The sequence below is a fragment of the Pseudoalteromonas sp. H71 genome, from assembly GCF_001468485.1.
In the GTDB taxonomy this organism is placed as follows: domain Bacteria; phylum Pseudomonadota; class Gammaproteobacteria; order Enterobacterales; family Alteromonadaceae; genus Pseudoalteromonas.
The window spans coordinates 163,892-267,399 of sequence record NZ_LODI01000013.1; the positions used below are offsets into that span (position 1 = coordinate 163,892).

At 39.6% G+C, this 103,508-nt stretch carries 92 protein-coding genes and 2 pseudogenes; 51 read left to right on the top strand and 43 right to left on the bottom strand.

What is annotated here, in order from left to right; all coding sequences use genetic code 11:
* Positions 1 to 130 (bottom strand): septation protein IspZ (locus ATS71_RS18945; protein ID WP_235591446.1); only part of this gene is annotated, 130 nt, incomplete at its 3' end.
* A gap of 171 nt (positions 131 to 301) precedes the next feature.
* Between ATS71_RS18945 and ATS71_RS08270 the strand changes: the two genes are divergently transcribed.
* Positions 302 to 571 (top strand): HU family DNA-binding protein, encoded by a 270-nt coding sequence (locus ATS71_RS08270; protein ID WP_058404394.1) that lies wholly within the window; start codon positions 302 to 304, stop codon positions 569 to 571.
* Positions 572 to 778: 207 nt separating this feature from the next.
* A complete protein-coding gene (locus tag ATS71_RS08275) occupies positions 779 to 1,357 on the top strand; it encodes a type 1 glutamine amidotransferase domain-containing protein (protein WP_058404395.1) in 579 nt (192 codons plus the stop codon).
* Between the two features lie 85 nt (positions 1,358 to 1,442).
* Here ATS71_RS08275 and trpA read toward each other — a convergent pair whose 3' ends face one another.
* Genes trpA through ATS71_RS08305 form a run of 6 tightly spaced genes read right to left on the bottom strand, consistent with a single transcriptional unit; the run spans position 1,443 to position 8,030 of the window.
* Positions 1,443 to 2,264, bottom strand: a complete 822-nt coding sequence (trpA, locus tag ATS71_RS08280) for a tryptophan synthase subunit alpha (RefSeq protein WP_058404396.1) — start codon at positions 2,262 to 2,264, stop codon at positions 1,443 to 1,445.
* Positions 2,261 to 3,445: a tryptophan synthase subunit beta gene (trpB, locus tag ATS71_RS08285; RefSeq protein ID WP_058404476.1), complete on the bottom strand. Its 1,185-nt coding sequence runs from the start codon at positions 3,443 to 3,445 to the stop codon at positions 2,261 to 2,263. Before trpB ends, trpA begins: the two co-directional genes overlap by 4 nt.
* Positions 3,446 to 3,452: 7 nt before the next feature.
* Positions 3,453 to 4,817 carry a bifunctional indole-3-glycerol-phosphate synthase TrpC/phosphoribosylanthranilate isomerase TrpF gene (gene trpCF, locus ATS71_RS08290; protein ID WP_058404397.1) on the bottom strand — a complete coding sequence of 455 codons (1,365 nt, stop codon included), beginning with the start codon at positions 4,815 to 4,817 and terminating at the stop codon, positions 3,453 to 3,455.
* Positions 4,810 to 5,847, bottom strand: coding sequence for an anthranilate phosphoribosyltransferase (gene trpD / locus ATS71_RS08295; RefSeq protein ID WP_058404398.1), 1,038 nt, complete (start codon positions 5,845 to 5,847; stop codon positions 4,810 to 4,812). The genes trpCF and trpD overlap by 8 nt, the downstream gene beginning before the upstream one ends.
* Positions 5,848 to 5,857: 10 nt before the next feature.
* Complete coding sequence (locus ATS71_RS08300) at positions 5,858 to 6,460, bottom strand: aminodeoxychorismate/anthranilate synthase component II (RefSeq protein ID WP_058404399.1); 603 nt, start codon at positions 6,458 to 6,460, stop codon at positions 5,858 to 5,860.
* A gap of 1 nt (position 6,461) precedes the next feature.
* A complete protein-coding gene (locus ATS71_RS08305; RefSeq protein WP_058404400.1) occupies positions 6,462 to 8,030 on the bottom strand; it encodes an anthranilate synthase component 1 in 1,569 nt (522 codons plus the stop codon).
* A 446-nt stretch (positions 8,031 to 8,476) separates the two neighbouring features.
* On the opposite strand from ATS71_RS08305, the gene rnm reads away from it, so the two are divergent.
* The 5 genes from rnm (at position 8,477) to ATS71_RS08330 (ending at position 12,068) form a co-directional block, all read left to right on the top strand.
* Positions 8,477 to 9,331: an RNase RNM gene (gene rnm / locus ATS71_RS08310; RefSeq protein WP_058404401.1), complete on the top strand. Its 855-nt coding sequence runs from the start codon at positions 8,477 to 8,479 to the stop codon at positions 9,329 to 9,331.
* The gene (locus ATS71_RS08315) at positions 9,328 to 9,948 is read left to right on the top strand and encodes an L-threonylcarbamoyladenylate synthase (RefSeq protein ID WP_006792208.1); all 621 of its coding nucleotides are present in this window, start codon (positions 9,328 to 9,330) and stop codon (positions 9,946 to 9,948) included. Before rnm ends, ATS71_RS08315 begins: the two co-directional genes overlap by 4 nt.
* 6 nt (positions 9,949 to 9,954) lie before the next feature.
* Entirely contained in the window at positions 9,955 to 10,779 is an 825-nt protein-coding gene (locus tag ATS71_RS08320) for a segregation and condensation protein A (protein WP_058404402.1), read from the top strand.
* A gap of 157 nt (positions 10,780 to 10,936) precedes the next feature.
* On the top strand, positions 10,937 to 11,488 hold the full coding sequence (locus ATS71_RS08325; protein ID WP_058404403.1) for a cytochrome b: 552 nt from the start codon (positions 10,937 to 10,939) through the stop codon (positions 11,486 to 11,488).
* A 1-nt stretch (position 11,489) separates the two neighbouring features.
* The gene (locus tag ATS71_RS08330; RefSeq protein ID WP_058404404.1) at positions 11,490 to 12,068 is read left to right on the top strand and encodes a YceI family protein; all 579 of its coding nucleotides are present in this window, start codon (positions 11,490 to 11,492) and stop codon (positions 12,066 to 12,068) included.
* Positions 12,069 to 12,127: 59 nt separating this feature from the next.
* On the opposite strand, the gene ATS71_RS08335 is transcribed toward ATS71_RS08330, so the two are convergent.
* Together ATS71_RS08335 and ATS71_RS18655 are read right to left on the bottom strand one after the other, a co-directional pair.
* Positions 12,128 to 12,961, bottom strand: a complete 834-nt coding sequence (locus tag ATS71_RS08335) for a transporter substrate-binding domain-containing protein (protein ID WP_058404477.1) — start codon at positions 12,959 to 12,961, stop codon at positions 12,128 to 12,130.
* Positions 12,962 to 13,087: 126 nt separating this feature from the next.
* On the bottom strand, positions 13,088 to 13,231 hold the full coding sequence (locus tag ATS71_RS18655) for a hypothetical protein (protein ID WP_008113633.1): 144 nt from the start codon (positions 13,229 to 13,231) through the stop codon (positions 13,088 to 13,090).
* 390 nt (positions 13,232 to 13,621) lie between these two features.
* Between ATS71_RS18655 and ATS71_RS08340 the strand changes: the two genes are divergently transcribed.
* Positions 13,622 to 14,176 carry a dienelactone hydrolase family protein gene (locus tag ATS71_RS08340; RefSeq protein ID WP_058404405.1) on the top strand — a complete coding sequence of 185 codons (555 nt, stop codon included), beginning with the start codon at positions 13,622 to 13,624 and terminating at the stop codon, positions 14,174 to 14,176.
* Between the two features lie 40 nt (positions 14,177 to 14,216).
* Here the strand turns inward: ATS71_RS08340 and ATS71_RS08345 are convergent, their stop codons facing one another.
* Positions 14,217 to 15,017 (bottom strand): M61 family metallopeptidase, encoded by an 801-nt coding sequence (locus ATS71_RS08345; protein WP_058404406.1) that lies wholly within the window; start codon positions 15,015 to 15,017, stop codon positions 14,217 to 14,219.
* 186 nt (positions 15,018 to 15,203) lie between these two features.
* On the opposite strand from ATS71_RS08345, the gene icd reads away from it, so the two are divergent.
* Positions 15,204 to 16,472 (top strand): NADP-dependent isocitrate dehydrogenase, encoded by a 1,269-nt coding sequence (icd, locus tag ATS71_RS08350; RefSeq protein WP_058404407.1) that lies wholly within the window; start codon positions 15,204 to 15,206, stop codon positions 16,470 to 16,472.
* A 12-nt stretch (positions 16,473 to 16,484) separates the two neighbouring features.
* Here the strand turns inward: icd and ATS71_RS08355 are convergent, their stop codons facing one another.
* Both ATS71_RS08355 and ATS71_RS08360 read right to left on the bottom strand, forming a co-directional pair.
* A complete protein-coding gene (locus ATS71_RS08355; protein WP_058404408.1) occupies positions 16,485 to 16,922 on the bottom strand; it encodes a hypothetical protein in 438 nt (145 codons plus the stop codon).
* Positions 16,923 to 17,508: 586 nt separating this feature from the next.
* Complete coding sequence (locus ATS71_RS08360; RefSeq protein WP_058404409.1) at positions 17,509 to 18,456, bottom strand: LysR family transcriptional regulator; 948 nt, start codon at positions 18,454 to 18,456, stop codon at positions 17,509 to 17,511.
* Between the two features lie 117 nt (positions 18,457 to 18,573).
* Here ATS71_RS08360 and aceK point away from each other — a divergent pair, with 117 nt between their 5' ends.
* The 3 genes from aceK (at position 18,574) to ATS71_RS08375 (ending at position 21,689) form a co-directional block, all read left to right on the top strand.
* The gene (gene aceK, locus ATS71_RS08365; protein WP_058404410.1) at positions 18,574 to 20,355 is read left to right on the top strand and encodes a bifunctional isocitrate dehydrogenase kinase/phosphatase; all 1,782 of its coding nucleotides are present in this window, start codon (positions 18,574 to 18,576) and stop codon (positions 20,353 to 20,355) included.
* Between the two features lie 47 nt (positions 20,356 to 20,402).
* The gene (locus ATS71_RS08370; protein ID WP_058404411.1) at positions 20,403 to 21,365 is read left to right on the top strand and encodes a zinc-binding dehydrogenase; all 963 of its coding nucleotides are present in this window, start codon (positions 20,403 to 20,405) and stop codon (positions 21,363 to 21,365) included.
* A 69-nt stretch (positions 21,366 to 21,434) separates the two neighbouring features.
* A complete protein-coding gene (locus ATS71_RS08375; protein WP_058404412.1) occupies positions 21,435 to 21,689 on the top strand; it encodes a DUF2999 family protein in 255 nt (84 codons plus the stop codon).
* Positions 21,690 to 21,760: 71 nt separating this feature from the next.
* On the opposite strand, the gene ATS71_RS08380 is transcribed toward ATS71_RS08375, so the two are convergent.
* The gene (locus ATS71_RS08380; RefSeq protein WP_058404413.1) at positions 21,761 to 22,258 is read right to left on the bottom strand and encodes a fasciclin domain-containing protein; all 498 of its coding nucleotides are present in this window, start codon (positions 22,256 to 22,258) and stop codon (positions 21,761 to 21,763) included.
* A gap of 169 nt (positions 22,259 to 22,427) precedes the next feature.
* On the opposite strand from ATS71_RS08380, the gene lepB reads away from it, so the two are divergent.
* Positions 22,428 to 23,078, top strand: a complete 651-nt coding sequence (gene lepB / locus ATS71_RS08385) for a signal peptidase I (protein WP_058404414.1) — start codon at positions 22,428 to 22,430, stop codon at positions 23,076 to 23,078.
* A 92-nt stretch (positions 23,079 to 23,170) separates the two neighbouring features.
* Here the strand turns inward: lepB and ATS71_RS08390 are convergent, their stop codons facing one another.
* Complete coding sequence (locus ATS71_RS08390) at positions 23,171 to 23,821, bottom strand: bifunctional 4-hydroxy-2-oxoglutarate aldolase/2-dehydro-3-deoxy-phosphogluconate aldolase (RefSeq protein WP_058404415.1); 651 nt, start codon at positions 23,819 to 23,821, stop codon at positions 23,171 to 23,173.
* A 123-nt stretch (positions 23,822 to 23,944) separates the two neighbouring features.
* The gene (metG, locus tag ATS71_RS08395) at positions 23,945 to 25,966 is read right to left on the bottom strand and encodes a methionine--tRNA ligase (protein WP_058404416.1); all 2,022 of its coding nucleotides are present in this window, start codon (positions 25,964 to 25,966) and stop codon (positions 23,945 to 23,947) included.
* Between the two features lie 187 nt (positions 25,967 to 26,153).
* Between metG and apbC the strand changes: the two genes are divergently transcribed.
* Together apbC and dcd are read left to right on the top strand one after the other, a co-directional pair.
* Entirely contained in the window at positions 26,154 to 27,230 is a 1,077-nt protein-coding gene (apbC, locus tag ATS71_RS08400) for an iron-sulfur cluster carrier protein ApbC (protein WP_058404417.1), read from the top strand.
* Positions 27,231 to 27,235: 5 nt separating this feature from the next.
* Positions 27,236 to 27,823 (top strand): dCTP deaminase, encoded by a 588-nt coding sequence (gene dcd, locus ATS71_RS08405; RefSeq protein ID WP_058404418.1) that lies wholly within the window; start codon positions 27,236 to 27,238, stop codon positions 27,821 to 27,823.
* A 2-nt stretch (positions 27,824 to 27,825) separates the two neighbouring features.
* On the opposite strand, the gene ATS71_RS08410 is transcribed toward dcd, so the two are convergent.
* Together ATS71_RS08410 and ATS71_RS08415 are read right to left on the bottom strand one after the other, a co-directional pair.
* On the bottom strand, positions 27,826 to 28,611 hold the full coding sequence (locus ATS71_RS08410; protein ID WP_058404419.1) for a CLCA_X family protein: 786 nt from the start codon (positions 28,609 to 28,611) through the stop codon (positions 27,826 to 27,828).
* A gap of 21 nt (positions 28,612 to 28,632) precedes the next feature.
* Positions 28,633 to 29,226 (bottom strand): tRNA-uridine aminocarboxypropyltransferase, encoded by a 594-nt coding sequence (locus tag ATS71_RS08415; protein ID WP_058404478.1) that lies wholly within the window; start codon positions 29,224 to 29,226, stop codon positions 28,633 to 28,635.
* Between the two features lie 134 nt (positions 29,227 to 29,360).
* Here ATS71_RS08415 and ATS71_RS08420 point away from each other — a divergent pair, with 134 nt between their 5' ends.
* Together ATS71_RS08420 and ATS71_RS08425 are read left to right on the top strand one after the other, a co-directional pair.
* Positions 29,361 to 29,705, top strand: a complete 345-nt coding sequence (locus ATS71_RS08420) for an Hpt domain-containing protein (RefSeq protein ID WP_058404420.1) — start codon at positions 29,361 to 29,363, stop codon at positions 29,703 to 29,705.
* 166 nt (positions 29,706 to 29,871) lie between these two features.
* Positions 29,872 to 31,089: a pyridoxal phosphate-dependent aminotransferase gene (locus tag ATS71_RS08425; protein ID WP_058404421.1), complete on the top strand. Its 1,218-nt coding sequence runs from the start codon at positions 29,872 to 29,874 to the stop codon at positions 31,087 to 31,089.
* A gap of 54 nt (positions 31,090 to 31,143) precedes the next feature.
* On the opposite strand, the gene ATS71_RS08430 is transcribed toward ATS71_RS08425, so the two are convergent.
* From ATS71_RS08430 to ATS71_RS08445, 4 genes are read right to left on the bottom strand one after another with little or no spacing between them, the layout of a single operon-like run.
* Positions 31,144 to 31,611: a glycine zipper 2TM domain-containing protein gene (locus tag ATS71_RS08430; protein ID WP_058404422.1), complete on the bottom strand. Its 468-nt coding sequence runs from the start codon at positions 31,609 to 31,611 to the stop codon at positions 31,144 to 31,146.
* Between the two features lie 17 nt (positions 31,612 to 31,628).
* A complete protein-coding gene (gene lpoB, locus ATS71_RS08435; RefSeq protein WP_010557495.1) occupies positions 31,629 to 32,243 on the bottom strand; it encodes a penicillin-binding protein activator LpoB in 615 nt (204 codons plus the stop codon).
* A gap of 11 nt (positions 32,244 to 32,254) precedes the next feature.
* A complete protein-coding gene (locus ATS71_RS08440; RefSeq protein WP_058404423.1) occupies positions 32,255 to 32,680 on the bottom strand; it encodes a YcfL family protein in 426 nt (141 codons plus the stop codon).
* An 8-nt stretch (positions 32,681 to 32,688) separates the two neighbouring features.
* On the bottom strand, positions 32,689 to 34,053 hold the full coding sequence (locus tag ATS71_RS08445) for a COG3014 family protein (protein WP_058404424.1): 1,365 nt from the start codon (positions 34,051 to 34,053) through the stop codon (positions 32,689 to 32,691).
* 308 nt (positions 34,054 to 34,361) lie between these two features.
* Between ATS71_RS08445 and ATS71_RS08450 the strand changes: the two genes are divergently transcribed.
* Entirely contained in the window at positions 34,362 to 35,231 is an 870-nt protein-coding gene (locus ATS71_RS08450) for a DMT family transporter (RefSeq protein WP_058404425.1), read from the top strand.
* 10 nt (positions 35,232 to 35,241) lie between these two features.
* Here ATS71_RS08450 and ATS71_RS08455 read toward each other — a convergent pair whose 3' ends face one another.
* From ATS71_RS08455 to ATS71_RS08485, 7 genes are all read right to left on the bottom strand, one after another.
* Entirely contained in the window at positions 35,242 to 35,928 is a 687-nt protein-coding gene (locus ATS71_RS08455; RefSeq protein ID WP_058404426.1) for a M15 family metallopeptidase, read from the bottom strand.
* Entirely contained in the window at positions 35,928 to 37,055 is a 1,128-nt protein-coding gene (gene dapE / locus ATS71_RS08460; RefSeq protein WP_442960120.1) for a succinyl-diaminopimelate desuccinylase, read from the bottom strand. The genes ATS71_RS08455 and dapE overlap by 1 nt, the downstream gene beginning before the upstream one ends.
* On the bottom strand, positions 37,055 to 37,399 hold the full coding sequence (locus ATS71_RS08465) for an ArsC family reductase (protein WP_058404428.1): 345 nt from the start codon (positions 37,397 to 37,399) through the stop codon (positions 37,055 to 37,057). The genes dapE and ATS71_RS08465 overlap by 1 nt, the downstream gene beginning before the upstream one ends.
* 3 nt (positions 37,400 to 37,402) lie before the next feature.
* Positions 37,403 to 37,900 (bottom strand): PTS glucose transporter subunit IIA, encoded by a 498-nt coding sequence (locus tag ATS71_RS08470; protein ID WP_058404429.1) that lies wholly within the window; start codon positions 37,898 to 37,900, stop codon positions 37,403 to 37,405.
* Positions 37,901 to 37,903: 3 nt separating this feature from the next.
* A complete protein-coding gene (locus ATS71_RS08475; protein WP_058404430.1) occupies positions 37,904 to 38,290 on the bottom strand; it encodes an ACT domain-containing protein in 387 nt (128 codons plus the stop codon).
* Positions 38,291 to 38,502: 212 nt separating this feature from the next.
* Entirely contained in the window at positions 38,503 to 40,656 is a 2,154-nt protein-coding gene (gene pta, locus ATS71_RS08480; protein ID WP_058404431.1) for a phosphate acetyltransferase, read from the bottom strand.
* A gap of 1 nt (position 40,657) precedes the next feature.
* On the bottom strand, positions 40,658 to 41,872 hold the full coding sequence (locus tag ATS71_RS08485; protein ID WP_058404432.1) for an acetate kinase: 1,215 nt from the start codon (positions 41,870 to 41,872) through the stop codon (positions 40,658 to 40,660).
* 283 nt (positions 41,873 to 42,155) lie between these two features.
* Here ATS71_RS08485 and yfbV point away from each other — a divergent pair, with 283 nt between their 5' ends.
* Positions 42,156 to 42,602 carry a terminus macrodomain insulation protein YfbV gene (gene yfbV, locus ATS71_RS08490; RefSeq protein ID WP_058404433.1) on the top strand — a complete coding sequence of 149 codons (447 nt, stop codon included), beginning with the start codon at positions 42,156 to 42,158 and terminating at the stop codon, positions 42,600 to 42,602.
* A 16-nt stretch (positions 42,603 to 42,618) separates the two neighbouring features.
* Here the strand turns inward: yfbV and ATS71_RS08495 are convergent, their stop codons facing one another.
* From ATS71_RS08495 to xthA, 3 genes are read right to left on the bottom strand one after another with little or no spacing between them, the layout of a single operon-like run.
* Complete coding sequence (locus tag ATS71_RS08495; RefSeq protein WP_058404434.1) at positions 42,619 to 43,416, bottom strand: putative RNA methyltransferase; 798 nt, start codon at positions 43,414 to 43,416, stop codon at positions 42,619 to 42,621.
* Entirely contained in the window at positions 43,413 to 44,060 is a 648-nt protein-coding gene (locus ATS71_RS08500) for an energy-coupling factor ABC transporter permease (protein ID WP_058404435.1), read from the bottom strand. Before ATS71_RS08500 ends, ATS71_RS08495 begins: the two co-directional genes overlap by 4 nt.
* Before the next feature lie 5 nt (positions 44,061 to 44,065).
* Positions 44,066 to 44,872 carry an exodeoxyribonuclease III gene (xthA, locus tag ATS71_RS08505; RefSeq protein ID WP_058404436.1) on the bottom strand — a complete coding sequence of 269 codons (807 nt, stop codon included), beginning with the start codon at positions 44,870 to 44,872 and terminating at the stop codon, positions 44,066 to 44,068.
* Between the two features lie 240 nt (positions 44,873 to 45,112).
* On the opposite strand from xthA, the gene ATS71_RS08510 reads away from it, so the two are divergent.
* The 4 genes from ATS71_RS08510 to rluB all read left to right on the top strand — a co-directional run bounded on the left by ATS71_RS08510 (position 45,113) and on the right by rluB (position 48,090).
* Positions 45,113 to 45,544: a hypothetical protein gene (locus ATS71_RS08510; protein ID WP_058404437.1), complete on the top strand. Its 432-nt coding sequence runs from the start codon at positions 45,113 to 45,115 to the stop codon at positions 45,542 to 45,544.
* 218 nt (positions 45,545 to 45,762) lie between these two features.
* Positions 45,763 to 46,284, top strand: coding sequence for an EF-hand domain-containing protein (locus tag ATS71_RS08515; RefSeq protein WP_058404438.1), 522 nt, complete (start codon positions 45,763 to 45,765; stop codon positions 46,282 to 46,284).
* Positions 46,285 to 46,633: 349 nt separating this feature from the next.
* A complete protein-coding gene (gene scpB / locus ATS71_RS08520; protein WP_058404439.1) occupies positions 46,634 to 47,224 on the top strand; it encodes an SMC-Scp complex subunit ScpB in 591 nt (196 codons plus the stop codon).
* Positions 47,221 to 48,090: a 23S rRNA pseudouridine(2605) synthase RluB gene (rluB, locus tag ATS71_RS08525; protein WP_058404440.1), complete on the top strand. Its 870-nt coding sequence runs from the start codon at positions 47,221 to 47,223 to the stop codon at positions 48,088 to 48,090. The genes scpB and rluB overlap by 4 nt, the downstream gene beginning before the upstream one ends.
* 71 nt (positions 48,091 to 48,161) lie before the next feature.
* Here rluB and ATS71_RS08530 read toward each other — a convergent pair whose 3' ends face one another.
* Entirely contained in the window at positions 48,162 to 48,908 is a 747-nt protein-coding gene (locus ATS71_RS08530) for a YciK family oxidoreductase (protein ID WP_058404441.1), read from the bottom strand.
* Between the two features lie 206 nt (positions 48,909 to 49,114).
* Between ATS71_RS08530 and ATS71_RS08535 the strand changes: the two genes are divergently transcribed.
* Together ATS71_RS08535 and sohB are read left to right on the top strand one after the other, a co-directional pair.
* Complete coding sequence (locus ATS71_RS08535; protein ID WP_058404442.1) at positions 49,115 to 51,544, top strand: VolA/Pla-1 family phospholipase; 2,430 nt, start codon at positions 49,115 to 49,117, stop codon at positions 51,542 to 51,544.
* Between the two features lie 102 nt (positions 51,545 to 51,646).
* Positions 51,647 to 52,663: a protease SohB gene (sohB, locus tag ATS71_RS08540; RefSeq protein ID WP_058404443.1), complete on the top strand. Its 1,017-nt coding sequence runs from the start codon at positions 51,647 to 51,649 to the stop codon at positions 52,661 to 52,663.
* 77 nt (positions 52,664 to 52,740) lie between these two features.
* On the opposite strand, the gene ATS71_RS08545 is transcribed toward sohB, so the two are convergent.
* Positions 52,741 to 54,072, bottom strand: coding sequence for a dicarboxylate/amino acid:cation symporter (locus ATS71_RS08545; protein ID WP_010557477.1), 1,332 nt, complete (start codon positions 54,070 to 54,072; stop codon positions 52,741 to 52,743).
* Between the two features lie 191 nt (positions 54,073 to 54,263).
* On the opposite strand from ATS71_RS08545, the gene ATS71_RS08550 reads away from it, so the two are divergent.
* Complete coding sequence (locus ATS71_RS08550) at positions 54,264 to 57,614, top strand: invasin domain 3-containing protein (protein WP_058404444.1); 3,351 nt, start codon at positions 54,264 to 54,266, stop codon at positions 57,612 to 57,614.
* A gap of 244 nt (positions 57,615 to 57,858) precedes the next feature.
* On the top strand, positions 57,859 to 60,567 hold the full coding sequence (gene topA / locus ATS71_RS08555; protein ID WP_058404445.1) for a type I DNA topoisomerase: 2,709 nt from the start codon (positions 57,859 to 57,861) through the stop codon (positions 60,565 to 60,567).
* A 158-nt stretch (positions 60,568 to 60,725) separates the two neighbouring features.
* On the opposite strand, the gene ATS71_RS08560 is transcribed toward topA, so the two are convergent.
* Positions 60,726 to 60,968: a hypothetical protein gene (locus tag ATS71_RS08560; RefSeq protein ID WP_058404446.1), complete on the bottom strand. Its 243-nt coding sequence runs from the start codon at positions 60,966 to 60,968 to the stop codon at positions 60,726 to 60,728.
* Positions 60,969 to 61,199: 231 nt separating this feature from the next.
* Between ATS71_RS08560 and ATS71_RS08565 the strand changes: the two genes are divergently transcribed.
* The gene (locus ATS71_RS08565) at positions 61,200 to 61,754 is read left to right on the top strand and encodes a TIGR00645 family protein (protein WP_058404447.1); all 555 of its coding nucleotides are present in this window, start codon (positions 61,200 to 61,202) and stop codon (positions 61,752 to 61,754) included.
* A gap of 68 nt (positions 61,755 to 61,822) precedes the next feature.
* Here the strand turns inward: ATS71_RS08565 and ATS71_RS08570 are convergent, their stop codons facing one another.
* On the bottom strand, positions 61,823 to 63,445 hold the full coding sequence (locus ATS71_RS08570) for an alpha-glucosidase family protein (protein ID WP_058404448.1): 1,623 nt from the start codon (positions 63,443 to 63,445) through the stop codon (positions 61,823 to 61,825).
* Positions 63,446 to 64,105: 660 nt separating this feature from the next.
* Between ATS71_RS08570 and ATS71_RS08575 the strand changes: the two genes are divergently transcribed.
* From ATS71_RS08575 to ATS71_RS08600, 6 genes are all read left to right on the top strand, one after another.
* Positions 64,106 to 66,898, top strand: a complete 2,793-nt coding sequence (locus ATS71_RS08575) for a TonB-dependent receptor (protein ID WP_058404449.1) — start codon at positions 64,106 to 64,108, stop codon at positions 66,896 to 66,898.
* A 144-nt stretch (positions 66,899 to 67,042) separates the two neighbouring features.
* Complete coding sequence (locus ATS71_RS08580; RefSeq protein ID WP_058404450.1) at positions 67,043 to 68,536, top strand: tryptophan halogenase family protein; 1,494 nt, start codon at positions 67,043 to 67,045, stop codon at positions 68,534 to 68,536.
* Positions 68,536 to 70,392: a glycoside hydrolase family 13 protein gene (locus ATS71_RS08585; RefSeq protein WP_058404451.1), complete on the top strand. Its 1,857-nt coding sequence runs from the start codon at positions 68,536 to 68,538 to the stop codon at positions 70,390 to 70,392. The genes ATS71_RS08580 and ATS71_RS08585 overlap by 1 nt, the downstream gene beginning before the upstream one ends.
* Before the next feature lie 84 nt (positions 70,393 to 70,476).
* Positions 70,477 to 72,336 (top strand): alpha-amylase family glycosyl hydrolase, encoded by a 1,860-nt coding sequence (locus ATS71_RS08590; RefSeq protein WP_058404452.1) that lies wholly within the window; start codon positions 70,477 to 70,479, stop codon positions 72,334 to 72,336.
* Positions 72,329 to 73,828, top strand: a complete 1,500-nt coding sequence (locus ATS71_RS08595) for an MFS transporter (RefSeq protein WP_058404453.1) — start codon at positions 72,329 to 72,331, stop codon at positions 73,826 to 73,828. Before ATS71_RS08590 ends, ATS71_RS08595 begins: the two co-directional genes overlap by 8 nt.
* 9 nt (positions 73,829 to 73,837) lie before the next feature.
* A complete protein-coding gene (locus ATS71_RS08600) occupies positions 73,838 to 76,249 on the top strand; it encodes a glycoside hydrolase family 15 protein (protein WP_058404454.1) in 2,412 nt (803 codons plus the stop codon).
* A 297-nt stretch (positions 76,250 to 76,546) separates the two neighbouring features.
* Here ATS71_RS08600 and ATS71_RS08605 read toward each other — a convergent pair.
* Positions 76,547 to 77,555: pseudogene (locus ATS71_RS08605) on the bottom strand (LacI family DNA-binding transcriptional regulator).
* A 292-nt stretch (positions 77,556 to 77,847) separates the two neighbouring features.
* Here ATS71_RS08605 and glk point away from each other — a divergent pair.
* The 5 genes from glk (at position 77,848) to gap (ending at position 83,734) form a co-directional block, all read left to right on the top strand.
* Positions 77,848 to 78,840, top strand: coding sequence for a glucokinase (gene glk, locus ATS71_RS08610; protein ID WP_058404455.1), 993 nt, complete (start codon positions 77,848 to 77,850; stop codon positions 78,838 to 78,840).
* Positions 78,841 to 78,871: 31 nt separating this feature from the next.
* The gene (locus ATS71_RS08615; RefSeq protein ID WP_058404456.1) at positions 78,872 to 79,888 is read left to right on the top strand and encodes a LacI family DNA-binding transcriptional regulator; all 1,017 of its coding nucleotides are present in this window, start codon (positions 78,872 to 78,874) and stop codon (positions 79,886 to 79,888) included.
* A gap of 327 nt (positions 79,889 to 80,215) precedes the next feature.
* Complete coding sequence (gene edd, locus ATS71_RS08620; RefSeq protein ID WP_058404457.1) at positions 80,216 to 82,066, top strand: phosphogluconate dehydratase; 1,851 nt, start codon at positions 80,216 to 80,218, stop codon at positions 82,064 to 82,066.
* A gap of 33 nt (positions 82,067 to 82,099) precedes the next feature.
* Complete coding sequence (eda, locus tag ATS71_RS08625) at positions 82,100 to 82,720, top strand: bifunctional 4-hydroxy-2-oxoglutarate aldolase/2-dehydro-3-deoxy-phosphogluconate aldolase (protein ID WP_058404458.1); 621 nt, start codon at positions 82,100 to 82,102, stop codon at positions 82,718 to 82,720.
* 9 nt (positions 82,721 to 82,729) lie between these two features.
* Positions 82,730 to 83,734, top strand: a complete 1,005-nt coding sequence (gap, locus tag ATS71_RS08630; RefSeq protein WP_058404459.1) for a type I glyceraldehyde-3-phosphate dehydrogenase — start codon at positions 82,730 to 82,732, stop codon at positions 83,732 to 83,734.
* 70 nt (positions 83,735 to 83,804) lie between these two features.
* Here gap and ATS71_RS08635 read toward each other — a convergent pair whose 3' ends face one another.
* The 4 genes from ATS71_RS08635 to ATS71_RS08650 all read right to left on the bottom strand — a co-directional run bounded on the left by ATS71_RS08635 (position 83,805) and on the right by ATS71_RS08650 (position 90,113).
* Positions 83,805 to 85,136 (bottom strand): leucine-rich repeat-containing protein kinase family protein, encoded by a 1,332-nt coding sequence (locus ATS71_RS08635; protein WP_082653608.1) that lies wholly within the window; start codon positions 85,134 to 85,136, stop codon positions 83,805 to 83,807.
* 33 nt (positions 85,137 to 85,169) lie between these two features.
* Positions 85,170 to 85,883 carry a YebC/PmpR family DNA-binding transcriptional regulator gene (locus ATS71_RS08640; RefSeq protein WP_058404460.1) on the bottom strand — a complete coding sequence of 238 codons (714 nt, stop codon included), beginning with the start codon at positions 85,881 to 85,883 and terminating at the stop codon, positions 85,170 to 85,172.
* Between the two features lie 198 nt (positions 85,884 to 86,081).
* The gene (locus ATS71_RS08645) at positions 86,082 to 88,160 is read right to left on the bottom strand and encodes a M13 family metallopeptidase (protein ID WP_058404461.1); all 2,079 of its coding nucleotides are present in this window, start codon (positions 88,158 to 88,160) and stop codon (positions 86,082 to 86,084) included.
* Between the two features lie 174 nt (positions 88,161 to 88,334).
* Positions 88,335 to 90,113, bottom strand: coding sequence for an ABCB family ABC transporter ATP-binding protein/permease (locus tag ATS71_RS08650; RefSeq protein ID WP_058404462.1), 1,779 nt, complete (start codon positions 90,111 to 90,113; stop codon positions 88,335 to 88,337).
* A 94-nt stretch (positions 90,114 to 90,207) separates the two neighbouring features.
* Between ATS71_RS08650 and ATS71_RS08655 the strand changes: the two genes are divergently transcribed.
* The 6 genes from ATS71_RS08655 (at position 90,208) to ATS71_RS08680 (ending at position 95,278) form a co-directional block, all read left to right on the top strand.
* Positions 90,208 to 90,669, top strand: coding sequence for a hypothetical protein (locus tag ATS71_RS08655; protein WP_058404463.1), 462 nt, complete (start codon positions 90,208 to 90,210; stop codon positions 90,667 to 90,669).
* Between the two features lie 109 nt (positions 90,670 to 90,778).
* Positions 90,779 to 92,617: a protein translocase subunit SecD gene (gene secD, locus ATS71_RS08660; RefSeq protein ID WP_058404464.1), complete on the top strand. Its 1,839-nt coding sequence runs from the start codon at positions 90,779 to 90,781 to the stop codon at positions 92,615 to 92,617.
* Positions 92,610 to 93,542 carry a protein translocase subunit SecF gene (secF, locus tag ATS71_RS08665; RefSeq protein ID WP_058404480.1) on the top strand — a complete coding sequence of 311 codons (933 nt, stop codon included), beginning with the start codon at positions 92,610 to 92,612 and terminating at the stop codon, positions 93,540 to 93,542. The genes secD and secF overlap by 8 nt, the downstream gene beginning before the upstream one ends.
* 114 nt (positions 93,543 to 93,656) lie before the next feature.
* Positions 93,657 to 94,133, top strand: a complete 477-nt coding sequence (locus tag ATS71_RS08670) for a GreA/GreB family elongation factor (protein ID WP_058404465.1) — start codon at positions 93,657 to 93,659, stop codon at positions 94,131 to 94,133.
* 233 nt (positions 94,134 to 94,366) lie between these two features.
* Positions 94,367 to 94,642: a hypothetical protein gene (locus ATS71_RS08675; RefSeq protein ID WP_138530108.1), complete on the top strand. Its 276-nt coding sequence runs from the start codon at positions 94,367 to 94,369 to the stop codon at positions 94,640 to 94,642.
* A gap of 234 nt (positions 94,643 to 94,876) precedes the next feature.
* Positions 94,877 to 95,278 (top strand): hypothetical protein, encoded by a 402-nt coding sequence (locus tag ATS71_RS08680; RefSeq protein WP_082653592.1) that lies wholly within the window; start codon positions 94,877 to 94,879, stop codon positions 95,276 to 95,278.
* A gap of 67 nt (positions 95,279 to 95,345) precedes the next feature.
* On the opposite strand, the gene ATS71_RS08685 is transcribed toward ATS71_RS08680, so the two are convergent.
* Entirely contained in the window at positions 95,346 to 95,684 is a 339-nt protein-coding gene (locus ATS71_RS08685; protein WP_058403907.1) for a zinc ribbon domain-containing protein YjdM, read from the bottom strand.
* 317 nt (positions 95,685 to 96,001) lie between these two features.
* On the opposite strand from ATS71_RS08685, the gene ATS71_RS08690 reads away from it, so the two are divergent.
* Genes ATS71_RS08690 through ATS71_RS08700 form a run of 3 tightly spaced genes read left to right on the top strand, consistent with a single transcriptional unit; the run spans position 96,002 to position 99,040 of the window.
* On the top strand, positions 96,002 to 97,396 hold the full coding sequence (locus ATS71_RS08690; protein ID WP_058403908.1) for a RimK family protein: 1,395 nt from the start codon (positions 96,002 to 96,004) through the stop codon (positions 97,394 to 97,396).
* A 4-nt stretch (positions 97,397 to 97,400) separates the two neighbouring features.
* A complete protein-coding gene (locus ATS71_RS08695; protein ID WP_058403969.1) occupies positions 97,401 to 98,510 on the top strand; it encodes a GNAT family N-acetyltransferase/peptidase C39 family protein in 1,110 nt (369 codons plus the stop codon).
* 17 nt (positions 98,511 to 98,527) lie between these two features.
* Positions 98,528 to 99,040 carry an MgtC/SapB family protein gene (locus tag ATS71_RS08700; RefSeq protein ID WP_058403909.1) on the top strand — a complete coding sequence of 171 codons (513 nt, stop codon included), beginning with the start codon at positions 98,528 to 98,530 and terminating at the stop codon, positions 99,038 to 99,040.
* 18 nt (positions 99,041 to 99,058) lie between these two features.
* Here the strand turns inward: ATS71_RS08700 and ATS71_RS08705 are convergent, their stop codons facing one another.
* A complete protein-coding gene (locus tag ATS71_RS08705) occupies positions 99,059 to 100,069 on the bottom strand; it encodes a GlxA family transcriptional regulator (protein WP_058403910.1) in 1,011 nt (336 codons plus the stop codon).
* Between the two features lie 124 nt (positions 100,070 to 100,193).
* Here ATS71_RS08705 and ATS71_RS08710 point away from each other — a divergent pair, with 124 nt between their 5' ends.
* The 3 genes from ATS71_RS08710 (at position 100,194) to ATS71_RS08715 (ending at position 103,283) form a co-directional block, all read left to right on the top strand.
* On the top strand, positions 100,194 to 102,101 hold the full coding sequence (locus ATS71_RS08710) for a beta-ketoacyl synthase (protein ID WP_058403911.1): 1,908 nt from the start codon (positions 100,194 to 100,196) through the stop codon (positions 102,099 to 102,101).
* 163 nt (positions 102,102 to 102,264) lie between these two features.
* Positions 102,265 to 102,408 carry a hypothetical protein gene (locus ATS71_RS18950; protein ID WP_235591416.1) on the top strand — a complete coding sequence of 48 codons (144 nt, stop codon included), beginning with the start codon at positions 102,265 to 102,267 and terminating at the stop codon, positions 102,406 to 102,408.
* Between the two features lie 17 nt (positions 102,409 to 102,425).
* A complete protein-coding gene (locus ATS71_RS08715) occupies positions 102,426 to 103,283 on the top strand; it encodes an energy transducer TonB (RefSeq protein ID WP_235591417.1) in 858 nt (285 codons plus the stop codon).
* Positions 103,284 to 103,346: 63 nt separating this feature from the next.
* On the opposite strand, the pseudogene ATS71_RS18955 reads toward ATS71_RS08715, so the two are convergent.
* Positions 103,347 to 103,508 (bottom strand): annotated as a pseudogene (locus tag ATS71_RS18955) (MgtC/SapB family protein); the annotation flags it as partial.

Here is a 103,508-nt window from a genome sequence, read left to right on the forward strand (position 1 = left end):
GCTTGAAATAGCTAAATATGACTTGAATAAGAGACGTTGCAATTAATAAAGCCGTTGCCCAGTATATATCTACAAGCTTAAACACTGCAAAAAACAGTATGAGTGGAATGTATTCAATTAATGCGTGCATATACTACCTAAATTATACAAAAATAAATTAAAGCGTTTTTACCACATAACACTTGGTAACTACAAGGTTGACTTAAAGCCCTGTAAGCCTTAGCCTGCGTGGCTTTATTTATTCATCATTATATTCCCACGCTAAACGCATTCATTGTTTACGTGTATTTAGGAGCCTTAAATGAACAAAACTCAACTTATCGTCGAAATGGCAAAACACAGTGAACTCACTAAAAAAGATACAAAAGCTGCTCTTTCAAGCATCCAAAAAGTGATTACTAAATCGCTCTCTGAAGGCGATCAGGTACAAATTAATGGATTTGGTACCTTTGCACTTAGCTATTATCCGGCGCGAACTGGTCGCAATCCGCAAACAGGTGAAACAATTGAAATCGAAGGGGCTAACAAGGCCGTTTTTAAACCAGCAAAAGCACTCAAAGATCGCCTTTAATACCTCACGTTTACCTATCTTTTATTTTGCCATTTACACAAAGCTCCATTTAAAACGCCATGTAGATTATTCATAAATTATAAATAATTTACATGGCTCTATATCATAAATTAATATTTTTAATAAGTTTCAGTAAGTTAAAGCTGGCATCCGATGTGCTTACTATACAGTGAGCTAAACACTTAATTATTTAATAAGGAGAGCCAAATGAATAAATTACAATCGCGCACGCCACTTGAAGGTAAAAAAATTGCAATTTTAGCCACTGATGGCTTTGAACAAAGTGAGCTGTTTTCTCCGCGTGATGCATTATTGAATGCTGGAGCCAAAATAGAGATAGTCTCTATTAAAGAAGGTCAAATTACTGGGTGGAATGAAGACAAGTGGGGCGAAAAAGTCTCAGTAGATAAACTCGTAACAAATACTAACTCTGCTGATTACGATGCGTTAATGTTACCCGGTGGGTTATTTAACCCCGATAGCCTTCGCCAAGATAAACATGCAAAAGCCTTCATAGATGGTTTTTTTGGTGCAGAAAAAAACAAACCGGTTGCCGCAATTTGTCATGCTCCCTGGTTATTGGCAGAAATAAATAAGTTACGTGACCGCACGGTAACCTCATTTCCAAGTATTAAAAGCGACTTAATGAATGCAGGTGCCAATTGGGTAGATGAAGAAGTGTGCGTAGATAGAGGGTTGGTGACCAGCCGCAGCCCCGAAGATTTAGATGCTTTTAATGCTAAATTTATTGAAGAAGTTCTCGAAGGTAAACACCAAGCTCATTAAGCTTTCTAAGTATAAGTATAAGTATGAGTTTAAAATTAAAAAGGGCATTTTTAATGCCCTTTTTTAATGCGTAAATTTAAACTTATTATAATGCGGTTGCGGCTTTCATTTCGCTGACAAAAGCTTTTAACTGCGCAGTCATTACGTTTAAATCATTAAGGTTTGCTTCAATAATTTTTACTACCGCTGAGCCAGAAATAGCGCCAGCTGCACCTGCATTTAATGCTGATTTAACATCTTCTGGCGTTGAAATACCAAAGCCTAGTAGTGCAGGAGCTGCATGATACTCTTTTAATTTATTTACAATATTACCTGCAGGCATTTGTGCTTTAGTATCTGTACCAGTTACACCTGCACGTGAAAGTAAATAGGTATAGCCACGGCCATATGAAGCGCACTGGCGAAGCGTGTCGTCGTTTGCATTAGGCGTGGCAATAAATATTGGGTCTACGCCATTGTCCATTGCAGCCTTTCTAAACATTTTAGACTCATGCAAAGGGACATCAGCGACTAAAATAGAGTCTACACCTACGGCTTTTGCATCTTTGTAAAACGCTTCTAAGCCACGCTTAAACACTAGGTTAGAATAAAGTAACAGGCCTATTGGTATATCGGCGTTGTATTCACGAATTTCTTTAATAATGTCAAAGCAGTCTTGGGTGTTAATATTCACATCAAGCGCACGAATATTAGCGGCTTGAATAACCGGGCCATCAGCTATTGGATCTGAAAAGGGGATACCTAGTTCTAGTCCATCAGCACCACCATCAATTAAGCTTTTAATGATGGCAATACTCTGCTCTTTACCTGGGTCGCCAATAGTGACGAAAGGAACAAACGCCCCTTGTTTTTTTTCATTCAATGCAGCAAACATAGCGCCATAACGGTCCGTCTTAATTTGGCTCATAGCTGGCCTCCTTCAGATAATACTTTGTGTACGTGTGCTAAATCTTTATCGCCACGGCCACTTAAATTAATAACAATAACACTGTCTTGTGTTTGCTCTTCTGCATATTTGAGCGCGTAGGCTAATGCATGGCTTGATTCAAGCGCCGGAATAATACCTTCGTTTTTAGCTAATGACTGAAATGCATCAAGTGCTTCAGTATCGCTAATTCCTACATATTGTGCACGGCCAGTTTCATGTAAAAATGCGTGTTGTGGGCCTACCGCTGGGTAATCAAGACCGGCTGATACAGAGTATGACTCTTCAATTTGGCCATCATCATTTTGCATAATGTAGGTGTATGTACCGTGCAGTATACCTTTAGTGCCTTTACAAATAGTGGCACCGTGTTCATGAGTGTCTAGGCCTTTACCCGCAGGTTCAACACCAATAAGCTTTACACTTGGCTCGTCGATAAAGTCGGTAAACATACCAATAGCGTTAGAGCCACCACCAACGCAGGCAATAACAGCGTCTGGTAAGCGACCTTCAGCGTCAAGCACTTGTTGCTTGGCTTCTTCACCAATTACTTTTTGGTATTCGCGAACAATAGTTGGGAATGGGTGAGGGCCTGCAGCAGTTCCTAATAGGTAATGCGCTTCTTGGTAGTTAGCTGACCAGTCACGTAATGCCTCGTTAACGGCATCTTTTAATGTGCCAGAACCCGCTGTAACAGGAATGACTTCTGCGCCCATTAATTTCATTCTAAATACATTAGGTTGTTGACGTTCAACGTCTTTTGCACCCATGTAAATACGGCACTTTAAACCTAGCAGTGCACACGCTAAAGCGGTAGCAACACCATGTTGACCTGCGCCGGTTTCAGCAATGACTTCTTTTTTACCCATGCGTTTTGTTAGTAATGCTTGGCCGAGTACTTGGTTTGTTTTATGAGCACCGCCATGAAGTAAATCTTCACGCTTTAAGTAAAGTTTAACCTTTGGATTTTTAACTAAATTACGCGTTAAAGTAAGAGGAGTAGGGCGACCTGCATACTCATTTAGTAATTTACTAAGTTCTGCTTGGAACTCAGGATCTTTTTGCGCTTTGTTAAATTCGTTTTCTAACTGCTTAAGCGCAGGGACAAGTAACTCGGGTACAAACATACCGCCAAACTCGCCAAAATAAGCTGGATTTTGCATTTTAACCTCAATAATTTCTGATACTTGTAAAAGCATGATGTAATTTGTTTGGGCACTTTTTACCTGGAGCGTCTTCAACTCCAGAATTTAAATCAAGGCCTAAAGCGCCTTGAAAAAGCGCATCTTTTATATTGTCTGGATTTAAGCCACCAGCAAGCATAAATGGCGTTGTTGCATCGCGAAGTACTGACCAATCAAATACCTTACCTGTGCCACCAGCTTGTGTATCGCTGTGAGTGTCGTACAAGTGTCGGTCAACGCCATTGACAGGAGTAGGTAGCGCATCTTTAACTGCTTGTGCTTTCCAAATTTCACAGTTGTTTGGTAACTGTGTACGCAACGCTTTAATGTAATCGTCACTTTCTTTGCCATGTAATTGAACTGCCGCTAACTTTAACACACTTGCAGCGTGAGCAACCTTATCTGTTGGTTCATCAACAAAAACACCAACAAATTTTAGTGGTACTGATTGCGTTATGGCTTGGGCGCAATCTAAATCAACACAGCGTGGAGATTTAGGGTAAAAAATTAAACCGCCATATATAGCGCCAGCATTATACGCTGCTTGCGCATCCTGACTGCGAGTAAGCCCACACACTTTATTTTCACCCAAAATAACACTGCGACATGCTTGATCTAAATCAGCTTCGGCCATCAGCGAGCTGCCAATTAAAAAGCCATCGCACAGCGGGGCTAAGCGTTTAACGTCTTGATGGGTATAGATACCTGACTCAGAAATAACGACTTTATCTTCAGGGATTAATTTACGCAGTCTCTCAGTAGTTGCCAAATCGGTACTTAAATCACGTAAATCACGATTATTAATACCAATAATTTTAGCATTCAGGGCAAGTGCTCGGTGTACTTCTTCTTCATTACTTACTTCTGTAAGCACGGCCATATTGAGTGAATCAGCCACTGTGTGAAGTGCAGTATATTCTTCATCATTAAGTACCGAAAGCATAAGTAAAATTGCATCGCCACCATAAATGCGGGCCATGTAAACTTGATACTCATCTATGAAAAAGTCTTTACAAATAAGAGGCTGCTCAACTTGGCTGCGTACAAACTCAAGGTAATCAAAGCTACCTTGAAAATATTTAGTGTCGGTAAGCACGCTCATGCAACTTGCATATTTTTTATATGCTGCAGTGATTTCGGTTAAATCAAAAGGTTCTCTTATTAACCCTTTTGAAGGGGATGCTTTTTTACACTCTAAAATAAATTGAATCCCCGGTGCAGCCAATGCGCTATAAAAATCGCGACTGGTAGGCACAGCCTGATCTTTGAAGCTTTCAAGCGGACGTGCGGCTTTTCGTTCGATTAATTCTAGTTTTTTATCAGCAACAATTTTGTCTAATACATTAGCCATGACTTACCTCAATAATTGCATTTAACGTGTCCATGGCTTTGCCTGAACTTAAAAGTGAGTGTACTGCCTGAGCGCCTTCTTTAAGCGAATCGGCTTTTCCTGTTAGGTATAAAAGTGCAGCAACATTGACCACAATAGCGGCATTATGAGCGTCAGTGCCTTTGCCTTGTAAAATAGCAACACTTGCATCAGCGTTATATTGTGGGCCTTCACCTGCTAGTTGTTCAAGTGAATAGTTTGCAAGGTCAAAGTCGCTTGGGTTGAGCGTGTACTGGGTTATTTCACCGTTGTTTAATTCAACAACATGCGTTGACCCATGAAGAGCAATTTCGTCAGTGCCTGAACCATGCACGACCATTGCGCGTTTAGTGCCTAATGTTTTAAGCGTTTGTGCCATAGGCATACATAGCGACTCGTCGTAAACACCTAGTAATTGCACATCAGGTGCCGCTGGGTTAGCAAGAGGGCCTAAAATATTAAAAATTGTACGTGTTTTGAGTGTAGTACGTACGCCCATCGCATGACGAACACCGCTGTGATAATGAGGCGCAAACAAAAACGTAAAGTGTGTTTGCTCAAGGCATTTTGCTGCTTGTTCTGGGCTCATATCTATATTAATACCGAGCGCTTTGAGTAAGTCGGCAGAGCCTGAGTTACTCGACACACTGCGGTTGCCGTGTTTTACCACGTTGATACCTGCTGCAGCTGCAACAATAGCGGCTGTGGTACTGATATTAATTGTGTTTGACCCATCGCCACCGGTGCCGCAGCTATCTGCAAGTTGTGTACAGGTGGTATTAAACGCGACTGCGTTTTCACGCATGGATGCTGCAGCTCCGGCTATTTCATCACTAACTTCACCTTTCATTTTAAGACTGATTAGTAATGCTGTTAGCTCGATATCGCTCATATTACCTTGCATAATTTCATCAAATAGCGCTTTTGATTGGCTGTAGTTGAGTGACTGCTTTGTAATTAACTGTTCAATAGCGCTTTGAACATTAAGGGAAGTGGGTAATTGTGTACACATAATGTTCTCTTTATTTATTAGTTGTTAAGTAAGCAACACTTTGTTGCAGCAACAAGGCACCATTAGGCGTTAGTATTGATTCAGGGTGAAACTGGTAACCCAACGCACTGTCACCATGGTGATAAATAGCCATTGGAATGTCTTGATATTGTGCTATTACGTCTATGCTATCGGGCACCTTCGTGGCCATTAATGAGTGGTAACGTGCTACCGGCATTGTTTCGCCCATATTTTCAAAAACAGGATGTGCGTTTAATTCAATGATTGACGATTTACCATGTACGGTTTCACCTGCGTGACCGATTACTCCACCATAACTTTGTGTTAAAGCTTGTTGCCCTAAGCAAATACCGAGCATTGGAAAATGGCCTTTGCACAGCTGAATAAGATCCATCAAACAGCCTGCATCGCTGGGTGTGCCAGGACCTGGTGAAAGCACAAGTAAAACTTGGCCTTGCTCTTGGCTCATTTTATTAAAAATGATGTCGGCACTTATGTTATTTCTGTATACAACAAGCTCATCGCCTAACATGGTTAGTTCGTCTACTAGGTTGTAACTAAACGAGTCAAAGTTATCTAAAAAGTAAATTTTGATTGGTTGTGATGCACTCATGTTATACCGCCTCGTAAGTTGATTTAATGGCGGTTATGACCGCTTGAGCTTTGGCACGTGTTTCGTTAGCTTCAGATTGCGGGTCTGAATCAAATACAACCCCAGCCCCAGCTTGAACATAGGCCATGTTGTTTTTAACAAAAGCAGAGCGAATAACAATACAGCTGTCCATTGCGCCATCACCGGTTAAATAACCCACTGCGCCACCGTAACTGCCGCGTCGTTTGCCCTCTGTTTGGCGAACAAGTTCTGCGGCACGTACTTTGGGTGCGCCTACCAAGGTACCCATGTTCATACACGCTTGGTAAGCATGCAGTGCATCTAGTTCTGGTTTTAATGTGCCAACAACACGTGAAACCAAATGCATAACCTGCGAATAACGGTCTACTTTTAAGAGCTCTTTTGCATGACGAGTACCTGCAACACTAATGCGCGCTACATCGTTACGGGCTAAGTCAACAAGCATTAGGTGTTCTGCCCGTTCTTTTTGATCGTTTCTAAGTTCAAGTTCAATACGACTATCCAAGTCAGGATTTATTTGCCCATTAGCAAACTTACCACGAGGGCGAGTCCCTGCAATTGGATATACTTCTACCTGTTGGTTATTAACATCATATTTAAGTGCCGATTCGGGCGATGCACCAAATAAAGCAAACTCTTCGTCGCGCATGTAAAACATGTAAGGGCTTGGATTTTGCAGTTTTAATTGGCTGTACGCATGTAAAGCGTTAGGGCAAGGCAGAGAAAAAGTTCGAGAGGGAACAACCTGAAAAATATCACCGTCAACAATGTTCTTTTTTAGTTTTACAACTTGTTCGCAGTAAGTCTCGTCACTTATGTCTACATTAACGTCGCAATCCCCTTTGTTTAATGGGGCGCTGTACTGGGCTGCGTTATCGCAAAGACTGTTTAATCGCTCCAGTTGTTTACCTACTTCAAAACAGTTTGCGTGAACGTCTGGGCCGTTAAACACATTACCAATCAGTTCTGTGGTTTGTTTTTGATGATCAATTACAACGAGTGTTTCAGCTAAATAAAATACATAGTCAGGGCAGCTGTTTTCGCCATCGGGCACATCACTTAACTGTTCAAAGTTTGCAACCATGTCGTAGGCAAATACACCGCCTAAAAATAAAGAGAATGGATTGTTAGTGGTGCTTTTGATTGAGTTTATACAGGTTCGTAGGGCACTAAATGCGTTATCCGCTACTAATTTACTGGCTTCATCAATGTCGTTATGTGTACTTAAGTAATTTAGGGTTAGGCTTGTATCGTTTAGCTCGGCTTTACAGTTTTTAACATTTGCTTGTAAGTAACTTAACAGCTGCTGCCCATTGTTTGATTGGGCTGTAATTATGACTGTTTTGCCTTGGCAAACGATGCGTAATGCACAATCGACTAAAATTAAACTTTTTACACTGTCTTTAGAATCAATTTCAGCTGATTCAAGTAGCAGTGAGTTGGGTTTATCAAGCGCTGCGTATAATGCAAGTGGGCTACTAATGTAATCGCGTGTTTGCGTAATACTGGTTACTTCACCCGGTGTAGTTGTTATATGACTAAAAATCAAACCTCATTCCCTCAAAAAATTAAACCCCGCAATGCTGTGCAATGCGGGGTTTGAATAACGTATCTAAATTATAAACAGATCATTATCGTCCCGCTATACCAGGCGCCACCACCAATGATGTGTAAGAGTAAGACCGTTATTCATGTTTTTCTGCCTCAAATTTATTATGTATTTATTAAAATTTAGTTATAAAAAAACCCGCATGTTTGCGGGTTTTGAAATTTTGTCAGACACGACAATTCATCACCCGATAATTACGAGTGCCACCACCAGATTGTGTTTAGGTTTGAATTGTTCATAGTATTAAATTCTTGATGTGTCTTAAAGTGGCTACAGTAAAACGTATCTTGTGCTTTTGTGTCAAGTGTTTATTAAAAACAATTTAGTGAAAAAACTTGTTATACTTGCATAAACACCTTTAAACCTTAATTTTAAGCAGTTTTCTTTTGATAAAATATGATTTACATAGTCACACCACACATTCAGACGGGCATTTAACGGTTGAAGAATTATTAAACCGTGCGGTAGATAAAAACATTGATGTGTTTGCTATTACCGATCATGACACTGTGGCAGCTATTAAGCCGGCTCAATCATTTATTAAGTCAGAGAATCTTCCGCTGTCATTAATTACAGGCACAGAAATATCGACGAAATGGGAAAGTTTTGAGATTCATATTGTAGGCTTAAACATAAATGTCGATAACGAAGAGCTCGATGCCTTATTATCAGCACAGCAACAAAAGCGCGAAGAGCGGGCAACACAAATAGGCTTTCGTTTAGAGAAAAATGGCTTTGAAGGCATTTATGACCAAGCTAAAGAGCTTGCTGTAAATGGACAAATTACACGCGCTCATTTTGCACGTGCATTAATGCAGCGTGGAGTAGCTAAAAATTTCCCTGGGGTATTTAAAAAGTATTTAGGGCGAGGTAAAACAGGATACGTACCAAGTTGTTGGTGCGATATGCAAACTGCTATTAATGCAATACATGCAGCAGGGGGCGTTGCAGTGCTTGCCCACCCGAGTAGCTATCGAATGTCTAATAAGTGGTTGCGTAAACTGTTAATTGAATTTAAAAACGCAGGTGGCGATGCAATGGAAGTAGCACAACCTCAGCAAGCACCCAGCGAGCGCCAGTTTTTGGGCGAACTTAGCCGAGAGTACGAACTATTATGTTCGCAAGGCTCTGATTTTCATTTTCCAACAAGCTATTTAGAGCTTGGTAAAAATTTATACTTGCCCAAAGATTGCCAAGGTGTTTGGCAAGTTTGGGAAGGACCAGAAGGGGCATTAACATGAGTCAATTATTTCATATTCACCCAGATAACCCACAAGCAAGACTAATAACTCAGGCTGTTGATATAATAAAGCAAGGGGGCGTTGTTGTTTATCCTACAGATTCGGGCTATGCGATTGGCTGTAATATTGGTAATAAGCAAGCCAAAGAGCGTATAGAGCGTATTCGTGGAATTGATAAGAACGACAATTTTACGCTTGTATGCCGTGATTTATCAGAGTTATCAACTTATGCACGTGTTGATAATCAATTATTTAGGTTAATTAAAAATAATACGCCGGGCCCTTACACCTTTATTTTCAAAGGCACAAAGGAAGTTCCTAAGCGTTTATTAAACGATAAGAAAAAAACGATTGGTATACGTGTTATTGAGCACCCAATAGCATGTGCTCTTTTAGCTGAGTTAGGCGAGCCACTCATGTCGTGTTCGCTTATTTTACCTGGGCAAGAATTTACAGAATCGGATCCTGACGAAATTTTAGATAGGCTTGATAAACACGTCGATCTTATTATTCACGGCGGATACCTACCAGAGCAAGCAACAACGGTAATTGATTTGTCTGAAGACGATGTAAAAATACTGCGTGTTGGCTGTGGTGATGTGAGCCCGTTTGAGTAAATAAACGTGACATCAACAACTAAATACCCACCAGTAATTGATGAGCCAGTGCAGCAAAATCTGCCACTGGCTTTTTTGCATGGAAAAGCCGTTGTTGATAAACCTGAAGACTTATATATTCCACCTGACGCACTCGAAGTTATTTTAGAAACCTTTGAGGGGCCGCTTGATTTACTTCTTTATTTAATAAAAAAACATAAGCTTGATGTACTTGAGCTCTCGATATTCAGTATTACAGAGCAATATGTTAGTTATGTTGAAATGATGAGCGAGTTTCACTTAGAGCTCGCCGGTGAATATTTAGTCATGGCGGCATTATTAGCACAAATAAAATCACGCCTGCTACTTCCTGTCCATGAAGAGCTCGAAGAAGAGGAAGATCCGCGTGCCGAACTTATTAAACGCTTACAAGAATACGAGCAATTTAAAAAAGCAGCTGAAAACCTAGATGACATTCCTCGTGTTGGGCGTGATATTTTTGTTGCCCGTGCCGTCATGCCTATTAACGACGATACAAACCAAAACCTACCCGAAATAGAGCTTAAAGATTTAATGCTTGCCCTGAGTGAAGTTATGGCAAGAGCTAAAACCTTTGAACATCATCAAATAACAGCAGAAGTTTTGTCAACCCGTGAGCGTATGAGCCAAATATTACACCAACTCTCCAAGGCAAATAGCGCAATAGTATTTAATGAACTTTTTAAAGTATCAGAAGGTCGCAGCGGGGTTGTTGTAAGCTTTATAGCTATGCTTGAGCTAATAAAAGAAGGACTAATTACTTGTCTGCAAGTTAACGCAGAAAGTTTAATCTACGTCAGTCTTAGTGAATAGCCGCTGCTAATAAATACTTTAATTACCCTTTAATTTCCTTAATTTAATTTACGCCAATTACTTTTGTGCATATATGCACAGAAGCTGTTTGTTTACGCTATTTTACTAAATGACAATCTGCTATATCTTGTACATATTAAAACACAGGATATTAATTATGGTTAAAAATACGCCGCTATCTTATGGATTCGTTGCCATTACTTTGCACTGGTTAATGGCGATTACTGTTATAGGCTTATTTGGCTTGGGTTTATACATGGTCGAACTTACCTATTATGACAGCTGGTATAAAGGCTCCCTAGATTTACATAAAAGTATAGGTATTACGCTTGCAGCCGTTTTGGTTTTTAGGATTTTATGGCGCGTTTTATCTGTTAATCCAAAACCTCTAGGAACAAATTCGAAAATAAACCAACTGGCACACACGGCTCATGTAGGTATGTACATATTATTGGCTGTTATTGTGGTAGCGGGGTACTTAATTTCAACTGCAGACGGACGACCGATTGAAGTATTTATGTTGTTTAATGTATCCGCTCTTGATTTTGTTTTTGATGATCAAGCTGATATTGCAGGAAAAGTTCATTACTACGGTGCATGTATATTAATTGGGTTTGTTATTTTACATGCGCTGGGTGCGTTAAAGCACCATTTTATAGATAAAGATAAAACGTTAACAAGAATGATTACCCCATTGAAGGAAGATTAATATGAAAAAATTACTAATAAATACGGCCGTATCTGCGGCTCTCGTTTTATCAGCATCGGCTGCAAATGCTGCTGAATATATTATTGATACAAAAGGGGCACACGCTTTTGTGAACTTTAAAATAAAGCATTTGGGATACAGCTGGTTACATGGGCGATTTAATACGTTTGACGGTGAATTTAATTACGATGCAGAAAAACCTAATGCGTCACAAATAATGGTAAATATAGACACAACGAGCCTTGATTCTAATCATGCAGAGCGTGATAAACACTTACGTGGTAAAGATTTTTTAAATGTTGATAAATACCCAAGTGCTACGTTTAAAAGTACTAAAATCACGTTTAATGATGCTAATTCAGGCAAAGTAACTGGTGATTTTACATTGCATGGTGTAACAAAAAGTATTACCTTTGAAATAGACAAAATCGGTGAAGGCCAAGACCCATGGGGTGGTTACCGTGTAGGCTTTGAAGGCGAAACAAGCCTTAAATTAAGTGACTATGGTATTAATTATAATTTAGGGCCTGCGTCAACTCATGTTGATATAGGATTATTTATTGAAGGTATTCGTAAATAAGCTGGGCTGTCACTAAATAATCAACCTTTAAAGCGCCGCATTAAGTGGCGCTTTTTGGTTTAATTCATTCTTGTTTTTAGCAATGGCTTTAAATGCTCGGGCAACCACTTTGATAGTGCATGAATGTATTCATCTGTTTGTTTTATTACCTTAAGATGTTTATTTAGCAAAGCAATATTTTTAATACCTTGTTCGGTTTTAGTGCAACCAATATAGCCATAACTTAACGCAGGTGCTTCAGTTAACGGCCTCTGGGTTAAGTTATTTTGAAACTTCATTGATTTAGCTAAATAAAAATGTTCACTTGGGTAGCCAAGTAAAATATCAATGCGTTTTAAATTAAGCATATAGGTAAGACTAGCTAAGCTATCTCGGGTAGGACGAATAACAATATCAACATCGGGCGTTGAATTGATTATACTATCAATAGCTTCCCCATAAGAGCGACTTAAAGAAACGCCTAATGTTAGCTTTTTCTCTTGCAGTAAATCATACAAAGAGACCTCAGTGTTGTTTTTAAGCGATAGCGCACTCGCTAGTTTCTTATGAAGTGCAACAGAGGGAGACAAACCCACTGTAGAACTCTCTTGAGTAAACACCATTTGCTGCTTTCTGTTTTCGTTTTTGTAAAGAGAGAGCACACACGCGTCATTAGTTTTATCTGAGAGTGTTTGAATTAACTTGCTAGCAGGCACTACAACACGGTTAAATTCAACATGTGGTAGTTGGTCTTCGAGTAATTTAATGATTGTTTCGTCGCGGCCTTGGCCCTGATATTTACCATTTAAAATATAGTAGGGCGCAAAATCGTTGGTTAACCAGTTAATTGTTTGAGCATGGCACAATGAAGTTAGAAAAAAATAAGGTAAAAGAGTTAAAAATACACGTAACATTACAGCAACCAACGAATGTAATTGAGTTAGTGTTTTAACACCTAAGTATTAAAAAGTAAAATGCCAGCAACAAGGCTGGCATAATATTCTCAATAATCTCGCGTTAATCCACGATGAAAACTGTGTTTAGCTGGCTTTTAACCATTTCACAAACTGACGTGCATCACTTGCTTTTTGAAATAATGCATTTTTTAAACCTTGCGTATCACTAAAGATAACACGATGTTTGTTTACTGAAATTGATTGCACAGGATGTGCAATTTGGATCATAGATCCGTTATATTTATAAGACATAATAAAACTCACTTTATTCTTGTAATTTATTCTGCGCTATTTTTATAGCAAACTGCAGTCAATAAATTAACGATGTTGTGTTTAGCTTCATTACAGTGTTGACGATCTTTATGACACTTTTACGATGATAGTAAAATTCATCTCGGTATTATTTAAGGGGTACTCGCCGTACAATAACTTAGCTTTCAAATATACGTTGTGCGGGGCTTACTGGATCAGGGTAAATAGGTTAACCGCGGTGGTTTCTTAAACCAGAGGGGGAATTTAACCTAAATAATAATTACGCGCAAGTTATTTGTATAAATATATAAAACATAGATTTTATCAACTGGTTAAATACGTTGATTTACGACTAAAAGGAATAGTATGCATTACATAATAGTCAGTGATATTTACGGAAAAACGCCCGCTTTACAGGACTTTTGTAAAGCATTAAACACGAAGTTTACCCTTGTTGAACCCTATGGTGGGAAAGAGCAAGCTATTGAAAGTGAAGAAAATAACTATAAAAATTTTATAAAGGAGTGTGGTCATAACGCGTATACAACAATGTTGCATAAAAAATTTGATAGACTCACATCACCTACAGTTTGTATCGCCTTTAGTGCGGGGGCTAGCGCTGCGTGGCGAGCTCAGTTATTAACAGGCAATCCACATCTTAAAAAAGTGGTTGGCTTTTATCCATCGCAAATACGAAACTACTTAAATTTAAAAGCCAATGTGCCATGTGAATTTATTTTTCCTTACCATGAAACACACTTTGATGTTACAGCTGTTATTAATGAGCTTAATGAAAAGCAAAACGTAATTTGCCAACCAACAGGTTATTGCCATGGATTTATGAACAAGCGTTCTTTAAATTATAACGAGCAAGCTTACCAACACTTTTACAACTATTTAAAGTCTAATGAGTTTTCATAATTCTGGGTGAGGTGTGTTTTAATTTAAAAAGTAAAACATTTTAAAGTGTATTAATTAATTTTTTTGTTATGTTTGGAAAGTCAGAACGGTTTTTATATTCTGCGTATAAAGAAGCAAAAATAGTACTCCGTGAGAGTTTATCAAGATCTTTGATAAACGTTTTAGCACTTGAACGTGCTGTTCTACAGCATAGTTGATAGGCTTTTATTATCTCAGCTAGGGTTTGACCTTGCTGTTGAAGTGCTAAATCGGCTTCAACAAAAAACGCAGCGCCTGTCCAATACACACGTTGTTGAGCACCTTGGTTCCACATATCAGCAGAGAGTTCACTTAAGGGCTGCGATTTGGTTTTACTTTGTAGTCTAGCTCTATCAAAACCAGCATTTAATCGTTGAACAAATTGCGCTTGGGTTGCTACACCGCTGTCACGCATAATTACGTTTTGCATGTAACTGGCAAACCCTTCACTTAACCAAAATGCAGAATAGGGAAAAAGCGGCAAATATAAATGCGATAGCTCGTGATATAGGGTCCAGTCTTTAGTAAATGCATTTAGACTAGCATACCTGTCTATGTGTAGTTCAAGTCCATCGGGGTTGCTTCGCTTTACCGTTGCCCATGGTACAGGCTCAAATGCAAAATATTGAGGCTTTAAATAAATAGGCAAGGTAGTTTGCTTTAAAGGCCCAAGCGTATTTTCAGTTTTTTTTACACTCTGATCAATCCAAGTAGAGACAACTTGTTGGCCATTTTTAGATAGCGAGTTAAGCTGGTGTATATCAACCTCAAGGGCATAGGTGTTTAAAGAGCTTATAAATAACAACGTCCACATTAACTTCATTAAAATACCTCATTATATTTAAAAACTGATACGAACCGTACACGCTATAAGACCAACGTTTCGTCTACATTAGCACACCGTATTTGTTATTTTTTAAACTGATACCAACTATAAAAAGGCAATTAAAGACACATCCCAATTAACATGGTTTAATCGACCATATACATTGATTTATAGGCTTTAGTAATGCCATACCAACATATAAACATGCCCAAGCAAGGGCAACATATAACGGTAGATGAGCAAGGGCAGTGGGTTATTCCTTCAGAGCCTGTTATTGCCTATATTAATGGAGATGGTGTAGGGCAAGATGTCATGCCTGTTATGAGAAATATTGTAGATTGTGCTATTACACACTGTTACCAAAACAAACGAAAAATACATTGGATGCAAGTGTTTAATGGTGAGCAGGCTGCCAAGCTTTACGATGGTGATTGGTTTCCACAAGAAACAATACAAGCGGTAAGAGCATGTAAAATAGCAATAAAAGGTCCGTTAACAACCCCCTTAGGCGGAGGGTTTAGGTCTTTAAATGTTGCCTTGCGCCAAGAAATGGATTTATTTGTAAACATGCGTACCATCAAAGGACTGAGTGCTTTGCCTTCTCCATTAAAAAATCCCTTTTCAACTAATATTACCGTGCTTCGTGACAGTAGCGAAGATGTATATTCTGGCATTGAGTGGCAAGCTGGCAGCATTGAAAGTGAAAAAATGCTCGACTTTTTATGTGAAGAAATGGGGGTTACACGTCTTAGATTTTCACAAGACTGCGGGATAGGTATAAAAAATATATCCAAAGAGGGCTCTGAACGATTAACACGTTTTGCTCTTAATTTTGCCCTTAATAACAATCGAGACTCTTTAACTTTTGTTCATAAAGGCAATGTACTTAAGTTTACAGATGGTGCATTTAAACGCTGGGGCTTTGCGCTAGCCAAAAAAGAATTTAATGCTATTGAGCACGAAAATGGCCGATGGCTAAAAATTGTTCGTGATAGTCAAGCACCCTTAATAATTAAAGAAGTCATTGCCGATAACATGCTACAACAATGTTTAATGAACCCTGAGCAGTTTGATGTAGTGGCAACAACAAATCAAAATGGGGACTTTTTAGCCGATATGCTCAGTGCTCAAGTGGGTGGTGTGGGTATTATGCCAGCGGCAAATATGAATAATGATGTGGCTTTTTTTGAGCCTACTCATGGCACATTTGAACGCATTGCAGGGCAAAATAAAGCGAATCCAAGTAGTAGTATTTTGAGTGCAGTACTTATGCTTAAATTTATGAAGTGGGATGAAGCGGCGTTAACTATTGAAAATGCATTAGAAAAAACGTTAGCAAGCGGGCATGTTACTTTTGATCTAGCCCAGCAGGGCAGTGATACTTCAACAATTCATAACTCGACAACCTTAAGCTGCACAGACTTTGCAAATAAGGTTATCGAGCACTTTTAAACACATTCATTATTAAGCTGCTGACGCAGTATTAACAGTGTGCACGCATGGGCGATTAGTTAACTGTGCGGCACGGTGGTAAATGTTGTGTGCATTGGGTTCATCGCATTGTGTACCACTAAGCGTATCCATTAAAGCAACAACAATGATTGCAGGAACCTGGCAACAATACTCATCAAGTACCGCTTCAGTTGTTTGCGCATCTACATGACAATGCGGATGATTTTGCAGTTGGTACGCGTTTAGCAATGTTTGTACTTCAAGTACATCGTTTGGTTGGTGTTTAGTTTTACGACATGTACATCCAAACTCATCAACTAATGTCGCCAGTGTTTGGTATACATCTGTTGTTTGTAATGTTGCCTTAGAGCATAACTGCTCTTCAATGAACTGATGTAAGTTAGCATCAATAAATAATCCGTCTTGGCGTGTGAAAGAAGCTGTTGTCATAATAATTACTCTTAGTTTGTTGGCTTAACTTCACTCTAGCGCTAAGTGTATTATTAATGAAATTGTTGTTTTCAATAACTGACATTGATTCAATCAATATTAAGCTCGTTATACCTATTTTTCGCCTTAAATTTAAGGGCTTCTTCCTTTATTTAATTTGGTGCAAAAAATAAATAAATGCACAAAATTGGTACGAATGTTAACTGAGGGACTATAAAGTTTTTAAGTAAGCTATTGAATTAAATTTAAATAAAAAATTTGGTATTAGCTTTGCTACATGGTGAACAGTAAGGTTACTCCCCTTGCTAAGACTTATACGACTCCAAAGCAAAACATCGAGACACTCACTATATTAAAGAGAGAGTCTCGATGTTTTATTTATTGCTAAATTAGTTTTTAAACGTTGTATTTTTAATTTACCCTAATATTCCGTCATTTTCAGTTTTAGCGCATAGATTTACAGAGTGTTGCATGAGCTGTAGCTACCCGTAATTAGGTAAGTAGAGAGCAATTTCACACAAATGTGGCTTCACGGGTTGAAATTTATTTACTGGCTCATTTGATTTCTAGTATGTATACAGTGTTATTATCTATCTGCTACTGTTTTAGCAAACTCAAGTAGTTCACGGCGCAACCATTGATGTGCTGGCGCATGATGAAGCAGTGGGCTCCATATCATTTTTACCTCAATAGGTACTATTTGAAACGGAGGCGGACTTATTACCAAGTTAGTATGTGTTGTTAATAACTTAGCTTGCCTACGCGGTAATGTAGCTATCAGTTGTTCTGATTGGCAAAGTAAGCTGGCAATCATATAGTGGCGGGTAAATACCCTAATTTTACGTGTTTGCTCTAATTGCCAGAGCGCTTCATCTACCCAACCTAATTTTTGTTTACCTGACTTGTTAGTTACAGCAGCTTCGGGCCCCCAGCCAGCACGATTTACCCAAATATGCTCTTTTTGAAGGTAATCATCGAGTGTGGCGTTTTGTAAAAAAGTATTCTTGGGATGTGTTAAACAGCAGTAGTTATCGCGCCATACAGTAGCTTGGTGAAACGACCGGGGTAATCCATTAAAGCGGTTAATAGCAAGATCTATAGTACCTTTTTCCATATCTTGCAGGTTGACATCGCTTGGGCTTAAAACGTCAAAATTAATACCCGGATTTTTATTTAATTGAGCGGTAATAAATGGCGCTATTAACGTTGATTCTAAATAGTCGTTTGCCATTATTCTAAAGGTTATTTCAGCCGTTGCGGGGTTGAATTGCTCACTTGGTTGAGTGATTGCCTCAGCCATTTTTAATAGGGCTTCTATTTCAGGTTTTAGTAAAAGTGCTTTAGCTGTTGGAGTCATCGAGCCGGCGGCGCGAACAAGGAGCGGATCTTCAAATAAATCACGCAATCGTTTTAGTGCATTACTCATGGCAGGTTGTGTTAACGCTAATTTATTGGCGGCTTTAGACACACTTTTTTCATCTATTAACACGTTTAAATAGACGAGAAGGTTGAGATCGACGTTACGTATATTCATTAGATCAATCTTATTTATTTGCTGTATTAATTATCTAAATTAAAGCCTGCTTGCTAAGGTGTAAACCATTAATAAAAAATAACCGCCATAACGGGTAAAAATATAAGTGTTATCAGCATGCCAAATACATTAATGGATGATTCAAATAATGCTCTTCAAAAGGTGATTGCAACTAAGCTAGCTCGTGCTGTATTTGCAGGGTTTGATGCTATGTTTGCTGAGTTTTTAAATATTACACTTGGCGCACAAAGTCGGTTTGAGCAACGCCAGTACCATGATGTACAACGTGCAATGCGTGATCGGTTACAAGTTTACGAGCGCCAGGTAAAAAACGTGAGCGAAGCGGTTAAAGTGATTGCTTATCAAGAACTAGAGTGCCCGCAAATTTGGCAATTAGCTAAAAATATTTACGGAGATATGGTCGAGTGCCATGAGAATAAACCCATTGCGCATACATTTTTTAATTCAACATTTGGTGCTATTTGGGACGACAAAAAAATTCGTACAGTGCATTTATTTGTATTAAAAGCCAAATACCGCAGTGAGCCTCGTTCATTTGAAAGTTTAGTGAGTAGAATCTCGCTTAAAAATGGGTTTGATACTGCAATTTCACAGCTTATTACTAAGCAAATGTTTAGAGTTCCATTTAGCCAATTAAATGCAGATTTAGAGCGTTTGCAGCAAACTCTAATGCAAGGTGCTAGGCATCAATGTAAGCAGGTATATGAACTTATAAATTTAAACGACGGGTTTATTGAATACGCAAACTCGTTATTTTTTAGAAACAAAGCGTGTTATTTAATTGGCCGTTGTATAGCGAAAAATGGCGATAATATGCCGTTTGCTATTGCCATTTTAAACACCGAAAAAGGCCTAAAAATAGATGCGGTAATGATGGGGGCCGATCAACTAAGTTTATTATTTGGCTTTGCCCGTACTTATTTTATGGTAGATACCGACCAACCTGCGCGTTATGTTGATTACCTCAGTGTACTTATGCCACATAAAAAGCGGTTTGAATTATTTAATGCGATTGGCTTTATTAAACACGCCAAAACTGAGTTTTACCGATATAAGGTGGATACCACCAAAAATAGCCCCACAAGTTTTAAATATGTCAATGCACCCGGTACGCCTGGCATGGTTATGCTGGTATTTACCATTGAAGGCTCAGATTACGTCTATAAAGTAATAAAAGATAAATTTAGCGCACCAAAAACAGCAACTAAGGCACAAGTAAAAGAAAAATATAATTTTGTTAAACAAGCCGACCGGGTAGGGCGATTGGTAGATACCCACGAATTTAGGTATTTGGCGTTTGATTTAAGCCGTTTTAGCAAAGAACTATTAACGCAGATGAAAACACACATAGGCAGCAGTTTAGTTATATCGGGCAAGGCACTTATTTTAAAGCATGTGTATGTTGAACGAAAAATGACCCCTCTTAATTTATATATTAACCACTGCGATAAAACGGCATTAGAGCAAGTTATGCTCGATTATGGAAAAGCGATTAAAGATTTAGCCGGGGCGAATATATTTCCAGGTGACATGCTGATGAAAAACTTCGGTGTTACGCGTTGGGGACGCGTTGTGTTTTACGACTTTGATGAGATTTGCCCATTAACTCAGTGTAATTTTAGAGATGTCCCTCAATCACAAAATGCACTAGAAGAGCTTAGCAGTCATTCTTATTTTGATATTGATGAAAACGATATATTTCCAAGCCAATTTAAGGTTTTTTTTAGCGCAAATACCCATGCGTTTGAGTACTTTAACACCCACCACAGTGATTTATTCACAACTGCTTTTTGGCAACAGTGTCAACAGCAAATACAAAACGGCTTTTTACCTGATGTTTACCCGTATAAGCAAAGTTGGCGGTTTAAACCGGAATAATTACCCCCATATTTATAGTATGACTTAGTTAAAGCACAGGAGTGGTAATGAAATATATTTCCCATGAAGGTGGAGACCTTGCCTTTAGTGGTACCCGTAAACCGCAGCTAAAAAATCATGAAGTACTTGTTAAAGTGGCTGCAATTGGTGTGAATCGTGCTGACTGTATGCAACGCCAAGGTAAATACCCAGCCCCAAAAGGTGATAGTCCAATTTTAGGGTTAGAGTGCGCAGGCACTGTTGTTGAGGTTGGTAGCAAAGTGGATAAAATATGGTTAAATAAACGCATTTTTACACTGTGTGCAGGTGGTGCTTATAGCGAATATGTTGCCGTAGATGCCAAACAACTAATGGAGCTACCTGAAGACCTTACTATGGTTGAAGGCGCAGCCATAAGCGAAGTGTATTTAACTGCGTTTGGTGCATTATTTGAGCTTGGCAAATTACAATACGGGCAAACGGTATTAATCCATGCCGGGGCCAGTGGAGTAGGTGGTGCCGCAATTCAAATGGCAAAAAGTGCAGGGGCCACGGTTGTTATAACTGCAGGTTCAGATGAAAAATGCCAGCACGCCAAGGCACTAGGAGCCGATTATACAATTAACTACAAAACCACTGACTTTGTAGATTACATGCAAAGCCATAATTTAACCGCGAATGTAATTGTTGATCCTGTAGCAGGGCGTTATTTAAATAAAAATGCTTCAATTGCAGCCATGGACTGTCAAATAATTATGCTTGCCTTTTTAGACGGACGTTTTGCTGAGGTTGATTTTGCAGCGCTTTTGCGCAAAAGGATTTCGTTTCATGCATCAACCCTTCGTAACCGCAGTATTGAGTTTAAACGCCAACTAAGAGATGACCTAGTTGCACGCTTTTACAACGATATAGCATCTAAAAACTATAACTTTAACGTATACAGAACTCTGCCCTGGACACAGGCTGCAGAGGCGCATGAAATATTAGAGCGCAACGAAAATGCGGGAAAAGTCGTATTGCTTGTAGAATAACGCTTTATTTTACACGTTATGCCCATATAATTTAATCATGCACACGTTATTATAAAACCAAGGTTAAAAATGAATCCAATAATTGCAATTTTAAAAGAACACAATGTAAGCGATGAGAAAGTGAAAGCGTTATTTGAGGCGTTTACACAAAACCCAATGATGGCTATGGCACTTGTACAAGAGCTAGGTATTCCACCTGAAAAACTTCAGCAATTGATGGCCGTTGTTATGACCCAGCCCCATTTAATTAAAGAAGCGACTGAAGAATTAGGTTTAGACTTTGAAAAAGTAAAAGAAGCAAAAGATAAGCTCAATCAACAATAAGTGTGTGATATTTTTAGTTAAAGAAGCATCAGCACCTGCTGATGCTTCTTTTTTTATTTAAACTTTAGTGCTTATTCTTTTGGAAGAAGTACCGTGTCAATGACATGAATGACGCCATTACTTGCCTTAACATCTGGCATAACAACGTGTGCGTTGTTTATCATCACGCCCATGTCTGTTTTGACCATTACTGACTGGCCCTGCAATGTTTTAGCACTGTCTAGTTTAACCACATCTTTTGCCATTACTTTACCAGCGACGACATGGTAGGTTAGCACTGTGGTTAGTTTGTCTTTGTTCTCAGGCTTTAGTAGCATTTCAACGGTGCCGTCAGGTAATTTTGAAAAAGCGGCATCGGTTGGAGCAAAAATAGTAAATGGTCCTTTGCCTTTGAGGGTATCAACTAATCCGGCTGCTTTGACTGCTGCAACAAGCGTTGTGAAAGAGCCATTTTCAACTGCTACATCAACCACGTCTTTCTTCATGCCATGATGATTGGCCTGCGCGGTAAATGAAAAACCCATGCTTGCGACGGTGATTAAAACTGCGGTGGTTATCTTCTTAAACATGTTAGCTTCCTTTACGTTAATATTTTATAAATTCCTAAGATGCTACGCTGTTGTAAATTTAATCGATCAAAAAGCATTTATTGGTCAAACATTTTTTGTTACATCCTTTTTTGAACTGCTAAAGCGGTGTTAGGTCATAACGTTACTCGATCAATTAAAGGGAACAGTTATGAAGGTGCTTTATAAATTTTGGAAAAATAATCGTTCACTCATTGTATTTATTGCCTTAATGAGTGTGTTTAGAAGCGCTGTAGCCGATTGGTATGAAGTACCTACGAGCTCGATGAAACCTACAATTGCGCAAGGAGATAGAATTTTAACCGACAAAATGGCATACGACTTACGAGTGCCTTTTACACATATTTCTCTTCTTAAATTAAACGAACCACAAACCGGGGACATCGTTGTATTCGACTCACAAGCGGCAGGTAACCGATTAATTAAACGTGTGATAGGTGTACCCGGTGATACCGTTTCTTTGGTAAATAACGAATTAATTATTAATGGCAAAAAACTTAATTACGAACATGCACAAAATAATATCGATTCGGTTGATAAAATAGAGATGTTAAACACTAAGAAGCACACTATTAGGGTGGCAAATGTACCATCCCAATTAGCTGACTTTAAAATGATCACCATTCCAGATGATTACTATTTGGCAATGGGGGATAACCGTGACAATAGCGCAGATTCGCGCGTAATTGGTTTAATCCCTCGTGGTGAATTACTCGGGAAAGCAAATAAAGTTATTGTGTCGCTTGATTACGATAATTATTATTTACCAAGGAAAAATCGTGTACTGCTCTCCTTAAACTAAATGCATTTTGACTTTGTTTTAGCACAGTATTAAGTGTCTGCTTTAATTTAAGTTTAAACCATACCGCGTAATTACGGCTGAATCAAAGCCCTTTACCCAGTGGGGATACTAGCTAAATAGTCATGAACTAATTGTATAAGAGCGTGCTTATCGTCTTGGTTTTTAATTACTTTTGAAAAGTCACTACTGATGGCTACGGCGCAAGCACCTGCATTAAACCACTGATTAAGGTTATCTAAATTTATACCACCAACAGGCATTAAATTGGCGCTATCAAATGGCCCTTTTAATGCCTTAAAATAGCCAATTCCCATACTGCCTGCTGGAAATACCTTAATAATATCCGCGTTATATTCAATCGCGTTAGCAATATCTGTGGGCGTTAAAGCCCCCATTAAAACGGGCAAATTATGTTGGTGGGCAAGTGACACTATATGCTTATTGGTATTTGGGGTGACTATAAACTGTGCGCCGGCATTAACTGCTTTTTTGGCAAGTTCAATATTTGTAATAGTGCCTGCACCCACCAAAATATGTTGGTGACGCGCACGCGCACTCTTTATTTCTTGCTCAAACCCCGGTGTATTTGAGGTTATTTCAAGCACCTTTATGCCCGCTTCAACTAGGGAGTCTAAAAGTGGTGCCACATCGGCTTGCTGTTTTAAGCGGATAATAGCGACTATTTTTTGCTCTAGAATTTTGCTGCAAATTGCCGTTTGTTGTTGAGTGACCGTACTGGGCATTGTGTTACTTTTTTACTATTAATTGACAGATGGTACAAAAAATCGATAAGAGTCGCAAACGGAGTATCAATAATATAAAAAAACCGCTGTAAATCAGCGGTTTTTTTATTCATAAGTGTAAGTTTACATTACACGCATACCTGGCTCTGAGCCGTCGTCAGGGTTAAGAATATAGATTTCTTTGCCGCCGGGTCCTGCTGCTAATACCATGCCTTCAGACATACCAAAGCGCATTTTACGAGGCTTAAGGTTTGCTACCATAACAGTTAGTTTACCTTCGATATCTTCAGGTGCGTAAGCTGATTTAATACCAGCAAACACTTGGCGCGTTTCGCCGCCTAAATCAAGTGTTAGCTTAAGTAGTTTATCTGCGCCTTCAACGTGCTCTGCCTTTGCAATTTTAGCTACGCGTAAGTCTACTTTTGCAAAGTCATCAAATTCAATCTCTTCGCTTATAGGCTCTTTTGCAAGTGGACTATTTGGATCAATTGTAGTTTGTGGCGCTAGGCTTTCTTTTGATTCTTCAACCATTTTGTTTACTTTGTCCATTTCTACGCGTTGCATTAACGGTTTAAATTTATTAATAGAGTGGTTTACTAGTGGTGTTTGCACTGCATTCCAAGCTAAGTCATCGTTTAAAAACGCTTCTACGTTTTCGGCCATGGCTGGTAGTACTGGCTTTAAGTAGGTAATTAAAACACGGAACAAGTTAAGACCAAGCGAACATACATCATGCGCATCTTGTTGCTTAGTTTCGTCTTTAATGAGTACCCAAGGTGCTGCGCCATCAATAAATTGGTTCGCTTTGTCAGCCAAAGCCATAATTTCACGAATAGCACGGCTGTATTCACGGTTTTCATAATGAGCAGTAATGCTTGGTGCCGCTGCCTGAAACTCTTCAAGTAACTCTGGCTGCATAATAGTGCTACTTAGCTTGCCATCAAACTTTTTAGTAATAAAGCCAGCACAGCGACTCGCTATGTTTACTACTTTACCAACTAGGTCTGAATTTACACGTTGTGCAAAGTCTTCTAGGTTTAAATCAAGATCAATAATGCCGCTGTTTAACTTAGCTGCGTAGTAATAACGAAGATACTCTGGGTTTAGGTTATCTAGATAAGTACGTGCTTTAATAAACGTACCCTTAGACTTAGACATTTTCTCGCCATTTACAGTAACAAAGCCGTGTGCAAATACGTTGGTCGGCTTTCTAAAATTAGCGCCTTCTAGCATTGCTGGCCAAAATAAACTGTGGAAATAAATAATATCTTTGCCAATAAAATGGTAAAGCTCAGCGTCTGAGCCTTCAGCCCAAAATGCGTCAAAATCAATACCTTTTTTATCACACAGGTTTTTAAAACTGGCCATGTATCCAATAGGCGCGTCTAGCCATACGTAGAAGTATTTACCCGGTGCGTTTGGAATTTCGAAACCAAAATAAGGTGCGTCGCGGCTAATATCCCATTGTTGTAAACCGTCAGTAAACCATTCATCTAGTTTGTTAGCCATCTCTTGTTGAATAGTACCTGAGTGCAACCACTCTTTAAGCATGCCTTCGAATGCTGGTAGGTCAAAAAAGTAATGCTCTGAATCTTTTAAAATAGGCTCAGCACCTGACATAACTGAACGCGGGTTAATGAGCTCTGTTGGGCTGTAAGTTGCGCCACACGAATCACAGCTGTCGCCATTTTGGTTTTCAGACTTACACGTAGGGCAAGTGCCTGTTACAAAACGGTCGGGTAAAAATATCTCTTTTTCTGGATCAAATAGTTGTGAAATAGTGTGCTTTTTAATATGGCCCGCCTCATTTAAACGGTTATAAATTAGCTCACTAAACTCTTTATTTTCTTGGCTGTGCGTGCTGTGGTAATTATCAAACTTAATGTTGAAGTCGGCAAAGTCGCGCTGGCGTTCTATGCTCACATTTTTTACCATTTCTTCAGGTGTGATCCCTTGCTTTTGCGCATTTAGCATTATTGGTGTGCCGTGTGCATCGTCTGCGCAAACGTAATAGGTTTCATGGCCTTGTAGTTTTTGAAAACGTGACCAAATATCAGTTTGAATATATTCCAATAAATGACCTAAGTGTGTTGGGCCATTTGCATAAGGTAATGCGCTGGTAATCAGGATCTTTCGCTGTGCCATAATCATTCCGAATTGAGGATAAGCTACCGTTTTTACTATTCAAACGGCTGTTATCATTAATTTATCTATAAGTAGGTGGCTGTGCGCGCACACTGCTCATGGATTTTTATTAATTGACTGGTGTTAATGACCTGAATGTTACATAATTCCGAGGCACTTTTCATCAAAGAAACGCTATTTAATTGCTATGTTTGGACTGTCAAAACTTTTCTCTTCTAAATCGGTGCAAAAACAACCGATTATTGCCGCTTTAGCGGCTTATCGTAGTGCGGCTTTTGCCGTAGGAATTGACGAAAAATTTATTGACTCAATTTCTGAAAACGACGATAAATCACTACAAATCACTCTTAGCTTGCCTTTTGCCGCGCAATCAGAAATGCCCCTTGTTGAACTACATCTGAGTGATGCACTCAATATTGCAGTATCGATAAAGTCAAAGGTCGATATTAAAGAGCCTGCAAAGTTTAAAGGGATTAAACATATTGTACTTATTGCCTCAGGTAAAGGTGGGGTAGGCAAATCGACTACAGCTGTTAATTTAGCGGGTGCATTAAAAGCTGAGGGAGCAAAAGTAGGTATTTTAGATGCTGATATTTATGGTCCTTCTATACCTATGTTATTGGGTCTTGTTGGTGCTGAGCCAAAAACAAAAGATAACAAACAATTACAACCGTTTTATGCCAATGGCATTAAAGCCCAATCTATTGGCTTTTTAGTGCCAAGCGATGATGCAACAGTATGGCGAGGACCAATGGCATCCGGTGCACTCAGCCAATTACTGAACGAAACTGACTGGGGAGAGCTTGATTATTTAATTGTAGATATGCCTCCTGGTACAGGTGATATACAACTTACTATGAGCCAAAAAGTGCCTGCCAGTGGGACTGTAATTGTGACTACCCCCCAAGATTTAGCGCTAGCAGATGCGCAAAAGGGTATTGCTATGTTTAATAAAGTGAACGTACCCGTACTTGGTTTAATAGAAAACATGAGCCATTACATTTGTAGCCATTGCGGTGAGGCAAACCATGTATTTGGCAAAGAAGGCGCACAAAAATTGGCGCATAAGCATGGCGTTCCCGTTTTAAGCCACATTCCCCTAGCTATAGATATAAGAGAGTACTCTGAGCAGGGAAAACTTATTGCTAACGATAACAATGCAGCAATAAGCAAAACATACAGCGCAGCAGCTAGGCTAATAGCCAGCACGCTATATTATCAACAGCATCACAATAGTATTGAAATTGTGATTTCGGAAGATTAAAAAGCATGAGACTTTCAGACACACATATAAAAGAACACTTACAAGATGGCCGTATTGTAATAGAGCCTGCTCCAAGCAGTGAGATGATATCGGGTGTGACAGCTGATTTGCGCCTTGGTAATAAGTTTAGAACGTTTAATGCCCACAATGCGGCTTATGTAGATTTGAGTGGCCCAAAGGATCAGTTAAATAAGGCCATGGAATCAATTATGAGTGAAGAGATTGAGCTTGCTGATGGAGAAGCCTTTTTTTTACACCCGGGCGAACTTGCATTGGCCATTACTCATGAAAAAGTAACCTTACCTGCTGACATCGTAGGTTGGTTAGATGGGCGTTCATCGCTTGCTCGTTTGGGTTTAATGGTGCATGTAACCGCACACAGAATCGACCCAGGCTGGAGTGGTAATATTGTATTAGAGTTTTACAACTCAGGAAAGCTCCCTTTAGCATTGCGCCCAATGATGAAAATTGGTGCCATGAGTTTCGAAATGCTCTCAGGGCCTTGTGAAAACCCTTACAATATTCGTAAAGATGCTAAATACAAAGATCAAAGTAGTGCAGTAGCGAGTCGCATAAGCGACGATAACAGCTAAATTTAATCGTGTGTATTATGAAGCGCATAACCTAATAGTTCAAAATAATGGTTAAGCGCCTTACCCGCTTTGGCGATGTGATGCGTTGGTGGGTATATTAAATTACTTGTTTGTAAGCCGCCCACTAAAAAACTATTTTTTATGTGGGGGGTTGCAGATATACAGGCTTCAAAACATCGAGCGGCAATTTCTTCAGGCATACTCATATAATTCATATTATGTGCCTGGTCGTGTTTAATACATGCTTGCACAAACTCATTGGCATTTTCGCCATTTTCATCTAAAAATACTTCTTTATAAAAACTGTTCAGCGCGTCATTAAGTGGGTGCGATAAATTTGGCGTGTTAGAAAGCCAAAGTTTTGATGCAAAGCCATAGCGTGGCTTTGCTTTAAATAAATGCTCACTAATGTGATGATCAAACGCGTGAAACCACTCATGGGCCAATGCTCCGCCGCCGGCATTTTTTGCAAGCGCCAGTGTTTGACTGCCAGCATTATAATGAGCTTGAATTCCTTTTTGGCCACCGTGGCCAAATGCAAAGTTTAACTTGCCGCGTAGGCCAATGGCTTTAGGTGGTAGGTGCAGTATTTGCGCAAGGTCGGCTAGGCCATCATAAATTAAATTAGCACTAATAAAATGCTCTTCTTTAGTGACCCATTTACCAACCACCATTGATCTGAACCCAAATGTGGTTCTTATATCGCTAAAATCAACTTGGTCATCAAAGCGATAATCAGGGCCTTGGCGAGTAAATCCTCGTTTTAATCTATTTGGGTAATGTCGCATCTGTTTTATGAAAAACTAAATTTAAGTTAAGTAACGTGCTTTTACGTGCTCGGGCATGTGTTGGGTCTGTTTATTTATTAATTCTTCTAGTAGTGCAAATAAAGGCTCTGGGTTTAATTGCTCAATGAGGGTTAAGCTATGTGCAACGGCTTCAAGCGTTGAAAGGCTGTCGGCACGAGGCGCTTTACGAATAGTGTAACGATTTTTAGGTACTTGTTTAAAACTGATGGTTTTAAACTGGCTAAGTATGGGAGTGAGCTGCAAAATTTTATAAGCTTTATTCCATGTACCATCGATAACAATCAAATGGGTAATATAGTTGTTAGTTGTGAAGCTTGGCTCATCTAAGTAGGTGGCGTCATCGTTAGGGTAAAGCAGACCTGTTGATTCTTTTGGCAGGTTATTTAAAGCCTTAAAGTCATGGCTGTTTTCACCTTTTATTATTAAGCAATTAGTTAAACTTAACTTAAGTAGTTTTGCGGTGTTTTTGACTATTTTTTCTTCGCTAGGGTGTTGCAGAATAACAACTTTAACTTTATTAGGTATGATTTTGACAGCGCTGCATACGCAGGTGTTGAGAGCAAAATTACAATGATTACAAAGAGTGCGTGCCATTTTAAAAACTTTCATAACGTTATTAACCCATTAATTATACATTTGTACGGGCAATTAAGTTGGTTTTTTTTGTTTATCAATATAAAGTAGTTATTACAATCAGAATACTTATGGATAGTTTGAGGACTTAAATTATGGCAGACATTACCATAGACACATCAGCATTAGAAAACATGAAATCGTTACTCGGAGAGCAGTTTGCTGATACGCTCGACTTTTGCTGTGCAGAGTTTGAGCGTTTAGGTTCAGAAGTTGTGGCAACAATTGGCAAAGATAAAGAAGCCGCGATTCGTCATTCTCATAGTTTAAAATCAAATGCAGCACAGTTTGGAGCCTCGAGTCTTGCTGAGGTTTCGCGCACTATTGAGCTAAGTTTAGTTGATGACGATTTAGACAAAGCAATGGACGCATGTGCAAGCTTAATGCCGCAGGTAGAGGGTTCTCAATCTGAATTTAAACAATGGCTAGATGCTCAATAACAAACGTGAATTAATTTCAGTTTTAAGCTGTTAAATTTGCTGGTGTTTTATATTTACTCGGTTAGTCTAACAGGTTACCGGGGGCTTTTATCGTTAAGATAAATTAGACCTTGCTAATAACAAATCAACTTACAAAGGTCATCAGGCGCCAGCGAGTAGAGGTAAAATGTCAGATATAAAAAAGAGTCATAAATTAGAAGGCGTGTGTTATGACATTCGTGGTCCTGTTTTAGCTCAAGCTAAGAAAATGGAAGACGATGGTCAAAAAGTCTTAAAATTAAACATTGGTAATCCTGCTGCTTTTGGCTTTGATATGCCCGAAGATATGCATCGCGATATCATCCGTAACTTGTATTCAGCCCAAGGTTACTGTGACTCTAAAGGACTTTACTCAGCCCGAGTGGCTATCTATCAGCATTATCAACAACGTGGATTGAACAATTTAGATGTAGACAACATTTACATTGGTAATGGAGTGAGTGAGCTAATCCAAATGATCACCCAAGCCTTACTTAATAACGATGATGAAGTGCTCATCCCTGCGCCTGATTATCCGTTGTGGACTGCGTCTGTTAAGTTAGCGGGTGGCAACCCTGTTCATTATTTGTGTGATGAAGAGCAAGATTGGTTTCCTGATATAGATGACATAAAAAGTAAAATCACCTCTAAAACTAAAGCCTTGGTGTTAATTAACCCTAACAATCCGACCGGTGCGGTATACAGTGATGACCTGCTTAAGCAATTAATAGATGTTGCTCGAGAGCATAAATTACTCCTGTTAAGTGACGAAATTTACGAAAAGATTTTATACGATGGCATTACCCACACTTCAATTGCTTCATTGTGTGATGATGTGCCTATGATTACTTTTAATGGTTTAGCTAAAACTTATCGTGCTGCTGGGCTAAGAATGGGCTGGATGGTTTTAAGTGGCAAAACTTCAGCCATGGACGATTTAAGTAAAGGGCTAGATATACTTTCGTCAATGCGTTTATGTGCCAACGTGCCTGCTCAATATGCTATTCAGCAGGCATTGGGTGGTGTGCAATCAATTGATAACTTAATTAACCCGGGCGGGCGTTTGTACGAACAACGTGACATTGCATGGCGTGGTTTAAATGCAATTGAAGGCATTAGCTGCAAAAAGCCAAAAGGGGCTTTATATGCTTTTGCTAAAGTAGATACTGCCCATTTTAAAGTGAAAAACGATGAGCAAATGATGTTTGATTTGCTAAAAGCCGAAAAAATATTGTTAGTGCATGGGCGGGCGTTTAATTGGCCAGAGCCTGACCATTTTAGGCTGGTTTTTTTACCCAATAAAGATGACTTAACTGACGCAATGCAAAAAATGCAACGTTTCTTTAAAGATTATCGCCAGTTATAAAACTTTATAAAAAAACGAGCCTGTTGGCTCGTTTTTGTTTTTAAAGGCGAGTTATTAATATGCTTTATCGACTCTTACTGTGTTGTCACCTAAATAAACGAGTCTCACGTTATCACCTCTGTGAAATCGCATACTTTGGTCTAGGTCTTGAACCACCATAAATTGATCGCCATTTTCTACCTGAATGAGTAATTCAACTAACTGAGTTTGTATATAATAGCTACCTTGCTGACTGTTGTTAGCAACGCTTCCACCAATAACTGAACCTAAAATTGTGGCTACAGCACGCCCGCTGCCACCACCAAACTGATTGCCAATAACACCACCAACAAGGGCGCCACCAAACGTTTTCCAACCATTCTTTTTGTCTTGTATGAGTTCTTGCTCGGTGATATTTCGTACTGATTTGATGTCACCAAATAGAACTTTTTGAACTGCCACGGCTTTATTTCGCTCGTATTTAGCAAAAGAGGGCGCACTTAATGTAAGTAAAACGCACATAATTACAGCAATTGCTTTCATAACTTACTCCTGTCGGCTTACCACCCAAACGTTGATTTTTCTTTAGTTTTACGAATCTCAGTTTCGTCTGCCCACTCGATTAGGCCACTTTTCATATCCATTAGGCGCATTGTAAATTTATAATATACATCTGATTTATCAGCATTTGTTTTTACTATGCTTGAGAGGTTGCCATACAACATGTACTGCGCACCAATTTGTTGTCCAAAAGCGACCGCTGTTGCAGGATTAACTAATGCATCTTCATTTTGAAAGGTAAGCTGTTCACGAACAGCTTCTACGCGTGTCATGTCAACAAAACGGAATTTACCGCTGCGTAGCATTTGTGTTGAAATAGAATCAGTGATTGATTCTGTATCAATATGTTCACTGGTTTTGTTTTTTATGCGCTCAACAAATACAACCGGACGGTTGTTTTGGGTCATGCTTCCTACCACTGGCGAACTGAGTAGTGAGTCGGTCATTTGGCTGGCAACTTTTTGTAAATCAGTAGAACCAAAATTAATATCCGTTGTTTCAACTGCTTGAGCGTCACCATAACTGACTACAGCTTTGTTTGCACAGCCGCTTAATATCAATGCGCTGAGCCCGACTAATGCGTAGGTGGATGCTGTTTTAAATGTGGTGTTCATAGTACTTTCCTTTAATCTTTAAATTCTTGAGACTGAGTTGATACTTTTCTGACTGCTAGTGAAAATGTCACTGCATCAGAGCTTGGCGCTAGGCCAGGTAATTGTGTTTTAGCAAAACCAAATAAAGTTAATGGTTGCCAGGGTGAATGATTTCCCTTAATTACAAATCCGTCTTTATCAAACCATTTAAATTGATACTGTAAATATTGTGATTTTTTATATTGGCTCGACAGGGTAACCACCACATCAGTTAACTGATTTGTTTGACGCGTTTTAACGTCGGTAATGGCAAGTTTTTCACCTAAGTCAGGGTTATCCACTCTAAGTTGATCATTAAAATTTCCTTTAGTTTGTTCAACCGATATACCTGATGTTACAGGCTGTGTTGCACAAGCACTTAGCAGTAATACGGCACACACTGGCACTATGTATTTCATGGTGACTCCTAGAGTTGAACTACATGGTAGTTAAAATAGTTGTTAATAGAGGTTAGGTAAATTAAGGTTAACCCTTGCTTACTAACGGTAAAATTAATTGGCGGTTGATTGCCAATATTTAATGAATGTTCGCCTGCTGTGAGACTTTTACGTGCCACAGCAATTTGATTTGGTAATGTAAGCCAACTTCGGGTGTCGGCTTGCTCTGACGCTAAATTGTATATATTAGCTAATATATTTCCTACATCACCAGCACTACGCGCAAGCTCAGCGCGGACTTTTTCTTTCGTTATAAGCCGTAATACTTGGCGTGTAATTTTGCCTGGTATTTCTTGTTCAAGCGTTTTGGCAGCAAGGGCTTCTAAATACACTAACGGTGATAATGCGACGTTTTGCCCTGCAATACTCACATTTTGTATCGCGCTAATGTAAGCACTATCTTTATATACCGGCATTGCTAGACTATAAAAACGAACATCACCTCGACTTGTATCAATCGGTAGTCTTAATTTAAATTCGGTTTGTTTAGGTACCAAACCTTGCTCAAGTAATACAACTACTTCGCCATGGGAAGACTTTAAAGTGGTGTGTTCGCCAAAGCGTTGTTTAAATTCGTCAAACTCTTGCTGAAACCCTTGCTTTTTAGCTAGGCGAATTACATCCTGTTGTAAGTATTTATTATTTGGTTGTATCGCTAACGCTTTTTTGTAGTCTATGTAGGCGTCGTCAAATTGTTTTGCACTTTGATAAAGTAAAGCGGATAAGTAAAATGTGTAGGCGTTTTGAAAGCCATTTTTTACGTCTCTTGTTACATTATCCATGCTTGGGTAGTGCTGCTGTGCTTCGTTTTCTTCTGAATCAATTTCTGACTGATTACTGATAAGTTCATCTGCCTGCACTTTATTTGCACGGCGTACTTCTACTAATGCGCCTTCAATATCATTTTTATAAACGTAGTTAAGCGCTTTATAGCTATGAAGCATACTCATTTCATACGCTGGTGGAACATAGGTAATTGCCGAGTCATTCGTAAATAACGCATTACTTTGTTCAAGCCCGGCACTTAGCTGAATTTTTGCTGCCTGACGTTTAGTTTGCATTTGGGCATATACGTTTTCGAATTTGCTTTGAGCGTCGTCAGCTGAATTAGCAAGGTCGTTGATACGCGCTTGTTCAAGTTGGTTAAGCAAATAACTACTGTGCATAGAGGTATTGTTAGCAATTAAGGTTTTAGCTTGCTCTAAGTTATTATTTTCAATTGCATTTCGCACAGGCGTCATTTGTGTGGCGTAATCATTAAATAGGTCATTAAAACCCATCGAGCTACAGCCACTCAAAATAAAACAAACGCTAAAAATTATACTTCTGCGCACACAGCACTCCTTTTAATCTACCAAAGTAGGTTAACACACTCTTTTTGAGCAAGAGCGTGAAACATTGTAAAAAAACGTAGAGCTATTTAATCCTCAAAGTAAATAAGCATTTTTTATATGAATAAGGCGTGAATTTAGTAATGTGTGAAAGATACAGCGAAAAGTTAAGGTCTTCATGAGTTGAAAGTTTTTGCACACCTTGCCTTATGCTGTATAAATAACTTACTGTTATAGCAGTTTAAGTTATTTAACTACTCACCTTTAAAAAAGATTAATTATTAACCTGATTTAGGTTAAAAAGGATTATTTTGAAAGCAGCTGTATATACATTGATTGCTTTAATAGCATTTGCCGCCAATTCATTATTTTGCCGAATGGCATTAGCTGAAGGGGATATAGATCCCTACAACTTTACCATCATTCGTTTGTTAAGCGGTGCAGCGTGTTTAGGTATCATCATGAGTGTCACCATTTATAACCAAAAACGTAAAGGGTTATTTAATGATGCAATTTTGAGTGATACTGGCAGTTGGCGAAGTAGCATTAGTTTACTGGTTTATGCTGTATGTTTTTCGGTGGCCTACGTTGAGCTAGATACCGGCACAGGGGCACTTATTTTATTTTCAGCGGTACAACTTACTATGATTGGTTGGGGTATCTACAACAAAGAGCAATTGAGCGGTGTGCAGTGGGCTGCTTTTTTTGTAGCTGTAGCAGGTTTTGTATATTTAATGTTGCCCTCAGCCGCAGTGCCTTCTCTGATAGGAGCAGGATTAATGGCTTTAAGTGGTGTAGCTTGGGGCATATATAGTATTCGTGGTAAGGTCTGTGTTTCACCACTTCGTACTACAGGATTTAACTTTGTAAGAAGTTTGGTAGCGCTCCCCATTTTATTGCTTGTTAGTATGAGTTATTTTAATTTGCTGACAATACAAGGTGTTATACTTGCTTGCGCCTCTGGCGCAATAGCATCTGGCATTGGTTATAGTATTTGGTACGTTGCAATGCCATTACTTAAAAGCACTCAAGCTGCGGTTGTACAATTGTGTGTGCCCATAATTGCAGCGGTTGCTGGCGTTATCTTTTTGCAAGAGCAATTAACACTTGAATTTATTAGTGCAAGTTTACTTATTTTAACTGCGGTACTGGTATTTATTTTAAATAAAAAGAAGGAGTAGCTCCTTCTTTTTATGGTGGACTTAGGTTAGTCACAAAGCGCTTATAAAGTGCAGGTAAGTGGGCTAATAAGGCATTTTTACCAAGTAGATCACTGTTTTTAATACATGTATGTAAAGCACTTTCAGTAAGTTGGGTCACTAGTAATTGCGATTGCTTAATGTGACTAATATGCCAAAGTTCAGGCGCTACTCCGTTTAAGTCTTCGCGATAAGGCCGATAAAATCCAAATTCATGGAGGTGTGCGCTTAGCCAATCACTTAACGGTGCAAAGGGGCCAGTTTGTTCATATTCATGAGGTGATAATTGCAGTTGATAATCATGAGTAACGGCACTTTTATCATACACATCAAAGTCAGTACCTAAATGATGCCTACTTGCGCCAGGCAGTGCTGAATAACGCATAATGGCTATACATTTTTCAATATCGCTTAATTGCGTTAAATCAACAACGTCTTGTTGCGAATTATAAACAGGCTTTTGTCCAGAAAATTTGTTATTCCAGATTAGCGACTGGCGTTCAAAATCTCTAAAACTTGATGCAATAGTTAAATCAAACCCGGCTTGTTTAACTGCGTTTTGTAGCGCGAAAAAATCTTCAATAATAGCGCTATGTAAACGATGGCTTTGGATGTTAGTTAGATGTGCATCACTTTGGCCTGTGATACACGCTATTGTGGGTAATTGTAAATCAGTCATTAGGTTAACAATTGCTCAAGGATTTGCTCGTAAATGTCGGTGAGTTTAATTAAGTCATCTGTACTTACGCATTCATCAACTTTGTGAATGGTGGCATTACGAGGCCCAAGCTCTATAACTTTAGCACCCGTTTGTGCAATAAAGCGCCCATCAGATGTACCTCCCGTCGTTTCTAGATTGGTTGGTAACCCTGTTACAGACTTAATTGCGTTAACCGTTGCATCGACTAGAAGGCCGTGTTCAGTGATGAATGGAAGGCCGTTCACAATCCAGCTTAACTCGTAGTTTAATTTGTGTTTTTGTAATATGTCTATTACACGCTGTTGTAATTGTTGATGTGTGACTTCGGTACTAAATCTAAAATTAAATTGCACGTCTAGCTCACCAGGGATCACATTACCTGCGCCGGTGCCTCCATTAATATTTGATATTTGAAAGCTGGTTGCCGGAAAAAACTCATTTCCATTGTCCCACTGGGTTTGGCTAAGTTCGGTTAATGCTTCAGTGGCCAAGTGAATCGGATTTTGAGCTAAATGAGGGTAGGCAACGTGTCCTTGAATTCCTTTAACTTTTAAAAATCCGGTAAGCGAGCCGCGTCGGCCATTTTTAACTACATCACCTAATACATCCCGAGATGAGGGTTCGCCAACCAAACACATATCAATCTTTTCGCCGCGAGCTTCAAGTGTATCAATAACTCGGGTGGTTCCATTTATAAATGGACCTTCTTCATCAGAAGTGATCAAAAAAGAAATTGATCCTTTGTGGTTGGGGTGCTTAGTTACAAAACGCTCAGTAGCTACAATCATGGCAGCAAGGGAGCCTTTCATGTCGGCAGCTCCCCGACCATGCAATAAACCATTTTCTATCAATCCAGAAAATGGTGGGTGCTGCCAGTTTTTTGCGGGTCCAGTAGGCACTACATCTGTGTGGCCAGCAAAACAAAAATGCGGCGACTGGTCGCCTTTGCGAGCCCAAGTATTTAATGTATCAGTAAAAAATAGTGACTCTATATTAAAGCCTATCGCTTCAAGCCGTTCATTCATCATTTGTTGACAGCCAGCATCCTCTGGAGTGACAGATTCACGCTGTATCAAAGCTTGTGCAAGTGCAATTACTTCATTCATTATTTAAAAATCTCATCGTATTGCGCGGCTTTAAAGCCTAAATGAAAGTCAGTGCCATTCACTAATACTGGTCGCTTTATCATGGCGGGCTGTTCAACTAATAATTCAATGGCATTTTGCTTAGTTAAATTTTGCTTTTGTTCGTCACTGAGTGCTCTGTATGTAGTTCCGCGTTTATTAACTAGTTGTTCCCAATCTAATTTATCAGCAAATTCCGCGACCATTTGTGTATTAACCCCTTCTTTACGGTAATCGTGAAAGGTAAACTCAATATTATTATCTGTAAGGTATTTTTTAGCTTTTTTAATTGTGTCGCAGTTACTAATTCCGTAAAGAGTGATCATAAGTTACTTCTTTTTAATGATAGTTAATAGAGTGTCTTCGCCTGCCTTTACTTGCAGGTGTGATTGATGAAATGTACCTAGGTTGTGACCATTAAGTAAAATTAAACTTCCCAGCAGGGGGGAGTCTAATTCTCTTAAGTCAAAATATGCTAGTCGTTGACCTTTAAATACTTGGCTGCCATTTAACTGGGCTATATGGGTATGTGTAATTGCTGCAGATTCCGGTAAAGTTAGGTTAATCAGTATCTTCAACCCATTTTTAGCCTGTAAAATAAACTCAGACCCCGCGTTTTTAACCTGTAGTAAAACCCCATCAAAAGGCGCTAATATTTTATGACTTGTTGTTTGCACCATGACGCCTGGGCCAAGGGTACCAAAACTAAACAAAGGCTCTGGGTGGTTACTCAATTCTATTACCTTTCCCGTAAAAGGACTGGTGATATTAATGGCGTCTCGGGGTATTTTATTTTGTGCAATTAGTTCTATTGGTTGTGCTTTCATAAATTAGTTTGTTACCACATTATAGCCATCTTTTTGGAGTGCTTTAATCGCTTCTTTCGCAGTTTGTTTTTTCACTAAAATATAATCAGTGTCGTAAGTTGAAAGAGAAAAAATAGATATTTGTGCCTTTGCTAACACACCAGAAATATTTGCCATAATCCCCGTTAAGGAAAACCCCAAAGGGCCAATTACCTCAAGTGCTTGCCAATTAGATTCGGTATCAAGACTTTGTAATTCAAAATTGCTGGGGCATACAATTGATAGTTCGTCATGGGTTTTTGAGATAAAAAACAACGGAAGTTTTAATAAAGCCGCAGGAATATCTGCATCTATATCTAAACTATGTATAGATAAAATAGTGCTGTGTAATTGTAATGTTTGTTTTGACATTAAAAACCTGCGAACAGCAAAGAGGATTTATTAATAGTATAGATTATTAAAGCTAAATTAAAGCGGTAACTAGGTTGCAAAATGTAGACTAAGAAAACTTACCCACAATTTCTGTGGATAACTATGGGGGTTGAGGGGTATAAATAGCCTAACTAACTAATTTATAATTAGAAATTAGCTAGGCTATAAAAAGCACATGTTTATTAAAGCGTTTAATTAAGGGCTTCTACTTGTGCTGCTTGAATAGCTGTTAATGCAATTGTGTACACAATATCATCAACTAATGCGCCTCTGCTTAAATCGTTCACTGGTCTACGCATGCCTTGAAGCATTGGACCAATACTAATTAGATCTGCACTTCTTTGTACGGCTTTATATGTAGTATTACCGGTATTTAAATCAGGAAAAATAAACACTGTTGCCTTACCAGCAACAGGGCTGTTAGGTGCTTTTTTAAGTGCGACGTTTTCCATTATTGCAGCATCGTATTGAAGGGGACCATCAATAATTAAATCGGGACGTTTTTGTTGTGCTATTTTAGTTGCTTCGCGCACTTTTTCTACGTCTGCACCTGTACCTGAAGTACCTGTGCTATAGCTAATCATGGCTACACGTGGCTCTATACCAAACGCGGCAGCTGAATCAGCTGATTGAATAGCAATGTCAGCGAGTTGTTCAGCATTTGGATCTGGGTTTATTGCACAGTCGCCGTAAACGAGAACCTGATCAGGTAACAACATAAAAAATACCGACGACACAAGTGACGAACCTGGCGCTGTTTTGATGAGCTGCAGTGGTGGTCGAATTGTATTAGCCGTAGTGTTAACTGCGCCAGAAACGAGTCCGTCGACTTTACCTTGTTCTAGCATCATAGTACCTAGTACGACGTTATCAAGTAATTGTTCTTGCGCTACAACAGCGGTTAATCCTTTGCTTTTTCGTATTTCGACCATAGGTTCGACATAATCATTGATGATGCTGCTTGGCTCTACAATACTTACATTTTCGTTGAGCTCTATACCTTGTTGTTCAGCAATACGCATTATTTCTTCGCGATCACCTAGTAAAATGGTTTTTGCTATACCGCGTTGCCCACAGATAGCCGCTGCTTTAATCGTTCGAGGTTCGTTACCTTCAGGTAAAACAACCGTTTTGCCTGCTTTACGCGCTTTATCTGTAAGTAAGTATCTGAAAGCAGGTGGTGAGAGTTTACGTGTTTTTCCCACATTTTTTGCAAGTGAGTTCAGCCAATCTGAGTCAATATATTCCGCATTGTGGCTTTTCACTTTTTCTATACGTTGGTCATCATCGCTTGGCACTTCCATATTAAAGTTATGAAGTAACAACGATGTTCGCCATGTATCGGCCTCTGTCGCTAATATTGGTAGGCCCGTTTGCATCGCTTGTTCGCACAGCGCCATAATACGCTGTTCTGGCATAAACCCACCGGTAAGCAATATTGCACCAATTTTTGTGCCATTCATTGCCGATAAACACGCAGCAACTAAAATATCGGAGCGATCGCCTGGGGTAACTAATAATGCACCAGGTGTGAAGTGGTTTAGAATATTAGACACTGTGCGTGCACAAAATGTAATACGACGTAGGCGTCGATGCAGCATGTCACCTTCGTTAATAATTGTGGCTTTTAAATACGCACTTAGATCTTTTACTCGGGGGGCAACTAAATCAAAATCCCATGGTATTGCACCAAGCAACATGAATGGATTTTTTCTAAAAATTGGTAGGGATGCTAAGCGGTTTAGTTCGTTATCCACTTCATCAGGTTTGTAAGAGTCAACTAAGTCGGCGCGTGCTCTGCCTTCTTCATCTAGCGGAGCATTTACTTTATTAAAAATACAACCTAATACACGAGGGTGGTCAATTCCACCATAGTTACCAGCAGCAATTTCAAGGCGATCTTCAAGTTGAGTAATATTGTCGTTACCAGGCGTTAATACAAATACAATATCTGCACCTAAAGTCTGCGCTATTTCACGGTTTACACGCCCTGCATAAGGCTGTTTACGAGTAGGAACCATGCCTTCAATAATGGCTACTTCATCATCGTTAATTTTACTTTCGAAGCGTTCGACAATTTCTTCTAAGAGATCGTCGCCTTTTGCATCGCCAATCATTTGCTCTGCGTAATCCAGTGCAAACGGGGTTGGTGGGTCAATAGGGGAGCCTTGTTTTATTATTTGTGTCGATTTTTCTGGACCGGTTTCGCCAGAACGTGGTTGAGCAATAGGTTTAAAAAAATTAACTTTAACTGCTTTTTGCTCTAATGCACGTACAAGCCCAACTGAAACTGATGTTAACCCAACTCCCGTAGAAATCGGTATCAACATAATACGGTGTGCCATATTAAAGCTCCTTAACAATGTTTGCAGAGTCTAGGGCGATGACCCATTCCTCATTTGTTGGCATAACAACACTTTTGATACGAGAGTGTTCTGTGCTGATCACACCTTGTTGGCCAAAGCGAGCATCTAAGTTTGCTTGTGCGTCACATTCTATGCCTAAAAAGCCAAGTTGAGTGATCACTTTTTTACGTATGATATCTGAGTTTTCTCCAATGCCGCCGGTGAAAATGAGTGCATCAAGACGCTGCAAAGGCACCATGTACGACGCAATTTGCTTAGATAAACGATAGCAAAACATATCTAAGGCTAAAGTTGCTTGTTCATTTCCTGCTACAGCGGCTTCTTCAATAGTACGGCAATCGTTAGAAAGTTCGCTAATGCCTAATAAGCCACTTTTTTGATTAAGTAGGTCATCTATTTGCTGCGCACTATAATCAAGTTGCGTCGTTAAAAAGTTAAATAAGCCAGGGTCAATATCGCCACTGCGAGTGCCCATTACTAACCCTTCAAGGGGGGTTAGGCCCATACTTGTATCAACACTATTACCATTTTTAATCGCACATACTGAGCAACCATTACCCAAATGAGCACTTATAAAATTGCTTTTTTCAATAGGTTGGTTAAGTAATTTTGCTGTTTGGCCGGCAACATAAAAATGGCTTGTGCCGTGAAAGCCATAGCGTCTAACACCAAACTCGGTATATAAATTGTAAGGTAGGGCATAAAGGTATGCGACTTTGTCCATTGTTTGGTGAAAAGCGGTGTCGAATACGGCAATTTGAGGCAAGCCTTTAAACGAGGCTTGCGCTGACGAAATACCCAGTAAGTTAGCATGCCCATGAAGCGGTGCAAGCGTAGCCGCTTGAGTGATGCTTTCAATTACTTTGTCGTTAATTAATACTGATTTAGTGAAATGTTCACCACCATGAACAACACGGTGACCCACAGCGATTAGCTGTTCATCTAGTTTATGATCTTTTATTAACGTTACTAACGTATCAATTGCCTCAGCATGAGCTTGATTCGGCGTTAAATCAATGAGGGTTTTAACTCCCTTGAATTTATACTTTACCGACGGAGTTGCTGCACCTAAACGTTCTGCTAAACCAGATATTATTTCATTACCGGTGTTTGCATCAATAATGGCAAATTTTAAACTTGAGCTACCACAATTTAGTACTAAAACATGTTGTGGTTTAGGAGCAGGTGTTGGCATAGATTTGATTTCCATAAATAAAGTTTAGTCAGTGAACGTTAAGCTATTTTGTTACACTAATACATTAATAAAGCGGCTAAAGTGGGTTATTAAGTAAGGCTATCAATAAGCTACTTTAGGCTTTTATTTTAAACCATCTGCTGTATTTAGTTTAGTGTTTTGCATAATTTAACAGCAAAATTAAGCACTTTTACTGATTAAGTGAAACCATATGAATTTGTGTTACAATTTATTGAGCGCAAGCCCATTTATATATTGAATAAAGTTAATGTGAGGAGTCATGATGCAAAAAAGTGTGATGTCACAAGTTCAAATTGGCCGACAGTACGCAAAACAATGGCCAATGCGAAAAGAGCTCGCTCCGTTGTTTAGTGAGTTCAGAGTTATTAAAGCAACAGAACTGGCTATCACGGTTATGCCGATACTTGCTATGTTAACGTTGTTTTTTCAACTTAATTATTTGGGGCCTGATTTTTTACCTCAAGCTATTGCCAGTGCATTATTCTTCATCTCACTACCTTTACAAGGTTTATTATGGCTAGGGAAACGTGCGCAAACACCACTAGACCCTGTTATGCAAAACTGGTACAAAGAGCTTCACACAAAAATGGTCGCTAATGGGTATCAAGCCAAACTAAGTGAAAAGAAGCCTCGCTATTTAGAATTAGCGCATTTACTTAAAGATATGTTCGAAAAAATGGATAAAGCGTTTACTAAAGAACAGTTTTAACAAACGCTAGCGTTAATCATGCTTTCTTAAATTGCGTAATATAAAATGACAAAGTCACTAGGTGGTCACCTTTTTCTTCTAGGGCCTGCCAATGTTCAGGTCTAAATTTCCACGCAAACGGTGTCATCATAATCAGGTTTTTAAGATCATTAATACTCAGTGTAACTTGCTCAGTGATTAAATCTTGGTTCGTTTCAGTAAAACCCTCAGGTACATCTACTTTCGTATGCTCGTTTACTGTTTGGTAAATATAAGCTTTTAACTCTTTTAGATGCCATGGGCCCGGGCTTGCGACCACAAGCGTGGCATTTGGTTTAGCGAGTCTATCAAGCTCTTTAGAAAATAAAGGCGCAAATACACTTATCAGTATATCAGCAAACTCTTTTTTAAACGGTGCCTGGCTGATTGAAGCCACACTAAAATGGCAATGAGCATATCGCTTTGCGGCATATTTAATAGCTGATTTTGAAATATCTACACCATAAATATTTGCTTGTGTGTTATCTGCAATAGCATGAGTGTAAAACCCTTCACCGCACCCTAAATCAATAATATTATTACCTTGTAAACGGCTGACAATATCGCTGAGTGCTTGTTGTAAAAACGCATAATAGCCTTGCTCTAAAAAAGTACGTCTTGCCTGTACCATTTCAAGTGAGTCACCGGGCTGTTTAGAGTTTTTGTTTTGAACAGGGAGTAAGTTAACGTAGCCTTCTTTCGCAAAGTCAAAACTATGATTGTTTTCACAACGCAGCGAATTTAAAGAGTGTGATAGCGATTTGCTACATAAAGGGCATTGATATTCAAGACTCATGAGTCAAGGTAGTCCTTGTCGTAAAAAGTTTTAACCCAATGGGGACGGTAAGTGATTAAGATAGTGATAGCCATTCCATTTAACATGGCTTCTGGAAACCAAATTATAGCACTTAAAGAAACGTAATTGTCTGTAAGTTCTGGCCAATTGTACTGGCCTAAAAAGAAATAAAAGAGGGCACCCAAACTTATTTTGATACATGCTATAAACCCTGCAGTTATAAAAGCACAAACAAATATATATACAAAAAAATGCCGCGGTAAATAGTGATAGCATAAAATAAAACTTAAATAACTCAGCAATATGGGAATAAAAGCGCCAATAAGTAACTGTACAGGTAAAAGGTTAAAACTAACCTGCCCAAATGAAAACAACAAAGCACTTGCTAGTAGGCTACTCAAAATGGCTAGCCGCCAGCCCACTATTAATGTAGCTGCGGTAATACCCAGTATATGTAAGTCTAGGCCGGTTAAAATACCGGCTTTAATGCGCCAAAGTAATGCAAACACAAGGGCACAGGCTAATACGCCTGTCTGTCTAGCTGGGGTTCTATAAAGCGATTTATAGGTGTTTTTATCAAAACTGAAAATCGCAATAGTAACTACAAGGACCCACAACAGCCCTTGTATTTCAGTGTTTAACATTATGGCTACTTAAACGTTGACCAAATAGGCGCATGATCTGATGGCTTTTCGATCGCGCGAAGCTCATAATCTATTCCAGACTCAGTGCAACGCTCAGCAAGTGAATGGGTTGCAAGCACCACATCAATTCGCAGGCCGCGATTATCTAAAAAGCCTTTAGAGCGGTAATCAAACCATGAATATTGATCGTTCACCTCGGGGTAGAGTTCTCTGAATGTATCTTTGAACCCCCAATCTAGAAGTGTTGCTAGCCATTGACGTTCTTCTGGTTGGAAAGAGCACTTACCTGTTTTTAACCAGCGTTTAGCGTTTACCTCGCCAATACCTATGTCCAGGTCTGTAGGGGATATATTTATGTCACCCATAACAACCACATCTTGTTCGGGAGAAAGGTGTGTATTTAAGTGGGTCATCAAATCTTTATAAAATTGACGTTTATACGGGAATTTAGTTTCGTGGCTAATGTTATCGCCTTGCGGGAAATAACCATTCATAACTGTAATGTCGCGGCCGCTATCTTGTTCAATAGTGACACTGATCATACGCTTTTGCGACTCCTCAGTGTCGGTAGCAAACCCTTTTAAGACCGATTTTGGCTCTTTTTTGCATAACATAGCTACGCCGTAATGTGCTTTTTGACCATGAAAGTAGACGTGGTAACCCATTTTTTGAACATCGTCTAATGGAAACGCTTCATCATGAACTTTAATTTCTTGTAAGCCAATTACGTCTGGTTGATGCTTATCAATAACAGCTTGTAATTGGTGAAGACGAGCACGCAGACCATTGATATTGAAAGAAATCACTTTCATTCGATTTACCTTTAAATTAGTGCTTATTTTAATGGTAAATTGTATCAGTAATTTAGCTTATATAACATGTCTGAAATGACAAAATAGCTGCGCAAATGTTGATCAAATGCTGGTGAAAGTTTAAACATTGTTAATGTTGTATTAATTTATAAAATAAATAAAAAATTCAATTGATCTGCACAATATTGGCTATATAATGCGCGCAAATTCATTGGCAAACTCGTTCACATAGGATCTCTCATGAAAGCACAATTATTTTTAGCGGCAACATTATTAGTATCTTCTTCTGTTTCAGCTCAAAGTAACACTTACTTTAGTCAAGACAACTCAATTGAGTCTAAATTGTGTGTATTAAGCGCAAACGAAGGTTTTTCTGCGGCACGTAAATTAGCAGCTAAGCACAACGTTTACTTATCGCGCTTTTCACAAAGCATTATGTGTAACGGTCAAGATATTCGCGATATTGCAAAAAAAGATTCAACAAACAACATAATTGAAAACAAAGTAGAAGTGTTTGCTAAAGACGCTCAACAAGAAACTCAACTATGTATGACTGCACTAAAGCAAGGTTTAGCGCCAGTACGCCAAAAAATCGGTAACTTAAACTCGCTAAAATGTAATGGTCAAAAAGTTACTGATTTTGTTAAGCGTTACCAAAATGCTGCAATTTAATTAGTACAACAAGAATTAACGAGAGCCCAGCTTTTAAAGCTGGGCTTTTTTTTGCAAAATTTACAAGGTTGATTGAAAAGGTTTCAAGGCTAACGTATTGAAATAGAATGAAAAACATACGGCCAACTTGCAAGTTATTGAAATTTATATTTATTTCATTTTGGCATTAGACTTGTATTAGTTATTGTGACATTTACTAACAACGAAGGACACGTCTTATGAAAAAGTTAACATTAGCAACAACTATCCTAGCAACATTAAGTTTAGCGGCCTGTGCGTCTAATCAAGGTCTTGATAAAATAGATAGCGACTTTGCAAGTCTAGACAACGATAGTGATGGTTTTATTTCAAAAGTTGAAGCTGACGATGATAATATTTGGGGGCATTTTTCTAATATCGACACTAATATGGATGAAGAAATTAGTCGTAAAGAATTCAATGCCTACATGCAATTAAATACTGGTAAAGTTGCTACTGACAGTGATGTGAGCGAATCAGCTTTTAAAGCAAATATTGCTAAATTTGATAAAATTGAAAGTAGCTTTGCAAGTTTAGATAACGACAGTAATGGTTACATATCAGTTGTTGAAGGTAACGACGACGATATTTCTAACCACTTTGGTTACATGGACAAAAACAAAGATAAACGAATTAGTAAAAACGAGTTTACGGGTTACATAAAGAAATATGGTAAAGCCGTAGCTGAAGATGATGCATTAAAAGTAATTAAACACAGCTAACTGTGATTTAGTTTTAAAACAGCAAGCCAGTTATAGTAACTGGCTTTTTTTATGGGTAAAGCTCAGTAAGCGCTTATCTTTCCAGGTTGAAATTACAGCAATCTGTTTGGTATTTAGGCAAAATAGAGTCTACTTAGTGTGGTTATTCCCTATAAATTGGCTACAACACAGGAGCCGTTATCGAGCCCACAAAGTTAAAAACTTTGCGCCGAATTAATCAACCCCTAATTTAAACCCATCTTCATTCGTAAAGATAATAGACCTAATAAAATTACTAGATATATTTTCCTAGTTAGTGCTTATTCTGTCATAATAGATGGCTGTGTATTTTTATTTATTAAGAGTGTATATGGCTGGGCGGCGAATTAGTGATGAGCAGTTAGTTGAAATCATTGAAGCTGCAATTTTTGTTGCAGACAAACCCATAAGTAAACGCCATATTAAAGACACTGTTTTAATGGATATTGCAATTTCTATGTCACGAATAAACCATGCCATAGAAACGATACAAACACATTTTCAAACCCGTGGTATCCGCCTTGTTGAAGTGGGCAGTGGTTATCGATTTCAAGCGTGTAGCAGTTTAAGTCCTTGGTTGAGTAACCTTTGGCAAGAACGAGCGCCTAAATACTCACGTGCTTTATTGGAAACACTATCACTTATTGCCTATCGTCAACCCATTACACGTGGCGAAATTGAGCAAGTAAGAGGGGTAACAACGGGTTCGAATATAATTAAAACCTTACTCGAAAGAGAGTGGGTTAAAGTAGTAGGGCATAAAGAGGTACCGGGTAAACCCGCTTTATACGCCACAACTAAACAATTTTTAGATTATTTTTCATTAACGGGTTTAGAAAACTTACCTGCGTTACCTGCGCAACAAGAAAGTAAAATAGACCAGTTATTAAGTGATCCTTCTGTGAGAGAACCATCCGAATGAATGTACAAGGTGAAAAGTTACAAAAAGTCCTAGCCAGAGCTGGTGTAGGCTCGCGCCGTGAAATGGAAAAATACATTGACGCAAATCGTGTTAGTGTTAACGGCAAAGTCGCTAAACTCGGTGACCGCGTTGAAGAAACCGATTTAATTCGAGTAGACGGTCATACCGTAAAAATTGAAGAGAAAGCAGACAGAATTTGTCGTGTGATAATGTACAACAAACCAGAGGGAGAATTGAGTACACGCAAAGACCCTGAAGGTCGTCGTACTGTATTTGACAGACTACCTCGTATTGATGGCGATCGTTGGATAGCTGTAGGCCGACTCGATGTAAATACATCTGGTTTAATGTTGTTTACTAATGATGGTGAATTAGCAAATCGTTTAATGCACCCAAGTTATGAAGTTGAGCGTGAGTATTCTTCGCGTGTGTTTGGTGAAGTAACAAACGAAACACTTAAAAACTTGATGCGCGGCGTAGAACTTGAAGATGGTCCTGCAAAGTTTACGAATATTAAACCACTAGGTGGTGAAGGAATTAACCGTTGGTTTAATGTAACGTTAAATGAAGGGCGTAACCGCGAAGTTCGTCGTTTGTGGCAATCTCAAGATGTTGAAGTGTCGCGTCTTATCCGTATTCGTTACGGTAAGTTAGAGCTCGACAAGCGCGTTCCACAAGGTGGTTGGGTTGAATACGACTTAGATACCGTTAACTATTTACGTAAAACGGTCAAGTTAGGTCGTGAAACGCAAACTAAACTTTCAGTTATGCCAGAGAAACGTAAAGACAAACGCGCTAAAATTAATCAAATTAGAAAAGCAGTTAAAAAGCACAATCAACGTGTTAAGTCGACTAAACGTAAGTAACATTTTAACGTTCATAAAAAAGCCGCATTGTTGCGGCTTTTTTTATTTAGGCTATTAAAAATTAATACCTGTTACTTTTTTATTTGTGCATCTAATGACTTGCCATTGACTGCAGTTGAATCATCACTCATTAAATATAAGTAAGTAGGCATTATGCTTTCAGGCGTTGCCAACTTATCTCTATCTTCACCCGGGTATGCCGATGCGCGCATTGATGTACGTGTGGCGCCTGGATTAATACAGTTTACGCGAATGTTTGTTTTACCTACTTCACAAGCCCACGTTTGCATCATACCTTCAACTGCAAACTTAGAGATGGCATAGGGCCCCCAAAACTCACGCCCTTTTCGACCAACACCTGATGAGGTGAAAACAATAGACGCGTAGTCTGATTTACGCATTACGGGGAATAATGCTTTGGTGATCATTGCTTGAGCTGTCACATTAACTTTCATGATGTTCTCAAACGTAGATGAACAAAAATGCTCTAGTGGCCCAAGAGAGCCAAGTATGCCTGCATTATTTAGAAGCCCGTCTAAACGGCCAAACTGATTTTCAATAGTCGCAGCAAGATCACGATAATTTTGTTTTGTCGCGCCCTTTAAGTCCATTGGTACAATTGCAGGTTTAGGATACCCGGCATTCACAATTTCATCGTATACGCATTCAAGTTTATTTGTTGTTTTACCTAATAAAATGACTGTAGCACCATGTTTGGCATAAGTAATAGCCGCTACTCGGCCAATACCATCGCCCGCGCCGGTGATTAAAATAACTTTATCGTTTAATGCATTTTCAGCTGCTTGATAAGTGTGCATAAAAGTACCAATTGATAGATTTTTTTTGATTTTAACATAGCAAATCGACAAGTAATCGAATTTATTGAAAAATTAGGTGGCGAAAAAAGAAACTTTACGTTAAGTTTAACTGGTCTAATGTCTCATTAATAATCTGATTACATTGTTTTAACTTGATACACTGATTAAACACACTATAAAAATAAAATATGTTCGGAGTCACCAATATGAAGAAAATGCTACTTTCACTCTCTGTCACTGCTGCTTTAGCAGGTTGTGGCGGCGGAGAAACGTTAGAAGATGTTAAGAATGAAACCGCTACAGTAGTACCCATGGCCACGGTTAGCTTTGACCCCGCCAACGGTGTAATTTCTGTTCCCAACGATTTATTAATGAGCGGCACCCAAGATGGTACTTTAAACATCCCGGGTGAGCTAGATGACGATAATGTATCTATCCCAAGAGCAGCTTATGCTGACCCTCAGCTTGCGCTAGGTGCACTTGACGGCTGGTCGTCTCAGGTTCCTTATAAAGTTGATTTGACATTTCCACCCACTGTATCACTTGACGAAGCGTCAGCTGGAACACCAGGCAGCGTAAGAATTTTTGAAGTAATAATGGGTGCAAGCTTAACAGATGCAGAATGTTCTGTTGCTCCAGCAGGCGCTGCTTGTAAGCTAGTAGGTGAATTAACATTTGGTGTTGATTTTGTTACTCAAGCTTCTGGAAATGCCGTTGCGATTATTCCTCTTAAGCCTTTTAAGGCAGGTAGTTCGTACATTAACGTTCTAACTACGGGTCTTAAAGATTCAATGGGTCGCTCTATTGCACCGTCGTCTACTTATGGTTTAGTGAAACAAGAAGCGCCATTAATTACCGAATCTCAACTGGCATTGCAAGGTGCTGTAAATAGTTACGAGAATGTAGTTGTAAGCTCTGGTGATATTTCAAAAGAAGATATTATTTTCTCCGGCGCAATGACAATTCAGTCAGCGGGTCCGGTACTTGGCACAATAAAAAATCTATTGGCTGCAAGTTTACAGAACGACGCTTTGCCTACACCTGCACTTCAAGTTCCTGAACAACCAATGGTTAATGTGCAACAAGTGTTTGCATCTCAGGGTGTAACGGTATCGGCTGCGTTTTCAGGCGTTCAATATCAAAAAGGTAGCATTATGTTACCTATGTACCTTGGTACGCCAACAGGCACAGATATTAGCGATTTAAACGACACATATTGGCAAGGTATGTGTGATAACGCTGTAGCTCTTCAGGGTTACAAAGCAGTTGCAGGTGATGCATTTCCAACTGATCCTATCAGTGAAAACGATGGGTTATGTTCGGCACTGAGTGGCGGACAGTTACGTGATTTAGGTATCGATAGTACACGTCATTTAACAAAATATAACTCAATTCCTAAAGTACAAAGCATGGCTAACGTGCCAGTACAAATGACTAAGCCAATTTTACCAATTATTAACGGTGTGCGCGCGCAGCTACAGTTACCTGCAATTGAAATGCCTGAAGGTGGTTGGCCTGTTGTTATGATGCAACATGGTATTACAACCAACAAAGAAAGTATGCTTGCATTAACTGCTCAGCTTTCTATTCAAGGTTTTGCAACGGTTGCAATTGATCATCCTCGCCATGGTGAACGAGGTGTAGATGTTGACGGTGATGGTAACGACGACTTTAATGCAACAACCGGTTCAGTACTTAGTTACATGAATTTAAGTTCTTTATTAGTTGCACGTGATAGTTTGCGCCAATCTGCTGCAGATTTATTAGGTTTACGTTTAGGTTTAAACTTTTTGCAAGATGCAACTATTAACAGCCAAGATGTTACTTACATTGGACATTCACTAGGCTCTATTGTTGCTCCTGCGTTTATTGCACAGGCTAACAATCCATTAGCGCCGACTGTTGACCCATTATTTAATGTAAACACAGTGGCTCTTGCAAGTGGCGGTGGTGGTATTGCTAGCTTCTTATTAGAATCAGCAGCATTTGGCCCGTTTATTCAAGGCTCTGTACTTTCTCAAGCTGGTACAACTGAAGCTGATGAGTTTAATGCCTTCTTGCAAGGTGATGCAGTTTCTAACTGTGGCGCTACACTACCCGATATGGAAGCATACTTAACGTGTGGTTATAACGAATACATTGCGTCTATTACAACGGCAGGTGAAACAGCCAAGCTTACTAACATTCAAGGCGTGTTTACGCAGTTTGCGTTTGCTTCTCAAACAGCATTAGACAGTGGTGACCCAACTAATTACGCAGCAGCGGTACAAGCGTTGGGTACACCTGTTTATACTAATGTGGTAGTGGGTGACGGCGGTGAAAACAAGCCGGATCAAGTTATTCCACCAATGGCTGCTAACAATCCTATTTCTGGTACAATTCCACTTGCTAATTTTATGGGATTAGAAACAGTAAGCACGACGCAGGCAATGACAGAAACACCATCTAGCTACTTAGTTAAATTTTCTAAGGGTCATCATGGTTCTATTTTGACACCTGCACAAGATGCTGCACAGTCATCTACTGCAGAGGGTAGTGCTGCTGCAAATGCTGAAATGCAAATGCAAGTTGCTGTTTATTTAGCTACTCGCGGTCGTACGTTATTAGTAACAAACAGTGATGTTGTTACTGACTAAACATACGCTCTAAAACATATCTAATACAAAGCCACTTTAAAGTGGCTTTTTTTTGCTTAAAAGCATGATAAATTAGCGTAAATTTAAAATCGGAGAAATCAGTTGGAATTTTTATACGAATACGGTTTGTTTTTTGCCAAAACAGTTACCTTTGTTATCGCGGTAGGACTTATTTTAATGATGCTTGTTGGCGCTGCTGTAAAGCCAAAAGCAAAAAAGGGTGAAATACAAATTGATGATGTATCGGCTCAGCTGAGTGAGCTTAAAGAAAATTTTTTACAAAATACATTAAGTAAAAAAGAACTTAAAGTGCACGATAAAGAGCGTAAAGCGCTCGACAAAAAGTCAGATAAAGAAGGTGCAAAACCTCGTCTTTATGTTATTGATTTTATTGGGAGTATGGATGCTCATGAAGTTGAAAGTTTAAGAGAAGAAATTACAGCAATCATTTCAATTTCAGATCCTAAAAAAGATAAAGTCCTAATTCGCTTGGAAAGTGGCGGCGGAGTAGTACATGGTTATGGGCTTGCTGCATCGCAATTGCAGCGCATTAAATCAGCAGGAATACCGCTGAGTGTGTCTATTGATAAAGTAGCAGCAAGTGGTGGTTACATGATGGCTTGTGTTGCTGATGAAATACTAGCAGCACCTTTTGCTATAGTTGGGTCTATTGGCGTAATAGCGCAAATTCCAAATTTTAATAAAATTTTGAAAAAAAATGATGTTGAGTTTGAACAAATTACTGCAGGTGAGTTTAAACGAACTTTAACCCTTTTTGGTGAGAACACAGACAAAGCACGCGAAAAATTTCGTGATGAAATAGAACAAACGCATGATTTATTTAAAACCTTTGTTAGTTCACAGCGTCCGAGTTTAGATATAGACCAAGTTGCAACGGGTGAGCATTGGTTTGCAACACAAGCAATAGACAAAGGCCTAGTTGACGTTATTAAAACAAGTGACGATGCATTACTTGAACAGCAATACGAACGTCAAATTTATAATGTTAAGTACAAAGTAAAAAAAGGACTAAGCGATAAATTTGCGCTTGGGCTAAGTAGTGGCGTAAATAAAATAGGGGTAAACTTAATATCTAAGTTTAAATCGCTAAACCCGTAGATGTTCTTACAAAAATGTTAAGCATAAAAAACCCTGATAATTATCAGGGTTTATTTACACCATAAAATGCATGGCAATTAGTCAATTGACTTATGGTAATCTTCTAAATCTTTTGCGGCATTAGGGTCGTTAAATATAGTTTCATCTAACTCACCTTCGCTTTTAGCAACCGCACAGGTAACCATACAATCGCCTGTAACATTGACAGCGGTGCGAGTCATATCTAACAGTCTATCTACGCCAATAATTATGGCAATGCCCTCTACCGGCAAGCCCACTTGATTAAGCACCATCGCAAGCATTATTAAACCAACCCCAGGTACACCTGCCGTACCGACGGACGCAAGTGTGGCTGTTAAAATTACCATTAAGTAATCAGACACCGTTAAATCAACGGCAAAAACTTGTGCAATAAATACCGTAGCCACACCCTGCATGATTGCAGTGCCGTCCATATTAATGGTTGCACCTAGCGGAATAGTAAATGAAGCTACAGAATTACTGGCACCTAACTTTTTAGTTGCTGTTTCAAGTGTTATTGGCATGGTTGCACTAGAGCTTGATGTACTAAAGGCAAATAAACACGTGTGTTTCATTTTTGCTAAGAAAGTAGCAGGGTTTAAGCCGGTAAGGAGTTTTAATAACAAGGTGTAGTTTACAAAGGCATGAAACAATAGCGCTAATACAACAACACCAAAGTATTTAGCTAAACTTACAATCAAATTAAGTTCAATGGTAGTAAATAGTTTGGCCATTAAAAAGAAAACACCGTAAGGGGCAATGTTCATTAGTAACGTTACTAACTTTAAGATAACGGTGTTCAAATCTTCAAAAACAGCTGCAACACGTTTACCTGCTGAGCCACTTAAAGCCATAGCAATACCAAATAGCAATGCAAACACAATTACTTGCAACATGTTACCTTTTGCCATCGCTTCAAAAGGATTAGTAGGAAACATATCAATAATAACGCGCGCAAGGGTTGGGGCTTCTTTTGCATCGTAACTTGCCTGAGATGGCAAGCCAATGCCTTCACCTGGGTTAAATAATAAGGCAAGAGTCATAGCCACGGTTATGGCTATCGCTGTTGTAATCAAATACAGCCCAATTGATTTACCACCTAAACGGCCTAATTTTTTTGGGTCGCTTAAGCTGCAGGTTCCACATACCAACGACACAAAAACAAGAGGAACAACGAGCATTTTAAGGCTAGCAATAAATATTTGACCGCCGACATGAAAAATACCGTCAACAAAAAATGCTTTAATTGGCAAAGAGAATAACCCAAGAGGGATTAGATAATCGTCTTGACCAGCTAAGATTGCTTGAAATATAAAACCAACTGTAACACCGAGCACCATACCAATCATGATGCGAGTAGTTAAACTTAACGTACCGATTTTTGACATACACCGAATCTACTTTTTATAAATTTGCCATAGACTACCAGTAAGAAATTATTTACTACAGAAAAAATTAGTATTTACACGAAATATTTTTGTACAAAAAAGTAATAAAAAACTGTGATTTTAGACTAAGTTATAGGTTAATATGAGGTAAACAACATATTGTTAATAATAACAACGCTAGGGAGAGGTTCATGCCTTTAATGCGACTACTTGGCATTTCATTGCTCAGTTTATTACTCACAGCCTGTGGTGGCGGTGGATCAATTGAAAAAAGCGGTACAGTTGGTGGCACTGATACAGACACAGATACAACAACCTATACATTAACGCTTCAAGGGTTCTCTCAAGCAGACGCAACGCAATCAAATACTGTCACAAATACAGCTTCGTTAGATTTACGTGCAACCCTAAAAGACAATGATGGCGCTGTTGTTGCTGGCAAACGCATCACGTTCACGTTGGCCGATGATATTGGGGGTTTAAACCCTGATTCAGCGCTGACGCAAAATGATGGTATAGCAACAATCGAATTAAGTGCAGGCTCAGAGGCGGGTGCTGGTGAAGTTACTGCCACATATAATGGCGATGATGAAACATATACAGCCACATTTGCATTTCAGTCAACGGGTGGTCAAGGTGACGACACTGGCGTGAGTGGTTCAACAACATTAGAAGTCAAAATTGTTGACCAAAATGGTGAAAAATTCACCAGTACAAACCCAGTCACGGCAGATAACACCGGTGTTGTTGTTGCAACGTTAAAATCAGATGGTGTAGCAGTTGCAGATAAGCTTATTTCTTTTGGCACTAATTTTACAGGTGTTATAACGCCTGAGCTTGGCACTGCAATCACAGATGACTCGGGTGAAGCACGCGTCACATTAGGTAGTGGTGTAGCAACAGGTGCAGGCCAAGTTGTAGCTAGTTATTCTCCAGCAAGTGGTACAAACGTAAGTAATACAGCTGTTTTTTACTCATCGGGTGATGGGGCTGCGCAAGATGAAGCGCAATTTTCAGTTTCCATAAAACTACTTACAGGTTGTAATGCGGATTGGGATGATAACCGCAGCAATGTTAAATTAGATCCGTTATCTGTAGCGTCTGGTTGTACTGTAACCAACAGCATTTCATCTTCTGAATTGGGTGAATTATTTGTCGAGGTCACTAACGAGCAAAGTGGCGAAGGCAGTAAAAACGCGCTTGTAAATATTGAAACTAATTTAGGTACGATTCTACCTTCTTCGGGTACTGCTTTAACTGATAACTTTGGTATTGCACTATTAAAACTTCAGCCAGGTAATACCGGTGGGGCAGGAACTGTTACGGCAACGGCTCTAGATGAAAGTGCATCTTTAAATTTTGCAGTAGGTATTGCAAACTTAACGCTTAGCGTTGATAACGGATTGAATACCAATGATGACGGGAGTGTAATACCACTTAAAGCAGGTGGTAGTACTGTCATTGAAGTAACGCTTACAGACGAAAACGGAAACTTATATTTAACGGCTACTGACGTTGAATTTAGCTCTACCTGTGCAGTTGCCGGTGAGTCTGTAATTGATGACAGCGTAAAATCGTCAAATGGTATTGCTACAGCAACTTACAGAGCAACAGGTTGTAACATTGACGATGATGTAACAATTACTGTTGAAACAGGCGGTCAAAACTTTACTGAATCAACGGTTATTCCAGTAGAAAGCTCTGCAGTACAATCTATTCAATTTGTAGATGTAAGCGAGACATTTATAGCATTACCACCAGGCGAAGGTGGTTTACCAACGCAATCAATCGTTACGTTTAAATTACTTGATGCTGATAATATAGCGTCTTCTCAGCAACGAATAGATTTTAAATTAACTGATTCAGTGGGCGCTGCAAACTTAACGCTTACCAGTGGCAATACCGATAATGAAGGGCTAGTACAAACGACTGTAACCTCAGGTATTGTGCCGGGGCCTTTAGTTGTTAAAGCGTGTTATGTATCTAAAGACGATGTTAAAGCACTGCCCGAAGGTGATGATTTAACGTGTTGGGTTGATGACTTTGAATTGTGTCAAACTGATCCTGGCAATGAAATTTGCCCTGAAGGTACATTAAATTTAATCCCACTTTCTGAACAAATTAGTTCTGTATCTGCGCAGCTTACGCTTGCTTCAGGTGTGACTGATCAAAACAGCTTTGATTTAAGCCCAACTACATTTAATACTAATTCACTTTACTACAACGGTATTATTACTGATTTAACTGTATTTTTTGGTGATCAGTTTAATAATTATAACGGCGATGGTGTAGAGGCAACGGTTCTTTCAGAGGCTGGCGTAGTTGGTTCGTCAAGTAACGAAGAGACATGTAAAACAAATGACGCTACTTGTGTCGTCACGTGGCGCTCACAAGGCGACCGCCCATTCGAAGATTACAAATGGGGTAACAGAATCGGTGAAATTGATGGCAATGCGTCGACAACTGAAGGTATTAACCCTAAAACAGGCCAAATTAACTGTGACCCATACTTTGGTGCAGCTGCACCGTGTATTAATGGTATTACACGCGCTAAAAATGACGAAAACGGCGTAGTAATGGGCGGGCGCGTAAGTGTGCTTGCAGTTACCAAAGGCCAAGAGAACTTTGTAGATGAACAATCAACTGATGGCGTAAAACGCACGAATGGCTTATTCGATATAGGTGAATACTACGCAAGTTATGATTTACCTGAAGCCTTTATTGACCACAATGAAAACAATAGCTTTGATAAAGCGGATTGTAGCGATGCTCGCGGCGATGATTACGATCCAGTAACAGATGCTTGTTCAGAGTTAAACTCGCGTGGTGGTCATAACGAAACGTGGCGTGATTTAGACAATGACGGAATTTACGATGCCGCTGACGGCCTATACAATGGTTTATTATGTAGTGAAGCTGCAAATGCTGCCGGTGAATGTTCGCGCGAGTTGGTTGAGGTTCGTAAAAACATTGAACTAGTTATGTCAGGTGATGAACCCTACGTGCGTTTCTCTGTTGTTAAAACGGATGCATTACCAGCGCCATTTGAAGTATTTGTGCCCGCTGATTGTTCAAGTTCAGTCTCTGGTAACAGAACATTTGTAGAGTTAGAGGAGTCGGATGTATCTCAGCGTTGTGATGTTGCTGCTATCGACTTATCGGTTAATAATGTCGAAATCGCTAATCCTGATTTCGATCCTAATGATCCTGACGAAACAGACCCTGAAACACTCACTGTAGACATAGGTTTAACTTCAATGGCTGTGCGTATTCACTATACAGATGAATTTGGTAATCCATTACCTGCAAACACAGTGGTATCTTTAACGACGAGTAATGGCGATCTTTCTATCATTCGTCATAGTGAAACAATACCGAATACCAATACAGATAAGCCTATGTACTCGGACGTATTAATTTCACGAGAGACAGACGGTAACGACCAAACAAGCGGTGTTTTAACCATCACGTTTGAATTTGAAAACCAATTAGGGGCTAGTAAAACCGTTTCGACAGGCATCACTATTTTTGATGATGTTTAAGTTATTGAAAAAAATGCCAACCTTTAGGTTGGCATTTTTCATTGTGTTCTATATATTCCACAGCAATTATTCTAAAAACATCAGTTTGTCTAAATTAGCAACAAAAATTGTTCGTTTATTCAGTAAATACTGAAAAGTTTGTATTAAAAGCTTGTAACAACTAGTGTTTGTAGATATACCTATAAATATTCGCACCGCTAATGCGGTAAACACATTTTCAATATTTGGTTAGAAATAGGCAACTATGGGCAAATCGCTAGTAATTGTAGAGTCACCTGCTAAGGCTAAAACAATTAATAAATACTTAGGTAATGACTTTATCGTAAAGTCCAGTATTGGGCATGTACGAGACTTACCTACCTCAGGTTCGAGCAAAGCAAAAGTGCCGGCAACTAAAACGCCAGCAGAAGTGCGTAAAATGCCACCGGATGAGAAAGCAGCGTATAAACAGCAACGAGATTACACTAACTTAGTTGCACGTATGGGGATTGATCCTGAAAAAGGCTGGCAGCCTCATTACGAAATCCTACCGGGTAAAGAAAAGGTTGTTCAAGAATTACAAAAGCTGGCAGAAAAAGCAGACCAAATATACCTCGCAACGGATTTGGATAGAGAAGGGGAAGCAATTGCTTGGCACCTTCAAGAAATCATCGGTGGTGAGCCAGAAAAGTATAAACGCGTTGTTTTTAACGAAATTACTAAAAATGCCATCCAACAAGCGTTTGAAACACCGGGTGAACTAAATACTGACATGGTATTTGCTCAGCAAACACGTCGTTTTTTAGACCGTGTTGTTGGCTTTATGGTATCGCCGCTTTTATGGGCAAAAGTAGCGCGTGGATTATCGGCAGGGCGAGTGCAGTCAGTTGCAGTGCGATTACTCGTAGAACGAGAGCGTGAAATTAAAGCGTTTATCCCAGAAGAGTTTTGGGATATTCATGCAGATGTTACAAATACTGAGTCAGCATTACGTTTAGAAGTCACTAAACAAGCAGACAAGCCGTTTAAGCCTGTAAACGAAGCACAAATCAAAGAGGCAGTAAAAAGCCTTGAGAATGCCGAATACAAAGTTGTTAACGTTGAAGAAAAACCAAGCAAAAGTCGCCCAAGTGCACCTTTAATCACATCAACAATGCAACAAGCCGCCAGTACACGTTTAGGTTATGGTGTTAAAAAGACCATGATGCTAGCTCAGCGATTGTATGAAGGTGGTTATATTACTTATATGCGTACCGATTCAACTAACTTATCTAAAGATGCGGTTGAGATGTGTCGTGAATACGTGACAGAACAATTTGGTGCAAAGTATTTACCAAAAGAGCCAATTAACTACAGCTCAAAAGGAAACGCCCAAGAAGCGCATGAAGCTATTCGTCCTTCAAGCGTTACCGTGTTGTCTGGACACCTAGAAGGTGTAGATGCCGATGCTAAAAAACTTTACGAGTTAATATGGCGTCAATTTGTAGCGTGTCAAATGGTGCCTGCAGAGTACGATTTAACAACCTTGACTGTTGCGGCTAATGATTTTCAACTTAAAGCTAAAGGGCGTGTACTTCGTTTTGATGGTTGGACTAAAGTACAACCTGCTGTTCGTAAAAAGAACGAAGAAGATCAATCACTTCCTGCTGTTACTATGGGCGAAACATTGACACTTGTCGAACTTGATCCTAAGCAACACTTTACTAAACCGCCAGCGCGCTTTAGCGAAGCAAGTTTAGTTAAAGAGCTAGAAAAACGAGGAATAGGTCGTCCTTCTACATATGCCTCAATTATTTCTACAATCCAAGACCGTGGCTATGTACGCGTAGAAAACCGTCGTTTCTTTGCTGAAAAAATGGGGGAGATTGTTACTGACCGTCTAGTTGAAAATTTTACCGACTTAATGAACTTCGACTTCACGGCAAAAATGGAAGGCCGTTTAGATGACATAGCTGAAGGTGAACGTGTTTGGACGCAAGTCCTTGATAAGTTTTACGCTGACTTTTCAACACAATTAACTATTGCAAAAGACGAACCAGAACAAGGTGGCATGCGTCTTAATGAAATGGTTGAAACTGATATAGAATGCCCTACATGTAGTCGTAAAATGGGTATTCGAACTGCTTCAACTGGAGTGTTTTTAGGGTGTACGGGTTATAACCTACCACCTAAAGAACGTTGCACAACTACTATGAATTTAGTGTCGGGCGATGAAGCGGTAGCCGCTGACGTTGAAGACGAAGAAACAGAAAAATTAATGCAAATGAAGCGCTGTCCTATTTGTGAAACAGCGATGGATTCGTATTTAATTGATGAGACCCGCAAGTTACATGTATGTGGTAACAACCCAGCGTGTAAAGGGCATATTGTTGAGCAAGGCACGTTTAAGATTAAAGGCTATGACGGCCCAATTATTGAGTGTGATAAATGTGGCTCAGACATGGAACTTAAATCTGGACGTTTTGGTAAATACTTTGGCTGTAATAACGAAGAGTGTAAAAATACACGTAAGTTACTAAAAAATGGTGAAGCTGCTCCGCCTAAAGAAGATCCAGTTCATATTCCTGAATTAGAATGTGAAAAATCGGAAGCTTATTTTGTATTACGTGATGGTGCTGCGGGTATATTTTTAGCTGCAAATACATTCCCTAAATCGCGTGAAACTCGAGCGCCTAAGGTTGAAGAGTTAAAACGTTTTAGAGACCGTATATCCCCTAAATTTTACTATTTAGCTGACGCGCCAGCTCAAGACCCTGATGGTAATCTTGCTGTTGTACGCTACAGCCGTAAAAACAAAGCGCAGTATGTTATGACTGAAATTGACGGTAAAGCAACTGGTTGGACTGCTCATTATGAAGCAGGTAAATGGGTAGAGGAAGCCAAGAAAAAAGCGGCACCTAAAAAGAAAGCAGCTGCTAAAAAAGCCCCAGCTAAGGCAAAACCTAAAGCAAAAGCAAAAAAAGATGAAGAGTAAATAAAACTAGGTAGTAACACTTTATCGTTACAAAAACCGGAATGCACAGCCTGTGTCTATTCCGGTTTTTTTATGCTTAGTAATTGTGTTCGCAACGGCTTTTTGGCTGTTCAATCAACTAAGCATAGCTAACCTTAAATTACAGTTTTGAGTCAGCGTTAAATCTTTACAGACGTTACTTTTTGATAGCCTTCAGATTCAAGCTCATCATTTACACAATTTAAAACATATGCGTAAAGGTCTTCATTCATTACATCGTCGTCTTTAGCCCAGTTAACGCACATCTCAGTGTACTCTTTTATCATTTGCGATGAAGCTACTGGTGTGTCGTCTGCTACTGAGTATGTTGCATATACTGCAAATAGTGACGCTGTTAATGATGCAAGTAATGCTTTTTTCATTCGTTTATTCCTAAAAAAATGGTTTCATAACGGTTATTGTCGCTACAAAACAAAGGTGCCCAAGCAGAACGCTTCTGTTGGTATGCTGAATTTAATCGAATTTTAAATAAAAGATAACGAAAAATATTTATCGTAAAGATAAGTTTATTTATAGGCCGTTTTTTTTATAATTATTTGTATAAGCTTAATTAATACGTTAATGTCGCCTATTTTTAATATATAGAATAACAAATGACACCTAACACGCCCGATACACCTAAAAAAAGCATTCAATCAACCAATAAAATAGAGCATGCATTGGAGTCATTTATTTTTAAAGGCCGTTGGTTGTTAGCGCCTTTTTTTGTTGGCCTTTTGTTTGCGGTTATTTTGTTATTGATTAAATTTTTTAAACAACTGTATTTAATGGGGATTGCTACTTTTACAGCATCAAACCAAGATTTACTGGTAGGTATATTGACGCTAGTTGATACAGCGTTGCTCGCAGGCCTTTTGTTGATTATTATTTTCAGTGGATACGAAAATTTTGTATCTAAGCTGGGCATAGATAATCACGAAGATAAGCCATCTTGGATGGGCAAAGTAGGGTTTTCAGGGCTTAAAATGAAGCTGATCAGCGCAATTGTTGCAATATCAGCTGTTGAACTCTTAAAAGTGTTTATAAATTCAGAGGCACATTCAAACGACGAGCTACTCTGGAAAGTAATAATCCACGTTACTTTTGTGATGTCGGGCGTGTTGTTTGCATTTACTGACTACCTTAATAGTAAAACCCACAATCATTAATTTACCTACAAAAAAGCCCATGTCATTACATGGGCTTTTTGTTTTCACTAATTAGTGGTTAGTATCAATTAGCACGTTGCGTAATAGCATGCATACGGCGCTAATAGTAATTGCTCGTTCTCTATGTGGCCTTTGTGATGACTAAGCTCACCAAACTCTGTAGAGATAACAGTTGGCAGCGATAAGGCTGCTTCAGCGCCACTTAAATTAAAAACACATAACATCTTTTCATTTTCGAATGTTCTGTAAAAAGCAAGAACAGGCTCATGTGTGTTAATAAATTCAATATCACCTTCAAGTAACACGGGCTTTGTTTTTCGCCATGCCATAAACTCACGATAAGCATTTAAAATAGAATTACTATCAAGAGTTTGCTGTTTTACTGATTGCTGCTTATGCTGCTCGTCTACTGGCAGCCATGGCTTAGTTTCGCTAAAGCCTGCATGTTGTAAACTTGCATTATCCCATGGCATAGGCGTTCTACAACCATCACGGCCTTTAAAGTTAGGCCAAAAGGTTATTCCATAAGGGTCTTGCAGATCTTCAAAGGCTACGCTTGCTTCGCCTAAGCCTAATTCTTCACCCTGGTACATACACACACTACCGCGTAAAGATGCGAGTAGGGCGGTGAGCATTTTACATTGCTGTGAATTAATTTCGCCATTTTGGCTCCAACGGCTTGCTACACGTTCAACATCGTGATTACTAAATGCCCAACATGGCCAGCCTTCTGTCATCCCTTTTTCAAGGGTTTGCACCGTTGTTCTTATATACTCACTTGAATAATCGTTAGTTAAAAGTTCAAAGCTATAACCCATATGCAGCTTATCACCGCCTTGTGTGTACTCTGCCATCGTGGCTAAAGAGTCCTCTGACGAAATTTCACCTAGTGATACAGTGCCAGGGTATTTATTAAGTAACGCACGAATATCTTGCATAAACTCAATATTTTCAGGTTGGGTATTATTGTAGTAGTGGTATTGAAATGCGTAAGGGTTGTCTTCACTGAAACCACGGCCTTGGCGTTTTTCTTTTGGTTTAGCAGGGTTATCACGAAGCTGCGCATCATGATAACAAAAGTTAATGGCATCGAGTCTAAAACCATCAACACCTTTTTTAAGCCAAAACTCAACGTTATCTAGCACTGCTTTTCTAACATCTGGGTTATGAAAATTTAAATCGGGTTGTTCAGTTAAAAAGTTATGAAGGTAGTATTGCCCTCTGCGTGGTTCCCATTGCCACGCACCGCCGCCAAAAATTGACAACCAGTTATTTGGTGCTGTGCCGTCTTCTTTAGAGTCAGCCCACACATACCAATCGGCTTTATCGTTATTTTGGTTTTCACGGCTGTCTAAAAACCATTGATGTTGATCTGACGTGTGGCTTAAAACCTGATCGATAATAATTTTAATATCGCGGTCGTGTGCTTGCTCAATAAGCTCGTCGAAGTCGTTTAAATTGCCAAATAAAGGATCAATATCACGGTAGTCACTAATATCGTAACCAAAATCTTTCATAGGAGATTTAAAAAATGGCGAAATCCAAATTGCATCAACACCTAAGCTCTTAATATAATCAATACGATTAATTATTCCTCTTAAATCACCAATACCGTCGTTGTTGCTATCTTGAAAGCTACGCGGGTAAACTTGATAAATAACCGCACCTTTATACCACTGCTTTTGGGCCATGCTTTTCTCCGTCATTCCAAACAGTTTTTTAAATTCTTATATGTGATTATGATGAATCACGTTATTTTCAAAAAGCATACGTGAAGGCCGAGATACTGTAAAAAGACTGCATACGTATGCACAAAAATAAGCATGTTTGAGTTACTTCAAAAAATAGATATTTAGTGTCAATTAAGCGTTATAACTAAATTAAACCTGTTTACCAATTGCGTTTAATAAAAAAGAAACATGGCATAGCACCTCGCCAGTGCATATTTTTACTGGATTGCACTATAATAGTGATTGTATGTAATGGTCTTACCAATTTCACATTCATATCTATTAATTAAATTTAGCTTATGGTGCATGGTTAAAATTTATTTCTTAATAATTACAGGCTGTTAAAGCACGTTAAAATCATTAGGCTATTTTGCATAATTGTAATATTTGGATGGAATTGGTTGCACCAATAAATACCATTTAAAACAGTGTGTTACCAAGTGTTATGTGAAGTTTATGTTAATTTATAATGGTTTTATAAGGCTTGAATACGTATGCATAAACTTGTTAATAAAATAAACCAAGCGTTAATATCCATCCTGACAACAAAATAAGCTCGCCTCGGTTTACTATCACTAAACAATTGAGCGGGTATCACAATATGGGTAACGGGAAAACATCATGTCTATGTTCAAACCAAGTATATTAACTCTGGCGTTAGCTGCTGCTGGCATCACTAGTTTTGCAGCAACTGCAGCTGAAGAAAAACAATTAAACAATGATGACGTGGAAGTTATCGAAGTTAAAGGTTTTCGTGGCAGTGTTGTTGAATCTATCAACACAAAACGCTTTTCTACACAGGTTGTAGAATCTATCTCTGCAGAAGATATAGGTAAACTACCTGACTCATCAATTGCTGAATCTATTGCACGTTTACCTGGTTTAACAGCGCAGCGTTTAGACGGTCGCGCAAGCAGAGTATCAATTCGTGGTTTTGGTGAAAACGAAAGTGGTACTACATTTAACGGCCGTGAACAGGTATCTATTAGCGATAACCGTGGCGTAGAGTTTGACCTTTACCCATCAGAAATAATGAGCGGTGTAACCGTATATAAAACACCCAGTGCTAGTTTAGATGCTGATGGTATTGCGGGTGTTATTAACATGCAAACAGTTCGACCTTTGAGTAAAGGCCAACGTGTAATCATGTTTAACGGCCAACTTGAGCAAACTGGTTTTGGTAAACTTAATCCAGACGGTGATGATCAAGGTTACCGTGGTACATTCTCATACATTGACCAATTTGCAGATGACACGATTGGTGTTGCGTTTGCTCTAAACACAATGAGTTCACCAAACCAAGAAAAGCGCTGGAACTCATGGGGCTACCCAGAGTTTACTGCTGAAGATGGTCAGTCATATTCTATTTTAGGTGGCGCTAAGCCTTACGTACGTTCTTCAACGCTTGAGCGTGACTCAGCTATGCTTGTATTAGAAGCGGCTCCTACGGATAAACTAAATATGACGTTTGATGCGTTGTATGTAGATTTTACAGATGAGCAAATTTTACGCGGTATTGAAGTTCCTTTCGCTTGGGGGCAAGGTAGTATTGATGCAAGCAGTGCTACAGTAGATGCAGAAAGTGGATTTATAACAAGTGCTGTAACACAAGGCCAACGAGTAGTAGTACGTAATGATTACCAAGAGCGTGATGCTGAATTAACTGCATTTGGTTTTAATACTAAATACGATATTGACGATTCTTGGTCAGTAGAGTTTGACGCAAGTTACTCGCAAGTTGACCGTAAAATTTGGAGTATAGAAAGCTACTCAGGTACAGGGCGTGGTGATTCTCGCGGTGTTGCAGATAACCTAGGCTATGCCTTTAATGGCGGCAATACTGGCGCTACTTTTTCACATGACTTAGATTACAGCGATTATGATTTAATCCAATTAGGTGGTCCGCTTTCGTGGGGCGCAAGCTCTGCACTAAACGATGCATATGGATTAACAGGTACTGAGTATGAAAACCAAGCGCAAGATGGCTTTATCAACGCACCTACCATTGAAGATGAACTTGTAACTCTTAAACTAGCAGCCTCTAAAGTATTAGAAAACGAATATTTTAGCTCAATTGAATTTGGCTTAGGTTATAAAGAACGTGAAAAGTCTAAATTTTCGCAAGGTTACTTTTTAACCTTGACTGATTTTTCTCTTGAAAATCCAGGTATGGTTAGTGTGCCTGAGCAATACCGTTTAGGCAGTGTTGGTTTAGACTTTATTGGGCTGGGCGACATGATTGCCTACGATGTAAATGGCTTAGTTAACGATGGTTACTATGAAACACTTGATGAAAGCTTAACTAGCTCTAGTCATGCTACTAAATCATGGACAGTAAAAGAAGAAATCACATCAGCATTTGTACAAGCTAATATCAATGCAGAAGTAAATGGTCTTCCATTAACGGGTAATGTGGGTGTACGTTACGTTCATACAGATCAATCGTCTCAAGGTAATGCTTTTGGTGTGGATAATAATACTGGCTTAGTCATTACTTCACCTACAGATATTGGTCACGATTATTCTCACGTTTTACCAAGCTTAAATTTATCACTTGCGATTGATGAGCAACAAACAGTACGTTTTGGCGCAGCTAAAACAATCTCACGGGCGCGCATCGATGTAATGAACGCCTCTGTTAATGCATCATATAATGATACACCGGATGAAAACGGTAACTTTTGGTCTGTATCGGGTGGTAACCCTAATTTAGAGCCAAAAGAGGCAACCGGTTACGATTTATCTTATGAAAACTACTTCAGTGATGAAGGTTACTTCTCTGCTGCATTCTTTTATAAAGATTTAACACAGTGGATTTTTGACGGTACTTACGCAATTGATATGTCGGGTGTTGCAGATCCATCTAATGGAGAAATTCCTGCAACTTCAGAGGGCACAGGTAGTGGTAAAGTCAATGGCGGCGGCGGTGACCTATACGGTTACGAGTTATCACTAGCGCTACCATTTAAAATCTTCCACCCGTCACTTGAAGGCTTTGGTTTAATTGCAAGCCATACAGGTATTGAATCTGATATTGAAGATGGAAATGGCAATGAGTACGAACTTCCGGGTCTTTCAGATAAAATTCAAAGTTTAACGGTTTACTACGAGATGCATGGTATTCAATTGCGTACCAGCATGCGTAAGCGTAGTGACTTCAAAGGTGATGTATACGGTTTAGGCTTTAATACAGAGCAAGTGAATATTATCGGCGAAACAATTTGGGATGTACAAGCTGGGTATGACTTCTCTGAAGCCGGTGTTGAAAGTCTTGAGGGTTTATCAATTCAGTTCCAAGTACAAAACTTAACAGAAGAGCCGTTTACATCGCTTTCTGGCGATAACGCGCTACAAGTTCGCGATTACCAAGATTACGGTCGTACTTACTTGTTAGGCTTTAGCTACAAGCTATAATTAAGGTTGTGTGTAGGAGCCCTTGTAATTTGTTTTACAAGGGCTTTTTTATAGCTACTTTATCTAAATTTTATCAAAATCTGATTTATACCAATCAAACCATTAAGTGCTATGTTGAGTTGGTATTAACACGTGGGCAATACTATGAAACCAATAAAAAACGTTGTTATTGCGGGTGGTGGAACCGCTGGTTGGATAGCCGCAGCGCTACTTAATAAAGTGTTAGGTAAAGTAATTAACATCACGCTTATAGAGTCCAGTAGCATTGGCACAATAGGCGTCGGTGAAGCGACCATTCCGCCTATTATTCAGCTTAACAATGCGTTGGGTATTAATGAACAAGACTTTATAAACGCCACCAATGCTTCTATAAAACTTGGCATCGAGTTCGAAAACTGGAAAACACCATCTCACAGTTACATGCATGCATTTGGCTCGTTTGGTAAAGATTTTCCCTTTTGTGATTTTTATAACTTTTGGGTAAAAGGGCAAATAAGTGGCAGTGAAGATTCGTTATGGGATTTTTCACTTAATTACCAAGCCGCTAAAAAGCACAAATTTGCACCACTTAAAGCTATTCCAAATACACAACTGCCTGGGCTTAGCTACGCTTTTCATTTTGATGCGACTCTATATGCTGAGTACTTAAAAAAATTGGCGTTATCACGCGGTGTAAAACACATAGATGCAAAAATTGAGCATATTACGCAATGCCCTAACACAGGCCAAATTAACAGTCTAACGCTTGATAATAATAGCCAAGTTGAGGGTGATTTATTTATAGATTGTACGGGGCAACGTGCACTTTTAATTGAGCAAACACTTAATACAGGCTTTGTTGATTGGTCGCATTATTTACCATGCGATAGCGCCGTAGCAGTGCAATCAACAGGAAGTGATGAATTAAGGCCTTATACACGTTCTATTGCACATAACGCAGGTTGGCAGTGGCAAATACCTCTGCAAAATAGAACAGGTAATGGGTTGGTTTATTGCAGCCGCTATTTATCTGACGAGTCAGCTACCGCGCTTTTACTCAACAACTTACCGGGTGAACCGACAACATCCCCTCGTTTAATAAAATTTAAAACAGGACGACGTCTAAAGCAATGGCATAAAAACGTTGTAGCAGTGGGCCTTTCTAGTGGTTTTTTAGAACCGCTTGAGTCCACTAGTATTCATTTAATTCAAAGTGCGGTTATACGTTTAATTAAGTTATTTCCTCACAATGGCGTTAGTGATGCGCTTGTTACTGAATTTAATAAGCAAAGTGTGACCGAGATAGAGCATATTCGCGACTTCATTATTTTACACTACAAGTTAACCGAACGAGAAGATACTCCTTTTTGGCGCCAGTGTAAGCAGATGGATATTCCTCAATCGTTAGCTCATAAAATGGATTTATTTAGGCAAACAGGCAAGGTAGTTCGAGAAAGTGACGAGCTATTTGCAGAAGTGGCTTGGCAACAGGTATGCATTGGGCAAGGCCTTATTCCCGATGATTACAATAGTATTGTTGACTCACTCAGTAGTGAACAACTAAACGATTTATTTTCTACATTAAAAGCGCTTATTAATTCAACGGTAGAACAATTACCCACCCATAAAGAATTTTTAGCCAATATAAAAAGGGTTTAATGATGCGATTTTTAAATAAACTATTACTTACAACAGCGTGTGCTTTTTCATGCTCAACCTATGCACTTGACGTTGAACCTACTAATTGGTGGGTAGGCATGAATAAAAACACGATTACCATCATGGTTCATGAGCAAAACATTGCAAACGAGCAAATTAAGTTAGCTAAATATAATGGTGTTAAATTAAATAAAGTAATGCGCACAGATAACCCAAATTATGTATTTCTAAATATTAGCATTACCGATGAAGCTCAACCGGGAACGCTTAAATTTAATAGCAGCGAAGCAAACCAAAGTTTCGAATTTCCACTACTTGCACGTGATAAAAACAGTGCAAAGCGCCAAGGCTTTACATCTAACGATACCCTTTATTTAATCAACCCAGATCGCTTTGCTAATGGTGATGAGCAAAACGATACCGTTCCTAGCATGTTAGAAGCTGCAAATCCTAGTATAAAGGGCGGACGCCACGGGGGTGATATACAAGGTGTTATAAACGCATTACCGTATTTAAACGATTTAGGCATTACTCAGCTTTGGTTAACGCCAGTACTTGAAAACAACATGCCAGATTATTCTTACCATGGTTATGCAATTACTGACTTTTATAAAGTTGACCCACGTATGGGCTCAAATCAGTTATATAAAACGCTCTCGGTAAAAGCAAAAGAGCAAGGCATAGGCCTTGTAATGGATATGGTACTAAACCATTTTGGCTTAGAGCATACCTGGGTTAAAGATAAACCTACCAAAGATTGGATTAACTTTAATGGTGAGTTTAAAAAAGGTAAAAACGCTACAAGCCATGCACGCCAAACTATACAAGACCCACACGCCAGTGAGTACGACAAGCGCCAGTTTAATGATGGTTGGTTTGTAGAAACCATGCCTGATTTAAATCAGCGCCAACCACTGTTAAGTGAATATTTAATTCAAAACGCTATTTGGTGGATTGAATACGCGGATTTAAGCGGTATTCGCGTTGATACCTACTCTTACTCAGATAAAGCATTTTTGAGTGATTGGACAAAAGCCATTATGCAAGAATACCCAGATTTTAATATTGTAGGAGAGGAGTGGACCTCTAACCCTGCAATCGCCTCTTACTGGCAACGTGGTAAAAATAATCAAGATGGCTATAAATCAAGCCTACCCAGTGTGATGGACTTTTCGTTACAAGAGTCGGTAATTCAAGCGCTAAATGAAGATGAAAGTTGGAACACGGGCTGGGTTAAAGTCTATGAGTCGTTGGCGAATGACTTTTTATACCCTGATACCAATAACATTATGGTGTTTGCTGATAACCACGATATGAGCCGTGTATACACCGAGCTTGGTCAAGATGTTGCAAAAACTAAAATGGCTATGACCCTATTTTTAACCACGCGCGGTATTGCACAAATGTATTACGGTACGGAGGTTTTACTAGATAACACCCCAAGTAAAGACCATGGTGATATTAGAATAGATTTCCCGGGTGGGTTTAAAGGCCAAACGAGTAATGGATTTACAGGTAAAGGGCTTACCTCGCAGCAAAAAGACATGCATAAAACAATTAGCACCTTGCTTAACTTTAGAAAAAGCAGCACTGCACTAGATAAAGGCAAGTTAGTGCACTTTACGCCTCAACAAGGTGTGTATAGTTATGCGCGTATTAGCGACGAGCAAACTGTGTTGGTATTTATGAATAAAAACACAAAAGAGCTAGTTAAGAATATTGAGTATATGCAGGAAGTAATGCCAAAAAATGCTAAAGCGCATAACTTATTCACCAACAAAACACAATTACTAGGTGATACAGTGGCTTTACCGGCAATGAGTGCCACCGTTTTAGTAATAAATACACCACAATAGTTTGCCTGAATACGTATGCAGCAACTGTATGGTTGCTGCACTAATCATTAGTATTAAGTGATACGCACTGACAAAAGACACACAATGAAAAAATCAGTTTATGCACCTGCAATTTTATGTAGCGCACTATTAATTAGTAGCTGCTCAGAAAGTAATAAAGATGAGCAACCCCAAGTAACACAGAGTAAAGCTAATGAGTTAGCTAAGCCTGTTGTATATCAAGTTTTCACTCGTTTATTTGGTAATACGCAAACCGCCAATGTGCCATGGGGCAGCAAAGAGCAAAACGGCGTGGGCAAATTTGCCGACTTTAACAACGCTGCGCTTAAGGGTATTAAAGAACTAGGTACCACGCACGTTTGGTATACGGGTGTATTGCATCACGCATTAGTGGGTGATTATACGCAGTTCGGTATTTCTAAAGACGATCCTGATGTTGTAAAAGGGCGCGCTGGCTCACCTTATGCAATTAAAGACTACTACGACGTAAACCCCGATTTAGCGATTAACGTCACTAACCGAATGGGCGAATTTAGTGAGCTTATTAAACGCACACATAATCATGGAATGAAGGTCATTATTGATATAGTACCTAACCATGTGGCGCGTAACTACGAATCGCTGGGTAAGCCAAAAGGTGTTAAAGACTTTGGTGAAGAAGATGACACCAGCAAAGAGTATGATAAAAATAATAATTTTTACTATGTACCAGGAAAGTCTTTTCAAGTACCTACAGATGCTAATTACCAAGTCCTAGGTGGCAATGCTCATCCACTTGCGGACGGCTTTTTTGACGAAAACCCAGCAAAATGGACAGGTAATGGTGCAAGAGCGCCAAAACCCGACATAAATGATTGGTACGAAACCGTAAAAGTTAATTACGGTGTTAAACCAAACGGCAGTTACGACTTTCCAACATTACCAAAAACTATAGCGACGCAAAATTATCGTGCTCATTATGAATTTTGGCAAGATAAAGAGCTTCCTAACAGCTGGTATAAATTTAGAGACATTGCACTTTTTTGGCTCGAAAAAGGCGTTGATGGCTTTAGATACGACATGGCCGAAATGGTACCGGTTGAATTTTGGAGCTTTTTAAATTCATCAATAAAAATGCAAAAGCCAGACGCCTTTTTATTGGCTGAAGTATACAACCCGAAAATGTATCGTGCTTATATTCATCAAGGTAAAATGGATTTCCTTTACGATAAAGTCGGCTTTTACGATACATTAAAGGCCATTATGCAAGTCAAGCAGCCAGCAAACACTATTTTTGATGCGCATAAAACCGTTGCCGATATAGAGCAACACATGCTGCATTTTTTAGAAAACCATGACGAGCAACGCATTGCCAGCCCAGACTTTGCAGGAAGTGCAGCGTGGGGTAAACCCGCTATGGTGGTATCTAACTTAATTAGTCGCGCGCCAAGCTTATTATATTTTGGCCAAGATGTGGGTGAAGATGGTTCTGAAAATGCTGGATTTGGTTCGCCAACTCGCACCAGTATTTTTGATTATATAGGCGTTCCTGCTCATCAAGCATGGATGAATAAGGGTCAGTTTGATGGTGCAAAACTCACTAACGAACAAGCTGCATTGCGTGAATACTACAAAGCAATTATGGCTTTAAATATTTTACCTGCTGTTGTGGGCGGCGATATGCAAGAGCTTACTATTACAGGCAGCGATCGTATTGTAGGGTTTAGCCGAGCGCTTGGGCAGCAAACAATTTTGGTACTCAGTAACTTTAGTGAGCAAACACAGAGTATCTCTGTTGATCTATCTCGGGATAAAGTAACAAAACTGGGTGAAAGCTCACTACTTGTTGATTTACTTGAGCAACACCAAGTGGCACTTAAAACACACTCGCAAGGCGCTACATTTAACCTGACACTTGAAGCATTTAGCAGCGCAGTATTAACAAATAAGGCTAATAATGAATAATCAAAATAATAATAGTGACAAGCCAAATCTAAGTTTTTGGCAAATATGGAATATGTGCTTTGGCTTTTTAGGCATACAGTTTGGTTTTGCCCTGCAAAACGGTAACGTGAGCCGTATATTTCAAACATTAGGCGCCCAAGTAGATGATATACCCATTTTATGGGTTGCTGCACCACTAACCGGTTTAATTGTTCAGCCCATTATAGGTTATTGGAGCGATAAAACTTGGGGCCGATTTGGCCGCCGTCGTCCGTTCTTTTTTGTAGGGGCAGTGTTAACAACGCTTTCGTTATTTATTATGCCGCATTCGCCAACCCTTTGGATTGCTGCAGGTATGTTATGGATCATGGATGCCTCGATTAACGTGACCATGGAACCTTTCAGAGCGCTGGTTGGTGATAACCTGCCAGAGAAACAACGTGCAACAGGCTATGGTTTACAAAGCTTTTTTATTGGTATTGGAGCGGTATTAGCCTCAGCATTACCCTGGATGATGACCAACTGGTTTGATGTAAGCAATACGGCAGCGGCAGGGCAAATTCCCGAGTCAGTCAAATATTCATTTTACTGGGGTGGGGTGGTTTTATTAGTAGCTGTTTTATGGACTGTGGCACGCACCAAGGAATATAGCCCAGAACAACTTGCTGAATTTGAAAAGCAAACAGCGAAGTCTACCACTGCAATTATTGCCGATATTAACTTTAACAAAGGCGCCATTATTTTTGTGGTGTTAGGTTTAGCAATTCTTGCATTAGTAATGGGGTTATCGCTTGAAAAAGAGCTTTACCTACTTGCTGGTGGTTTACTAGCATTTGGGATTGTGCAGTGGATTGCAGCAGCGCTTAAAAGTGCTAATAAAACCCAAGGTGGTTTTTACCAAGTAGTGCAAGATGTATTCACAATGCCAGAGGCCATGAAGCAGCTTGCATGGGTACAGTTTTTTAGCTGGTTTACGTTATTTGCCATGTGGATTTACACCACTGCCGCGGTGACTAGCTTTCACTATGGTAGTAGCGATGCAACTTCTAAAGCATTTAACGATGGTGCAGATTGGGTGGGTATTTTATTTGCCGCTTACAATGGTTTTGCTGCTATTGCCGCTATGTGTATTCCGTTTTTAGTTAAAAAAATGGGTCTAAAAGGAGCGCATTGTTTTAATTTATTGCTAGGCGCGTTAGGCCTTGCAAGCTTTATGTTTATTCAAGATCCTAAAATGTTACTTATACCTATGATTGGTGTGGGCTTTGCGTGGGCCTCTATTCTATCGCTACCATACGCTATGTTAAGTAACGCCTTACCAAGTAATAAAATGGGCGTTTACATGGGCATTTTTAACTTTTTTATTGTTATCCCGCAATTGCTAGCAGCCAGTATTCTAGGGCTTATTTTACGTCACGCATTTTCAAATCAGCCTATTTACGCATTACTAATTGGCGCAGCCTCATTTGTCGTTGCCGCTGTAGCCGTAATGCGCGTTAAAAATTCTAATTAAGGACACACAATGAAAAAATATAACCTTATAACTGCCTCACTTTTAACATTGGGTTTAACTGCCTGCGGTGCACAAAACACAAGCACAGATAATGAAAATATCGCTGCACAGGTTAAATCGGCACCTGGCGCGCCAGGCGCAGAGCCATTTTGGGCGTATGCAGGTAAAACAGGTATCGGCACATCGTTTGAAGAATATAAAAACGGTCAGTACAGTGACTCAGCTGCAACAGGCAATGTATCGAAAGTGTGGTTTTCTATTGCTAAAGGGATGATCACAGAAACTATGTTTGGGCTTATTCACCAAGCACAAATAAAAGACATGCAATTTATTGTTACCGGTAAAGATTTTACGGTAACCGAGGCTGATGACTTAGACGTAACTATTGATTACTTATACAAAGATGAGCAAGGCAGACCACTTTCACTAGCTTATAAAGTAACAAGTACCGACAAGCAAGGTCGCTTTAGTTTAGAAAAACATATATTTACCGACCCAGATACACAAACATTATTTGTACGAAGTGTATTTAATACTCAATTAGAGGGTTTAAAAGCCTACGTTAACGTTAACCCATACATTAATAATAACGGATTAGGTGACTTTGCTAAAACAACAGAGCAAGGGCTTGTAGCTTGGGAAGGCGATAACTATTTAACATTACAATCAAGTTCACCTTTTAAAGCGCAAACCGTTAGCTTTACAGGTGAAAGTGATGGCATAAGCTCACTTAAAACAACACAAGCAATTAGCAATCAGTATACGAATACCGGTGATGCTTCAGGTAATGTAAACATGCTTGCAGAACTCGGTGATATCAGTAACAACACCACATTTGATTTAGCTTTAAGCTTTGGTAACACGCAGCAGCAAAGTATGCAGCACGGTGAGCAAAGCTTGGCAAAGGGCTATAAAGCGGTACTTGATCACTACAACGGTAAAGGCGACGAGCTAGGTTGGCAAGACTACATACAAAGTATTGAGCCACTAGCAAGCATGGTTGAGCAAACTGCCGATAACGGCAAGCTTTTATATACCAGTGCCATGGTTTTAAAAGCACAAGAAGATAAAACACACGCGGGTGCACTTATTGCATCACTGTCAAACCCATGGGGTGAAACTGTATCTGCAAAAGAAGGTTCTACCGGTTATAAAGCGGTATGGGTGCGCGACTTTTACCAAGTAGCAATGGCATTTATGGCGCTCGGCGATACAGCCACTGCTAAAACAGCATTTGAGTACCTTGAAAAAGTACAAGTTAACAGCAATACGCCCGGCAATAATGGCGATACTGGCTGGTTTTTACAAAAAACACATGTAGATGGTGAGCTTGAATGGGTAGGTGTACAGTTAGATCAAACCGCTATGCCTATTATGCTTGCCTGGAAGTTACATAAAGCCAATGTACTTAGCGACGATGAACTAAAAAGTTGGTACGGTAAAATGCTAAAACCGGCAGCCGATTTTTTAGTTGATGGTGGCCTTGCTAAAATTTTATGGAACGACACGCAAATTACTCCACCGGCAACACAGCAGGAGCGCTGGGAAGAGCAAGAAGGTTACTCGCCTTCTACGACGGCTGCAATTGTTGCGGGCTTGATAACAGCCAGCGATATAGCAACACTTAGCGGTGACGACAAAAACGCTAAGCGTTATTTAGAAACGGCTAAGAAGTATAACAGCGAAATAGAATCGCAAATGTTTACTACAAAGGGTAATTTAAAAAGCGAAAATACCGATGGTGAGTACTTTATTCGAATCGGTCAGGATACTGATGCTAATTCAGACACCAAAATTAATGCGAATAATGGCCGTGAAGGGTTTAATAAAAAGCAAATTTTAGATGGTGGGTTTTTAGAACTTGTACGCTACGGTGTGCGTGGCGCTAACGACGAAAGCATTGTTAAAACATTGCCTGAATATGACGATGAAACGCTTGATGATAACCTACAGGTAAAATATAGCTTTAGTTTTGAAGATGGCACCGGCACATTTGCAGGCTACCGCCGCTATGGTAACGACGGTTACGGCGAAGATGAAGTAACAGGCACAAATTACGCAGAGGGCGGCGCTAACACTCCTGGGCAACGTGGTCGTGTATGGCCATTTTTCACCGGTGAACGCGGCCATTACGAAATTGCTGCAGCTAACGCTAGCAAAACACTTAATGATACTAAGCAGGCTGATATTAGAAATAGTTACGTAAAAGGTCTAGAACAGTTTGCGAATGAAGGCATGATGTTGCCTGAACAAGTTTGGGATGGCGTAGGTGTTAATAAAGCCGGTTATGAGTTGGGCGAAGGTACTAACTCAGCAACACCATTAGCGTGGACACATGCTGAGTACGTAAAGCTAGTTCGCTCATTAAGCGATAAACAAGTATGGGATTATTACCCAGTGGTAGAAAAAGCACTAAAGTAAACTTGTCTACTAAGTAAAGAAAAACCACGCTTATAGCGTGGTTTTTTTATATTTAAGGTAAAGTTATATTTGAAGCAGGGTGCTGTGTATTGAATAACTTGAACTTTGGTTAAGAGATTTATTAACCAACTAAATTTTAACTAAATTTAATTCTGTTTTTCTCTAGCAAGAATTTTTAAGTGAAAACAAGGCGAATTTACGCGTCAATAGCGAGCCTATTGCAAATAAATTTAACGCAGTTAGTGCTAAGAATAGCTGCTTTAAATAGATATATTATCCACAGTTCAGGTTAAATATTTAACTCGATCCGCGAGCAATTAACACGGGGGGTAAAAGGGTGCTTTGTACTTCTTCTTCACGAATTAATTTTAGTAAATTTTCAACGAGCATTTGACCTGCAACGGTGGTGTTTTGCTCTATGGTTGTCAGTGGTGGGTTTACAAAGCTGGCTATAGCTATGTTATCAAACCCGACGACTGCAACATCTTTAGGGACGTTAATATTTGCTTCTTTGAGTGCTCGAATAGCACCAATTGCGATTAAGTCGCTTGCTGCAAATAACGCGTTAAATTTAATATTGTTGGCAATGAGTGAGCGAGTTGCATGATAGCCTGATTCTTCCGTTGAAATAGCGTTAGCCATTTTACGTTCGTTTATAGCAATATTGTTAGCTTCTAGTTCGTCTTTAAACCCCTGAAAACGAGCAAAAAATTCTGGGCTGTGGTCAGAAGCATCGCCAATAAATGCACAGTCTTGCCTGTTGTGGGCTATAAAATGAGCCGCCGCCTGTTTACCACCGCCGTAATTGTCGCAGCACACGGTTAGATCGGGTCTATTGTCTACCGTTGCACCCCAACATACAAATTTAGTGTTTTGATCAAGCAGGGTTTTAAACTTTGGCTGAAAGTCTATGTAATCACCGTAACCGAGTAAAATAATGCCATCGGCTCTGTGGCTATCCTCGTAATCGGCTTGCACTGGCTGATTGAAACGACACTAATAAATCGTAACCTTCTTTTGCGCACGCGCGGGTAATGCTGCCCAGCATAGATAAAAAGAATGGGTTTATTTGTGATTCGTCAGAAGTCGGGTCTTCAAATAATAATAAGGCTAGCGTGCTGCTTTGCTGAGTACGCAGGTTACTCGCGTTTTTGTCGACCTTGTAATTGAGCTTTTTTGCTATGTCGTGAACACGCTTGCGTGTTTCTTCATTTACAAGCGGGCTATTTCGTAAAGCACGAGATACAGTTGATTGAGATACCCCTGCATAGTGGGCAATATCAAATGATGTAGCTTTACCTTTCATTATCACAACTTAGTTAATGTAATACACAATAGTGCCATTTTCGTTTATTAATTAAATATTTCAAGCTTTTTGTGTTTAAAGCAAATTATTTATTGATTTGACTGTGACACCGGTGTCATAATATTTATGTTTTATCATTTTGTTGTCAAAACGAATTGGCTGTTTGTAATCGCTACAGGCAGCATTTTTTCTCTGATAGCCGCTTTAGGGTGATAGCCTAAAGTAATTACACCAATGGTTTACTATTGTAGAACAAAAAAGCACTGATTGCTTAAACAAAAGAGATAACACCATGAGCCTAAACTCTTCTACCCAATTTGATCCTATCTTAGTTGCCGATATTGGTGGCACTAACGCGCGCTTTGCTTTAATTACATCGTTTGATGATACAACAAATCAATTTACTATTGAGCACAATAATACATTCCCTAGTGCTAACTTTGGCTCACTTGAAAAAGCACTGGAGCATTACCTAACAACCGTACCACACATTACACCAAAACGTGCGTGTTTGGCGGTAGCAGGCCCAATAAAGGCAGGCCAGGTTCACTTAACAAATTTAGGCTGGCACTTTAGTGTTAACGATTTTAAAGTCCATTTTGAATTGAATGAGCTTGATGTTATTAATGATTTTGCTGCTTTTGCGTACGCTGCACCTTATTTAAACCCATCGCAAAATGTTGTTATAAAAGCCGGTCAGGCAGACGATAACGCAAATATTGGCGTTATGGGGCCTGGAACGGGCTTTGGTGCGGCTTGCCTAGTTAGAACATCTCATTCTACTTCTGTTTTAAGCTCCGAAGGTGGGCATATATCACTTGCAGCGGTGACAGAACTCGACGCTTTATTAATTCAAGAACTAAAAAAAGAGCATCAACACGTTTCCGTTGAAACCGTTTTTTCTGGCCCAGGCATTACCCATTTGTATAAAGCAATGGCTGCCGTTAAAGGGCAATCGCCTAAAAACCTTGATGCTGCTCAAATTAGCAGCTTAGCAAATAGTGGCGAGTGTGATGTGTGCGATGCAACATTAAACCAGTTTTGTGATTGGATAGGCAGTGTAGCGGGTGATTTATCGTTAGCTTACGGCGCGTTAGGTGGTTTATTTATTGGTGGAGGAATATTACCGCGTATGCAAGCCCGCTTGCTCGAAAGTCGCTTTGTTGAACGCTTTTCGCAAAAAGGGATTATGTCGCAATACACAGGTCAAATACCTGTTACATTAGTAACACAAGACAACATACCTTTAATTGGCGCAGCGGCGTGTTTGCATAACGCCAAGTAGTTTTTGTTGATTGCATGTGGAAAATAGAGTGATGAAAAAAGTAACAATCAACAGTGTAGCAAGTCATGCTGGTGTGTCTAAAAAAACAGTGTCGCGGGTTCTAAATAATGAGCCTAACGTAAGTGCAGCCACACGTGAAAAAGTACTCGCTGTGTTTAAAGAACTAGATTACACGCCAAATCCTATTGCGCGTGGTTTAGCACAAAACAGAAGCTTTATTATTGGCTGCTTATACGACAATCCCAGTAAAAGTTATATCACGCGTGTTCAAACTGGTGCATTAGCCGCTTGCCAAGAAAACAATTACAACTTACTAATTCATCCATGCGAATACAGAGGCGAAGCTTTAATTAGTAATGTTGAGCAGTTGCTTCAAACATCTCGTTTAGATGGCATTGTACTTACGCCACCTTTTGGTGATTTTCCTGAGTTGGTCGAGTTTTTAACAGCTAAAAAAATTCCGTTTGCTAGAGTTGCTTCCGCAATTCTACAAGATGAATCTATTTCTGTTCGTAGCAACGACGAGCAGGGCGCATTTGAAATCACAGAACATTTAATCAGCCTTGGGCATAAGTCAATTGCATTTATTAAAGGTCATCCTGATCATAGTGCAACACAGCAACGCTTTAAAGGGTACAGGCGCGCTTTAGCAAATCACAATATTGAGTTTGACGAGCGATTAGTTGAAGAAGGTAACTTTAGTTACCACTCGGGCGTAGACAGCGCGCGCAGCATTTTAGATTTGTCACCTCGTCCCACCGCTGTATTTGCATCAAACGATTACATGGCCGCGGCTGTACTTAAACTCGCAACACAAAGGCAATTGCGTGTACCTGACGATATTTCTATAGCCGGTTTTGATAATGCACCTATTGCACGTCATATTTGGCCAGGGTTAACAACCATAGCCCAACCAGTAGAAGAAATGACAAAGCTTGCGGTTACCCAATTAATTAACCACATTACAGAGCCTCAAGAGCAACCCTTTCAAATCACGCTTGAATCACGTTTAATAACGCGTGAATCAACAGCACGCGTAAATCCATAAAATACTTTTTCACAGTAGCCTGAATATGAGTGACGCTTATTCAGGCTTTTTTTGCCCGCAGCTTGATAAAAGTGTGTATGTACACAAGAATTTAAGTGTTCATTAATTGGTCATGATAAAAAGTTAAATTAAATTTAGCGGCCAGGGTTGACACCGGTGTCATAGCTGTGAGTTAATACAGTGACACCGGTGTCAGGTTTGTTGTGAGAGGCTCCCTGATATCGTACCTTTGAACGGGTCAATCAAAGATGCTCAGTACAGTTATTTACGTGGAGTCTGTAATTGCTACTGAGCCTTTATCCTCTAACTAATAGAGATGAGTTAATTATGTTACATCCTCGAATTCAAGAAGTTACCCAACGCGTTATTGAACGCAGTAAAAACACCCGTCAAGATTATTTAGATCGTATTTCGCATGCAAAAAAACAAACAAGAGTTCGTGCGGGATTAGGTTGTGGCAATATTGCCCACGTAATGGCTGCCTGCAGTAGCGATGATAAAGCACGCTTAAAAGCAGATGAAGTGCCAAACCTAGCCATTATCAATTCATACAACGACATGTTATCTGCGCATGTACCTTACAAAGATTACCCAGACGTAATCAAAAGCATTGCAACTAAGTTCGACGCAACCGCTCAGGTAGCGGGTGGCGTTCCTGCAATGTGTGATGGCGTTACGCAAGGGCGTGATGGCATGGAATTATCACTGTTTTCTCGCGACGTTATTGCAATGTCTACCGCAGTTTCATTATCGCATGACGTATTTGACGGCGTTTTTTGTTTAGGCGTGTGTGACAAAATTGTCCCAGGTTTATTGATCGGCGCACTATCGTTTGGCCATTTACCTGTGTTCTTTTTACCAGCGGGTCCAATGCAATCTGGTATCCCAAATAAAGAAAAAGCACGTATTCGCCAAAAGTTTGCACAAGGCTTAGTTAGCCGTGAAGACTTACTAGAAGCTGAAAGCGCATCTTACCACAGTGCAGGTACCTGTACGTTTTACGGTACTGCTAACTCAAACCAAATGTTAATGGAAATAATGGGCTTGCACCTTCCGGGTAGCTCATTTATTAACCCATACACAGAGCTTCGCGATGGACTAACAGGTAATGCTGTAGAAACCATGCTTAAGCAGCTTACAGATGATAAAGAAAGCCCGTGTTTAGCAGAGGTAATTAGCGAAAAAACCATTATTAATGGTTTAGTTGGCTTGCTATCTACAGGTGGCTCTACAAACCACGCTATTCATATTGTTGCAATTGCAAAGGCTGCAGGTATTCAAGTGACGTGGAAAGACATGTCTGATTTATCAGAAGTTGTACCACTACTTACGCGTATTTACCCTAACGGTTCAGCAGATGTAAACCATTTCCAAGCCGCAGGCGGTATGGGTTTCTTAATGCGCGAACTAGCAAGCGCAGGTTACCTGCATACTGATGTTAAAACAATGCTTGGTGATGGCCTAGCACCTTACATGACAGAGCCGCGTTTAGATAAAGACGAAAGCCTGATCATGAGCGATTCAAATGGCCCAAGCAAAGTTAAATGGGTTGATTGCCCTGCAAATTCACTTGATGAAGAAGTACTTCGTCCTGTAAGTAATCCATTTAGTAAACAAGGTGGCCTACAACTGCTTACTGGTAATTTAGGTAAAGCGGTAATCAAAGTATCTGCTGTTGCACAAGAGCATCAAGTGGTTACGGCACCGGCTAAAGTATTTAGCTCGCAAGGGGCACTTCAAGATGCGTATAGCCGCGGTGAGTTAAACCAAGACTTTATAGCCGTACTTAAAGAGCAGGGCCCTAAAGCGAAAGGGATGCCAGAGCTTCATAAATTAACGCCGGTTATGGCAACTCTTCAAGACGAAGGTTTTAAAGTTGCCATTGTAACCGACGGCCGTATGTCGGGTGCATCTGGTAAAGTTCCTGCTGCAATTCACCTAGCCCCAGAAGCTGTAGAAGGTGGCATTATTGCAAAAATTCAAGAAGGTGACTTAGTAACCCTTGACGCGCCTAACGGAATTTTAAAAGTACATGTTAGTGATGACGAGCTTGCTAAACGTGAGCTTGAAATTAGCCAACCAAGTTTAACATTTGGTACTGGACGTGAATTATTTACAGGATTTAGAAATATAGTAAGCAGTGCCGATTTAGGCGCGAGTGCTTTTGGACTTGAATAATAATTAGCCGAACTGGGTAATGAGGAACAAGTAATGAGTATTGAAAAAATCTTAGCATCGGCACCTGTTGTGCCAGTGGTTGTAATCGAAAAATTAGAAGATGCTGCACCACTTGCTAGAGCGTTATACAACGGTGGCTTAAAAGCACTTGAAATTACACTGCGTACACCAGTTGCAGCAGAAGCTGTAAAGTTAATGAAAGCTGAAGTGCCAGAAGCTTTTGTAGGTACAGGTACTGTAGTGGACAAAGCAAGTTTTGAAGCCTCAGTGGCGGCAGGTGCTGACTTTATGGTGAGCCCAGGTGTGAGCACTGAGTTATTAGCACTTGCAAAAGAGTCTGATATCCCATTTTTACCAGGCGCTGCAACTGCGAGCGAAGTAATGCAGTTAGCAAGTCATGGTTTCAAGTTTTTAAAATTCTTTCCAGCTGAAGCTGCTGGTGGAACGGCAATGCTTAAGTCGATTGGTGGCCCATTACCGCACGTTACTTTTTGCCCAACTGGCGGCATTAGCCTAGCAACTGCACCTAACTATTTAGCACTTAACAATGTTATTTGTGTTGGTGGTACGTGGATGTTAGATAAACAACTTATTGAAAATAAAGACTGGCAAGCCATTGAAGCGCTTGCTCGCCAAGCAAGTGAACTTAAATAGGAGTCTAAAATGATTAATGTAGCAATTAACGGTTATGGTCGTATCGGTCGCAATGTATTACGTGCACTTTATGAGTCAGAGCAAAACAGTGAAATTAAAATTGTAGCAATCAACGATTTAGCACCTGCTAACGTAAATGCACATTTAACTCAGTTTGACTCAGTTCATGGTCAATTTTCTAAAAAAGTAACACTTGCAGATAACACCATGTTAATTGGTGATGACGTAATTACACTTACTCAAGAACGTGACCCTGCAAACTTACCGTGGAAAGAGCTAAGCGTAGATATCGTTTTAGAATGTACAGGCTTTTTCACTAAACGTGAAGACGCAGCTAAGCACATTACAGCAGGCGCTAAAAAAGTAATTGTATCTGCGCCAGGTAAAGACTTAGATGCAACTGTAGTGCACGGTGTTAACAGCGATGTAATTAATGCTGATAGCAACATCATTTCAAATGCTTCTTGTACTACTAACTGTTTAGCACCTATTGCAAAAGCAATTAACGACACAGTTGGTATTGAGCAAGGTAGCATGACTACAATTCATGCTTACACAAACGATCAAAACTTATCTGACGTTTACCACCCAGATCTATACCGTGCGCGTAGTGCAACACAGTCTATGATCCCAACTAAAACAGGTGCCGCTGCAGCTGTTGGCTTAGTACTTCCTGAGCTTGCGGGTAAATTAGACGGTATGTCGGTACGTGTACCTACTATCAATGTTTCTTTAGTTGATTTTACGTTTATTACTAAACGCGACACAACTGCTGAAGAAATTAACGAAGTAATGAAAGCCGCAGCAACGGGCTCAATGAAAGAAATCTTAGAGTACAACGAGCTTCCGCTTGTTTCTATCGATTTTAATCACAACCCTGCGTCATCAATTTTTGATGCAACGCAAACAAAAGCTGATGGTAAACTAGTTAAAGTAATGGCTTGGTACGATAACGAATGGGGTTTCTCGAACCGCATGTTAGACCAAGTTAAAGCATTAGGTCAGTACTTATAATTGACCCTGTAAAAGTTTAGCTTTATCCAACCAAGCCTGCATTATGCAGGCTTTTTTATTTTTGATTAATTTATACCAAGTCGTTTAATAAAGCGTTTAGCGCTTTAAAACTAGGGCGCGATGCAATAGCGGTATTTATAGCACGCGCGGCTATATCGGACATTTTATCAAAGAGGTCGTTTTGTTTATCTGCTGAGCTAACAGTACTTAGTAAATCTTCTATTAAACAGCCAAAAGCACGCACTTCTATTAACTGTATTCGCTGCTGCTGATATGCGCTGAGCATAGCTAAGTTTGTAGCCGCACCAAAATCACCAAACAAAATATCATATTGTTCGTTTATCATGGTGTTGTGTGCGTAAATATCACCATGGCTTACGTAATTGTCATGTAGGTGAGTTAGCGTATTTGCCATCTGTTTTGCTATTTTATAAACACCTTCAATAGGGTAGTTACAACCGTCATTAAACGTGTCGCGTGTGCATGTTTGTAAACTTGGTGGTAACCCTAAATTTGTATAATTGGTATCTATTAATTCCATTACCAAGCCAAGTTGTTCACTTTGCTCTATGTAACTCAGTACATTAATTAAGTGAATGTGATTACCTGCTTGAAGGCAGCAATTTACTTCATCAAGAGGGTAACCATCGCTGGTGATTGCACCTTTGAACAGCTTTACTGCAACACTAGTTTGCTCAGCTTTTGCTAGGTGTATAACCCCCGATGCGCCTTGGCCTATTACTTTTTTAAGTTGAAAACTTTCAAGCGGGGTATTTTTCAACGTACTTTTAGTTAAGCACTGCGCTTTATTAAAGTCGTTACCTGCAAAAGCAAGCCAAGTAAGTTTGGGTAATTCTATTAGCCAATCATCGAGTTTTGTTAGGTTGTTGGCAGAGAGCCTTACGAGCTCTAAATTAGTACAGTTAGCCATACTTGTCGGTAAATGTTTTAACTTATTACCCGCAAGTGCAAGCTTTTTAAGCTGGGTGTAATTACCAAAATCTTCAGGTAACTCGTGTAGGTTATTATCGGTGAGAATAAGCCACTCAATTTTTTTTGGCAGGCTGTTAGGTGCAAACTTTGAAATTTGGTTACCTTTAAATGCCACCATAATTAAAGCAGGGCATTTGGCCAAAACTTTGGGTACATGCTTAAACTGATTAAACGATAAAAACACACGCTTAAGGCGGTGTAAACAAGCAAATTCGTCTGGTAAATCACTTAAATTGTTATTTGAAAGATCAAGTACTTCGAGTGTATCGGCAAGCTTAAAAATGTCTGCTGGAAACTCAGATAATTGCTCAACCAGCTGTAAGTGCTTCGCACCGGCTAACTTACCAGTATTAAGCTCTGCAAGGGTATTCATTAATTTATAAAGCCCTGTAAATAAAAAAGCCAACATGGCTGTTGGCTTTAATTAATATGTGAATAAAGTTTAGAATTGCGCGTTATGATAAACGTTTTGAACGTCGTCACAATCTTCTAGCATGGCTAAAAAGCGCTCCATTACTTCAACGTCTTCGCCTTCAATTGGCGCTTCTACTTGTGGTACAAACGCAATTAAGTCTTCGTCAAATTCAGTAATGCCCATTTCTTCAAGTGCTGTACGAGTATTGTTGTACTCTGTATGCGGAGCAAATACGGTTACTTTACCGTTATCAACTTCAACATCGGTTACATCAACGTCAGCCATCATAAGTGCTTCAAGAACCGCTTCATCATCGTCGCCATCAAAAACAAAAATAGCGAGGTGATCAAATAAATGTGAAACCGAGTTTTGAGCGCCAATTTTAGCATTCGCTTTAGTAAAACAAACACGTACGTCTGCAAATGTACGTTTGTTGTTATCGGTTAAGCAGTCAACAATAATCATACAGTTACCTGGGCCGTAGCCTTCGTAACGTGTTGCAGCGTAGTCTTCACCACCGCCGCCTTTTGCTTTTTCAATTGCGCGGTCAATTACGTGTGCTGGTACCTGGTCTTTTTTTGCACGTTCAATTAAGCGGCGCAAAGATAAGTTACCATCCGTATCCACACCGCCATTTTTAGCACAAATATAAATTTCTTTACCGTACTTAGAGTAAACTTTAGTTTTAGCACCCGCAGTTTTAGCCATTGAATCTTTTTTGTTTTGGTAAGCTCTTCCCATCTGCGTTTCGCCTTAATTTTATGAATAACTGAAAAAATAATAGACCGTATTCTAAAGGTAAATGGCATTAAGGGCTAGTACGGATTGGGGAACATTAATAGTTAAAAAGCCAATATAGCCATTTGAATAAAATACGTTCTAAATAAAACAGCCCGCTATTGCGGGCTGTTTAGTATTCATTTACATATTATAAGGCAATTACCAAATACGAACGCGTTCTTCTTCTGGTAAATACAACGCATCACCTGGTTTTACGTCAAACGCTTTGTACCAAGCATCGTGGTTACGTGGTGCTTGCGCTCTAAAGCGACCTGGAGCATGTGTTCCACCGCGTAACTGGTTTAACATGCTTTGCTCAGTACGTTTTTCTTTCCATACTTGTGCCCAAGCTAAAAAGAAACGTTGATCGCCTGTTACGCCATCTATTACAGGCGCTTCTTTACCATTTAGGCTTAGTTTATACGCGTGGTAAGCCATGGCTAAGCCACCCACATCACCAATGTTCTCACCTAGGCTGTTACGGCCGTTTACAAAGTTACCTTCAATAGGTTCGTATTTACTGTACTGTGCGGCAAGTTGGTCTGCTTTTGCATCAAATGCAGCGCGGTCTTCGTCTGTCCACCAGTTGCGTTGAATACCGTTAGCATCAGATTTTGAACCCTGATCATCAAAACCATGGCCCATTTCGTGACCAATTACAGCGCCAATGCCGCCATAGTTAACTGCTGGATCGGCGTTTGGATCAAAAAACGGAGGTTGTAATATGGCGGCAGGAAACACAATTTCGTTAAACGAGCTATTGTAGTAGGCATTTACACGTTGTGGTGTCATGCCCCAGCGGTTGCGATCCGTTTTTTGTAGTTCTTTTTCTACGCTTTCAGCGCGGAAAAACTCACGCATGTTTTTAACGTTACCCACTAAATCGTTTTGGCTAATAGTTAAACCATCATAAGACTGCCATACATCCGGGTAACCAATTTTTGGAACAAATGCAGCTAACTTAGCACGTGCGTTTACTTTGGTTTCAGCGCCCATCCAGTCTAAGTTATCAATACGCTCACCTAACGCTGAACGCAGGTTTTCAACCAGTTCAGACATTTGTTGTTTAGATGATTCAGGAAAGTATTGGTCAACGTAAATTTTACCAATCGCAAAGCCTAGCGAGCTTGTGCCCGACATTTCGTTAATAGCGCGTTTCCAACGAGGACGCGGCTCTTGTTGGCCGTTTAGCTCTTTGCCATAAAATGCAAAACGCGTATTAAAAATATCTTCAGAAAGTAAACCCGCATTACCGCTAATTGCATGGTAAGTTAGGTAATCTTTCCAAACCGCCATATCTTCATTATTAATAAGCTCAATCATGGCTTTAACCGGTTCAGGCTGAGATACGTTAAGCTGAGGTACTTTGTACCCTGTTTGCTCAAAATACACATCCCAGTTAAAACCAGGGTAAGTAGCGGCTAAATCTTCACGTTTAATTTGATTTAACGACAGGTCGCGGTTACGTCGTTTTTCGCGTGGCCAATGCCCTTGTGCTATTTTAGTTTCAAGCTCTAGTATGGCTTTTGCGCGTTCTGTTGTGTTATCAACATTGGCAAATTTTAGCATGTCGGCAATATGAGCCACGTAAGCTTCGCGAGTTTTAACAAAACGCTCAGCATCTTCTAAATAGTAAGAACGGTCAGGTAAGCCTAAACCACCAGCGCCTAAAGACATTTCGTATTTATTTGGATCTAAACGGTTAAACCACATACCACCACCAATAGGAGTACGAAGGCCCGATAACCACGATTGCCCAAATACATAAGCTAAGTCGTCGGTTGATTCCATATTACTAATTTGATTTAACAGCGGTTGAATAGGTTTAACACCCAGCTCATTAAGTGTGTCTGTATCCATGTATGAATTATAAAAATCAGCAACCAATTGCTCTTCAGCGTTTAGCTCTTTACGTGCAGCTATGTCTTCGATAATTTTTTTAACACGGTCTTCACTGCGTTCTGCTAATGCTGAAAACGCACCATAACGCGTTTTGTCAGCTGGCATATTGTAGTTGTCGTACCATGTGCCACTGGCGTACATGAAAAAATCATCACCAGGCTTAACGGCTTCGTTACGCGCTGATAAATCTACACCAAAGCTACCTAATTCAGCTTTATTGTTAATGGCTGTACTTTCAGCGCTTGCAGTTTGAACTTCACTGCTTGTAGTTTGTGGCTCTGAACAGCCCGTTATAAAAGTGGCAGCTAAAGCCGCTGCAATTAAACTCTTTTTCATTGTTTATCCCCCTGGATAATGAATTTGTTAATTTTTGTTATAAAAAATATCATTTTTGATTGTTATGTATAAAAGACAGGCACACAATTCTTTTGAGGTGAATCACAGCCTGACCCGATAAAAGCCATTAAATAACAGCAAGCAATAAGCGAGCAATATAAATTTATAAACAGGTTAATCTTGTTGTTGTAATGCCCACATATTTGCATATTCACCGCCCAAGGCCAGTAACTCATTATGTTTGCCTTGTTCAATAATTTGGCCTGATTTAAGCACAATGATAGAGTGTGCATCGGTAATGGTTGATAAGCGATGCGCAATTACAATACTGGTGTGCTCGCTGGCTACCTCATGCATGGCCTTTAATATTGCTTGTTCGGCCTGAGAGTCGAGTGCCGATGTGGCCTCGTCAAATATTAAAATAGGGGATTGTTTTAAAATTGCGCGTGCAATTGCAATGCGCTGTTTTTCGCCACCGGATACTTTTAAACCGCGTTCGCCAACTCGCGTTTTATCGCCATCAGCCAACGTGTTAATAAAACCTTTTAGATGGGCCATTTCAATGGCTTTATCAATATCGTTGTCGCTTGCAGAAGGGCGGCCATAGGCAATATTTTCACGAATTGTTGTATTAAATAAAACGGTATCTTGCGGCACGATAGCAATGGCTTTACGAAGGCTATCAAGCGTAACAGAGCTAATTGCTTGGTTATCAATGGTAATACTGCCCGAAGTTACATCGTAAAAACGATAGAGCAGGCGCGCTAATGAACTTTTGCCGGCACCACTTGCGCCCACAATCGCCACTTTACTACCCGCTTTAACCTTAAAGCTAATATTATCAAGAATAGGGCGGTTTGCATTGTAGCTAAAACTGACGTTATTAAAGGCAATTTCCCCCTTTTTTACATTAAGGGTATTTGCCTGTGGAGCATTAGTTACCTGTGGCTTTTTATTAAGTAAGCCCAGCATATTTTCTAAATCGGTAAGGGCGCGACGTATTTCACGGTACACAAACCCCAAAAAGTTAAGTGGTAAGAATAGTTGGATCATGTATGCGTTTATCATTACTAATTCACCAATGCTAAGTGATCCTGTTACTACCTCACTTGAGCCTAACCACATTAAAGCGGTAATGGCACTGGCAATAATTAACGCTTGCCCAGAGTTTAGCGCTAAAAGAGACATTCTATTTTTTAATCGCGCAGTTTCCCAGTTTGCTAAAAAGGAGTCGTATGTGTTGGCTTCAAACTCTTCGTTGTTAAAGTACTTTACAGTCTCGTAGTTTAGAAGGCTGTCAATTGCGCGCGTATTACTGAGGTTGTCAGCCGCGTTTGATTCACGAATAAAACGGTTACGCCACTGAGTGACCGTGACAGTAAAAAATATATACACACCTACAGCAAGGAGCGTAATTAAAGCAAACCAGACAGAAAATAGCGTCCCAAAAATAATCGCGACGGTGAGTATTTCAAAAAGGGTGGGTACAATGTTAAACATTAAAAAGCGCATTAAAAAGCTGAGCCCACTGGTGCCACGTTCTATGTCACGGCTTATTCCACCAGTTTGTCTGTCTAGGTGAAAGGCAAGCTCTAGGCTATGTAAATGTTTAAATACTTTTAAGCCAATATTGCGCATGGCATGTTCTGTTACACGCGAGAACACTGCATCGCGTACCTCGCCTAAAAACACGCTAGCGAAACGTAAGCTGCCGTACATAAGTAACAATAAAGCGGGAATGACCAATATTGGGTTTATTGACTTATCAACCGAGTCGATAATTTCTTTAAGTGCCCAAGGCATTAAAAGAGTGGCGCCTTTGGCACCAATAAGCGCTAAAAGCGCAATTAAAACACGCCCTTTAAATTTTGTAATGTAAGGCCACAATGTTTTAACGCTTTGTTTTAAATTCATGGCGTCTGCACGTTTTTCAACGTTTTGTCTGGAGCGCATTATTTTTCTCGATTAAATACTTAATTATTAAGCATTGTATTTTAAATAGTTGCCCTAATATACTAGTCATCCTTTATTTTAGTTTGATTTAAGTATGTTTAAATTTCGTGTTTTTATAACTGCTTTTTTGCTACTTGCTGCACTTTTTAGTGTGCAGAGCAATGCTGTGCAGGTAACACAACATTTAAATCCAGCTGTCAATTCACAGCTTTTATTTACAGACACTATTGATATAACTAAAACAAAGCCTACTACAAAGTCTGCAGACGCCCCTGCGCATAAAAAAACACAACACACCGATTTTGACTCACATCAGCCAAGGCTTACAGCAAGTAATGCGTCACTTTTTTTGCACACAGTTCAAAGTGAGCCAGAATACGACGTTGTTTTTGAGTTTTTTGCGCAGCACCTTGTTAGGCAAATATTTTTACGCCCTCAAGCTGTAAATGCTATTCAGCCATGGTTTACACTTGTAACGCATAGCAAGAAGTCGCGGCTCAGCGGCTGGAAAGATGCCAACCTACTCTACAGAGCTGTAACTACCTACCACGCTTAATTTTCTTATTTAATTTTTATTAGGTTTAACGTTTTACGTTTAAGCCTTGAGATTAATTGTACTTTTAAAAAGTACGTTGCCAGTAATTTACTGGTGATAAGGAAAAACCATGTTAAGTGTAAAAAAAGATCAAAAGCCATTTATGGCTAAATTTAAATTAAGCTATATAGCCATGCTTATTGTGCTGGTTTTATTAGCCATTAGCGCATTACCCAACTTATACCCTAATAAATCGTGGTTACATGTAAGCAATGCGCCACATAGCGAAACCCAAGACGTGCCAAGCAATCAAGCCTTAGTTACTTTTTTAAATAACCAAGGCTTAAAAGTCGAGCAAGGCCTTGATAAGCAAGCAACTATAAATATTCTGTTAAACGAGCCAACTAAAAGCGCCCAAGCGCAAGCGGCTATAAAGGCGCAGTATCCAAACACGCAAGTTAAAATTGTAGAGCATGCAACCAGCCCACCATGGTTACAAAATTTTGGTTTATCACCAATAAAGCTGGGTCTTGATTTAAATGGCGGTGTGTTATTTGTACTCGACGTAGATTTAGATAAAGCTGTTGATGAGCAATTAGTGAGTGCGTATCAGCAAGCTAAATCAATTATTGTTAAGCAAAAAGCGCATGGTCTTAAAACGCAGCAAACTGAGCATGGTTTTGAAATTAATGCATTGCCTAACGCGGTGCAAAAACTTACACCCGTAATTGATGAGCTACAAAGTCGCTTTGCTAATTTAGCGGTTACAACAACCAATAATGGCAATGTTAAAAACGCCAAGTTTAGCTACTCAGAGCAAGGGCGCAGCAACTTTGATAAAGAAGTAATGAGCCAAACGCTTACTACGCTTCGCTCACGCATTGAAGAGTTAGGTATAACCGAAGCTGTAACACAGCGCCAAGGCAAACAGCGTATCCGTATTGAGCTGCCTGGTGTGCAAGACCCAACCGAGGCAAAGCGCATTATTGGTGCCACTGCATCCCTTGGGTTTTATCAGTTAAAAGAAGTGGGTGGCCAAACATTTAATATGCAGTCTGGTGGCACCATAAACCTTGAACCTGTGCCTATTTTTACCGGCGATCATATTAATAATGCCAACATAGGCCGCGACGATTGGGGTAAGCCACTGGTTCAACTTAGCCTAGATGGGCAAGGCGGCGATGCTATGTCGGCGTTTTCAAAAGCTAATATTGGTAAGCCTATGGCCACGGTTTACTCTGAGTACTCTCAAAACGCAAACGGTGAAACCGTTAAAAAAAGCGAAGTTATAAATGTTGCTAATATTGCGCAGCATTTAAGTTCACGCTTTAGCATTACCAATATGAAAAGCCAGCAAGCAGCGGCAGATTTAGCCTTGTTATTACGCGCCGGCTCACTAACCGCGCCGGTAACTATAGTGCATGAACAAACAATAGGGCCAAGCCTTGGCAGCGAGAACATTAGTAATGGTTTAGCTGCACTCATGCTGGGCATGGGTATTACACTTGCCTTTATGGCGCTGTGGTATCGCCGTTTAGGGCTTATTGCAAACGTAGCGCTGTTGTTAAATTTAACATCGCTAGTTGGCCTAATGTCGTTATTACCGGGGGTTGTATTAACCCTTCCTGGTATTGCCGGGCTGGTACTCACTATTGGTATGGCGGTAGATACCAACGTTATTATATTTGAGCGTATTAAAGAAGAGCGCCGAAAAGGGCGTACGCCATATCAAGCAATCCAAGAAGGGTATAAACAGGCGGCCAATACAATATTTGATGCCAATATAACCACTATGATCACCGCGCTTATTTTATACGGCATAGGTTACGGGCCAGTTAAAGGCTTTGCCATAACATTGGCACTTGGATTAATTACTTCAGTATTTACTGGCGTGTACGTATCAAAAGTACTAAGCCAAACGTTATATTTAAAATTGGCAAAAAAAGCAGGAGTAAATGCACATGCTTAACACTTTTTTAAAGGGCGAGGCGGGCACTCGTTTGCGTTTTTCAGGCATGCTTTTGAGCGCCATACTTGTGCTGCTATCGGTATTTACACTTAGTCAAAAAGGGCTTGATTTTGGCCTAGACTTTACCGGTGGCTACCTAACGGAATTTACCACCAGCCAAGGTGTTGAGCTAAAAGAGCTTAAATCGTTTATTACTAAAAATCACAATGGCGAGTTTGAGCTAACCGCGCAAGGCAATAGCCACTATCAACTACGCGAAGCGCCTAGCGATTCAACAGCAAATAGTAATGATTGGCAATCTGCCATTACTCAAAACGCAGATATAAACGCTGAGGTATTATCGTCAGCGTATATTGGCTCACAAGTGGGTGATGAACTGTTTGAGCAAGGTTGTTTAGCATTATTTTCAGCTATGGTTGCAGTAATGCTTTATTTAGCGGTGCGGTTTGAATGGCGTTTAGCCGTAGGCTCTGTGGTTGCCCTAGTACATGATTTACTACTCGTACTGGGGCTATTTTCGCTATTAAATATTGAGTTTAATTTAACCGTACTTGCCAGTTTACTCGCCATTATAGGTTACTCACTTAACGACTCAATAATAGTAGGTGATAGAGTACGCGAGCTTTTACGTGTTAAATCTAATAATGCACTTAGCCCTGCAAGTATTATTAACAGCGCGATAAAAAGCACCTTAACGCGCACACTTATTACATCGGGCACCACGCTTGCAACGGTTGCCAGCGTTTGGTTACTCGCAGGCGCACCACTGCAAGGCTTTGCCATTGCATTATTTACAGGCATTGTAGTGGGCACGTTTTCGTCTATTTGTATAGCGGCAACCTTGCCTGAGCTTTTAGGGTTAAGTGCTAAAAACTACGAAGAAAAATTAGATGTAAAAACCCAAGCATTAATGGATATGCCATAAATGCGGGTTTAAATAACTGAGTAAACATAACGGCGCTTAAAACAATGGTTTTAAGCGCCTTAAAACGTTAAAATTAACCGCATAGTTTACAGCATTGGTTATTAGCGCTCCCTCATGAACAAAACCCACGTAATTGAACACCTTAAATTTGCACTTGAAGCACAATTAAACAGCGCAAAACAAGCTGCCAAAGCCGCGCACGACGCCGCAACTCACGAAGAAAGCGCAGCAGAAACGCAATACGATACCTTAGGGCTCGAAGCCGCTTATTTAGCACAAGGCCAAGCCGAGCGTGTAAACGAATGCTACAAAAGCATTAAACAATTTGAATCTATTTTTAAAGAGCCTGCTCACCATAAAGTGATTATAAGCTCACTCGTTTGTTTGGAAGATGAAAACACCGCACAAAAATGGTTTTATTTAGGCCCAGCCGCAGGCGGTTTAACGGTTGAAGTAAAAGGGCAAACTATTCAAGTTGTTACACCCGAAGCCCCGCTGGGCAAACAACTGTTAGGCAAGCAGCTTGATGATGAAGTAAGTTTAACTATTGCAGGCAAAAGCCATGAATATGAAGTGGTAGAAATTCTATAAAACATTGGTTTTAGATGTAGGTCGGATAAGCGAAGCGCCATCCGACAAAGCTAATGTATCTCACAACATTATCAAAAGTCGTTTTGGTGTATTTTACCAACAGAGATTTTATAACATACGTAATTTATTGTTTACATTAGAGTTGTTTGGTGGAATTATTGAGCTATGTAATATACGCCGTTTTGGGGTGTTATAAACCACCAAAATGGTGTTCAATAAGTTGTTATATGCACATGATGATTGCGATACTTATATTAATAATTAGCATTTCAATTGTTGCTCCGCTTTTCTGGAGTAAGAAATACTTGAGCCTCTTTTCTATTGCTAATGGTGTACTGTGGCTGGTTATTGAATTTGTCTCAGAGTTCACCGCTAAACAACCTGATCTAGATGCAATCTTTATATTTGGTGTATTATTTAAATCAGTAATTGTTGCGGCACTTACACTGTTGTTTATGCATGCTCTTTACATTATTAAAAACAAGGTTAAAGTGCATATAACAAGCTAATAAATAAGGACTTAAAACAGTTTGCTGTTTTCGTTCCTCAACATTTTAGCAAACTATTTTTAGCCCATTATTAGGGCGTTAGGAGTCAGGTTGGAAACTGATAATAACTAATTATACACCTACCTAAATTTTGAAATTAAGATGGATGTCAGTCTAATAAATAGTTTGTTCGGGCCAATTTTCACTAAGTTTCAAATGCCCGCTGAGCTAGGCAGCAGTAAACAAGGAAGTATTTTGATTTATAGATTTTTATCAATATTCGCAGTGCTCTTTTTATTATCAGCTTGCACAACAGGAAAGCTTTATTACACGAAGGCTTCTGGCGAACGTGTTTTAGGGTGTGATGTGGAGTTTGTTGGTTTACCAAGTGTAGACAAGTTTGCGGTTGAATATGCACTAAGCCTTTGCGCAAAAAGCTCTGTTAAAAAAGGGTATTCCATAGATAAAGAAAAGGAATATCTACTTAACCTAGATCTTCAAATTCCAGAGCCAAAATGTGGTCAATCTTGGAACCATAAGTCGGCAAAAGAGCTGTATAAAACTGGCAAACTGTCAAAGAAGGAATATGGCTATATTGTCGCTCACATAGACTTGGGTTTAGCGGTTGTTAATGAATGTTCACCTTTAGCTCAATAAACTTAATCATTTGGAGTGTTTGGGCGAGACATGCAGGATGGCTTCGCCACTTATCCGACCTACCCAACTAGTTAGCCTTTTTCACAAACTTCGCTGTTACCATCATTTCGCCAATGCCATCTACTTTACAATCTAGCTCGTGATCTTTTTTATCAAGCACACGCCTTACGACCGCTTTGGTGCCAATTTTAATAACTTGCGAGCTGCCTTTTATTTTTAAATCTTTGGCTACGGTTACTTTATCGCCATCATTAAGTTGGGTGCCGTTGGCATCTTTAACTAAAATTGCGTCTTCATCGCTTGTACTATTTGGGTTCCATTCATAGGCGCATTCAGGGCAAATAAGCATTTGTTGGTCTTCGTAAACATATTCAGATTGGCACTGTGGGCAGGCAGGATGTGACATTTATAACGCTCATAAAATAGTAATTTTGCGTATTTTAATCTGCATTAATAGGAAAATATAGTTAATCAATATTTTTTATCTTCACGCTAAAAATATCTCGTTTGTGTGGTTTTTAAAAAGGGCATATAAAGCAGATGTCGCTTAAGCAATTTAAGCGCTAACACTTACAGTAGGTATTTGTTAAAGCACCCATCGGATTAAGTGATACGCGCAATGCACACTTAGTACGATGGGTGTTTCTATTTATAGTGCGATAATTTAAAGATCGCACGCATTTATATTTGGCTTACTACCGATTGGTATAACTAGGAAAAGTCGTGTTTAAAACCTTAATAGTGGTTGATAACAACGAGCAAACACTTGCTCAATATTTCGAAAATGTAATTACGTTTAATAGTTACTTGCGTGATTACCCAAAACATAATGAACCTAAAACCCGCATTATTAATTTATGCGACTCAAGCCAATACTTGAGTAAGGGTTACTATTGCTCATTGCTTGCTGAGGCGCGCAAACACCAAGTATTACCAAGTGTAAAAACAATAAACGCGCTTCGAAGTGGCCAAGCACCTATGTTAAATGTGGGGCAAATTGATGGTGAAATTTACTTTGGTAATGCGCTAAACGAATTACAAAGTAAAGCGGCTAAATCGGTATTTAAACAATACCCAGCGCCTATTTTATATGTCGATGAGCAAGGTTTGTTACAGCAAGGTTCGCTTAGCTCTTTAAACGAGGAGCAATACAGCAATTTTGTAGCTAAATTAAATATGTTTACCCAAACTCAATGGCGTATTGGTAATGTGCAGCGCCGTTTTAGATGGGATATGGCAATACTGGTTGATCATAACGAAAAAGTACCACCGAGTGATAAAGACGCCATTGCCCGTTTTATAAAAGCAGCAGCTAAACATGGTATTAATGCGCAAGCACTCAGTTTTGATGAAATTGACAACATTGCCCAGTTTGATGCGTTATTTATTCGCCAAACTACAGCGATTGACCACCCAACGTATCGCCTTGCAAGCAAAGCGCAAAGCCTAGGTTTAGTGGTTATTGATGACGCCGAGTCTATTTTACGTTGTTGTAATAAAGTGTATTTACACGATGCGTTTAATTATCAAAAAGTGCCCAGTTTAAAAACGGTTGTAGTGGCTGATCAATCAGCGCAAACGCTTGAGCAATTAGAAGAGGCGTTTACCTATCCGCTTGTGTTAAAAATGCCTGAAGGGTCTTTCTCAAAAGGGGTGTTTAAAGTTGCAAACCGCAGTGAGCTTGAAGCTAAATTAACTGAGCTGTTTGAATATAGCGCATTGGTACTTGCGCAAGAATATATGTATACAGAATACGATTGGCGAGTAGGGGTATTAAATGGCCGCGCTATATATGCGTGTCGCTATTTAATGGCGCGCAACCATTGGCAAATTTATAACCATGACGCTAAGCGGTTTTTCTCGGGTGGCTTTGAAACGCTACCTACCTTTGAGTTACCAAAAGCCGTATTAGATGCCGCATTAAAAGCATGTAAAACAGTGGGTAAAGGATTATATGGCGTAGATGTTAAAGAGCAACAAGGCAAAGCATACGTGCTTGAAGTAAATGACAATCCAAGTATTGATCACAAAGTAGAAGACGGCTATTTAGGCGACGAGCTATACATGATCATTATGGACGAATTTAAACAACGTTTAGAAGCCCGAGGCCGTGGTTAACAACATGAGTAACCTTGTTATTCGTAAAGCACTTAGCAGAGATTTAAACGCATTGATTGACGTTGAAAATGCGTGCTTTAATAACGATAAATTGAGCCCGCGCAGTTTAAAGCGCTGGTTAAGTGCTAAGCACGGTATTTTGCTAATTGCAGAAAATGGCGAGCAAGTATGCGGCTATGGGCTTGTGTGGTGCCATAAAGGTACACGTTTAGCGCGTTTATATTCGCTAGCTGTAAAACCCACAATGCAAGGTAAAGGCATTGCCAAAATGCTATTAGCTGCGCTTGAAAAACAAACCTGTGAGCGTGGGCGTATTTACTTGAGATTAGAAGTGGCCGTAAATAACGACAGTGCAATTGGGCTTTATAAAAGTTTGGGTTACAGAGTCTTTGGTCAATATAGCGATTATTATGACGATCACAGTGATGCGCTGCGAATGCAAAAAAATATTCGCCAAACGAGTGAGCTAAAAGTAGCGCGATTAACGCCATGGTATCAGCAAACTACCGAGTTTACCTGTGGGCCTGCGGCGTTATTAATGGCAATGGGGGCACTTAAGCCAACAACGGAGCTTAGCCAATCACACGAGCTGGCACTGTGGCGTGAAGGCACCACCATTTTTATGACCTCAGGGCATGGTGGTTGCCATCCGTTTGGTCTAGCACTTGCCGCTAACAAACGCGGCTTTAAAAGCGAAGTAATGGTTAATACCACAGAGCCTTTGTTTTTAGATGGCGTACGCAATGAGAACAAAAAATTGGTACTAGCTACTGTTCATGAACAATTTGTTGATGGCATTGCACAGGCAAATATACCGCTGATGCATAAAGATGTAGAGCTTGAGCATATTGAACAGTGGTTAAGCCAAGGCTTTAGCGTACTGTTATTGATTAGTACATACAGTTTTGATGGTAAAAAATCACCGCATTGGGTGTGCGTTACCCACCTTGATGAGCACTGCGTGTATGTTCACGACCCATTTTGCGAGCCAGGAAGCGACAAACAACTCGCAATAGATTGCCAGTACGTGCCTATAGCGCGCAGTGATTTTAGTAAAATGTCAGCATTTGGTGGCCAACGGCTAAGAACCGCAGTGGCCATTGCTAATAATTAATAGGTATTTATTAAAGAGTGACTTTTTTAGATTTAATTGATGTAGCCCCTTATTCGTGGGCAGCCATTGGCACCGCCGCTTTTTGCGGTGCCATAATTGGTATAGAGCGCCAGTTACGAGGTAAACCTGTGGGTATTCGTACCTCAGCGTTAATAACGCTGGGCACGTATTTGTTTTTATCGACCGCGTTTAACTTACAAGGCGATGTGATTGATCATTCTCGTGTAGTGGGGCAAATAATTACAGGCATAGGCTTTTTAGGCGCTGGGGTCATGCTTGCAAAAGACGGCGCCGTAGTAGGGGTTACTTCAGCTGCAACCATTTGGGTGCTTGCCTCAATTGGCGTAATGATAGCCACCGACAATTTAGGCGCTGCTATTAAACTTTCAGTGCTGGTGGTTGGTATTTTATATGGTGTAGATGTACTTGAGGCTAAATTTAAAAGTTTAAGTAAAGGCGTACACGCTAAAGTAAAAAACTATCAAAAGCGTTACTACCGAAAAGACTTTAACGACATAGAACGCCACTAATTTAGTGGCGTTTTTGCATTAGCCAAATAATTTTCTTCTTACTACTTTTCTGTACTCGCTTGGCGTTTGGCTTAGCACTTTTTTAAACACGCGAGTTAAATGCCCTTGGTCGTTATAACCAACCTCAAGCGCCACTTCTTGAATAGTTAAATTAGACGACGCTAATAATTCTTTAGCACCTTCAACCCGTAATTGCTGCCAATATTCTATAGGGCTTTGATTAGTTGCAAGCTTAAAACGCCGTGTGAAGGTACGGTAGCTTAAACTAAATTGTGTAGCTACTTCTTGCAGGTTTAACTCGCTTGCTAAATTAGTTTTAAGCCAAAACTGAATTTGCGCTATGAGTTCATCTGGGTGGCGGTCAACCGCGCCTTCAAGGTAGCGCTGATCTTCGTACGGTTTACGTACTTCGTGCGAAAAGTTACGTTCTACGTGCTGCGCAGCGGCTTTGCCGTAATATTGGCTAATAATATGTACGATCACATCGGCAAGGGCATTTAAGCTTGCCACCGTATACATGCGCTCAGATTGGGTTATAAAAAAGTCAGGTTTTAGGCTTACTAATGGGTAGTCGTGGCTAAATTGTTTTGCATAATGCCAGTGGGTTGTTGCAGGGTGCCCATCAAGTAACCCTGCCTCTGCAATTAAGCAGTTACCAGTGCCCACACCAATTATATGGCTGCCAGTTTCAAAGCTTTCTTGTAGCCATTCAACAATTTCTAAATTAGTACGAACGACAGGGCGAGGGTTTCGCCAAATGCCGGGGACTATAATTAAATCGTTATATGGTGCGTTGGCAGTCGTGAAGTCGGGAACTATAGCAAGGCCTGTACGGGTTTGTATTGGCTCATTATTTTTAGCAATTAAATTTATACTAAGTGGTCTAAAGTCAGCTGGGTTTAAGTGGCCTTTTGCATAGGCTTCGCCCGCTCTCAGCATTTCAATGGGGAGCGTTAAACTGGTAATAAGTAGGTGTGGGTACACAGTGATTGCAATGTTTAGCGCGGGGTTAAGCGATTTTTTATTCATTTCAATGCTCCGACCAGTACTTTTTGGCCTTTTATGCAGAATATTTGGCTATTAAAGCATAAAGGGTTGTTATTAATCCAATTAAACTGTTTGCTTCTCCAATAACACGCATTAAAGGTTAATAATGACAGCATTACCCGTAATAGTAGGCATGGGCGGTATAAACGCCGCAGGCCGAACTTCTTTTCATCAAGGTTACCGCCGTATCGTATTAGATGCATTAAACGCACAAGATCGTAGTGAAACATTTTTAGGCCTCGCCACATTAATGAACTTGGTAAGCGTTGTTGATGGTAACCTTCAAGATTCAAATGGTAATAATGTTGAGCAAAGCGACATAGAAGCACGCTTTGGTGAGCAAATTATTGCTGGCACACTTATTCGTAAAATTGAAAAAGAACATTTTGATGCAGATGCCACGCCTTGGCAGCAAAAAATGACGTTAAAGACATCTGATGAAAACGCAATTGCATTTGAAACTCGCGCACGTGATTTACCAACCCCTGTGCCTGCAAGCTGGAATGTGCAAGAGCTTGACGGCAAAAAAGTAAAAGTAACCATAGCCGCAGAGCTAGACGTAAAGCTTGATTCTACCCGTGACAACCCAATTAAATCGGCGGGGCAGTTTCCTACTGGGTTTGATCCATCAATTATGTATAACAGCCGTTATCAGCCTCGCGGTTTGCAAGCCACTATATTTGCTGCAAACGACGCGATTAAATCAACAGGCCTTGACTGGCAACGCATAATGAATAGCGTAGAGCCAGATAAAATTGGTACCTATTCAGCCTCTGTTATTGGCCAAATGGACGACAAAGGATTAGGTGGTTTAGTTAAAGCGCGTCAGCAAGGGGATCGTGTTAGTACTAAGCAATTAGCACTAGGTTTAAACACAATGTCGACTGATTTCATAAACGCATACGTTACCGGTAATGTAGGTACTACGTTTTCTACCTCGGGGGCATGTGCCACTTTTTTATATAACTTACGCGCTGCAGTAAACGATATTCAAGCTGGGCGCACCCGTGTTGCGGTTGTTGCAAGTGTTGAATGCGCTATTACGCCAGAAGTAGTTGAAGGGTTTGGTAATATGAGCGCCCTTGCAAATGTTGAAGGCCTGCGCCGTTTAGATAACTTAAGTAGTGAACAAGAGCCCGATTACCGTAAAAGTAGCCGCCCATTTGGCGAAAACTGTGGTTTTACATTAGGTGAAGGCGCACAAGTCACTATTTTAATGGATGATGCATTAGCACTAGAGCTTGGTGCAGACATTATGGGCTCAGTACCTGATGTATTTGTAAATGCCGATGGTATTAAAAAATCAATCACCTCACCGGGCCCGGGTAATTACATTACCATGGCTAAATCTGCGGCATTGGCAACAAGCTTATTAGGTAAAGACGCGCTACAAAACCGCAGCTTTATTTTAGCGCACGGTTCAAGTACGCCGCAAAACAGAGTAACTGAGTCACTTATTTATCACAAAGTAGCGCAAACCTTTGCTATTGATAACTGGAAAGTAACGGCGCCAAAAGCTTATGTAGGGCATACAATTGCTCCTGCCAGTGGCGATCAGTTAGCGATTGCGCTGGGTGTATTTAGCCATAATATTATGCCGGGTATTACTACCATAGATAAAGTTGCTGACGATGTTTATGCAGATCACTTAGATATACGAAACAGTCATTACGATTGCGGCGATATGGACATAGCCTTTATAAACTCAAAAGGCTTTGGCGGTAATAACGCCACAGCGACTGTACTTAGCGCAAAAGTAACAATGCAAATGCTTGCTAAGCGCCATGGTGAAAAAGCGATGAGTGATTACGCTGATAAAAATACATCTGTTGTTGCTGCGCAAAATACCTATAAAGCGCAAGCTGACCTTGGTAAGTACGAATTAGTATATCGTTTTGGTGATGGCGCCATTGACGATAACGACATTGTAATTGGAGAAGACGGTATTGAACTACCAGGTTTTGATAAAGCCATCTCGTTTAGTACAACCCACTCCTATCAAGATATGTTTTAAGCACACATACTTGAAACCCAAGGCGCTTTATTAAGCGCCTTTTTTATATTTATGAGTTTATTAGTCTATAGTTAAATTTTGGTTAGTTATAAATATAAGCTTGCATCTTTTTATAATGTTTGTTTCTATAATAGCTACTTTGCTTTCTAGGATGGATAATCAAATGAAAAAACTCTCTATAGCTCTTTCTATAATACCTGCATTAACTTGTGTGCCAGTAATGGCAGATTTTGTGCCAGCTGAAGTTGTTAAAGATAACTACAATAAACAAATACATCTTCTCGTGTGTCACGCTTTGAAGGCTTAAATTTAAGTAGTTATGTTGTGAATGAAAGTGGTCAAGTTAGTGATATTGAAATTGTTGCATCTATCGGGCAAGGCAAATACAAAAGAGAAGTTGTAGAGTATGTGTCAAAACTAAATTACAAAAGTGCTCAGGTCGATGGTAAATCAGTGCCAAGTGCAAAGCTTATTACTGTAATGTCTCAAAATTTACACTTGGGGTACACTAATGACAAAGCAAAACATGGCTTTTTTAATGATTATGAAGCGGCAAGTAATTTAATTAATGAAAAAAAACTAGACGAAGCGCAAAGTAAAATAATAGAGCTAGAACGCGATCATGCTAAAAATACAGTTGAAATAGTATTACTTTCATGGTTAAAAAGTCAGCATAGCTATTTTACGAAAGATTGGAACGGCTTTGATAAACACATTAACAATGCATTTTTGTTCAGAGATAATTTACCAGATCAGATAAAAGTGCGAGTGGTAAAAAATGCTTTGCAATGGTTTATTTCTAAACAGGACTATGTGCGTGCCTATGATGCAATTGATGCCCTAGGAAATATTAAAGCCTTTGTTTTTACAGATGAAAATAAACAACAGTTGTTAACTCAAGTTAATGATATTTATAAAAACTCAGGCGATATAAACCAGCAGATAATGATTGAAACAGAACAAGCCGTTATACCTTTATTGTCTAAAAGTGAGGTTGTGCTTGAATCAACAATGCCACTTAGCAAGGTTCAACTGCGCTGTGAAAATAAAGTGGTAAATTACAACACAAGCGCTATTGATAAAATTACTATTTCTAAAGACGATTTACGCTGTGGATTATTAATTAAAAGTGCGCAAGCACAAACGGTCACTTTAAAACAAAGTGGTTATGCTTTTTTGTAAATAGCTAACAACATAGTCTTAATAAAAACCCCAATAATTGGGGTTTTTTATGCTTAAGCTATATTACTTTAATTTTTTTACATACCTGAGCGTTATAAAGTTAATTATAGCCAGCAAAATGGCTACTTCACACAGCAATACCAATTAAACCCATGTTCCATATGCTCGCTGCGGTTGCAGTACCTGATGTTGACTGGTTATTCTTCAAAATTGCGCCACCACCAA

Excerpts from the sequence above, each read along its gene's own strand:
- lepB (WP_058404414.1), top strand. The coding sequence starts at position 22,428 with ATGAAGGTGCTTTATAAATTTTGGAAAAATAATCGTTCACTCATTGTA.
- metG (WP_058404416.1), bottom strand. The coding sequence starts at position 25,966 with ATGGCACAGCGAAAGATCCTGATTACCAGCGCATTACCTTATGCAAAT.
- ATS71_RS08710 (WP_058403911.1), top strand. The coding sequence starts at position 100,194 with ATGACAGCATTACCCGTAATAGTAGGCATGGGCGGTATAAACGCCGCA.
- aceK (WP_058404410.1), top strand. The coding sequence starts at position 18,574 with ATGCCAAATACATTAATGGATGATTCAAATAATGCTCTTCAAAAGGTG.
- ATS71_RS08590 (WP_058404452.1), top strand. The coding sequence starts at position 70,477 with ATGAAAAAATCAGTTTATGCACCTGCAATTTTATGTAGCGCACTATTA.
- ATS71_RS08500 (WP_058404435.1), bottom strand. The coding sequence starts at position 44,060 with ATGTTAAACACTGAAATACAAGGGCTGTTGTGGGTCCTTGTAGTTACT.
- topA (WP_058404445.1), top strand. The coding sequence starts at position 57,859 with ATGGGCAAATCGCTAGTAATTGTAGAGTCACCTGCTAAGGCTAAAACA.
- ATS71_RS18655 (WP_008113633.1), bottom strand. The coding sequence starts at position 13,231 with ATGATCCAAATTGCACATCCTGTGCAATCAATTTCAGTAAACAAACAT.
- ATS71_RS08585 (WP_058404451.1), top strand. The coding sequence starts at position 68,536 with ATGATGCGATTTTTAAATAAACTATTACTTACAACAGCGTGTGCTTTT.
- ATS71_RS08325 (WP_058404403.1), top strand. The coding sequence starts at position 10,937 with ATGGTTAAAAATACGCCGCTATCTTATGGATTCGTTGCCATTACTTTG.
- ATS71_RS08575 (WP_058404449.1), top strand. The coding sequence starts at position 64,106 with ATGTCTATGTTCAAACCAAGTATATTAACTCTGGCGTTAGCTGCTGCT.
- ATS71_RS08470 (WP_058404429.1), bottom strand. The coding sequence starts at position 37,900 with ATGAAAGCACAACCAATAGAACTAATTGCACAAAATAAAATACCCCGA.
- ATS71_RS18950 (WP_235591416.1), top strand. The coding sequence starts at position 102,265 with ATGAAAAAACTCTCTATAGCTCTTTCTATAATACCTGCATTAACTTGT.
- ATS71_RS08550 (WP_058404444.1), top strand. The coding sequence starts at position 54,264 with ATGCCTTTAATGCGACTACTTGGCATTTCATTGCTCAGTTTATTACTC.
- ATS71_RS08485 (WP_058404432.1), bottom strand. The coding sequence starts at position 41,872 with ATGCCAACACCTGCTCCTAAACCACAACATGTTTTAGTACTAAATTGT.
- ATS71_RS08640 (WP_058404460.1), bottom strand. The coding sequence starts at position 85,883 with ATGGGAAGAGCTTACCAAAACAAAAAAGATTCAATGGCTAAAACTGCG.
- ATS71_RS08330 (WP_058404404.1), top strand. The coding sequence starts at position 11,490 with ATGAAAAAATTACTAATAAATACGGCCGTATCTGCGGCTCTCGTTTTA.
- ATS71_RS08375 (WP_058404412.1), top strand. The coding sequence starts at position 21,435 with ATGAATCCAATAATTGCAATTTTAAAAGAACACAATGTAAGCGATGAG.
- trpB (WP_058404476.1), bottom strand. The coding sequence starts at position 3,445 with ATGCAAAATCCAGCTTATTTTGGCGAGTTTGGCGGTATGTTTGTACCC.
- ATS71_RS08565 (WP_058404447.1), top strand. The coding sequence starts at position 61,200 with ATGACACCTAACACGCCCGATACACCTAAAAAAAGCATTCAATCAACC.
- yfbV (WP_058404433.1), top strand. The coding sequence starts at position 42,156 with ATGCAAAAAAGTGTGATGTCACAAGTTCAAATTGGCCGACAGTACGCA.
- ATS71_RS08545 (WP_010557477.1), bottom strand. The coding sequence starts at position 54,072 with ATGTCAAAAATCGGTACGTTAAGTTTAACTACTCGCATCATGATTGGT.
- ATS71_RS08685 (WP_058403907.1), bottom strand. The coding sequence starts at position 95,684 with ATGTCACATCCTGCCTGCCCACAGTGCCAATCTGAATATGTTTACGAA.
- ATS71_RS08315 (WP_006792208.1), top strand. The coding sequence starts at position 9,328 with ATGAGTCAATTATTTCATATTCACCCAGATAACCCACAAGCAAGACTA.
- ATS71_RS08515 (WP_058404438.1), top strand. The coding sequence starts at position 45,763 with ATGAAAAAGTTAACATTAGCAACAACTATCCTAGCAACATTAAGTTTA.
- ATS71_RS08355 (WP_058404408.1), bottom strand. The coding sequence starts at position 16,922 with ATGACAACAGCTTCTTTCACACGCCAAGACGGATTATTTATTGATGCT.
- ATS71_RS08530 (WP_058404441.1), bottom strand. The coding sequence starts at position 48,908 with ATGCACACTTATCAAGCAGCTGAAAATGCATTAAACGATAAAGTTATT.
- ATS71_RS08440 (WP_058404423.1), bottom strand. The coding sequence starts at position 32,680 with ATGAAATACATAGTGCCAGTGTGTGCCGTATTACTGCTAAGTGCTTGT.
- ATS71_RS08420 (WP_058404420.1), top strand. The coding sequence starts at position 29,361 with ATGGCAGACATTACCATAGACACATCAGCATTAGAAAACATGAAATCG.
- secF (WP_058404480.1), top strand. The coding sequence starts at position 92,610 with ATGCTTAACACTTTTTTAAAGGGCGAGGCGGGCACTCGTTTGCGTTTT.
- ATS71_RS08275 (WP_058404395.1), top strand. The coding sequence starts at position 779 with ATGAATAAATTACAATCGCGCACGCCACTTGAAGGTAAAAAAATTGCA.
- trpCF (WP_058404397.1), bottom strand. The coding sequence starts at position 4,817 with ATGGCTAATGTATTAGACAAAATTGTTGCTGATAAAAAACTAGAATTA.
- ATS71_RS08475 (WP_058404430.1), bottom strand. The coding sequence starts at position 38,290 with ATGTCAAAACAAACATTACAATTACACAGCACTATTTTATCTATACAT.
- ATS71_RS08430 (WP_058404422.1), bottom strand. The coding sequence starts at position 31,611 with ATGAAAGCAATTGCTGTAATTATGTGCGTTTTACTTACATTAAGTGCG.
- dcd (WP_058404418.1), top strand. The coding sequence starts at position 27,236 with ATGAGACTTTCAGACACACATATAAAAGAACACTTACAAGATGGCCGT.
- icd (WP_058404407.1), top strand. The coding sequence starts at position 15,204 with ATGCCATACCAACATATAAACATGCCCAAGCAAGGGCAACATATAACG.
- ATS71_RS08340 (WP_058404405.1), top strand. The coding sequence starts at position 13,622 with ATGCATTACATAATAGTCAGTGATATTTACGGAAAAACGCCCGCTTTA.
- ATS71_RS08415 (WP_058404478.1), bottom strand. The coding sequence starts at position 29,226 with ATGGCACGCACTCTTTGTAATCATTGTAATTTTGCTCTCAACACCTGC.
- ATS71_RS08535 (WP_058404442.1), top strand. The coding sequence starts at position 49,115 with ATGAAGAAAATGCTACTTTCACTCTCTGTCACTGCTGCTTTAGCAGGT.
- ATS71_RS08465 (WP_058404428.1), bottom strand. The coding sequence starts at position 37,399 with ATGATCACTCTTTACGGAATTAGTAACTGCGACACAATTAAAAAAGCT.
- ATS71_RS08580 (WP_058404450.1), top strand. The coding sequence starts at position 67,043 with ATGAAACCAATAAAAAACGTTGTTATTGCGGGTGGTGGAACCGCTGGT.
- ATS71_RS08425 (WP_058404421.1), top strand. The coding sequence starts at position 29,872 with ATGTCAGATATAAAAAAGAGTCATAAATTAGAAGGCGTGTGTTATGAC.
- ATS71_RS08655 (WP_058404463.1), top strand. The coding sequence starts at position 90,208 with ATGTTTAAATTTCGTGTTTTTATAACTGCTTTTTTGCTACTTGCTGCA.
- ATS71_RS08635 (WP_082653608.1), bottom strand. The coding sequence starts at position 85,136 with ATGTTGGCTTTTTTATTTACAGGGCTTTATAAATTAATGAATACCCTT.
- scpB (WP_058404439.1), top strand. The coding sequence starts at position 46,634 with ATGGCTGGGCGGCGAATTAGTGATGAGCAGTTAGTTGAAATCATTGAA.
- edd (WP_058404457.1), top strand. The coding sequence starts at position 80,216 with ATGTTACATCCTCGAATTCAAGAAGTTACCCAACGCGTTATTGAACGC.
- ATS71_RS08510 (WP_058404437.1), top strand. The coding sequence starts at position 45,113 with ATGAAAGCACAATTATTTTTAGCGGCAACATTATTAGTATCTTCTTCT.
- ATS71_RS08705 (WP_058403910.1), bottom strand. The coding sequence starts at position 100,069 with ATGAATAAAAAATCGCTTAACCCCGCGCTAAACATTGCAATCACTGTG.
- ATS71_RS08670 (WP_058404465.1), top strand. The coding sequence starts at position 93,657 with ATGAACAAAACCCACGTAATTGAACACCTTAAATTTGCACTTGAAGCA.
- lpoB (WP_010557495.1), bottom strand. The coding sequence starts at position 32,243 with ATGAACACCACATTTAAAACAGCATCCACCTACGCATTAGTCGGGCTC.
- ATS71_RS08560 (WP_058404446.1), bottom strand. The coding sequence starts at position 60,968 with ATGAAAAAAGCATTACTTGCATCATTAACAGCGTCACTATTTGCAGTA.
- ATS71_RS08570 (WP_058404448.1), bottom strand. The coding sequence starts at position 63,445 with ATGGCCCAAAAGCAGTGGTATAAAGGTGCGGTTATTTATCAAGTTTAC.
- ATS71_RS08410 (WP_058404419.1), bottom strand. The coding sequence starts at position 28,611 with ATGCGACATTACCCAAATAGATTAAAACGAGGATTTACTCGCCAAGGC.
- ATS71_RS08615 (WP_058404456.1), top strand. The coding sequence starts at position 78,872 with ATGAAAAAAGTAACAATCAACAGTGTAGCAAGTCATGCTGGTGTGTCT.
- xthA (WP_058404436.1), bottom strand. The coding sequence starts at position 44,872 with ATGAAAGTGATTTCTTTCAATATCAATGGTCTGCGTGCTCGTCTTCAC.
- ATS71_RS08495 (WP_058404434.1), bottom strand. The coding sequence starts at position 43,416 with ATGAGTCTTGAATATCAATGCCCTTTATGTAGCAAATCGCTATCACAC.
- eda (WP_058404458.1), top strand. The coding sequence starts at position 82,100 with ATGAGTATTGAAAAAATCTTAGCATCGGCACCTGTTGTGCCAGTGGTT.
- ATS71_RS08595 (WP_058404453.1), top strand. The coding sequence starts at position 72,329 with ATGAATAATCAAAATAATAATAGTGACAAGCCAAATCTAAGTTTTTGG.
- ATS71_RS08675 (WP_138530108.1), top strand. The coding sequence starts at position 94,367 with ATGATGATTGCGATACTTATATTAATAATTAGCATTTCAATTGTTGCT.
- rluB (WP_058404440.1), top strand. The coding sequence starts at position 47,221 with ATGAATGTACAAGGTGAAAAGTTACAAAAAGTCCTAGCCAGAGCTGGT.
- ATS71_RS08270 (WP_058404394.1), top strand. The coding sequence starts at position 302 with ATGAACAAAACTCAACTTATCGTCGAAATGGCAAAACACAGTGAACTC.
- glk (WP_058404455.1), top strand. The coding sequence starts at position 77,848 with ATGAGCCTAAACTCTTCTACCCAATTTGATCCTATCTTAGTTGCCGAT.
- ATS71_RS08695 (WP_058403969.1), top strand. The coding sequence starts at position 97,401 with ATGAGTAACCTTGTTATTCGTAAAGCACTTAGCAGAGATTTAAACGCA.
- apbC (WP_058404417.1), top strand. The coding sequence starts at position 26,154 with ATGTTTGGACTGTCAAAACTTTTCTCTTCTAAATCGGTGCAAAAACAA.
- ATS71_RS08645 (WP_058404461.1), bottom strand. The coding sequence starts at position 88,160 with ATGAAAAAGAGTTTAATTGCAGCGGCTTTAGCTGCCACTTTTATAACG.
- pta (WP_058404431.1), bottom strand. The coding sequence starts at position 40,656 with ATGGCACACCGTATTATGTTGATACCGATTTCTACGGGAGTTGGGTTA.
- secD (WP_058404464.1), top strand. The coding sequence starts at position 90,779 with ATGTTAAGTGTAAAAAAAGATCAAAAGCCATTTATGGCTAAATTTAAA.
- ATS71_RS08370 (WP_058404411.1), top strand. The coding sequence starts at position 20,403 with ATGAAATATATTTCCCATGAAGGTGGAGACCTTGCCTTTAGTGGTACC.
- ATS71_RS08335 (WP_058404477.1), bottom strand. The coding sequence starts at position 12,961 with ATGTTACGTGTATTTTTAACTCTTTTACCTTATTTTTTTCTAACTTCA.
- trpD (WP_058404398.1), bottom strand. The coding sequence starts at position 5,847 with ATGTGTACACAATTACCCACTTCCCTTAATGTTCAAAGCGCTATTGAA.
- ATS71_RS08455 (WP_058404426.1), bottom strand. The coding sequence starts at position 35,928 with ATGACTGATTTACAATTACCCACAATAGCGTGTATCACAGGCCAAAGT.
- ATS71_RS08300 (WP_058404399.1), bottom strand. The coding sequence starts at position 6,460 with ATGAGTGCATCACAACCAATCAAAATTTACTTTTTAGATAACTTTGAC.
- gap (WP_058404459.1), top strand. The coding sequence starts at position 82,730 with ATGATTAATGTAGCAATTAACGGTTATGGTCGTATCGGTCGCAATGTA.
- ATS71_RS08360 (WP_058404409.1), bottom strand. The coding sequence starts at position 18,456 with ATGAATATACGTAACGTCGATCTCAACCTTCTCGTCTATTTAAACGTG.
- ATS71_RS08345 (WP_058404406.1), bottom strand. The coding sequence starts at position 15,017 with ATGAAGTTAATGTGGACGTTGTTATTTATAAGCTCTTTAAACACCTAT.
- ATS71_RS08380 (WP_058404413.1), bottom strand. The coding sequence starts at position 22,258 with ATGTTTAAGAAGATAACCACCGCAGTTTTAATCACCGTCGCAAGCATG.
- ATS71_RS08390 (WP_058404415.1), bottom strand. The coding sequence starts at position 23,821 with ATGCCCAGTACGGTCACTCAACAACAAACGGCAATTTGCAGCAAAATT.
- trpA (WP_058404396.1), bottom strand. The coding sequence starts at position 2,264 with ATGAGCCAAATTAAGACGGACCGTTATGGCGCTATGTTTGCTGCATTG.
- ATS71_RS08600 (WP_058404454.1), top strand. The coding sequence starts at position 73,838 with ATGAAAAAATATAACCTTATAACTGCCTCACTTTTAACATTGGGTTTA.
- dapE (WP_442960120.1), bottom strand. The coding sequence starts at position 37,055 with ATGAATGAAGTAATTGCACTTGCACAAGCTTTGATACAGCGTGAATCT.
- ATS71_RS08650 (WP_058404462.1), bottom strand. The coding sequence starts at position 90,113 with ATGCGCTCCAGACAAAACGTTGAAAAACGTGCAGACGCCATGAATTTA.